This is a genomic window from Micromonospora sp. NPDC050495 (assembly GCF_040655175.1).
GTDB lineage: Bacteria > Actinomycetota > Actinomycetes > Mycobacteriales > Micromonosporaceae > Micromonospora.
Genome location: NZ_JBFAJK010000001.1, coordinates 256,621 through 365,789 on the forward strand (window position 1 = coordinate 256,621; position 109,169 = coordinate 365,789).

General features: G+C 73.8%; 118 protein-coding genes, 1 tRNA gene, 1 pseudogene and 1 riboswitch (2 of these 121 only partly in view). Of the genes and pseudogenes, 56 read left to right on the top strand and 64 right to left on the bottom strand.

Annotated elements, in window-relative coordinates:
* Positions 1–763, top strand: partial view of an FAD-dependent oxidoreductase gene (locus AB0I11_RS01205; RefSeq protein ID WP_357308702.1) — the 3' portion only. The gene continues 722 nt to the left of window position 1, outside the view; the window shows 763 of its 1,485 coding nt (coding positions 723–1,485); its start codon lies beyond the left edge, outside the window; its stop codon occupies positions 761–763.
* A 2-nt stretch (positions 764–765) separates the two neighbouring features.
* Here the strand turns inward: AB0I11_RS01205 and AB0I11_RS01210 are convergent, their stop codons facing one another.
* The 4 genes from AB0I11_RS01210 to AB0I11_RS01225 form a co-directional block, all read right to left on the bottom strand.
* Positions 766–1,530, bottom strand: a complete 765-nt coding sequence (locus tag AB0I11_RS01210) for a crotonase/enoyl-CoA hydratase family protein (protein WP_357308705.1) — start codon at positions 1,528–1,530, stop codon at positions 766–768.
* 64 nt (positions 1,531–1,594) lie between these two features.
* The gene (locus tag AB0I11_RS01215; protein ID WP_357308708.1) at positions 1,595–1,786 is read right to left on the bottom strand and encodes a DUF397 domain-containing protein; all 192 of its coding nucleotides are present in this window, start codon (positions 1,784–1,786) and stop codon (positions 1,595–1,597) included.
* A gap of 174 nt (positions 1,787–1,960) precedes the next feature.
* Positions 1,961–2,152: a DUF397 domain-containing protein gene (locus AB0I11_RS01220; RefSeq protein ID WP_357308711.1), complete on the bottom strand. Its 192-nt coding sequence runs from the start codon at positions 2,150–2,152 to the stop codon at positions 1,961–1,963.
* Complete coding sequence (locus AB0I11_RS01225) at positions 2,143–2,910, bottom strand: helix-turn-helix transcriptional regulator (protein ID WP_357308714.1); 768 nt, start codon at positions 2,908–2,910, stop codon at positions 2,143–2,145. The genes AB0I11_RS01220 and AB0I11_RS01225 overlap by 10 nt, the downstream gene beginning before the upstream one ends.
* A gap of 200 nt (positions 2,911–3,110) precedes the next feature.
* Between AB0I11_RS01225 and AB0I11_RS01230 the strand changes: the two genes are divergently transcribed.
* A complete protein-coding gene (locus AB0I11_RS01230; RefSeq protein ID WP_357308717.1) occupies positions 3,111–3,311 on the top strand; it encodes a hypothetical protein in 201 nt (66 codons plus the stop codon).
* Entirely contained in the window at positions 3,308–3,556 is a 249-nt protein-coding gene (locus AB0I11_RS01235; RefSeq protein ID WP_357308720.1) for a flavin reductase, read from the top strand. The genes AB0I11_RS01230 and AB0I11_RS01235 overlap by 4 nt, the downstream gene beginning before the upstream one ends.
* A gap of 40 nt (positions 3,557–3,596) precedes the next feature.
* On the opposite strand, the gene AB0I11_RS01240 is transcribed toward AB0I11_RS01235, so the two are convergent.
* On the bottom strand, positions 3,597–4,055 hold the full coding sequence (locus AB0I11_RS01240; RefSeq protein WP_357308723.1) for a nitroreductase family deazaflavin-dependent oxidoreductase: 459 nt from the start codon (positions 4,053–4,055) through the stop codon (positions 3,597–3,599).
* A 279-nt stretch (positions 4,056–4,334) separates the two neighbouring features.
* On the opposite strand from AB0I11_RS01240, the gene AB0I11_RS01245 reads away from it, so the two are divergent.
* Positions 4,335–5,186, top strand: a complete 852-nt coding sequence (locus tag AB0I11_RS01245; RefSeq protein WP_357308726.1) for a Rieske 2Fe-2S domain-containing protein — start codon at positions 4,335–4,337, stop codon at positions 5,184–5,186.
* Positions 5,187–5,374: 188 nt separating this feature from the next.
* On the opposite strand, the gene AB0I11_RS01250 is transcribed toward AB0I11_RS01245, so the two are convergent.
* The 12 genes from AB0I11_RS01250 to AB0I11_RS01305 form a co-directional block, all read right to left on the bottom strand.
* Positions 5,375–6,628 (bottom strand): LysM domain-containing protein, encoded by a 1,254-nt coding sequence (locus AB0I11_RS01250; protein ID WP_357308729.1) that lies wholly within the window; start codon positions 6,626–6,628, stop codon positions 5,375–5,377.
* A 16-nt stretch (positions 6,629–6,644) separates the two neighbouring features.
* The gene (locus tag AB0I11_RS01255; protein WP_357308732.1) at positions 6,645–7,076 is read right to left on the bottom strand and encodes a hypothetical protein; all 432 of its coding nucleotides are present in this window, start codon (positions 7,074–7,076) and stop codon (positions 6,645–6,647) included.
* The gene (locus tag AB0I11_RS01260; protein ID WP_357308735.1) at positions 7,073–7,540 is read right to left on the bottom strand and encodes a TadE/TadG family type IV pilus assembly protein; all 468 of its coding nucleotides are present in this window, start codon (positions 7,538–7,540) and stop codon (positions 7,073–7,075) included. The genes AB0I11_RS01255 and AB0I11_RS01260 overlap by 4 nt, the downstream gene beginning before the upstream one ends.
* Positions 7,541–7,545: 5 nt before the next feature.
* Complete coding sequence (locus tag AB0I11_RS01265) at positions 7,546–7,974, bottom strand: TadE/TadG family type IV pilus assembly protein (RefSeq protein WP_357310085.1); 429 nt, start codon at positions 7,972–7,974, stop codon at positions 7,546–7,548.
* A gap of 110 nt (positions 7,975–8,084) precedes the next feature.
* On the bottom strand, positions 8,085–8,300 hold the full coding sequence (locus AB0I11_RS01270) for a hypothetical protein (RefSeq protein ID WP_046571392.1): 216 nt from the start codon (positions 8,298–8,300) through the stop codon (positions 8,085–8,087).
* Positions 8,301–8,323: 23 nt separating this feature from the next.
* Positions 8,324–9,184 (bottom strand): type II secretion system F family protein, encoded by an 861-nt coding sequence (locus AB0I11_RS01275; RefSeq protein ID WP_357310092.1) that lies wholly within the window; start codon positions 9,182–9,184, stop codon positions 8,324–8,326.
* Entirely contained in the window at positions 9,184–10,122 is a 939-nt protein-coding gene (locus tag AB0I11_RS01280; RefSeq protein ID WP_357310111.1) for a type II secretion system F family protein, read from the bottom strand. The genes AB0I11_RS01275 and AB0I11_RS01280 overlap by 1 nt, the downstream gene beginning before the upstream one ends.
* The gene (locus AB0I11_RS01285) at positions 10,080–11,612 is read right to left on the bottom strand and encodes a CpaF/VirB11 family protein (RefSeq protein ID WP_357308738.1); all 1,533 of its coding nucleotides are present in this window, start codon (positions 11,610–11,612) and stop codon (positions 10,080–10,082) included. Before AB0I11_RS01285 ends, AB0I11_RS01280 begins: the two co-directional genes overlap by 43 nt.
* Positions 11,602–12,435, bottom strand: a complete 834-nt coding sequence (locus tag AB0I11_RS01290; protein WP_357308741.1) for a ParA family protein — start codon at positions 12,433–12,435, stop codon at positions 11,602–11,604. Before AB0I11_RS01290 ends, AB0I11_RS01285 begins: the two co-directional genes overlap by 11 nt.
* Complete coding sequence (locus tag AB0I11_RS01295; protein ID WP_357308744.1) at positions 12,435–13,091, bottom strand: SAF domain-containing protein; 657 nt, start codon at positions 13,089–13,091, stop codon at positions 12,435–12,437. Before AB0I11_RS01295 ends, AB0I11_RS01290 begins: the two co-directional genes overlap by 1 nt.
* Positions 13,088–14,032, bottom strand: coding sequence for a hypothetical protein (locus AB0I11_RS01300; protein ID WP_357308747.1), 945 nt, complete (start codon positions 14,030–14,032; stop codon positions 13,088–13,090). The genes AB0I11_RS01295 and AB0I11_RS01300 overlap by 4 nt, the downstream gene beginning before the upstream one ends.
* Entirely contained in the window at positions 14,026–14,592 is a 567-nt protein-coding gene (locus AB0I11_RS01305) for a hypothetical protein (protein ID WP_357308750.1), read from the bottom strand. The genes AB0I11_RS01300 and AB0I11_RS01305 overlap by 7 nt, the downstream gene beginning before the upstream one ends.
* Before the next feature lie 591 nt (positions 14,593–15,183).
* On the opposite strand from AB0I11_RS01305, the gene AB0I11_RS01310 reads away from it, so the two are divergent.
* Complete coding sequence (locus AB0I11_RS01310; RefSeq protein WP_357308753.1) at positions 15,184–15,960, top strand: A24 family peptidase; 777 nt, start codon at positions 15,184–15,186, stop codon at positions 15,958–15,960.
* 157 nt (positions 15,961–16,117) lie between these two features.
* On the opposite strand, the gene AB0I11_RS01315 is transcribed toward AB0I11_RS01310, so the two are convergent.
* Positions 16,118–16,744 carry a phosphatase PAP2 family protein gene (locus tag AB0I11_RS01315; RefSeq protein ID WP_357308756.1) on the bottom strand — a complete coding sequence of 209 codons (627 nt, stop codon included), beginning with the start codon at positions 16,742–16,744 and terminating at the stop codon, positions 16,118–16,120.
* 105 nt (positions 16,745–16,849) lie between these two features.
* Positions 16,850–17,350, bottom strand: a complete 501-nt coding sequence (locus AB0I11_RS01320; RefSeq protein ID WP_357308759.1) for a hypothetical protein — start codon at positions 17,348–17,350, stop codon at positions 16,850–16,852.
* Between the two features lie 228 nt (positions 17,351–17,578).
* On the opposite strand from AB0I11_RS01320, the gene AB0I11_RS01325 reads away from it, so the two are divergent.
* Positions 17,579–18,664, top strand: a complete 1,086-nt coding sequence (locus AB0I11_RS01325; protein WP_357308762.1) for a hypothetical protein — start codon at positions 17,579–17,581, stop codon at positions 18,662–18,664.
* Positions 18,665–18,745: 81 nt separating this feature from the next.
* On the opposite strand, the gene AB0I11_RS01330 is transcribed toward AB0I11_RS01325, so the two are convergent.
* The 4 genes from AB0I11_RS01330 to AB0I11_RS01345 all read right to left on the bottom strand — a co-directional run bounded on the left by AB0I11_RS01330 (position 18,746) and on the right by AB0I11_RS01345 (position 22,079).
* Positions 18,746–19,762 carry a mechanosensitive ion channel domain-containing protein gene (locus tag AB0I11_RS01330; RefSeq protein WP_357308765.1) on the bottom strand — a complete coding sequence of 339 codons (1,017 nt, stop codon included), beginning with the start codon at positions 19,760–19,762 and terminating at the stop codon, positions 18,746–18,748.
* Between the two features lie 369 nt (positions 19,763–20,131).
* Positions 20,132–20,521 (bottom strand): hypothetical protein, encoded by a 390-nt coding sequence (locus AB0I11_RS01335; RefSeq protein WP_357308768.1) that lies wholly within the window; start codon positions 20,519–20,521, stop codon positions 20,132–20,134.
* Positions 20,522–20,802: 281 nt separating this feature from the next.
* On the bottom strand, positions 20,803–21,387 hold the full coding sequence (locus AB0I11_RS01340; protein ID WP_357308771.1) for a hypothetical protein: 585 nt from the start codon (positions 21,385–21,387) through the stop codon (positions 20,803–20,805).
* A 107-nt stretch (positions 21,388–21,494) separates the two neighbouring features.
* Positions 21,495–22,079, bottom strand: coding sequence for a DinB family protein (locus AB0I11_RS01345; RefSeq protein WP_357308774.1), 585 nt, complete (start codon positions 22,077–22,079; stop codon positions 21,495–21,497).
* A 205-nt stretch (positions 22,080–22,284) separates the two neighbouring features.
* Between AB0I11_RS01345 and AB0I11_RS01350 the strand changes: the two genes are divergently transcribed.
* The 3 genes from AB0I11_RS01350 (at position 22,285) to AB0I11_RS01360 (ending at position 23,822) form a co-directional block, all read left to right on the top strand.
* Entirely contained in the window at positions 22,285–22,521 is a 237-nt protein-coding gene (locus tag AB0I11_RS01350; RefSeq protein ID WP_357308777.1) for a DUF2188 domain-containing protein, read from the top strand.
* A gap of 131 nt (positions 22,522–22,652) precedes the next feature.
* A complete protein-coding gene (locus AB0I11_RS01355; protein ID WP_357308780.1) occupies positions 22,653–23,480 on the top strand; it encodes a TrmH family RNA methyltransferase in 828 nt (275 codons plus the stop codon).
* Positions 23,481–23,567: 87 nt separating this feature from the next.
* Positions 23,568–23,822 carry a hypothetical protein gene (locus tag AB0I11_RS01360; RefSeq protein WP_357308783.1) on the top strand — a complete coding sequence of 85 codons (255 nt, stop codon included), beginning with the start codon at positions 23,568–23,570 and terminating at the stop codon, positions 23,820–23,822.
* On the opposite strand, the gene AB0I11_RS01365 is transcribed toward AB0I11_RS01360, so the two are convergent.
* The 5 genes from AB0I11_RS01365 to AB0I11_RS01385 all read right to left on the bottom strand — a co-directional run bounded on the left by AB0I11_RS01365 (position 23,787) and on the right by AB0I11_RS01385 (position 26,836).
* Positions 23,787–25,004, bottom strand: a complete 1,218-nt coding sequence (locus AB0I11_RS01365) for a hypothetical protein (RefSeq protein ID WP_357308786.1) — start codon at positions 25,002–25,004, stop codon at positions 23,787–23,789. The two genes, AB0I11_RS01360 and AB0I11_RS01365, sit on opposite strands and share 36 nt — an antisense overlap.
* Complete coding sequence (locus tag AB0I11_RS01370; RefSeq protein WP_357308789.1) at positions 25,001–25,825, bottom strand: class I SAM-dependent methyltransferase; 825 nt, start codon at positions 25,823–25,825, stop codon at positions 25,001–25,003. Before AB0I11_RS01370 ends, AB0I11_RS01365 begins: the two co-directional genes overlap by 4 nt.
* A 278-nt stretch (positions 25,826–26,103) precedes the next feature.
* Positions 26,104–26,361 (bottom strand): Txe/YoeB family addiction module toxin, encoded by a 258-nt coding sequence (locus AB0I11_RS01375; protein ID WP_357308792.1) that lies wholly within the window; start codon positions 26,359–26,361, stop codon positions 26,104–26,106.
* Positions 26,358–26,633: a type II toxin-antitoxin system prevent-host-death family antitoxin gene (locus AB0I11_RS01380; RefSeq protein ID WP_357308795.1), complete on the bottom strand. Its 276-nt coding sequence runs from the start codon at positions 26,631–26,633 to the stop codon at positions 26,358–26,360. Before AB0I11_RS01380 ends, AB0I11_RS01375 begins: the two co-directional genes overlap by 4 nt.
* A gap of 131 nt (positions 26,634–26,764) precedes the next feature.
* Positions 26,765–26,836, bottom strand: a tRNA-Lys gene (locus tag AB0I11_RS01385).
* 110 nt (positions 26,837–26,946) lie between these two features.
* On the opposite strand from AB0I11_RS01385, the gene AB0I11_RS01390 reads away from it, so the two are divergent.
* Together AB0I11_RS01390 and AB0I11_RS01395 are read left to right on the top strand one after the other, a co-directional pair.
* Positions 26,947–27,246: a hypothetical protein gene (locus AB0I11_RS01390; protein ID WP_046571378.1), complete on the top strand. Its 300-nt coding sequence runs from the start codon at positions 26,947–26,949 to the stop codon at positions 27,244–27,246.
* A 45-nt stretch (positions 27,247–27,291) separates the two neighbouring features.
* Positions 27,292–28,374, top strand: a complete 1,083-nt coding sequence (locus tag AB0I11_RS01395) for an NAD-dependent epimerase/dehydratase family protein (protein WP_357308798.1) — start codon at positions 27,292–27,294, stop codon at positions 28,372–28,374.
* An 88-nt stretch (positions 28,375–28,462) separates the two neighbouring features.
* Here AB0I11_RS01395 and AB0I11_RS01400 read toward each other — a convergent pair whose 3' ends face one another.
* The 8 genes from AB0I11_RS01400 to AB0I11_RS01435 form a co-directional block, all read right to left on the bottom strand.
* On the bottom strand, positions 28,463–29,644 hold the full coding sequence (locus tag AB0I11_RS01400) for a hypothetical protein (RefSeq protein WP_357308801.1): 1,182 nt from the start codon (positions 29,642–29,644) through the stop codon (positions 28,463–28,465).
* A 163-nt stretch (positions 29,645–29,807) separates the two neighbouring features.
* Positions 29,808–30,557, bottom strand: a complete 750-nt coding sequence (locus tag AB0I11_RS01405; RefSeq protein WP_357308804.1) for a ZIP family metal transporter — start codon at positions 30,555–30,557, stop codon at positions 29,808–29,810.
* A gap of 39 nt (positions 30,558–30,596) precedes the next feature.
* On the bottom strand, positions 30,597–31,796 hold the full coding sequence (locus AB0I11_RS01410; RefSeq protein WP_357308807.1) for a GNAT family N-acetyltransferase: 1,200 nt from the start codon (positions 31,794–31,796) through the stop codon (positions 30,597–30,599).
* A 47-nt stretch (positions 31,797–31,843) separates the two neighbouring features.
* Positions 31,844–32,536, bottom strand: a complete 693-nt coding sequence (locus AB0I11_RS01415; protein WP_357308810.1) for a hypothetical protein — start codon at positions 32,534–32,536, stop codon at positions 31,844–31,846.
* Complete coding sequence (locus tag AB0I11_RS01420) at positions 32,533–33,351, bottom strand: ATP-binding cassette domain-containing protein (RefSeq protein WP_357308813.1); 819 nt, start codon at positions 33,349–33,351, stop codon at positions 32,533–32,535. Before AB0I11_RS01420 ends, AB0I11_RS01415 begins: the two co-directional genes overlap by 4 nt.
* On the bottom strand, positions 33,348–33,683 hold the full coding sequence (locus AB0I11_RS01425) for a PadR family transcriptional regulator (protein WP_357310121.1): 336 nt from the start codon (positions 33,681–33,683) through the stop codon (positions 33,348–33,350). Before AB0I11_RS01425 ends, AB0I11_RS01420 begins: the two co-directional genes overlap by 4 nt.
* Before the next feature lie 87 nt (positions 33,684–33,770).
* Positions 33,771–34,490, bottom strand: coding sequence for a protein phosphatase 2C domain-containing protein (locus AB0I11_RS01430; protein WP_357308816.1), 720 nt, complete (start codon positions 34,488–34,490; stop codon positions 33,771–33,773).
* A 67-nt stretch (positions 34,491–34,557) separates the two neighbouring features.
* A complete protein-coding gene (locus tag AB0I11_RS01435; RefSeq protein ID WP_357308819.1) occupies positions 34,558–35,139 on the bottom strand; it encodes a helix-turn-helix domain-containing protein in 582 nt (193 codons plus the stop codon).
* Between the two features lie 59 nt (positions 35,140–35,198).
* Here AB0I11_RS01435 and AB0I11_RS01440 point away from each other — a divergent pair, with 59 nt between their 5' ends.
* Positions 35,199–36,431 (top strand): benzoate/H(+) symporter BenE family transporter, encoded by a 1,233-nt coding sequence (locus AB0I11_RS01440; RefSeq protein ID WP_357308822.1) that lies wholly within the window; start codon positions 35,199–35,201, stop codon positions 36,429–36,431.
* Here the strand turns inward: AB0I11_RS01440 and AB0I11_RS01445 are convergent, their stop codons facing one another.
* The 5 genes from AB0I11_RS01445 to AB0I11_RS01465 form a co-directional block, all read right to left on the bottom strand.
* A complete protein-coding gene (locus tag AB0I11_RS01445) occupies positions 36,432–36,707 on the bottom strand; it encodes a hypothetical protein (RefSeq protein WP_357308825.1) in 276 nt (91 codons plus the stop codon). It lies immediately after the preceding gene.
* A 22-nt stretch (positions 36,708–36,729) separates the two neighbouring features.
* The gene (locus tag AB0I11_RS01450; protein WP_357308828.1) at positions 36,730–37,095 is read right to left on the bottom strand and encodes a hypothetical protein; all 366 of its coding nucleotides are present in this window, start codon (positions 37,093–37,095) and stop codon (positions 36,730–36,732) included.
* A gap of 29 nt (positions 37,096–37,124) precedes the next feature.
* Positions 37,125–37,373 (bottom strand): hypothetical protein, encoded by a 249-nt coding sequence (locus tag AB0I11_RS01455; protein ID WP_357308831.1) that lies wholly within the window; start codon positions 37,371–37,373, stop codon positions 37,125–37,127.
* Positions 37,374–37,451: 78 nt separating this feature from the next.
* The gene (gene mscL / locus AB0I11_RS01460) at positions 37,452–37,910 is read right to left on the bottom strand and encodes a large conductance mechanosensitive channel protein MscL (protein WP_357308834.1); all 459 of its coding nucleotides are present in this window, start codon (positions 37,908–37,910) and stop codon (positions 37,452–37,454) included.
* Between the two features lie 39 nt (positions 37,911–37,949).
* Positions 37,950–38,633, bottom strand: coding sequence for an FCD domain-containing protein (locus AB0I11_RS01465; RefSeq protein WP_357308837.1), 684 nt, complete (start codon positions 38,631–38,633; stop codon positions 37,950–37,952).
* A 49-nt stretch (positions 38,634–38,682) separates the two neighbouring features.
* Between AB0I11_RS01465 and AB0I11_RS01470 the strand changes: the two genes are divergently transcribed.
* Positions 38,683–39,972, top strand: a complete 1,290-nt coding sequence (locus AB0I11_RS01470) for an MFS transporter (RefSeq protein ID WP_357308839.1) — start codon at positions 38,683–38,685, stop codon at positions 39,970–39,972.
* Between the two features lie 10 nt (positions 39,973–39,982).
* On the opposite strand, the gene AB0I11_RS01475 is transcribed toward AB0I11_RS01470, so the two are convergent.
* On the bottom strand, positions 39,983–40,339 hold the full coding sequence (locus AB0I11_RS01475; RefSeq protein ID WP_357308842.1) for an STAS domain-containing protein: 357 nt from the start codon (positions 40,337–40,339) through the stop codon (positions 39,983–39,985).
* Between the two features lie 161 nt (positions 40,340–40,500).
* Between AB0I11_RS01475 and AB0I11_RS01480 the strand changes: the two genes are divergently transcribed.
* The 6 genes from AB0I11_RS01480 to AB0I11_RS01505 are packed head-to-tail and all read left to right on the top strand — an operon-like array spanning position 40,501 to position 46,096.
* Positions 40,501–41,361, top strand: a complete 861-nt coding sequence (locus AB0I11_RS01480) for an STAS domain-containing protein (RefSeq protein WP_357308845.1) — start codon at positions 40,501–40,503, stop codon at positions 41,359–41,361.
* Entirely contained in the window at positions 41,361–41,771 is a 411-nt protein-coding gene (locus AB0I11_RS01485; protein WP_357308848.1) for an STAS domain-containing protein, read from the top strand. Before AB0I11_RS01480 ends, AB0I11_RS01485 begins: the two co-directional genes overlap by 1 nt.
* Positions 41,768–42,184, top strand: coding sequence for an ATP-binding protein (locus AB0I11_RS01490; protein WP_357308851.1), 417 nt, complete (start codon positions 41,768–41,770; stop codon positions 42,182–42,184). Before AB0I11_RS01485 ends, AB0I11_RS01490 begins: the two co-directional genes overlap by 4 nt.
* Complete coding sequence (locus tag AB0I11_RS01495) at positions 42,181–43,194, top strand: SpoIIE family protein phosphatase (protein WP_357310132.1); 1,014 nt, start codon at positions 42,181–42,183, stop codon at positions 43,192–43,194. Before AB0I11_RS01490 ends, AB0I11_RS01495 begins: the two co-directional genes overlap by 4 nt.
* Positions 43,195–43,226: 32 nt before the next feature.
* Complete coding sequence (locus tag AB0I11_RS01500; RefSeq protein ID WP_357310144.1) at positions 43,227–44,555, top strand: sensor histidine kinase; 1,329 nt, start codon at positions 43,227–43,229, stop codon at positions 44,553–44,555.
* 2 nt (positions 44,556–44,557) lie between these two features.
* Entirely contained in the window at positions 44,558–46,096 is a 1,539-nt protein-coding gene (locus AB0I11_RS01505) for a SpoIIE family protein phosphatase (protein WP_357308854.1), read from the top strand.
* Between the two features lie 58 nt (positions 46,097–46,154).
* Here the strand turns inward: AB0I11_RS01505 and AB0I11_RS01510 are convergent, their stop codons facing one another.
* Positions 46,155–46,973: an AraC family transcriptional regulator gene (locus AB0I11_RS01510; RefSeq protein WP_357308857.1), complete on the bottom strand. Its 819-nt coding sequence runs from the start codon at positions 46,971–46,973 to the stop codon at positions 46,155–46,157.
* Between the two features lie 31 nt (positions 46,974–47,004).
* Here AB0I11_RS01510 and AB0I11_RS01515 point away from each other — a divergent pair, with 31 nt between their 5' ends.
* The 3 genes from AB0I11_RS01515 (at position 47,005) to AB0I11_RS01525 (ending at position 50,276) form a co-directional block, all read left to right on the top strand.
* Positions 47,005–47,571 (top strand): TIGR03086 family metal-binding protein, encoded by a 567-nt coding sequence (locus AB0I11_RS01515; protein ID WP_357308860.1) that lies wholly within the window; start codon positions 47,005–47,007, stop codon positions 47,569–47,571.
* A 141-nt stretch (positions 47,572–47,712) separates the two neighbouring features.
* On the top strand, positions 47,713–48,123 hold the full coding sequence (locus tag AB0I11_RS01520; protein ID WP_357308863.1) for a hypothetical protein: 411 nt from the start codon (positions 47,713–47,715) through the stop codon (positions 48,121–48,123).
* Positions 48,124–48,125: 2 nt separating this feature from the next.
* Positions 48,126–50,276, top strand: coding sequence for a bifunctional polysaccharide deacetylase/glycosyltransferase family 2 protein (locus AB0I11_RS01525; RefSeq protein WP_357308866.1), 2,151 nt, complete (start codon positions 48,126–48,128; stop codon positions 50,274–50,276).
* A 15-nt stretch (positions 50,277–50,291) separates the two neighbouring features.
* Here the strand turns inward: AB0I11_RS01525 and AB0I11_RS01530 are convergent, their stop codons facing one another.
* Complete coding sequence (locus AB0I11_RS01530; protein WP_357308869.1) at positions 50,292–50,453, bottom strand: hypothetical protein; 162 nt, start codon at positions 50,451–50,453, stop codon at positions 50,292–50,294.
* A gap of 119 nt (positions 50,454–50,572) precedes the next feature.
* Here AB0I11_RS01530 and AB0I11_RS01535 point away from each other — a divergent pair, with 119 nt between their 5' ends.
* Positions 50,573–51,523, top strand: a complete 951-nt coding sequence (locus AB0I11_RS01535) for a threonine/serine dehydratase (protein ID WP_357308872.1) — start codon at positions 50,573–50,575, stop codon at positions 51,521–51,523.
* 31 nt (positions 51,524–51,554) lie between these two features.
* Here the strand turns inward: AB0I11_RS01535 and AB0I11_RS01540 are convergent, their stop codons facing one another.
* Complete coding sequence (locus AB0I11_RS01540) at positions 51,555–53,663, bottom strand: S9 family peptidase (protein ID WP_357308875.1); 2,109 nt, start codon at positions 53,661–53,663, stop codon at positions 51,555–51,557.
* A gap of 150 nt (positions 53,664–53,813) precedes the next feature.
* On the opposite strand from AB0I11_RS01540, the gene AB0I11_RS01545 reads away from it, so the two are divergent.
* Positions 53,814–55,361, top strand: coding sequence for an FAD-binding oxidoreductase (locus tag AB0I11_RS01545; RefSeq protein WP_357308878.1), 1,548 nt, complete (start codon positions 53,814–53,816; stop codon positions 55,359–55,361).
* A gap of 70 nt (positions 55,362–55,431) precedes the next feature.
* On the opposite strand, the gene AB0I11_RS01550 is transcribed toward AB0I11_RS01545, so the two are convergent.
* Positions 55,432–57,498: a SpoIIE family protein phosphatase gene (locus AB0I11_RS01550; protein WP_357308881.1), complete on the bottom strand. Its 2,067-nt coding sequence runs from the start codon at positions 57,496–57,498 to the stop codon at positions 55,432–55,434.
* A 186-nt stretch (positions 57,499–57,684) separates the two neighbouring features.
* On the opposite strand from AB0I11_RS01550, the gene AB0I11_RS01555 reads away from it, so the two are divergent.
* Positions 57,685–62,037: a HAMP domain-containing protein gene (locus AB0I11_RS01555; protein WP_357308884.1), complete on the top strand. Its 4,353-nt coding sequence runs from the start codon at positions 57,685–57,687 to the stop codon at positions 62,035–62,037.
* On the top strand, positions 62,034–62,591 hold the full coding sequence (locus AB0I11_RS01560; RefSeq protein ID WP_357308887.1) for a response regulator: 558 nt from the start codon (positions 62,034–62,036) through the stop codon (positions 62,589–62,591). The genes AB0I11_RS01555 and AB0I11_RS01560 overlap by 4 nt, the downstream gene beginning before the upstream one ends.
* A 4-nt stretch (positions 62,592–62,595) precedes the next feature.
* Here AB0I11_RS01560 and AB0I11_RS01565 read toward each other — a convergent pair whose 3' ends face one another.
* A complete protein-coding gene (locus AB0I11_RS01565; RefSeq protein ID WP_357308890.1) occupies positions 62,596–63,117 on the bottom strand; it encodes a MarR family transcriptional regulator in 522 nt (173 codons plus the stop codon).
* A 67-nt stretch (positions 63,118–63,184) separates the two neighbouring features.
* Between AB0I11_RS01565 and AB0I11_RS01570 the strand changes: the two genes are divergently transcribed.
* Together AB0I11_RS01570 and AB0I11_RS01575 are read left to right on the top strand one after the other, a co-directional pair.
* Positions 63,185–64,087: an ABC transporter ATP-binding protein gene (locus AB0I11_RS01570; protein WP_357308893.1), complete on the top strand. Its 903-nt coding sequence runs from the start codon at positions 63,185–63,187 to the stop codon at positions 64,085–64,087.
* A gap of 43 nt (positions 64,088–64,130) precedes the next feature.
* The gene (locus tag AB0I11_RS01575; RefSeq protein WP_357308896.1) at positions 64,131–65,720 is read left to right on the top strand and encodes an ABC transporter permease; all 1,590 of its coding nucleotides are present in this window, start codon (positions 64,131–64,133) and stop codon (positions 65,718–65,720) included.
* A gap of 83 nt (positions 65,721–65,803) precedes the next feature.
* On the opposite strand, the gene AB0I11_RS01580 is transcribed toward AB0I11_RS01575, so the two are convergent.
* Positions 65,804–66,136, bottom strand: a complete 333-nt coding sequence (locus AB0I11_RS01580; protein WP_046563819.1) for an STAS domain-containing protein — start codon at positions 66,134–66,136, stop codon at positions 65,804–65,806.
* A 223-nt stretch (positions 66,137–66,359) separates the two neighbouring features.
* On the opposite strand from AB0I11_RS01580, the gene hemL reads away from it, so the two are divergent.
* From hemL to ccsB, 6 genes are read left to right on the top strand one after another with little or no spacing between them, the layout of a single operon-like run.
* The gene (gene hemL, locus AB0I11_RS01585) at positions 66,360–67,697 is read left to right on the top strand and encodes a glutamate-1-semialdehyde 2,1-aminomutase (protein ID WP_357308900.1); all 1,338 of its coding nucleotides are present in this window, start codon (positions 66,360–66,362) and stop codon (positions 67,695–67,697) included.
* A gap of 49 nt (positions 67,698–67,746) precedes the next feature.
* Positions 67,747–68,394 carry a histidine phosphatase family protein gene (locus AB0I11_RS01590; RefSeq protein ID WP_357308903.1) on the top strand — a complete coding sequence of 216 codons (648 nt, stop codon included), beginning with the start codon at positions 67,747–67,749 and terminating at the stop codon, positions 68,392–68,394.
* Entirely contained in the window at positions 68,394–68,966 is a 573-nt protein-coding gene (locus AB0I11_RS01595; protein WP_357308906.1) for a TlpA disulfide reductase family protein, read from the top strand. The genes AB0I11_RS01590 and AB0I11_RS01595 overlap by 1 nt, the downstream gene beginning before the upstream one ends.
* Positions 68,966–69,826, top strand: a complete 861-nt coding sequence (locus AB0I11_RS01600) for a cytochrome c biogenesis protein CcdA (RefSeq protein ID WP_357308910.1) — start codon at positions 68,966–68,968, stop codon at positions 69,824–69,826. Before AB0I11_RS01595 ends, AB0I11_RS01600 begins: the two co-directional genes overlap by 1 nt.
* Positions 69,826–71,445, top strand: a complete 1,620-nt coding sequence (locus tag AB0I11_RS01605; protein ID WP_357308913.1) for a cytochrome c biogenesis protein ResB — start codon at positions 69,826–69,828, stop codon at positions 71,443–71,445. Before AB0I11_RS01600 ends, AB0I11_RS01605 begins: the two co-directional genes overlap by 1 nt.
* Positions 71,445–72,425 carry a c-type cytochrome biogenesis protein CcsB gene (gene ccsB, locus AB0I11_RS01610; protein ID WP_357308916.1) on the top strand — a complete coding sequence of 327 codons (981 nt, stop codon included), beginning with the start codon at positions 71,445–71,447 and terminating at the stop codon, positions 72,423–72,425. Before AB0I11_RS01605 ends, ccsB begins: the two co-directional genes overlap by 1 nt.
* Before the next feature lie 33 nt (positions 72,426–72,458).
* Here ccsB and AB0I11_RS01615 read toward each other — a convergent pair whose 3' ends face one another.
* Together AB0I11_RS01615 and AB0I11_RS01620 are read right to left on the bottom strand one after the other, a co-directional pair.
* Positions 72,459–72,659, bottom strand: a complete 201-nt coding sequence (locus tag AB0I11_RS01615) for a hypothetical protein (RefSeq protein ID WP_357308919.1) — start codon at positions 72,657–72,659, stop codon at positions 72,459–72,461.
* Between the two features lie 134 nt (positions 72,660–72,793).
* On the bottom strand, positions 72,794–73,264 hold the full coding sequence (locus AB0I11_RS01620; RefSeq protein WP_357308922.1) for a MarR family transcriptional regulator: 471 nt from the start codon (positions 73,262–73,264) through the stop codon (positions 72,794–72,796).
* A 64-nt stretch (positions 73,265–73,328) separates the two neighbouring features.
* On the opposite strand from AB0I11_RS01620, the gene AB0I11_RS01625 reads away from it, so the two are divergent.
* From AB0I11_RS01625 to mqnP, 3 genes are all read left to right on the top strand, one after another.
* Positions 73,329–73,889, top strand: coding sequence for a carboxymuconolactone decarboxylase family protein (locus AB0I11_RS01625; RefSeq protein ID WP_357308925.1), 561 nt, complete (start codon positions 73,329–73,331; stop codon positions 73,887–73,889).
* 98 nt (positions 73,890–73,987) lie between these two features.
* Complete coding sequence (locus AB0I11_RS01630; protein WP_357308928.1) at positions 73,988–75,448, top strand: menaquinone biosynthesis decarboxylase; 1,461 nt, start codon at positions 73,988–73,990, stop codon at positions 75,446–75,448.
* Entirely contained in the window at positions 75,448–76,359 is a 912-nt protein-coding gene (mqnP, locus tag AB0I11_RS01635) for a menaquinone biosynthesis prenyltransferase MqnP (protein WP_357308931.1), read from the top strand. Before AB0I11_RS01630 ends, mqnP begins: the two co-directional genes overlap by 1 nt.
* Positions 76,360–76,436: 77 nt before the next feature.
* Here the strand turns inward: mqnP and AB0I11_RS01640 are convergent, their stop codons facing one another.
* Positions 76,437–77,402 (bottom strand): terpene synthase, encoded by a 966-nt coding sequence (locus AB0I11_RS01640; protein ID WP_357308934.1) that lies wholly within the window; start codon positions 77,400–77,402, stop codon positions 76,437–76,439.
* A 164-nt stretch (positions 77,403–77,566) separates the two neighbouring features.
* Between AB0I11_RS01640 and AB0I11_RS01645 the strand changes: the two genes are divergently transcribed.
* The gene (locus AB0I11_RS01645) at positions 77,567–78,211 is read left to right on the top strand and encodes a UbiX family flavin prenyltransferase (RefSeq protein WP_357308937.1); all 645 of its coding nucleotides are present in this window, start codon (positions 77,567–77,569) and stop codon (positions 78,209–78,211) included.
* A 79-nt stretch (positions 78,212–78,290) separates the two neighbouring features.
* Here AB0I11_RS01645 and AB0I11_RS01650 read toward each other — a convergent pair whose 3' ends face one another.
* Positions 78,291–78,557, bottom strand: a complete 267-nt coding sequence (locus AB0I11_RS01650; protein ID WP_357308940.1) for a BldC family transcriptional regulator — start codon at positions 78,555–78,557, stop codon at positions 78,291–78,293.
* A gap of 268 nt (positions 78,558–78,825) precedes the next feature.
* On the opposite strand from AB0I11_RS01650, the gene AB0I11_RS01655 reads away from it, so the two are divergent.
* From AB0I11_RS01655 to AB0I11_RS01665, 3 genes are read left to right on the top strand one after another with little or no spacing between them, the layout of a single operon-like run.
* Complete coding sequence (locus AB0I11_RS01655) at positions 78,826–79,284, top strand: Lrp/AsnC family transcriptional regulator (RefSeq protein WP_357308943.1); 459 nt, start codon at positions 78,826–78,828, stop codon at positions 79,282–79,284.
* Positions 79,285–79,343: 59 nt separating this feature from the next.
* Positions 79,344–80,177: an SDR family oxidoreductase gene (locus AB0I11_RS01660; protein WP_357308946.1), complete on the top strand. Its 834-nt coding sequence runs from the start codon at positions 79,344–79,346 to the stop codon at positions 80,175–80,177.
* Positions 80,178–80,199: 22 nt separating this feature from the next.
* Positions 80,200–81,291: a PLP-dependent cysteine synthase family protein gene (locus AB0I11_RS01665; RefSeq protein WP_357308949.1), complete on the top strand. Its 1,092-nt coding sequence runs from the start codon at positions 80,200–80,202 to the stop codon at positions 81,289–81,291.
* 1 nt (position 81,292) lies between these two features.
* On the opposite strand, the gene AB0I11_RS01670 is transcribed toward AB0I11_RS01665, so the two are convergent.
* The 4 genes from AB0I11_RS01670 to AB0I11_RS01685 form a co-directional block, all read right to left on the bottom strand.
* Positions 81,293–81,913: a putative glycolipid-binding domain-containing protein gene (locus AB0I11_RS01670; protein WP_357310155.1), complete on the bottom strand. Its 621-nt coding sequence runs from the start codon at positions 81,911–81,913 to the stop codon at positions 81,293–81,295.
* 172 nt (positions 81,914–82,085) lie between these two features.
* Positions 82,086–84,191: a DEAD/DEAH box helicase gene (locus AB0I11_RS01675; RefSeq protein ID WP_357308952.1), complete on the bottom strand. Its 2,106-nt coding sequence runs from the start codon at positions 84,189–84,191 to the stop codon at positions 82,086–82,088.
* A gap of 193 nt (positions 84,192–84,384) precedes the next feature.
* Positions 84,385–86,346 (bottom strand): hypothetical protein, encoded by a 1,962-nt coding sequence (locus AB0I11_RS01680; RefSeq protein ID WP_357308955.1) that lies wholly within the window; start codon positions 86,344–86,346, stop codon positions 84,385–84,387.
* 111 nt (positions 86,347–86,457) lie between these two features.
* Positions 86,458–87,999: a C40 family peptidase gene (locus AB0I11_RS01685; RefSeq protein ID WP_357308959.1), complete on the bottom strand. Its 1,542-nt coding sequence runs from the start codon at positions 87,997–87,999 to the stop codon at positions 86,458–86,460.
* 243 nt (positions 88,000–88,242) lie between these two features.
* Between AB0I11_RS01685 and mqnE the strand changes: the two genes are divergently transcribed.
* From mqnE to AB0I11_RS01700, 3 genes are read left to right on the top strand one after another with little or no spacing between them, the layout of a single operon-like run.
* Positions 88,243–89,412, top strand: a complete 1,170-nt coding sequence (gene mqnE, locus AB0I11_RS01690) for an aminofutalosine synthase MqnE (protein WP_357308962.1) — start codon at positions 88,243–88,245, stop codon at positions 89,410–89,412.
* A gap of 10 nt (positions 89,413–89,422) precedes the next feature.
* A complete protein-coding gene (locus tag AB0I11_RS01695) occupies positions 89,423–89,851 on the top strand; it encodes a hypothetical protein (RefSeq protein WP_357308965.1) in 429 nt (142 codons plus the stop codon).
* A gap of 27 nt (positions 89,852–89,878) precedes the next feature.
* A complete protein-coding gene (locus AB0I11_RS01700) occupies positions 89,879–90,160 on the top strand; it encodes a DUF4229 domain-containing protein (RefSeq protein ID WP_357308968.1) in 282 nt (93 codons plus the stop codon).
* Positions 90,161–90,209: 49 nt separating this feature from the next.
* Here AB0I11_RS01700 and AB0I11_RS01705 read toward each other — a convergent pair whose 3' ends face one another.
* Together AB0I11_RS01705 and AB0I11_RS01710 are read right to left on the bottom strand one after the other, a co-directional pair.
* The gene (locus tag AB0I11_RS01705) at positions 90,210–91,550 is read right to left on the bottom strand and encodes a C39 family peptidase (RefSeq protein WP_357308971.1); all 1,341 of its coding nucleotides are present in this window, start codon (positions 91,548–91,550) and stop codon (positions 90,210–90,212) included.
* 29 nt (positions 91,551–91,579) lie between these two features.
* Positions 91,580–92,917 carry a C39 family peptidase gene (locus AB0I11_RS01710; RefSeq protein ID WP_357308974.1) on the bottom strand — a complete coding sequence of 446 codons (1,338 nt, stop codon included), beginning with the start codon at positions 92,915–92,917 and terminating at the stop codon, positions 91,580–91,582.
* Positions 92,918–92,931: 14 nt separating this feature from the next.
* Between AB0I11_RS01710 and AB0I11_RS01715 the strand changes: the two genes are divergently transcribed.
* The 5 genes and pseudogenes from AB0I11_RS01715 (at position 92,932) to AB0I11_RS01735 (ending at position 97,651) form a co-directional block, all read left to right on the top strand.
* A complete protein-coding gene (locus AB0I11_RS01715; protein ID WP_357308977.1) occupies positions 92,932–93,069 on the top strand; it encodes a hypothetical protein in 138 nt (45 codons plus the stop codon).
* A gap of 52 nt (positions 93,070–93,121) precedes the next feature.
* Positions 93,122–94,420, top strand: a pseudogene (locus AB0I11_RS01720) (M14 family metallopeptidase); the annotation flags it as partial.
* Between the two features lie 129 nt (positions 94,421–94,549).
* Positions 94,550–94,642: riboswitch (cobalamin riboswitch) on the top strand.
* Positions 94,643–94,752: 110 nt separating this feature from the next.
* The gene (locus tag AB0I11_RS01725; protein ID WP_357308980.1) at positions 94,753–95,688 is read left to right on the top strand and encodes an ABC transporter substrate-binding protein; all 936 of its coding nucleotides are present in this window, start codon (positions 94,753–94,755) and stop codon (positions 95,686–95,688) included.
* Positions 95,689–95,843: 155 nt separating this feature from the next.
* Complete coding sequence (locus AB0I11_RS01730; protein WP_357310173.1) at positions 95,844–96,875, top strand: iron ABC transporter permease; 1,032 nt, start codon at positions 95,844–95,846, stop codon at positions 96,873–96,875.
* Positions 96,872–97,651, top strand: a complete 780-nt coding sequence (locus AB0I11_RS01735) for an ABC transporter ATP-binding protein (protein ID WP_357308983.1) — start codon at positions 96,872–96,874, stop codon at positions 97,649–97,651. Before AB0I11_RS01730 ends, AB0I11_RS01735 begins: the two co-directional genes overlap by 4 nt.
* A 51-nt stretch (positions 97,652–97,702) precedes the next feature.
* Here AB0I11_RS01735 and AB0I11_RS01740 read toward each other — a convergent pair whose 3' ends face one another.
* The 3 genes from AB0I11_RS01740 to AB0I11_RS01750 all read right to left on the bottom strand — a co-directional run bounded on the left by AB0I11_RS01740 (position 97,703) and on the right by AB0I11_RS01750 (position 100,190).
* Positions 97,703–98,461: a VOC family protein gene (locus AB0I11_RS01740; RefSeq protein WP_357308986.1), complete on the bottom strand. Its 759-nt coding sequence runs from the start codon at positions 98,459–98,461 to the stop codon at positions 97,703–97,705.
* A gap of 94 nt (positions 98,462–98,555) precedes the next feature.
* Positions 98,556–99,293, bottom strand: coding sequence for an ABC transporter permease (locus tag AB0I11_RS01745; RefSeq protein WP_357308989.1), 738 nt, complete (start codon positions 99,291–99,293; stop codon positions 98,556–98,558).
* A 9-nt stretch (positions 99,294–99,302) separates the two neighbouring features.
* Positions 99,303–100,190: an ABC transporter ATP-binding protein gene (locus AB0I11_RS01750; RefSeq protein ID WP_357308992.1), complete on the bottom strand. Its 888-nt coding sequence runs from the start codon at positions 100,188–100,190 to the stop codon at positions 99,303–99,305.
* 171 nt (positions 100,191–100,361) lie between these two features.
* Here AB0I11_RS01750 and AB0I11_RS01755 point away from each other — a divergent pair, with 171 nt between their 5' ends.
* From AB0I11_RS01755 to AB0I11_RS01770, 4 genes are read left to right on the top strand one after another with little or no spacing between them, the layout of a single operon-like run.
* Positions 100,362–100,682, top strand: a complete 321-nt coding sequence (locus AB0I11_RS01755) for a hypothetical protein (RefSeq protein WP_046569164.1) — start codon at positions 100,362–100,364, stop codon at positions 100,680–100,682.
* Positions 100,683–100,691: 9 nt separating this feature from the next.
* Positions 100,692–101,618 (top strand): WXG100 family type VII secretion target, encoded by a 927-nt coding sequence (locus AB0I11_RS01760; RefSeq protein WP_357308996.1) that lies wholly within the window; start codon positions 100,692–100,694, stop codon positions 101,616–101,618.
* 9 nt (positions 101,619–101,627) lie between these two features.
* The gene (locus AB0I11_RS01765) at positions 101,628–101,981 is read left to right on the top strand and encodes a YbaB/EbfC family nucleoid-associated protein (protein WP_357308999.1); all 354 of its coding nucleotides are present in this window, start codon (positions 101,628–101,630) and stop codon (positions 101,979–101,981) included.
* A gap of 4 nt (positions 101,982–101,985) precedes the next feature.
* A complete protein-coding gene (locus tag AB0I11_RS01770; protein ID WP_357309002.1) occupies positions 101,986–102,585 on the top strand; it encodes a hypothetical protein in 600 nt (199 codons plus the stop codon).
* 23 nt (positions 102,586–102,608) lie between these two features.
* Here the strand turns inward: AB0I11_RS01770 and AB0I11_RS01775 are convergent, their stop codons facing one another.
* Positions 102,609–104,648: an AAA family ATPase gene (locus tag AB0I11_RS01775; RefSeq protein ID WP_357309005.1), complete on the bottom strand. Its 2,040-nt coding sequence runs from the start codon at positions 104,646–104,648 to the stop codon at positions 102,609–102,611.
* 210 nt (positions 104,649–104,858) lie between these two features.
* On the opposite strand from AB0I11_RS01775, the gene AB0I11_RS01780 reads away from it, so the two are divergent.
* From AB0I11_RS01780 to AB0I11_RS01790, 3 genes are read left to right on the top strand one after another with little or no spacing between them, the layout of a single operon-like run.
* Entirely contained in the window at positions 104,859–105,440 is a 582-nt protein-coding gene (locus AB0I11_RS01780; RefSeq protein ID WP_357309008.1) for a winged helix-turn-helix domain-containing protein, read from the top strand.
* A 43-nt stretch (positions 105,441–105,483) separates the two neighbouring features.
* Complete coding sequence (locus AB0I11_RS01785) at positions 105,484–106,887, top strand: MFS transporter (RefSeq protein WP_357309011.1); 1,404 nt, start codon at positions 105,484–105,486, stop codon at positions 106,885–106,887.
* Between the two features lie 33 nt (positions 106,888–106,920).
* Positions 106,921–107,772 carry a menaquinone biosynthesis protein gene (locus AB0I11_RS01790; RefSeq protein WP_357309014.1) on the top strand — a complete coding sequence of 284 codons (852 nt, stop codon included), beginning with the start codon at positions 106,921–106,923 and terminating at the stop codon, positions 107,770–107,772.
* 73 nt (positions 107,773–107,845) lie between these two features.
* On the opposite strand, the gene AB0I11_RS01795 is transcribed toward AB0I11_RS01790, so the two are convergent.
* Together AB0I11_RS01795 and AB0I11_RS01800 are read right to left on the bottom strand one after the other, a co-directional pair.
* Positions 107,846–108,784 carry a hypothetical protein gene (locus AB0I11_RS01795; RefSeq protein WP_357309017.1) on the bottom strand — a complete coding sequence of 313 codons (939 nt, stop codon included), beginning with the start codon at positions 108,782–108,784 and terminating at the stop codon, positions 107,846–107,848.
* Positions 108,784–109,169: the 3' portion of a hypothetical protein gene (locus AB0I11_RS01800; RefSeq protein ID WP_357309020.1), read on the bottom strand. The gene runs 580 nt beyond the window's last position; 386 of the gene's 966 nt are visible here — the last part of the coding sequence; the start codon falls outside the window, past its right edge; its stop codon occupies positions 108,784–108,786. Before AB0I11_RS01800 ends, AB0I11_RS01795 begins: the two co-directional genes overlap by 1 nt.

Here is a 109,169-nt window from a genome sequence, read left to right on the forward strand (position 1 = left end):
CGACGGCTCCGGCTTCGCCGTGCACGCGGGCGAGCGCCGGTTCACCGCCGACCGGCTGCTCGTGGTGACCGGGCGCAAGGCGCACCTGGACGAACTGGGCCTGGACACCGTCGGCGTCGACGCCGGCCAGCGCTACCTGCCGGTGGACCACCGGATGCACGTCACGGACGGGATCTGGGCCGTCGGCGACCTCACCGGCGAGGGCGCCTTCACGCACATCGCCATGTACCAGGCGGCCATCGTGGTGGCGGACGTCCTCGACCACATGCGACGGACCAGGGGCGGCCCGGACGCCAGCGGCACCGCGAGCGTGATGGGCGGCGCGGCCGGAGTGGTCAGCGCCGTCGGCGGGGCGATGAGCGCCGGCAGCTCGGGCGGGGCCCCGGGCAGCGTGCCGGTCGCCGACTACCGGGCACTGCCCCGGGTCACCTTCACCGACCCCGAGGTGGGGGCGGTCGGCCTCACCGAGCGGCAGGCCCGCGAGCGCGGCATCAACGTGCAGGTCGGCTACACGGATCTCACCGCGTCGACCCGGGGCTGGATCCACAAGGCCGGCAACGCCGGCTTCATCAAGCTGATCGCCGACGCCGACCAGGGCGTGCTGATCGGCGCCACCTCGGTCGGCCCGGCCGGGGGCGAGGTGCTCTCAGCGCTGGTGGTGGCGGTGCACGCGGCCGTGCCGGTCAGCCAGCTCCGGCACATGATCTACGCGTACCCGACCTTCCACCGGGCGATCGAGGAAGCGTTGCGGGCGCTGAAGTAGCGTCAGTCGGCGGCGGTGCCGTGCCGGCCCGCGCCCGCGGTGAACCGGGCCGCGCCCCTGACCGCGTCGGTGATCAGCGACTCCGTGCCGAAGGCGAGTTCGGTGGCCATCGCCTCCGGTTCGGGCAGGCCGGCGCCCGCGAGCAGCGCCGCCCGGTCGTTGCGCAGGCAGGTCTGCGGGAACCGGGCGATCTCGGCGGCCAGCCGCTCGGCCGCCGCCCGGCCCTCACCCGGCGCGACCAGCCGGTTCACCAGACCCATCGCGTACGCCTCGTCGGCCGGCACCGCCCGGCCGGTGAGGATCAGATCCATGGCCCGGCTCTCCCCGATCAGCCGGGGCAGCCGCACCGTCCCCCCGTCGATCAGCGGTACGCCCCACCGCCGGCAGAACACCCCGAGGGTGGCGTCGGACTCGGCGACCCGCAGGTCGCACCAGAGCGCCAGTTCGAGACCGCCGGCCACGGCGTACCCGGAGATCGCGGCGATGACCGGCTTGGACAGCCGCATCCGGGTGGGGCCCATCGGGCCGTCGCCCTCCGGCTCGACCCGGTTGCCGCGCGGCGTACCGATGGCCTTGAGGTCGGCGCCCGCGCAGAATGTGCCGCCGGCGCCCCAGAGCACGGCGACCGCCGCCTCGGGGTCGGCCTCGAAGGCGCGGAAGGCGTCCGCCAGGGCCCGGGCGGTCGGGCCGTCCACGGCGTTGCGGGCCTCCGGCCGGTCCAGGATCACCGTGGTCACCGGCCCGGCGTGCTCGACGCGTACCCCCATCGGATCAGCATGCCCTCGACGGCGCCCGGCGCGCCAGACGCCCGCCAGGTCGTACGTGGATCGCTCAGCCGCGGGTGGGTGGCTGGGTGAGGAAGGCGCGCCAGGCGGTGGGGGGGAAGGTGAGGGCCGGGCCGGTCGGGTCTTTGGAGTCGCGGACCGCGACCAGGCCGGGGAGGTTGTCGGCGACCTCGACACAGTTGCCGCCGTTGCCGCTGCTGCGGCTGCTCTTGCGCCACCGGGCGTCCGTCAGCTTCATGCGCTCGTGCCTCTCGTGCCTCTCGTGCCTCTCGTGCCGCGCTGGGTCGGCGGGGTTCGGCGGTTGGTCGTCGTCGGTGATCCGGCGGGGTTGAGCGGGTCAGTCGCCAGGTGTCCGGCGGGGGCGGGGCATGGGTCGGCGGCCACTACGGACCTGATGGCGTGGGTGGATCGCTCAGTCGCGGGTGGGCGGCTGGGTGAGGAAGACGCGCCAGGCGGTGGGGGTGAAGGTGAGGGCCGGGCCGGTCGGGTCTTTGGAGTCGCGGACCGCGACCAGGCCGGGGAGGTTGTCGGCGACCTCGACACAGTCCCCGCCGTTGCCGCTGCTGCGGCTGCTCTTGCGCCATTGCGCACCCGTCAGTTCCATGTCTCCGCCACTTCCCTGATCAGCTCGACCGACTGCCAGTGGGAGAGCGCCTCGCCGCGCACGTTCTCCCAAGCGGCCATTATCGCCGCGAGGTCATCGACATCGCTAACCACTTGTCCTTGGACCTGGTTGTCGAGGTAGCCGGCGAGCCGGTGATCGGGGCAGGTTGCGATCACGAAGGGACCGTTCAGCCCGGCGTAAGCACCCACCGATGACGGCACGACCTGGATCCGAATGTGCGGCTCGGCGCATGCCTCGACGAGAGCGAACAGTTGCTCCCGCATGGTTTTCGCCCCACCCACCGGTCGGCGGAGAACTCCCTCGTCGATCACCGACGTGAACTGGGGTGGGTCTTCTCGACGGAGGATGCCCTGTCTAGCGAGTCGAGCTGTGATGTGCCGATCGATGTCGGTCCGGGGAAGGGTGCCGGCTCCGGTGAGGACTGCTCGCGCGTATGCCTCGGTCTGGAGCAGACCGGGCAGCACAACGGATTGAAACGAACGCAGGGTGACCGCTTCTCGTTCGATCTCCTGCCAGGGGCGGAACCAGACTGGGTCGCGACGTCTCGATGTGTCCGGCCAGATGTCCGAGACGTCCCGACCGAGCACCTCAGCCGCCGACACCCGGTGTCGGGCATGCGGGATGCGGCCCTCACTCAGCCAGCGGCCCACTGTCTTCGGGTCCACTCCCACGCGCTCGGCGAGTGATTCGGTGGTGTGCCCGGTGTCGCTCAACGCCACCCGCAGCGCGTCGTTCACGGCCCCTCCATCGGACGTCTGAAATATCTGCCGACCATAGCGCTACGCGGTGTATCTGTCCGGCCACTGTAGGCAGCGTGTTGCGCAGGACGGCGCGACCGGTGGAGGTGCGAGAGCCCGGCGGTCAGCGTCCGCAGCGGGGCCGTCCCGCCAATGACGTCGGGACGGCCCTGCCCAGGCCACACGAGAAGGGGACAGGCATGCGTATCCGGTTCTGGCGGCACCGGGCCGAGGGGGCGCCGCGCGTACCCCGACCCAGGAGCCCACAGGACGACCGGCCGGCGTGGGCGAACCAGCCGACGACCGTCTTTCCCACCGACGGGCCCGGCCGGGCCGGCAACCTCACCCCGGCGCAGCGGTGGCGGGCCGGCGGGTGGCGGGGGAACGGCGGTCCGAGGTGAGCCGGCCCGCCCGGCCCCACCTGCCGATGCGTCCGCTGTGGCTCTGCCGGGCCTGTGCCGCGCCGTGGCCCTGTCAGCCGGCGCGGCTCGCGCTGCTGGTGGAGTACCGGGCGGACCGGACCGCCCTGCTGATCTATCTGAGCACCCTGATGGCCGAGGCCGGTGCGCAGTTGTCGCAGCTCAACGGGGTGGCGGTTGCCGAGGACCTGACCGAACGGTTCCTGGCCTGGGCGCGAGCCCGCTGACACCGGCCAGGTGACGAGGGCTCGTGGGTGGACCGTGCGCTCAGCCCTCGTCGAGGTCGAGGCGGACCAGCGGCAGCCGGGTGGCCACGTCGGCGGGCAGCGGCCCGGTGTCGCGCAGTTCCGGGATGTCGAGGGTACGGCCGAGGGCGGCCGCCGCCCGGCGGTGGCGTCGCCGGTAGATCTCCAGTCGCTGCCGGGTCTCCTCGCCGGTCAGCACGGCGGCTCGCGCCGGGACGCCCTGGTGGGGGCCGGTCCAGACCCGGACCCGGGGGTCGGCTCGCAGGTTACGGAACCACTGCGAGTCCTGGCCGTGCCCGGACGCGATGAAGAGGCAGCCCGGCTCCCGGTCGGCCACCTCCAGCACCACGTAACGGGGCAGACCGGTGCGGCGTCCCCGGTGCTCCAGCATCAGCAGCCGGCGGCCGAGCAGCCGGCCGAGGCCGTGGCGGTAGAGGGGAATGGGAGCGCGGGCGAGCCAGCGCGGGATGCGACGGGCCATGCACCCGACGCTACCGCCCCCCGCCGGACCGCCTTCGTCCCGCCCGCCGGCCCTGGCTTCGGCCCTGGCTCCGGCCCCGGCCCCGGCCCCGGCTCCGGCCCCGGCCCCGGCTCCGGCCCCGGCCCCGGCCCCGGCCCTGGCTTCGGCCCCGGCCCGGCTCGGCTCGGCTCGGCTCGGGGATGTTGCCGCGATCGGCGGCCGGCGGGGCGGAACCACCCGATGGCGTGAATCGTCGGTGCCGCCCGGTTTGGGAGTCCTCCTGCCGGGAAGTCGGACCAGGTGCGCGAACTACTGACGAAACTCGAACAGACCACGGCGCTGGACCGGGTTGGTGACCGGTTGCAGCGCGCCGTCCAGGGCACCCTGCGCTCCCAGCGGATCCGGGACCTGCTGCACGGGGTCTGGCTCGGTCACCCCCTGCACCCGGCGATGGTGCAGGTGCCGGTCGGCGCATGGATCTCGGCGGCGATCGTCGACCTGATGCCGGGACAGCGTCGGGCCGCCACCGCCCTGGTCGCGGTCGGTACGGTCAGCGCCGTGCCGGCGGCCGTGGCGGGCCTCAACGACTGGGCGTCGCTCGCTCGCGACCAGCGCCGGGTCGGCCTGGTGCACGCCGCCGCCAACACCATCGGCGTGACCCTCTACGCGAGCTCGCTGGCCGCCCGGCTCAACGGCCGGCACGGGATGGGCAAGGCGCTGGCGTATCTGGGGCTGTCGGCGGTGAGCGCCGGGGCGTACCTGGGTGGGCACCTCGCGTACAAGCAGGGCGCGCAGGTCAGCCAGAGCATCTCCGAGCTGCACCTGATCAGCGACGGCTGGCACCCGGTGGGCGACCTGAGCAGCCTGCCGCAACGCCAGTTGGTCACCCGGGAGATCGACGACGTGTCGGTGATCCTCTACCGGCACGGCGACGACGTCACCGTGATGCTGGAGCGCTGCCCGCACCAGAGCGGCCCGCTCGGTGAGGGCGAGGTGCAGGAGATCGACGGCCACGCCTGCGTGGTGTGCCCGTGGCACGGCAGCGCGTTCCGGCTCAACGGTGGTGAGGTGGTGCACGGGCCGTCCGGCAACGATCAGGTCGTCCTGCCCACCCGGGTGGTCAACGGCCGCCTCGAGGCCCGCCTTCCCTGACCCACCCCCCGCCGCCCGCTCCACCCTTCGCCCCCCACAGGTCTTCCCCACCGTTCGCTCCCCGCCGCGGGTCGCCGCTCGCGCAGATCTTGGAAGGAAACGGCCCCGCTGGGGGCCGAAATCTTCCAAGATCTGTAAGCGGCCGGCGGCGGTAAGCGGTCGGGCGGCGGGGTGGCGGGGCGTGGGGGTCAGTCTTTGCGGTGGCGGCCGGTGACCAGGTCGCGGGTCGAGGTGCGGGGCGCTGGGCGGCGGCGCAGTCCGAGCACCGCGCCGATCTGGGCGCCGACGATGCTCGCCACCGCCAGCACCGCCGAGATGGCCAGCGGTCGGTTCATGCCGTCGTCGACGGTGGCCCGGGACGCGCCCGCCGCCATCGCCGGCGGCGGACCGGCCGGTACCGCCACCGCTGATCCGGGCGTCGCGGTCGGGGCCGGAGTCGAACCGGCCGGGGCGGGCCGGGTCACCCCGGGACGGCTCGGCGCGGGCCTGGCGGCACTGGTGCCGGCCGGGTCCGGCGCGGTCGTCGTACCGGCGCCGCCGCCGACGGAGGTCGTCCCCGACTCGCCGCCGGCGGAGGTCGTCCCCGACTCGCCGCCGGCGGAGGTCCTCCCCGAGCCGCCGCCGGCAGAGGTCGTACCCGAGCCGCCGGGCGTGGCGCTTTCGTCCGGGCCGGGCGTCTCTGCCGGAGGCTGGGTCGGGGTGACCACCAGCCGACCGGTGGCGTGCCGGCGTACCCCGCCGTCGACCGCCCGCTCCGGCAGCTTCAGCAACTGTCCGGGGTGGATCCGGTCCGGGTCGGCGATCCGGTTGAGCCGGGCCACCTCGCGGTAGCGCTCGAAGTCGTCCAGGTAGCGATCGGCCACGCCGCCCAGGTAGTCGCCCTTGGCCACCCGGTACACCGCCGGCTCGGTGGTCACCGAGGCGGCCCGTACCGGCTCGGCGGCGGGACCGGCCAGCGGGGCGACCACCGCGGGCGCAGCGGTGACCGGCTGCGGGGCGACCACCGCGGGCGCGGCGGCGACCGGCTGCGGGGCGGCCAGGGTGGCGGCGCTCGCCGCGACCGGCGATGCCGCGAGGATCAGCGCCACCGAGCCGACCAGGGCGGCCGCCGCCCGCTGCTGCCGCCCCATCCCAGGCAGCCGGGGCGCCGGCCGGCGCAGTGCCGCCGCGAGCAGTTCCACCAGTACGGAGAAGGTGAACGTCGCCCAGCCGAACCAGCCGACCACCGCCAGTGTCCGCAGGAAGAGCCCGCCGTCGTCGCGGCTGGTCAATGCCGTACCCACCTCGGCCAGGGTGGGCAGGTGGTCGGGCAGCGGGTTGCCGGCGAAGGCGAGCAGTGCCACCGGCCCGCCGACCACCACCGCGCAGAGCACGACGAGGGCGCCGAGCCCGGTGAGGACCTGCCCGGCCCGCCGGGCGGCGGAGCGTTGCGGTGCGGACATGGCTGCCTTCCCTTCCTTACGGGGCGCCGGTGAGCGCCCGTGCGGTCGCCTCACCGGTGACGGTGGCGGTCTTCCTGATTCCGAAGAGCCCGAGCAGGTCGCGGCGGTAGGTGATGCTGACCCGTACCCGGATCCGTTTCTCGCCGTCGACCACCGGGAAGCTGACGTCGTGCCCACCGACCCCGCCGGCGGCGGCCAGGTAGTCCGTGACGGCGCTCCGGGCGGCCACCTCGTCGATCTCGGTCGGGCCGCCCTCGATCGCCCGTCTCCGGTCGATCATCTGCCCGCCGCTGCGGGCCGCCTCGGCGGCCAGGTTGTCCGCGCGTTGCAGGGTGCGCAGCTGACCGGCGCCGTCGTACGCCAGGCTGATGATGGCCAGCACGCCGGTCAGCGCCACGGCGAGGAAGAGGCTGACCCGGCCGCTCTCCCGCGCCGGCCGCCCGGTCACCGCCGGCTCCGGTAGGTGTCCAGCGGCGAGGTGAAGCTCGCCGAGACGGTCTTCGTGCCCGGCACGCCGGGCAGCCCCGGGGCCTGGAGGTCGCGGAAGGAGACCTGGCAGGTCACCGTGACCGTGACGGTCGCCGGCACCCCGGCCGGGCTGCCGTACGCGGCGGCGAAGCTGCTGGTCGAGCCGCCGACCGAGCCGCGGAAGCGCAGCGCGGGTGCCCTGGTGCAGCGCAGCCCGGCCCAGTCGAGCTGGTGGCGGGCCGCATCGGCGGCGGCGGCGCGGCCGGTACGGGCGTCCCGGGCGATCGAGGCGGCCCGGGCGGCGTCGTGCGCCGCGGACTCCACCGCCTGGTCGGCGACCGCGGTCCGCCCGGCCACTCCGGCCAGCACCATCAACCCGATGAAGGCGGGGGCGAGCACGGCCACCTCGATGGAGACGGAGCCCCGCTCCCGACGCGCTGCCATCGGCCTCACCCCGCCGTCCAGCGTTCGACCGGGCCGTGCGCGGACTGCCGGACCGGGAAGGAGACGCCCGGGATCACCGACAGGGAACGGCCGGTGACCGTGCAGGTGACCTCGGTGGCGGTGGAGGTGCAGGCCGGGCCGGGCGACTGCCAGCCGACCAGCCAGTCACCGGCGGCAGAGAGGAAACCCGCGGCCCGTTTCCGGCCGGCGTCCGGCGGTGCCTCGACCACCCGCTGCGCGTTGACCCCGGTCTGCGCCGCGTTCAACGCGGTGGACCGGGCGACGAACCAGACGGCGACCTGGATCGAGCCGAAGAGCAGCACCAGGATCAGCGGCATCACCACCGCCAGCTCGACCGGGTTGGCCCCCCGGTCCGCCCCGCCGCCGGTGAGCCGCCCACCCAGGACGGCGGCGACCCGCCCGGGCCCGCGCAGGCCGGTGAGCCGCCCACCCAGGACGGTGCCGACCCGCCCCGGTCCGCGCAGGCCGGTGGGCCGGTCGGCGGGCGCCGGCCGGTTCCGGTCCGTACGGGCGGGGCGGTCCGTCACTTGGTCGGTGCGTTCGGCGCCGTGTTGCCCGGGATGGCGTTCATCCAGTCGTTGGCCTTGGCCAGGGCGAGCCCGGTGACCGCCATGGCGACCGCGACCAGCCCGAAGATGATGACCGCGGTGGGCACGGGACTGTCGCCCCGTTCGGGATCCCGCCGCAGCTCGGCGAGGCGTGCGGCGACCGCCGCGTACAGGTAGGCGCAGAGGGGCATGGCCTTCTCCTTCTCGGGTGGGTTCACAGCCGGGCGATGAACGGATAGACGGCGAAGCCGAGCAGGACGAAGACCAGCAGCGAACCGGGGATGTCCAGCCGGCTGGTCACCCCCTCGGCCCGGGCCAGGTTGTCGGTGCGGATCTGGTCCCGCAGCGAGTCGGCGCGGCTGCGCAGCGTCTCGTGCACCTGGGCGCCCTCGCTGCCGGAGGAGCGCATGATCGCGCCCACGTCGCCGAGTTCCGGGATGCCGATCCGGTCGGCCAGCTCCTGCAACTCGTCCCAGGGCGAGTGCATCTGGAGCTGGGCGATCCGCAGCGCCTCCCGGATCCGGTCGAAGACCCAGCCGTCGCAGACCGCCGCCGCCCGCTCCAGCGACTGCACCGGCCCGTGCGCCGCGGAGAGCTGCAACGCCACCAGGTCCAGGTAGGTGCAGACCGCCTGGCGGAACTCGTCCCGCGCGGCGTCCGCCCGGGCCAGCACGGCGCGGTGCGCGAGCAGGCCGGCGACCAGGGCGAACCCCAGGCTGCCCAGCACCGGTACGGCCAGCGGCAGGGCCAGCCCGCCGAGAAAGAGCAGCGCCGAGGCGAGGGCCGGCGTGGCGAACCCGACCAGGGTGGAGAGCAGCACCGACAGGGCGTACTGCTCGGGGGTGCGGTCGAGCAGGGCGAGCTGCCGGTGCGGCGGGCGCAGCCAGCGGGAGAACCCGCCCAGCCAGTCCGGGCCGGCGCCGGCCGCGCCGGACCGCCCAGCCGGCTGGTGCAGCCGGCGCAGCGCCGGGCCGAGCGCCGGGGTGGCCGGCAGCGCCTCGCTGACGACGAGGAAGAGGCCGAGGCCGACGGCGGCGCCGCCCAGCACGGCGACGGCGAGCTGCCAGTTGACGATCACGCGATCGCCTCCTCCAGGTCGGGGGTGGGCAGGAACCGCGCCGGCCGGGGCGGCTGGCTCATCGACCGGACCCAGGCGAGCAGCCCGATGAAGGCCGCGCCGAGCACCGCCATCACCAGCTGGCCCACGACCGTCCCGTACGGCCGGATGTAGTCGCTGTTGACCAGGCCGTACGCCAGGGTGGCCAGGGTCATTCCGGTGAGGAAGCGGACCGCGAACCGGGGTTGGGTGCGCTTGGCCTCGACCTCCCGGCGGGTGGCCACCTCGGCGGACGCGGCGGCGGCGATCGAGCCGAGCACGTCGCCGAGTCGCTCACCGCGGTCGGTGAGGTGCAGGATCAGCGCGGCGACCACCTGGTCGCAGACCGGGTCGGCGATCTCGTCGGCGAAGGCGAGCAGGGCGGACTTCGCCAGCCAGCCGGCCTGGAGGCGGGCCGCCAGGGTGCGTACCTCCTCCTGGATCTCCTCCGGCGCGGTGGCGATGGTGCCGATGATGGCCTGCTGGAGGCCCTGCCCGGTGCCGGAGATGTCCTTCAGCCGGCGGGTCCATTCGCCGACCGCCTCGACCCGGGCGATGGTCCGCTGCTCGGCCCGGCCGACCGCGAAGAGCCACGGCACGCCGGGCACCGCCAGCGCCACCACCAGGCCCACCACCGGCAGCCCGGTCAGCAGGAAGGCCAGCGCGCCGGCCACCACCGCCGCGCCGAGCAGCAGTTGGTACCGGCGCCGCTCCCGGCGACCGGAGCCCGAACCGGTCCAGAGCCGGCGCAGCCCCGGCCCGGCGCCCGGTCGCGGCCCGGCCGGCCGGCGGGTGCCGACCAGGGCGACCACGACCAGCACCAGCCCGGCCATGCCCGCCGCACCGGAGAAGAGGGCGATCAGCTCGATCGTGGTCACCGCCGTCCTCCCAGCCGGGTGTGCCGGGGGCGGCGCCAGGCGCCGGTGCCGGCCTCGATGAAGCGGGTCAGCAGCCGGGCGTCGTAGCCGACCCGCAGGAGCTGGTCGCGGATCCGTTCGGGCAGGTGCCGGGGGACGGCCCGGCCGTCCGGCCCGGGGCCGAAGATCGTGGTGGTGGTCATCCGGTTGCCCTCGCCGACGCCGACGACCTCCTCGACGTGCGAGACGAAGCGTTCCTTGCGCCCGCCGATCGCGGTCTCGTCCTCGACGGTGACGTAGACGATGAGGTCCAGCGCGTTGCCCGCCATCCGGCGCGCCTGGTCGACGGTCATCTCCCGGCCGTGGGCGAGGGCCAGCTCGATGATCCGTTCGCTCACCCCGGCCGGGGTACGGGCGTGGATGGTGCACATCGACCCGCGGCTGGTGGTCATGGCCTGGAGCATCGGCACGATCTCCCGGGAGCGGACCTCGCCGACGATGATCCGCAGCACGCCCATCCGCAGCGAGACGGGGATCAGGTCGGCGATGCTGACCTCGCCGGCGGGCCGGCCGTCCAGCCCGCGCTCGCCGTGCCCCTCCCGGGACTCGAAGCTCATCACCGCCCGGTGCTTGTGCCCGCGCCGGGCCGGCAGCAGCTCGCGGCTCTCCTCCAGCAGCACGTACGGCTCGTCGACGGGGATCTCGTCCATCAGCGCCCGGATGATGGTGGTCTTTCCGGCGCCGGCCAGCCCGGCCACCATGATGTTGAGGCCGGTCCGCATGGCCGCGCGGAGGAAGTCGCGCAGCAGCGGGTCGATCATCTCGTCCAGGTCGGGCCGGCCACCGGCGATGTCCTCCAGGCTCACCGCGAGGGTGTTGTGCTTGCGGATCACGGCGTACGGGCGGTGGCTGACCAGGAACACCGCCGCGAGCCGGCTGCCGTCGGGCAGCTGCAGGTCGAGCGTGGGCTTGGAGGTGGAGAGGGAACGCTCGGTGGCGCCCGCCCGGCGGGCCGCCGCCTGGAGGATCTCCACCAGCTCGTCGTCGCTGTCGGCGATCGGTTCGGCCCAGTCGACGCCACCGCCGTGCCGGGTGATCCGCACCTGGTCGCAGCCGAGGATGTGCACCTCCTCGATGGTGTCGTCGACCAGCAGCGTCTGGAGCCGGCCCAGGCCGACCAGCTCGGCGGTCACCTGGTCGAGCAGCAGGCGCTCCTCGTCGGCGGCCATCGGCGTGCCGGACCGGCGCACCGAGTCCGCGTACGCGGAGACCACCGCGACCGCCAGCCGCGCCCGCTCGACCTCCTCGGCGTCGGCGTCGAACTCCCGGCCGCGCTGCCAGTGGGTGAGCCGCTCGCTGAGTTCCCGGCGCAGCTCGCGCACCACGGCGAAGTCGACCCGGGGGCGGGGCGGCGGGGCGACCGCCGGTGGCGGGAAGGGCACCGGGGACGGGCCGGGGTGCCGGCCGTTCGGCGGGGCCACCAGCGGTGGCACGGTGGACGTCAGGGCGGGCTGCTGCCGCGGGTCGTGGTTGACCGGCTCAAACCGCACCGGGCACCTCCGTCCCGCTCGCGGCGGTGACCGCCGGCGGCGGCGTCATGCGCGGCCAGGCCAGCCGGGCCCGCCGCCGGTCCAGCAGCGCCCGGATCGGCACCTCCAGCCCGCCGGCCGCGCGCATCAGCGGCCGTCCGGCGCGGACGGTGCCGCCGAGGCTGAGCACCTCGGCGGTACGCGGGTCGTGCGGCAGCCGGGCGATCACCGGTAGCCCCAGCGACTTGCTGATCTCGCTGGTGCCGTGCCCGTCGCCGACCACCAGCAGGCGCAGCGTGCCCGGGGGAACCCGGTGCTCGGTGAGGTCCCGCTCGATGGCCCGGACGGTGGCCCGGGTGGCCGAGAGGTCGGGCAGGTGCGCGCGGGTGACCAGGAGCACCACCGCGGCGGCGCGGAGCAGCGGCCACGGTGGACCGGGGACCAGCAACCGGCCGCAGTCGACCAGCACGTCGTACGGCGGGACACCGTTCTCCAGCCCGGTGAAGTAGTCGGCAAACCGCTGCCAGAGCGGGATCACGCTGCCGGCCTGGGCGGGATCGACCACGCCGGGCAGCAGCAGCCGTTCCCGCTTCGGCGCGTCCAGGTCGACCAGCTGCGACCAGAAGGCGGTGTCCAGGTTGCCGTCGCGCAACTCCCCGACGGCCAGCTCGCCGAGGCCCCGGGGGCCGTCCAGCGCCCCGCCCAGGTAGCCGGCGAGGATCGAGCTGCCGGCCGGGTCGCACTCGGCCAGCACCAGCCGCCGGTGCCAGCTCAGCGCGGCGGCCAGCGCGGCGGTGGTGACGCCGGGCGAGCCCTTCGCCGAGACCAGGGCGATGATCGCCATCAGGCCGCCTCGGTGAGCACGAGCGCCACCCGGCCGGCCGCGCCCAGCGCCACCACGGCCGGCACGTCCCGGACGGCCAGCGCCAGGTAGACCACCACGTCGCTGTTGTCCTGCTCGACGGCGTCGATCACGACGGCCGGGAACCGGGTGCCACCATTGCCGGCCGCGCCGCCGGCGCTGCGGTCCGGGGTGCTCACCAGCAGCAGCTTGTCGCCGGGGTGCAGCCGGCGGGCGGGCACCTGGCTGCGGTCCAGGCCCAACGCGATCTGCTGCTGGTCGGGGCCGAGCAGCGGGGTGTCGGTGAGCTGGTTGGGGGTGAGCAGGGTGCCGGGGGTGAGCCGGACCGCGGCCCGCAGGCCCAGCACCTCCTTGAGCCGGCTGGCCGGGACCGGACGCAGCTCCCGGCCGCCGGAGACCCGTACCGTGACCAGGTCGTCGGTGGTGAGCTGGTGGCCCACGTCGACCGGGCGGGCCACCGCCAGGTAGCTGCCGGTGGAGCGGACCGAGGTGACCGCGAAGGCCGAGCCGAGCCCGCCGAGCGCGATGAGCAGCACCGCCAGGCCGAGCAGCCCGGGGCGTACCCGCCGCTGCCGGACCACCCGGGGTGGCGCCACCGGCGCCTCCATCGGAGTCCCGTTCCGGGTCACCACACTCATCCGGTCACCACCTGAAGCTCGTTGATCTGCACCGGGACGGTTCCGCTGACCCGGCTCTGGGCGATGTCGCCGCTGTCGCCCCCGCCGGACCAGTGCACGGTCCAGTGCGTGGTGGCGCCGACCCGGTAGGTGCCGGCCCGGGTGTAGCCGTCGTCGTAGCCGCAGTCGGGGGAGGGCTGCCCGGCGTACGGGCCGCTCGCGGTGTAGGGGGTGCCGGGCCCGGTGCAGGTGACCTCGCTGCCGTCGCCCATCGACCAGACGATCTCGGTGACCCGGGCGGTGATCTCGACGGTCAGCCCGCGGTCCGAGGCGGACGCGGTGAGCGGCCCGAAGTATGCCGCCCCGGAACTGGCCCACATCCAGACCGGCAGCCCGACCAGGCCCGGTCCCTTGCTGCGCCGGGGCGCGACCGCGATCCGGGGCGGCAGCGGGCTGATCGAGGCGAGCGCCCGGCGGGCCAGCTCCTCCGGGTCGGGCGGGGTGCCGAACCCGGGCGGCGGGGTGTCCAGCAGCACGTTGACCTGGTCACCGAGGTCGCCGCCGTTGCAGGTCCGGACGTACCACTGGGTGCCCTCGGGCGCGGGTGGCTGCGGACTGGCGAGCTTGTAGTAGCAGCCGTCGCCGTTGTTGAACCACCCCAGGTACTCGTCGTAGCAGGGGACGACCCGGCCGTTCCACTGGCACTTCCCGACACCGCCACCGCCGGAGCCACCGCCACCGGGGTCACCGCCCCCGCCGGGCTTGCCCGGCACGCCCGGATCGTCGTCCCAGACGTTGCAGTCGTTCTGCCCGGGCGGGCACTCGCCGCCGGGGTCGGCGGCCCGGGCGGGGCCGCCGGTCAGGGTCAGCAGCAGCGCCAGGCCGCCGGCGAGCAGCAGCCTGCGGGGTGTCCCGGCCCGGGTCGGACGGGCCGGGACACCCCTTCCTCCCCAGGTCAGCACGGCTGGTCCTGATGTGCGGCGCCGGCGTTGATCAGCCACCGGCCGTCGGGGTACCGGGTCGCGGTGGCCGTCGCCAGGTAGCGCCCGCCGCGGGTACCGGGGACGACCCGGTGGTTCTTGGCGTAGACGAGGCGGTAGCCGGTGGCGTCCAGGCAGTCCTGGATCTGCACCGTGGGCGGGTCGGCGGTCAGGTCGACCGACACGACGGTGGGGTCGGAGAGCAGCGTCCCGGTCCGCATGGCACCGTGCTCCTTCGCCTCGCGAATTGTCACCTGAACCTTGGTCAGCAGCGGATCCGCCAGGAATCGGGCAAGTGCGGGATGGCCGGGATCACTGCGTGCGTTCGCCGCGCGGGACGCCTCGAGATAGCCGGAATAGGCGGCGAGCGCCGCTTTCCCGGCGGCCTCCTCGTCCGCCACGGAATGGGCGGCCGGAGCGTTGCCGGTGCCGGTCAACGGCCGGGTCGCCGCCTCCGGCTCGCTCCCGCAGCCGGCGCCCGCGCCCAGCACGGCCAGGCTGAGCAGGCAGCTTGCCCATCGGCGGGAATGCCATGTACGCAATGCCGCGCCCTCCTCGATGGCGACCCGGAGCGGCCGCGGGGGCGTGCTCCGGGCAGGCGGAACCGCGCCCGGATGTCTCCGTCCGGGCCTCTTCCGGCTACCGCTGCATTTACCTGTACGGATCTTCAGCTAATGGGGAAAGGTCGTCTCCACTCGGTCTCCGACGCGAATTGATCGGGGGGTTGCGTCGTACCCAAGGGGCGAGCATAAGCTCACGTCCGCCGATGCAACAGAGGCAATTCAAGCGAACACTCTCAGTGATGACAGGTGGTGGTGGGCCGTGCACCTCGGGACAGCGGGTCGGGTCGGCGGGCCGGCCGATGTGGCGGCAGGAGTGGCCGCACCCTGGGCGGGAATCCGCCGGACCAGACTCGGCCGGGCCGGCGGAGGTATGGGGGACAACGACGCCTCTGGTCCGATCTGTCCCGCCACCGCCGGGGCCGGCCCGGGCCGCCCGACCACCGAGGTCGATGTTCGTGTATGCGTCGGTCGGTGGACCGTTCCACGTCCCGGGCGTCACATCCGGACACGGATGAAATCACTCTCCGTGCTCCACGGTGGAACGGTGCGCGACCATCCGGGAGGGGCCGGGTGACGGCCGAACGGGTCGGCCAGCCACGCCGGGCGGCCAGCCCGGACCGTCCGGGGGTACGGCTGCTCGCCGCCCTCACGATCGTGCCGCTGCTCCGGCTGGCGGTCGCCCGGTACGCCGTACCCCCCGGGTCGCCGGACCGGGCGGGGTGCGATCGCTGCGCCGCGCCGATCGGTCTGGACCGGCCGCTGCCGGCGCTCGGGCCGGCCGCGCGCTGTCCGGCCTGCGGCGCCCGGGTGGGCGCCGGGCCCGGCCTGGTGGAGCTGGGCCTGGCCGGCGCGCTGGCGGTGCTCGCGCTGAGCGGCGGGTCGCTGCCGGTGCGGGCGGCGCTGGCCTGGTGGCTCGCCTGGGCGATCCCGCTGGCCCTGGTCGACGCCGCGGTGCACCGGCTCCCCGACCGCCTCACCTGGCCGGCGGCGGCCGGCGCCTGGGCGCTGCTCGGGCTGGCCGCGCTCGCCGGACCCGGACCGGCGCCGTGGCTGCGGGCCACCGCGGCCGGCCTCGTGCTCGGCGCGGGTTTCGCGGCGACCACCCTGCTGCTCGGCCGGCGCGGCTTCGGCCTGGGCGACGCCAAGCTGGCGCTCGGGGCCGGCGTGCTGCTCGGCTGGCACGGCTGGCCGGTGCTGCTCGCCGGGCTGGTCCTGGGCCTCGCCCTCTCCGCCCTGGCCGGGCTGGCGCTGCTGGCGGCCCGGCGGGTCCGCTGGTCCAGTCACCTGCCGTTCGGCCCGTTCCTCATCGCCGCCACCGCCGCCACGCTCGTGCTCACCACCACCTGACCCGCGGCCCCGCGCGGCCGGCGGTCATCGGGCCGGCCGGTGACCCGGGATGCGGCAGGTTGGGGCTTCCCCACGGCGGGAAGGCCCCGATCGCCGCATCTCGTCGCGTTGAGGGGGCGGAGGTCGGGCCGGCCAGCCTCGGGTTGGACCGAGCGGGTCAGCGGCGGGCCGGTGGGGCGAGGGTGGGCGCGGGGCGCGGGAAGAGGCGGCCGAGCACCTCGGCCAGCGGCCGGGCCGCCAGCGGGGTGAGCAGGGTGCCGATCAGGGCGCCGAGCAGCAGGCCGGCGGCCACGTCGTGCGGGTAGTGCACGCCGACGAAGACACGGGAGAGCGCGGCGAGCACGGCCAGCGGGACGGCCAGCAGGCCGAACCGGCGGTGCAGCAGCAGCGTGGTGGCGGCCAGCGCGCCCGCGATGGTGGCGTGGTTGCTGGGGAACGACCAGTCGCCGACGGCCGGGCAGTGGCCCGCGACGATCATCAGGCCGGCCGGGCTGCGACACGGCCGGTCCTCGGCGACCAGGCTCTTCAGCCCCTCGCTGGCGCCGTACGCCAGCACCACCGTCACCGGCGCGGCCAGGGCGAGCGCCCGGTCCCGGACGTCACCACCGACCAGCCGGGTCAGCGCCGCCAGCACCAGCAGCACACCGAGCAGCACGATCGCACCCTCGGTGAAGTGGATCGCGAACCAGTGGACCGGCTCTGGCGTGCCGTCGGCGAACTCGACGACGTCCCGGTACAAGTCGGTGCTGAGGTCCGGAACGCCGGTAGCCACGGTCTCGTTCATTTTCGCCCCACCTCCCGTTCATACTCCGTGCACCGGGAGGGTGGCAGGGGAATCAGCGTCCGGGCGTCGAGGTCTCAGCAACCTCACAGGCCCCCGGGCGCCGGATCACGGCGCGGCCGGCGGGTCCGACGGCAGGCGCGGGACGGGCTGGCCGGCCGGCCCGGACATCCGCTGCACGATCTCCTCCAGCGCCTCGAAGGCGTACGCCCAGTTGTGGCACTTGAAGCTGCGCAGGCCGGTGATCGGGGTACGGCAGTCGGCGCAGTGCACGCCGGGGATGGCGTCGGGCACCTCGGTGTTGACGTACTTGCGCTCACCGAGGATCACCCGCGCGATCATCGCCCGGTCGTGCACCCCGTGCAGCGCGGACGAGACGATGTCGTACCAGTTGACCCGGCGGCCGCACTTGGCGCAGTCCGGTTCGTCGCCGCTGACCCAGAGTGGCGCGCCGATGCTGCGTGCCGGCATGTTCAGCAGCTTCTCCAGCCGGCGTACGTCCGATTCGGGGGTCATCCAGCGGTGCCGGCCGGGCAGCGCGGCGGGCGAGTCGTAGACCGCACGGAACACCACCGGGTCGACCTCCACGGTCTCCCGCCTACCCGTCATCGCCCACCTCCGGGGTCGCGCCGGTTTCCCCTGGTCGTACCAGGGTGAACGGCACACCCGGCCGGATCAAGAACAGGACCGGTCAGCGGTGTGTCGCCGGCCGGTCACCGGACCCGCCGCCGGCCCCGGCGGCCCCGGCGGCGCCTCCGCCCGGTCGGTCCGGAGTGGAGGGACGCCGCCGCTCGACGGGGCTCCGGGCGGACGGTCAAGATTGTTACGCTCCCCGCCATGTTCTCCGGCGACGCCGATGCCGACCTGCGGCAGATGACTGACGATGCCCGCTTCCCACACCGCGACGCCGCCCGGCACGCCGCGCGTTTCCGGGCGTCCGGCGACGTGGCCGACCTGGTCGCCGTCCAGGACGATCCGCACCCGTGCGGGATGACGGACGTGGTTTTCGCCCTGGCCTCGGCGAAGCGGCCCTGGCTCAACTGGGTGCCGATGCCGATTGAGGCGATCATCAACGTCGCCAACGAGATCGGCGGTCGCCGGGCGCAGGGCGAGCAGCTCGAGATCAGCGGTTTCGGGGTGTCGGCGGCCGAGCCGGCCAGCGCCATGACCGCCTGCCGCCGGGTCATGGGGCCGGTCGAGATCGGCATCGCCGAGTTCCCGGCCCCGGACATCCGGACGCCGGTCCGGCGCGGCCGGTACGCGGCCTGGCGGTACGACGGCACGGAACCGGTGCCCGCCGTGCCGGCACCGTCGGCCGCCGCCGTCCGACTGCTGCACGAGGTCGCGGGGGAGCCGTGGCCGTCGCCGCTCTCCGGGTACGTGCAGGCCGCCCCGCTCGGTGAGCTGCCCCTGGCCGACCTGCTCGGACTCCTCGCCCACCTGCCCGGCCCGCCGGACACCCCGCGCTGGCAGCACCTGGCCACGTCGACGCCGACCTACTGGTACCGGCTCATGCAGCCATGGGTGTGCCTCGGCATCCTGCACCACGCCGCCGACGAGCCCTGGCCGGCCTCGACCCGGCGCGAGGTGCTGGTCGACCTGGCGTTCGGCGTCGAGGACTGGGTCGCCGACGCGGCACTGTTCGCGCTCGTCACCGCCGCGTACCGGGAGCCGGCCCTGCGGGCCGAGGTCCACCAGCTGGTCCGGGCCCGACTCGACGCGGCCGTGGCGGCCGAGCGGCTGGTCACCATCGAGGAGTCGCTGGCGCAGCTGATGCTGATCACGCCCGGTTGCCGGGCCGCCGACCGGGCGCTGGCGACCGCAGTGCTGGCCCGCGCCGCGCAGGACGACGAGGACGACGAGCCGGCTGCGGCTCCGGCCCCGGCGCCCGCCCCGAAGCGGCGCTGGTGGCAGCGCGGCTAGCTGCTCGGGCGCCGCACCGGGACCGCGTTCCCGGCGGCCGGCACCGTCACGGAGCCCGCCTCCGAGCGCCCGCGTCCATGGTCAAACCTCGTACTTGGGGCGGCGGGGCAGCCACTGCGGGTGCTCGGTCCGGAGGAACGCCACCATCCCCTCGCGCAGTTCGCACCGCAGGCTCCAGGCGCAGTGCCCGTCCCTGGCCGTGGCGGTGATACGCACGGTCGCGGTCTGCTCGCCCATGTCCGTCATCCGAACCTCCCAGTCCCCGCGGTCCCATGCCGGCGAGGCTTCCAGGAACCGCCGGGCCGCTTCCCGCACCTGGTTCAGATCGGCGCTGAAGTCCACGTGTATGTCCACCGAACCGGCGACCGTGCTACCGAAACGCGTCCAGTTCTCGTACTTCTCGTTGGTGAAGTAGGTGTTCGGCAGGACCAACCTGCGTTTGTCCCAGGTCCGGAGCACGACGTGGGTGAGGGCGATCTCCTCGACCTGCCCCCAGTCGCCGTCGACAACGAGAACGTCATCGAGGTGCACCGCGGCGCTGAAGGCGATCTGGAGGCCGGCGATCGCCATCCGGAGGGACTCCCGCGCAGTTATCCCGACCAGCAGGCCCAGCACACCGGCGGACGCGAGAATGCTGATTCCGACCGCCCGGACCGGGCGGAAGGTGAGCAGCATCAGGGCGACGGTGACCAGGAGCACGAGCGCCACCGCAGTCTGCCGGATCACCTTGACGTGGGTACGGGTCCGGCGGATCCGTTCGTCCTCGAAGATGCGGGGACGACGCCAGAAGATGATCTGTTCGCCGAGGTGCAGCAGCTTCGTGACGAACCAGCCGGCGGCACCGATCGCGACGAGCTGATCCCAGTGCCGGAGGTGGAAGAGCACCTCCGGCGACAGGCCCGTCGCCGGCAAGGCGTAATACCACGACCAAGCGACCGCCAGGATGCTGAACGCCGGCTGCGGGTGCACGCGGGCCATGCTCAGGAATCGCTCGACCCGGGCCTTGAGGAGCCGCCGCGCCAGCCGGCCGACCAGCCAAGTCACGAGCAGCGCGACGACAGTGGTGAGGATGAGGACAAAAACCGCTTGGGTGATCATTGACCCAGCCACCTCAGGACCGTTTCGACCGTGTACGCGGCATGCCGTATGCCCCTATTTCAGCGCGGGCGCGCTCTCTCGGTGCCCGCGCCGGGCGCTCGTGGGCCGTCGCCGCATTTCCTCGGTCGCAGGAGTTAAACCGCCCGATCGGCACGGGCTTGCCGAAGGGCACGGGCAGGGTCCGGGAGAGTGACGGTCCGGAGCGCCGCGGCCCCTTCGTGATAGCTTCGGCGCCGCCGTGCGCTGCTGAGAAACCGAGGAGGTGAGACCGATCAACGCGATGACAGGTCGGGGCTCCCTCCCTCGCATGGCCTAGGGAGTGCCCGCAGAAGGCAGTCCGAAAGGCCCTGAAACGCGGTGCGCTTCACATCAGAGACGTCGTCCGACGGCGTCCTTGAACAGCTCTTCACCCTCGGCGAGATTCCCGGCGTGCTGTGGACGCCGCATGATGCCGCCGGTACCCGTCCCCTCATCCTGATGGGCCACGGCGGTGGCCAGCACAAGAAGGCCCCCGGCATGGTCGCCCAGGCCCGCCGCTTCGTGATCGAATGTGGTTTCGCGGTCGCGGCCGTCGATGTGCCCGCCCATGGCGATCGGCCGAAGGACGAGGAGTACGACCGGATCGCTACCGAGAACCAGGCGCGCGTGGCTGCCGGGGCGGAACTCGCTCCGCTGATCGCCGGCTTCCAGGCGCTCGTGGCTCGCCGGACCGTTCCGGAATGGCGGGCCGTCCTGGACGCGGTCCAGGATCGCGAACACGTCGGCGCCGGTCCGGTGGGCAAACACGGGGACTTGCCGGCCTCCGGCGACAGTGGATCAACGGCCCTTCGCGTACAGACGGCCGGGCGCGACATGGCCGGCTACACCTACAAGTTCACCAGCGACTACCGGGTCGCCGCCGGGAACAGCGTCATCATCCACACCGGCCTCGGGTGGGCCGGCGCGGCCTCGAGTGGGCCGGCGCCGGCCGGCGTCACCCGACGTCCCGCGCGGGAGTGTGCGGTCCCGGGCCTGCCTGCGGGTCGCGTGGTCAGCGCCGGTCAGGAGTCTGCGGGCACACCGGCCTCCAGTTGGCCGATCAGCGGGGCGAGGAGGTCGTTGAGTTCCCGCGCCAGCACGGTGACGGCCCGGCGCGCCGCGGGCGCCACGGACGGGTCCGGACCGTCGGGAGCCGGCGGCAGGTCATCCATGGGAACCGGCGCCTCCACCTGCAACACTGCCCGCAGGTGAGGGCTGCGCGCGAGGTCCTGGTCGGACGGGGTCGGGTACTGGCCGAACAACTGCGGCCAGTCCCGCCAGCCACGGTCACGCTGCCACTGCTTGGTCCAGGTGAGTTCGGCCGGCCACCGCGAGACCACCGACACGGCGCACACCATGCTCCCGTCCCACCGGCTCGGCGTACAGGTCGCGGAGATGATCCGCCGGTGCCACCGAACGTAGCCGGGCGACAGCTCGACAGCCAGTCGCCAGGCGATGGCAGCGAAGGTGACCGGCGCGAAGTCGCCCCACGCGTCGGCGAACTCATCGGTACGCCTCAGCACCTCGGCCTCGTAGCGGCCACGCCCGTCCGTGCCGTGCTCACGGTCGAACTGCTCATCGAGCCAGAAGGCGCGCGGTTCCGGCATGCTCATCTCCGTCCGGGGCCGTGGTTCATGACGTCATCCTCACCATGGTGGTCTAGCACGAACCGGCTTGCCGCCCGGTTCCTGCGGTGCCGACGATCGGCAGGCGACTACGCCTTGCGGGCGGCCTCCCGCGCATTCCGCTCCACCATGTCCCGATGGGCGGCCCACGTCGCCGCGTCCGACGGCGGCATGTTGGTCGACGTGCTGAGCAGACCGACCGCGCCATCGATCAGCTCTCGGACGATGTCGGCATGACCGGCGTGCCGCTGCGTCTCAGCGGTCATGTGGACCAGGATCTGATGCAGCGTCACCTCACCGCCGTCGCCCCACCACGGCACCCGGCCGACCGCGTCCAGTGGCAGCGCGTCGATCGTCGCGTCCGCATGTGCCCACGCCCGGCGGTACAACCCGATGATGGACTCGCGCGACTCTGTCGGCAGGGCCCAGGCCTGCCAGGCCTGCTCGTCGTCCGGCCACCGCCCGACGGCGTCACCTGGCCGCCCGAAGGTCTCGCCGAAGTATCCGAACTCGCCCCGTGCCAGGTGCTTGACCAGCCCCAGCAGGTTGGTCCCGGTCGGTGTCAGCGGACGCCGGACGTCGTACTCGCTCAGACCCTCGAGCTTCCACACCATCGCACCGCGCGCCCCTTGCAGGTAGTCGAGCAGGTCCGCCTTGGGCCCGGAGATCGTCATGGCGACGATCGTGCCAGGGTCGAGGAAGGCTTGCCGCCCGTGAACGGCCCGACGCTCTCGCCTGCCCACTGTGTCACCGGTGACCGGCCCTCTGCTCCAGCAGCCGGCGCGGCCGCTTCCCGTACCGGGGTTTGCGGACGCCGGACGTTTGGCCTCCGAGGCGGTCGGGGCAAATATTCCTGACCAGCAGGCAACCTAGGAGGTCATGGGCGTGGCGAAGGGTGATGTCGAGACGTACTACGAGGACGGTCAGTGGAAGAACCGTCCGGAGGGCAATCAGCGCGCCAGCACGACGCACGACACCAAGGCTGAGGCGCAGACCGCAGGCCGGCAGGTGGCCGCCCAGCGAGATGTCGAGCACGTGATCAAGAAGAAGGACGGCACGATCGGCGAGAAGAACACGTACCCGCGTAGCCGTGACCCTCGTGAGACCAAGGGCTGAGCTTCGGGTGAGGCAGTAGGGGCGGGTGGCGTCCGGATGCCGGACGCCACCGCTACGCCGGGACCAACGCCGGCTGCTGCGGTACGTCGGCGTTGATCCCGTGGCCGGGCGGATGTTGTTGAATCATCTGCGTGGCGAAGACCATGAAGATCACCACCCGGAACGCGAGCTTCCAGCAGTGGCAGGCACTGCTGACCAACCGCAACAAGCGCCAGCGGTCGGGTGAGTTCCTGGTGCAGGGGGTACGACCGATCACCCTGGCCCTGGAACAGGGCTGGGAGATCCGTGCTCTCCTCTATCCGGACCGGCAGGTGCTGTCCCGATGGTGCCGGGACCTCCTCGACCGGGTCTCGGCTCCGCGCGTGGCTCTCGCACCGGAGCTGATGCGGGAACTTGGCGGCAAGGACGAGGAGTCGCCCGAGCTGCTGGCTGTGGTGGCGCAGCCCGAAGACAGCCTGGACCGTATCCCGGCCGGGCCGACGATGCTGGTCGTGGTCTTCGACCGCCCGAAGACCCCGGGCAACATCGGTACTCTGATCCGCTCCGCAGATGCCTTCGGGGCTTCGGGTGTCGTCATCACCGGTCACGCAGCTGACCCCTACGACCCGAAAGCCATTCGCGCCAGCACGGGATCGCTGTTCGCTGTCCCGGTCGTACGGGTCTCCAGCCATCGGGAGGTTCTCGACTGGCTGGCCGCGGCGCGTGCGCGTGGGCTTCCACAGGTTCAGGTCGTCGGTACGGATGAGCACGGCGATGTGGAGGTCGCCGACCATGATCTGACCGGCCCCACGCTACTTCTGGTGGGCAACGAGACCAACGGACTGAGCGCCGGCTGGCAGGAGGCCAGTGACCGGATGGTCCGCATCCCCATCGTCGGCGCCGCCAGCTCGTTGAACGCGGCAGCAGCCGGCACCGTGGTGCTGTACGAGGCCTCGCGGCAGAGAGCCAAGCGGCGGTAGCCGCTGTATGCCGCTGACCGCATCCGCGTACGGATGAAACGGATCAAATCAGTGCATGAAAGGCGTCCTTCCGGCGATCATGGTGCGATGGGGCGACCCTTGGACCCGGCACCGGGCGGGGGCATCCTGCGCGGCGAGGAGGACGCCCGACAGGTCAGCTACCTGGAGCTCTTCTTCGACCTGGTGTTGGTCTTCGCCCTGCTCGCGGTAGCGGAGGTACCACCAGGCGAACCACACCGCGCCCGTCGCCGATGCCCCTGCGTCCGGGTAGGTCACATGGATGAGCGGGGCGCCATGCTGCCCTGGCTATTCCAGCCGACCAGCCGGGTCGGAAGCCGCTGACGCGTCTACCGTCGCAGAGCCGGGTCCCCGCTCAGCGTTCCGTTCACCGGACCAGGAGATGGTCGCGCCCAGCAGACCGGCGGCGAGGAGAGCCACCCCGGAGACGACCGCCACCTTCATCTGCCCGCTCACGTTCGGCAACAGGAAGGCCGCGATGTCGAGCAGGAACGCCGCAGACGCGACCACGGTCAGCGCGGCGGCGACCCGGTTGAGCCGCTTGTCCAGCCGTTCGCTCCGCAGCGAAGCCTCGGCGAGCAGCGAGGCGTTCACATGGCTGAGCAGCTTCTCCGCGCGCTCATGGGTACCGTCGAGCCCGATCGTCTCGCGGGCCGCGAGGTACGTGGCCCGGTGGTCCTGGCCCGACTCCACCCGGTACGCGTCGAGATGGTGATAGTCGGCCCAGACGCCGTCGAGGAACCGACGGAACTCCGGACCCTCCAGCCGACCGGGAATCGCCCGGGCCAGTTCGCTCAGGATCCGGAGCCCGCCGACGCTCGCGCCGACCAGCACCGACTGCTGAGCGACGGCGATATCGGCCGGTTCCAGCATCGTCAGGATGTCATCGATGCCGTCCGGGGACGGATCACCGTCCCACGCATAGGTGTAGGGCAACAGGATCTGGCAGTGCGGGCCCAGCACCAGACCGGGCACCCGGCCATCCGGCTCCCAGGCGGGGTCGCGCGCGATGAAGTGGCAGTTGTACCGGACGGCACGGGGGTCGATTTCCGTCCAGTCGGCGGCCGCGGCACCGCCTGGCGGCACCATCACGTGCCGGAGGAGCCCGGCCCGCCGCGCGGCGGCCAGCACCTCCCCCAGCAAGGCCCGGTCGGCCTCCCGGAGCCTGCGGTTGATCGCCGCGTCCAGCGCGACCAGGGCGTGCACGTCGAGTTCGCGAAGATCCGTCGGGTGCAACAGGGCGTACGTCACGAGTACGGCACCGGCGGCGAGGATCCGGATCCGGCAATTGACGATCGTAACGTCGGGCAGGCTGACCGCGGCGCGAACGATGTCGGTGAAGTCGACGTCGAGCGTTTCCTCGGAGTTGTACGCCACCGAACCGAGCATGCCCGGGACGAGGTGGATCTCGCCCCGTCCCGGCACCACCACCGTTTCCACCGTGCGGTCGACCGATGCGTAGTGCAGGGGGTAGGCCCTGGTCTGGAGGTGCAGTACGTCGGTCATCTCCCGGCCACCGCCACGTGCTCCGGGATCAGCTCGGTCTCGGGTACGACGACCTCCCCGAGGTACCGGTGCTGAAGGTCCTCGGTGCTGTGGTTCTCCACCGGAGCGCCCAGGACCGCCGAGAGCTCACTGGTGGTCAGGTAGCTGGCGTCCTCGGGCAGCGATCGCTTCCGGAACCACCGGCGTTGCGCCGAAAGCACCGGATGATCCGCTGCGGCGAGCGGCCAGTAGCTGATCATCGTCAGCGTCTGCGGCCCTGCCGCGACTCCCAGCCCGACGACCGCCCGGGCGTCATCGGGGGGAAGATAGAAGACCAGCCCTTCGGCCACAAATGCGATGGGCCGCCCGGCGGCGAACCGGCGGATCCGGTCCAGGAGGCGGCGACGTGCCTCCCGGTCGTTCAGATCCGCCGCGATGTGCTCGACCTCTCGTTGATCGAGTACCCCGGCCGCCCGCAGCTCGGCGGCTCGTCGCCGCTTGGCCGCCACCATGTCGGGCAGGTCGACCTCCATCGCCGCAGCGAACGGCAGCAGCCACGGATACGACGAGAAGCCGGCGCCGCACACCACCAGCACCGTGTCGCTGCGCTTCTCCAAGGCCTGGGTCAGGGTTTCCAGGATGATGCGGCCACGCAAGGACACGACCAGGTCGTCGTGGGGGTACACCGATCCGGCAAACTCGTGCCACAGGTCCCGAACCGCGCCGCGGTCCTTTTCCGAGATCCACTCCCTCGCCAGCGGGTCGGCCGCGAGATCCTCCCGTCGCGCTCGTGATTCGTTCACCAGGTAGGCGGTGAGTCCGATGTCGTTCTGCACGTCCACATAGAACCATGATCCGGCAAACGTGACGTACCGTCACCCGACAGGCCCTCTCCCGCCAGGTCATGTCGCGACCGGCACCCGGCTGGGCGTACCTGACGCGGCCGTATCGGCCCGCTGCATCGTTGATCAGGGTGCGCTCGCCATCACCATGGAGATCTACACGGTGGTGTATTCGGCGGCCCCCGCGACGCCCTCAAGCGGTTCGGCAGCGCGCTGGACCGGTAAGACGGCACCGATCCAGTCGGTACGGCTGACGCTCCTGGTTTCAGTCCACTCCGCTATCGGTCGCCGTAGTGGTAACGGCAGGCGATGATCTCGACGTCGTCCTTGGTGATCCGATACACCAGCCGGTGTTCGCGATCGATCCGGCGGGACCAGAAGCCGGACAGCTCTCCCCGTAAGGGCTCCGGCTTGCCGATGCCCTCATATCCGTTGCGCATCACGTCCGCGATCAGATCGTTGATGCGCTTGACCAGCTTCCGGTCCGTGTGGTCGAGGTACTGATTCCAGGCCGTCGCAGTGAAGACCAGCCTCACGCGACGTCCCGCACGGTGGCCGGGTCGATCAGATCCCGCTCGGCCGCATCACCCTCCTCAAGCTCCGCCATCGACCGGCGCAGCGCGGCGGCGTTGCTCGGGTTGCGCAGGAGGTACTCGGTCTCCTTCATCGATTCGTACTCCGCAAGCGGCACGATCACCACGGGCTCGTGGCCGGATCGGGTCACCACGACTTCCTCAGCGTCGTTGATGACGCTGTCGAGTTCGGCGGCCAGGTTCTGCCGCAGTTGGGTGAAGTTCACGGTCCGCATGACCACCTCCGGGCTAAGTACAGAAAACTGTACCTCAGGCGGGAGCCGCGGCTGCTGCTGTACTTCGCTGCTGTACGAGCCGAGGGTAGGGCTCAACCGGCCACCCGAAGGGCCGTTGACCTGCGGAAGAGTGGGCCGCCAGGGACTCGAACCCTGAACCTATGGATTAAAAGTCCACAGCTCTGCCATTGAGCTAGCGGCCCGCCCGCCCAGGTTACCGGAACCCGCTCACACCGGCCTTCCGGCTTCCCCCGCAGTCGATCTTCCGACAGGCCCGCCGGTATGGGACGGCCGGGCCGGGGAATCGGGGGGCATGAGGTTGAGCAGTACTCCCGCGGTGGCCGCGTCGAGGGAGGTGCCGGGCGCCGACGGGGTGCGCCGGCCCGGTGGCGAGGTGCACGCGTGGCTGTCGGGGCAGAACCAGACGGTCTGCGGGCTGCCGTTGAGTCGTACCCGGCTGCGCCGGTTCCCGCACGTGCCGTTCGACTACTCGGCCACCGACGTGCTCACCGAGGCCGACCCGGAGGGCTGGGTCTGCCCGCGCTGCCTGGCCGCCGTGCAGGGCCGCCGCCAGGGGGAGCGGGGCTGGACCCGGACGAATCCGCGGCCCTGAGCGGTCCGGGGGTTGGTGCCCGCACCAGCGGGTACGGCAGCGGGCATGCGCGTCGTCATCGTGGGGGCCACCGGCAACGTGGGCACCGCCCTGCTGCGCCGGTTGCGGCAGGAGTCCGGGTCGGAACTCGTGGGCGTGGCCCGGCGGCTGCCCGGTCCGGGGGCCGGTGAGCCGTACGACGGGGTGCAGTGGCACGCCTGCGACGTGGGGGCGCCCGGGGCGGCCGACCGGCTGGCCACGATCGTCGCCGGTGCGCAGGCGGTGGTGCACCTGGCCTGGCAGATCCAGCCGAGCCACGACCGGCGGACGCTGTACCGGACCAACGTCGAGGGCAGCCGCGCGGTGATCGACGCGGTCGTCCGGGCCGGCGTGCCCGCCCTGGTGCACGCCTCGTCGGTGGGGGCGTACGCGCCCGGTCCGAAGGACCACCCGGTGAGCGAGAACTGGCCGGTCACCGGGGTGGCGGGGTCGTCGTACAGCCGGGACAAGGCGGAGGTGGAGCGGCTGCTGGACGCGGTCGAGCGGGAGCAGCCGGGGTTGCGGGTGGTCCGGCTGCGGCCGGGGCTGATCTTCCAGCGTGACGCCGGCACCGAGATCAGCCGCTACTTCATCGGCCCGTTGCTGCCGGTCCAGCTGCTCCGGTACGGCCGGATCCCGCTGGTGCCCGCCAATCGCCGGCTGCGGATGCAGGCGGTGCACGCCGACGACGTGGCCGACGCGTACGCCCGGGCGGTGTTGGGTGAGGCGCGCGGCGCCTTCAATGTCGCCGCGGACCCGGTGCTGACCCCGGAGCTGGTGGCCCGGCACTTCCACGGCTGGACGGTGCCGGTGGCGGCGCCCGTGCTCCGCGCGGCGGCGAGCCTGACCTGGTGGGCGCGCCTGCAACCGGTCGACGCGGGTTGGGTGGACCTGGCGTTGAACGTCCCGCTGCTGTCCAGCGAGCGCGCCGAGCGGGAGCTCGGCTGGACGCCCAGGGTGGACGCGGTGACCGCGCTCCGTGACCTCTTCGCCGGCATGGCGCACCGGGCCGGCACCGCCTCACCGCCGCTGTCGGCCGACCCGGGCCTGCCCGGCCGCCCCGCCGCCCTGCTCAAGGCCCGCCTCCCCGGCCACCCCAACCCCTACTGACCCCTGGTCCTGGCCCTCTTCCGCCGCGTTGATCAAGGAGTTTGCGTCGATACGGGCGCCCCCGCCTCGACAGGGCGAGGGGGCGGGGTCAGGGGAGGACGGTGGGTGGGCGGGCGCCCAGGAAGAAGATGCCGGGGTAGCCGCGCGTCTCGAAGCCGGCGCTGGGGTTGCGGCGCAGGGTCGAGTGCTCGATGCGCAGGGTGCCGGTGCGGTTGTTGCTGACGAAGAAGATCGCCCCGCCGCCCTCGGTGGCCCGGTTCCCCTCGATGATCGTGCCGGCGATCCGCACGGTGAACTCGTTGCCGTCGCAGTAGATCGCGCCGCCGCTGCCCCCGCCGGGGGTGCCGGACCGGGCCGGGTTGGCGCCGGTGCCGACCGCCCGGTTGTCCCGGAAGACGCTGTTCAGCACCGTCCAGGAGACGCCAATGCTGCTCAACGCCCCGCCGTTGGCGCAGTTGCCGCCGGTGAAGGTGCTGTTCACCACGTACACCGGCCGGTTCTCGTACTGGCTGAGCACGCGCAGCGCCGCGCCGCCCAGGTCCGGGCCGGTCCGGTCGCAGCGGTTGCCGACGAAGCGCGAGTTGACCACCTTGAACCGGCCGCCCCGGACGAAGATCGCGCCGCCCCCGCCGCCCTCGGTCCGGTCGCCGGTGGAGTCGCCGCCGGTGAAGGTCAGGTTCTGCACGGTGAGCTGCGGGTGATCCTGGTTCTGGCAGTGCGAGGTGGTCCACCCCTGGGCCTGGTCGCAGGTGTTCAGGTAGAGGATGCGCCGCTTCCCGCCGCCGCTCAGGGTGACCTTGCCGCCGCCGTCCAGCACGATCCGCGGCCCGTGCGAGTTGACCACCTTCGCGGTCGCCTTCATGGTGATCGTCACCGGGGCCGGGCCGCAGTTGAAGGTGATGATGCCGCCGGCCGCCACGGCCTTCACCACCGCCTCCGAGGTGCAACTCGCGGCGGTGCCGGTGCCGATCCGGCGGGTCGGGTGCGAGGTGTCCACCGCCCGCGCCTCGGCCGGCACGGCGGCGCGGCCGGCCGGGTTGCCGGCACGGAACGCGGCGGCCGACGGGGTGGCGCCCGGCGTCGCGACGCCCAGTCCGGCGCGGGCGCTCGGACCGGTCGTCGGGGTGGCCGCCGGAGCGGAGGCGGTGGTGGTGCCGGTCGCCGCGGCCGGGGCGGCGGGCGGACCGGCCGGGTCGCCGGCGGCGCAGGCGGGCAGCCCCGCGGTGCCGACGGCGAGGGCGAGCAGGAGGAGAGCGGACTTCACGCGCACCGCCCGATGCTAGGAGTGCGACCGGCCGGCGCACGACCCGACACCGGATCCTTAACCCGCCGCTAAGCCGCCCGCCGCCACCCGGCAAGGACCCACCCACGACGGTCAGGGCCGGCGGCGACGAGGCCGGGCCGGCAGCGACGGCACCGGGCCTGGGGGCGGGTCAGGCGTGCGAGAGGGCGAACGCGATCAGGAAGCCGAGCACGGTGATCAGGCCGACCAGCAGGTGCGCGTCCTCGAACGCCTCCGGCACCATGGTGTCGGTGATCATGGCGAGGATCGCGCCCGCCGCCAGCGCCGTGATGGTGGCCAGCACCTCGGGCGGGGCGCCGCCGAGCAGCGTGTACCCGGCCAGCGCGGCCGCGCCGCTGACCAGCGCGATCGCCGACCAGAGCAGGAGCACCCAGCGCCGGCTGCGGCCGGCCTGGCGCATGCCGGCGGCACTGGACAGGCCCTCCGGCACGTTGCTGAGGAAGACGGCCAGCACGGTGACCAGGCTGACCGGGCCGCCGGCCAGCAGGCTCGCGCCGATCACCACCGATTCCGGTACGCCGTCCAGCAGCGCGCCGACCGCGATGGCGTTACCCGAGCCGGGCTGTTCCTGTTCGGAGGGCTGCACGTCGCCGGAGCGCTTGCGGTGCCGGGCGCCGCGCCGGGCCAGCAGGATGTTCGCCCCGGTGTACGTGAGCGCCCCGATCGCCGCGCCCAACGCCACCGGCAGCAGTCCGCCCTGCGCGTGCGCCTCCGCGATCAGCTCGAACGACACGGCGGAGAGCAGCACGCCCGCGCCGAACGCCATCACGGACGCGATCACCCGGCGGGGCACCCGGGCGACGTAGCCCACCACCGCCCCGATCACCAGGGCGGAGCCGGCCAGCAACCCCCACAGTCCCGCTTCCAACCACTCCGGCACCCGCAGGACCCTACCCCGCGCCGGGAACGGGAAAACCGCTCAGAAATCGGCGAACAGGTACGGCAGCGCGCGCGGGAAGATCCGGCGCAGTTCCCCGGCCGCGTCCGGCGGCACCTCGCCGAGCCCCCGGATCGCCACCTCGACCGGGTCGAGCACCCCGTACGCCAGGGCGGAGAGCCCGGCGGCGGTCAACGTGGCGGTCGGCACGCTGCCCACCGCGGCGCTCTCCCCGGGCAGCAGTTCCAGCCGCCCGGTGGCGCCGTCGAGCAGGTGCGCCCCGGCCAGCCACCGGTCGCCGACCAGTTCGACGCGGACCCGGCCGGTGCCGGCCGGCAGGCCGGCGAGCGCGTCCAGGCTGAGCAGCCGGGCCATCGGCGCCGGCGATCCCGGCCGGGACACCCGCGCCTCGACGTGCACCGCCAGGTCGGTCAGCCACAGCTCGGGCAACTCGTCGGCGGGCAGCTCGACCCGGATCCGGTCCACCTGGTCGACGTGGTGGGCGAAGAACCGGAGCAGCGACGCCCGGGCGTACGGGTCGTCGGCGAGCAGGTCGTCGGCGATCAGCTCGCCGCCGTGGTCGTCGATCCGGTAGGTCACCGCGCCGACCGGCGCGCCGTCCCGGACCGCGGTGAGCAGCCACCGGTCGTCCCGGTCGCGCAGCGACACCGCCCGGAACTCCGGGAAGATCGCGAAGCCGTGCCGTTCCCGCAGCTGGCGCTCGGTGTAGCCGCGCCAGGTCGCCCAGCCCGCGCCGATCCGCTCCCAGCTCACGTCGTCGGGCAGTTCGGCGCGGAGCAGCGGGGCCAGGTCCGCCGGGGAGAACACCGCGGTACGCCGGCGCGGCAGCCCGACGTAACCGAAGCGCTCGTAGAACGAGGCCCGGAACGGGTAGAGCGCGCTCAACGCGTGCCCCTCCTCGCGCAGCTCGTCGAGGAGTCGCTCGAGCAGGGTCCGGACGTGACCGCGCCGCCGGGCCAGCGGATGGGTGGTCACCCCGGCCACGCCGGCCATCGGCAGCACCCGGCCGCGCAGGTTCTGCCGCATCGGGATGGCCGACACGGCGGCCGTGGTGAGCCCGTCATCCTCGACCACCAGCGTCCGGTTGCCCGCGTTGTACGGCAGGTACTCGCGGAACTCCTCGGTGCGGGAGACGGCCATCGGCGACGCCTCGAACGCGTACGCCTGGAGTGGAAAGCTGGTGGTCAGGCGTTCCTCGGCGACCAGGCGGCGAATACGCATCCGCTCATCCCAACCCGACCCGCCCGGGGCCGCAACCCGAATCCGCGTCAGGTCACCGGCAGGTGCCGGACGTGCCGGCGGCGGCGCAGCCGCGCGGAGACCGCGCCGGCGACCGCGACGACCAGCAGGGCGGTCACCGCCACGGCGTGCAGGACGCCGCGGGCCAGGTAACCGTCGTCGGTGTGGTCGACCGCCCAGGTGGCGATCTCCCGGCAGGACCAGAACGGGGTGAGCCGGGCGCCGCTGTCGGCCGGATCGAGCAGCATCTGCACCGTGACCACGGTGAGCAGCAGCAGCGTCCCTTCCAGCTCGCGCGGCAGCACCGCGCCGATCAGCATGCCGAAGGGGGCCGCCACCGCGACCGCGCAGAGCATCGCCCCGGCCACCCCGCCGTACCGCAGGCCGGAGCCGTCCACGGCGACGAGCCCGAAGAACGGTACGGCGATGGCGAGCCCGATCAGCCACAGCCCGAGCATCCGGCCGAGGTACAGGTGGTGCGGGCGGTAGCCGGCCAGCCGCAGCCGGGGCTCCAGGTCACGGGCCGCGCCGGTGGTGAACAGGGCGGCGGTGCTCACCGCCCAGGCGATGCCGAGCAGCAGCGCGCGTACCGACTGCCCGAGGTAGGCGTCGCGCCGGATCAGGTAGAAGGCCAGCGGCATGAGGAGCAGCAGGAGGAGCACGCCCCGGCGGCGGATCAGCTCCCGCAGGGTCATCTCGGCGACGGTGATCAGCCGGCTCACGGACGGCCTCCCGGTACGGCGGGGGTGAGATCGAGGACCAGGTCCACCCGGTCGAGCTGGTTGAGCAGGTGGGTGACCACGACGATCGCCCGGCCCTCGTCGCGCAGCCGCAGCAGCTGGTCCCAGAAGTTGACGTAGCTGCCCCGGTCGAAGCCCTGGTAGGGCTCGTCGAGCAGCAGCACGTCGGGCTCGTTCAGGGTGGACAGGGTGAGGTTGAGCTTCTGCCGGGTGCCGCCGGAGAGCCGCCGGGCGGGCACCGGGTCGGCGGCCTCCCAGCCGAGTCGCCGGGCGGTGGCCCGGCCGGCCCGGCGGGCCGTGCTCCGGTCCATGCCCCGGCCGGCCCCGACCAGCACGAAGTGCTCGTCGGGCAGGAGGAAGTCGGCGGTGCCGCCCTGCTGGGGGCAGTAGGCCAGCCGGCCGGCGAGGGTGACCTGTCCGCTGTCGGGGGACGTCAACCCGGCGCAGATCCGCAGGAAGGTGCTCTTGCCGCAGCCGTTGGCGCCGATCACGGCGGCGATCTGCCCGGCCCGGACGGTCAGGCCGGCGTCGCGCAGCACGGTACGCCGGCCGTAGCGCTTGCTGATCCCCTCGGCGTGCAGCAGGACCGGGCCGGGGCGGGGCGCCGGGCGGGTGCCGACGCTCTCGGCGATCACGGCGGCGTACCGGTCGGGCGGGCCGAAGACCGTCCACGGGTCGCCCCCGCCCTCGCGCAGGTGGGTGGCGGCCTCGGCGACCACGTGCCGGACGTCCTCCGGCGCCACCCGGTCGTGGTGCAGTTCGGCCGCGAAGGCGCGCAGCCACTGGTCGGCGTTCACCCGTCGACTCCTCCCGTCACGATGGCGGTCACCGACGTCGCGAACCCCTGCCAGTCGTGCCCGCCCCGGCTCAGCGCGGCCCGTCCGCTCTCGGTGATCCGGTAGTACTTGCGGGCCGGTCCGCCGGTTCCTTCGCGCCAGCGCGCGGTGATCAGCCCGCCGCGTTCCAGCCGGAGCAGCACCGGGTAGAGCGTGCCGCCCTGGATCGGGCCGATACCCGCCGCGTCGAGGGACTGGGCCAGCTGGTAGCCGTACGACTCGCGTTCGCGCAACAGGCCGAGGACGCAGAGGTCGAGCACCCCGCGCAACCACTGGCCCCGCCGCTCGATCATCACCCGCTGGAGAGTAGTGGCGTCATCTAGATGGCACAACTACCTACTACCGCGCGCGGGCCTCCCGGCCGTGCGGGGCGGTCCCGGTCAGGCCGCGGCGACGTCGGAGACCACGACGGTGACGTTGTCCGGGGCGCCGGCCTGGTGGGCGAGCTTCACCAACTGCTCACCGCACTGCTGCCGGTCCGGGTACGTGCTCAGCGCCGAGGCGATGGCTGGGTCCTCCACGTAGTCGGAGAGCCCGTCGCTGCACAGCAGCAGCCGGTCCCCGGCGAAGACGGTGAGCATCCCGATGGCCGGCGGCGCGTCCGAGCCCTGCACGGCCCGGGTGACCAGCGAGCGCTGCGGGTGGTGCCGGGCCTGGTCGGGGGAGAGCGCGCCCTGGTCGACCAGCGCCTGCACGAAGGTGTCGTCCCGGGTGAGCTGGGTCAGCTCGCCGTCGCGCAGCAGGTAGCCGCGGGAGTCGCCGACCTGGGCCAGGACCAGGGTGTCGCCGGCGAGCAGGCTGGCGGTGAGCGTCGTACCCATGCCGTCGCGGGCCGGGTCGACGCTGATCGCGGCCCGGATGCGCTGGTTGGCGGTGCTCACCACGGCGCGCAGCGCGTCGGCCGCCTCGTCCGGTCCGGTGGGCGGGGTCAGCTCGTCCAGGATCCGGATGACGATCTCGCTGGCCACCTCGCCGGCCGGGAGGCCGCCCATGCCGTCGGCCACCGCCACCAGGCGGTCACCGGCGAGGGCGGAGTCCTCGTTGTTGGTCCGGACGAGGCCGACGTCGTTGAGGATGGCCGAGCGGAGGATCAGCGTCATGGGGTCAAGCTTGCCAAGAAGACCCCATTCTCGTCTCTACACACCGGGTATGGCGGTCGGGAAAGATTCACTCCGGGCGGGCCGTCGACCGTCCATCCTGGTCGCCGGTGGGGTAGCGCAGCAGCAGGCTGGCCCGGACCGGCTCGTCGCCGACCGCCGCGTAACTGTGCGGCACGTCGGAGGCCCAGCGCAGGTAGTCGCCGGGGCCGGCGGTCCCCGGGTCGTCCACCGGCCCGGCGCGCAGCACGCCGGAGAAGACGATCACGTGTTCGGTGACGCCGGCCTGGTGGGCGGGGGAGAGCTGCGGCGGGCCGGGGCTCACCCGCATCCGGTACAGCTCGTAGGTGGCGTCGGCGTCGGTGAAGACCTCCAGCAGGGTGGCGCCCACCGCCGCGCCGCGCACGGTCGGCGTCTCGGCCGGCCCGGACAGGACGGCGGTCAGCGGCACGCCGAGCTGCGCGGTGACCGCGTAGAGCGTCTCCAGGGTCGGGTTGCGGGTGCCGTTCTCCAGCCCGGAGAGGGTGGCCTTGCCGACGCCGGCCAGCCGGGCCAGGGTGGAGAGGGAGAGGCCGCGTTCCTCGCGCAGGATGCGGATGCGCCGGCCGACCTCGTCCGCACCGTGGCCACCGGCTGGTGGAGCAGTTGCCATGCCGGCTATCGTCCTACACCGTGCCGTTCCGTAAACGGAACGATGGAGGGGGTCGGGACATGGCCGGTCGGCTGCAACCCGTACTGGCCGGTGTGGTCACCGCGCTGGTCGGCTTCGCCAGCTCGTTCACCGTCGTGCTGGCCGGGCTCCGGGCGGTCGGCGCCGACCAGGCGCAGGCGGCCTCCGGCCTGCTGGCGCTCTGCGTCGGCACCGGATGCTGCGCGGTCTGGCTCGGGCTGCGGCACCGGATGCCGCTCGCCATCGCCTGGTCCACCCCGGGTGCCGCGCTGCTCGTGGCCACCGGTCCGGTGCCCGGCGGGTGGCCGGCGGCGGTCGGCGCGTTCCTGCTCGCCGGGGCGCTGATCGTCGCGGCCGGGCTGGTACCGGCGCTCGGCCGGGCGGTCGCCGCGATCCCCGCCCCGGTCGCCAGCGCCATGCTCGCCGGGGTGCTGCTGCCGCTCTGCACCGCGCCGGTACGGGCACTGGTCGAGGTGCCCCGGCTGGCCGGGCCGGTGGTGCTGGCCTGGCTCCTGCTGCACCGGCTCGCCCGCCGGTGGGCCGTACCCGGCGCGCTGGCCGTGGCGGCGGCGGCGATCGCGCTGACCGCGCCCGGCCCGGTCCACGCCCACCTCGCGCCGGCCGTCGCGCTGACCGCGCCGGCCTGGACGCTGCCCGCGGTGGTCGGCCTGGCGCTGCCGCTCTTCCTGGTCACCATGGCCGCGCAGAACGTGCCCGGCACCGCGGTCCTCGCCGGCTACGGCTACCGTGCCCCGCTCGGCTCGGCGCTGCGGGTCACCGGGCTGGCCAGCATGCTCGGCGCGCCGGCCGGGGGGCACGCGCTGAACCTCGCCGCCATCACCGCCGCCCTGGCCGCCGGCCCGGACGCCCACCCCGACCCGGACCGGCGCTGGATCGCCTCGGTCACCGCCGGGATCGGCATGGCGCTGCTCGGCCTCGGCGCCGGCCTGGCGACCGCGCTGGTGCTGCTCTCCCCGCCGATCCTGGTCGAGGCGGTGGCCGGGCTCGCCCTGCTCGGCGCGCTGGCCGGGGCGGTCTCGGCGGCCGTCGCCGAGCCGGCGGGCCGCGAGGCGGCGGTGGTCACCTTCGTGGTCACCGCCTCCGGGGTGAGCCTGCTCGGCGTGGGCGGGGCGTTCTGGGGCCTCGTCGCCGGCTGGCTGATGCTGCTGCTCTTCCGCCGCCGCCCGACGGCCGGGCCGACCGGGGAGCCGGCCGCTACCGTCGCCGGGCCGGCCGGGCAGCCGGCTCCGGGTGCCGCGGCCCGGGTCGGCTGATCAGGCGCTGCCCTCGACCTCGGCGCCGATCTCCATGAGCCGCAGCCGCACGCCGGGGACGTTCTCCTCGACCGTCTGCCGCAACGCCCGGGCGTGCTCCAGCGTGTCGAGGACGACCAGCGCGTGGCTGCGGTCCGGCTCGTCGCCGTCGGCCCCCCACCAGCCCCGGACGAAGCCGGGGAACTGCCGGGTCACCTCGGCCATGTGCGCGAACTGGGCGGCCCGCGCCGCCGCCTCGGCCGGCGTGCCGCCCTGCTCCCCGATCACCATCCACATGTCGCCCACGGTACGGCCTGGGTCACTCCTCCTCGGGCAGGTCGGCGGCCGGGACGGTGAGGCGTACCCCGTCGTCGCCGACGGCGGCGATCCGGTCGGCGAGCACGTAGACCGCGCCGGTGCGGGCCAGCCCGGTGGAGACCTTCAGGTAGCCGCGGCGCAGCAGCCGGGCGGCCAGGTCGGCGGGGACGTCCGGCTCCTCGGCGGCGGCGGACTCGATCAGCTCGTCCAGGCTGCTCCCCGGGTCCACCGGTGCGGACGCCTGCACGGTGACCGCGCTCGGGTCGCCGCGCTGGACGAGATCCACGGTGCCCACCTCGACGCCGGTCGAGTCGACCACCCGCATGCCGGTGGTGACCTGGGCGACGGTGTCCTGCTGCTGGCTCATGGTGGCGCGGTTCCCGGGTCGCCCGGCCGCTAAACGGGTGGGGTCCAGCCGCTCGGCGGGCGGGGGGACAGCTCACGCCAGCTGTCCGGCCCCTCCAGCAGCGCCCGGACCGTCTCCTCCGCCTCGTCCACGCTGGCGTACTCGTAGAATTGGGAGACCCCCTCGGCGCCCCCGGCGCGCTGCTCGACGTGCCAGCGGTCGCCGTCGACCCGGAGGAAGACATCCCGCCGGGCCAGCCGCCCCCATTTCCCGTTCCACCAGTGTTTGCGCTGCTCCATGCCGTGGACTCTATCGAACATGTGTTCGACATACGTCGGCCCCCGCGGGATTCCCACAGGGGCCGATCGGCTATGGGGTCAGCGCGCGGCGGGCGGCTCCTGGCGCCGGCCCAGCACGTCGTCGAGCGCGCCGCGCTGGACCGGGGTGCCGTGGTTGCCGGCGAGCAGCGCGTCCCGGATCTCGGTGAGCAGCTTGATCTCCTCGCTCGGGGCGGCCGGCGGCGGCTCCTCGCCCCGCTTGCGCCGCTCGGCGAGCTTGTTCATCGGGTAGACGACCAGGAAGTAGAGCACCGCCGCGGTGAGCAAGAAGGTGATCGCGGCGTTGATGAAGCCGGCCCAGTCCATGTAGTTGCCGTTGCCGATCTTCCACCGACCGGCCGTCAGTGCGCTCCTGCCGCCGAAGAGCTTGATCAGCGGTTCCAGGAACGACTTGGTGAACTGCGAGACCAGGCCGGTGAAGGCCGCGCCGATGACGATGCCGACCGCCAGGTCGACGACGTTGCCGCGCATGATGAAGTCTTTGAAGCCCTTGAGCATCCGCACTCCCGTGCTGTCCGATTCTGCGTCGCGGACAACCTATGCCCCGGACGGCGGTTCGAGAAAAGCACCGGCCTCGATCGCCGCCCGTGCCGGATCGCCGGCCCGGATCGCCGCCACCAGGCGGCCGTGGTCGACGTACCGCTCGGGCTGGAGGGTCTCGCCCATCGCCTGGGCCACCGTGCTGCGCAGCGCCGCGCCGACCGAGGCGTACAGCTCGGCGAGCATGGCGTTGTGCGCCGCGGCCACCACCGCGCTGTGCAGCGCGGCGTCGGCCTCGACGAACTCGTCCACCCGGCCGGAGCGCCAGGCGGCCTCCCGGGCGGCGAGCGCGCCGTCGAGCGCGGCCAGGTCCCCGGGGGTACGCCGCAGCGCGGCGAGCCGGGCCGCCTCCACCTCGAAGGCGCGCCGGACCTCGATGACCTCGGTCATCCGGTCGTCGGTGAGTCGGCGGGCCACCACCGGGGCCAGCTCGTCGGTGGAGACCACGTACGTCCCGGAGCCCTGCCGGCACTCCAGCACCCCGGCGTGGACCAGCGCCCGGACCGCCTCGCGGACCGTGTTGCGCCCCACGCCGAGCGCCGCGACGAGCTGCGGCTCGGTCGGGATCCGCCCGCCCACCGGCCACTCGCCACCGAGGATGCGGGCCCGGAGCTGCTCGATCGTCTGCCGCACCCGGTGCCCACGCGGCGGCACGGCGACGGAATCGACGGCGGGTGTCACCGGTTACACCTCCTGCCGAAATTCATCCCATGATTGTAGGTTCGAGGTCATGACCCCGCCAACCGCGCGCACCGCGGCGCCCGCCGGCGCGCCGACCACCGACGTGACACCCGGCCCGGCCCCCGCCGCCGCCCCGGCGCCCCCGGCCACGCCGGCCCGCGGCGGCCTGCTGGTGCTGGTCGGGATGCTGCTCGTCGCGGTCAACCTGCGGACCGCCGTCACCAGCCTCGGCGCCCTGCTCGACGAGATCCGGGGCGGGCTGGGGCTCTCCGGCACCACCGCCGGCCTGGTCACCACGCTGCCCACCATCGCCTTCGCCGGGCTCGGCGCGCTCACCCCGTGGCTGGTCCGCCGCTGGCCGGCCGCCCGGGTGCTGGTGCTGGCGATGCTGGCCCTCACCACCGGCCAGGTGCTCCGGGTGGTCACCGACTCGACCGTGGTCTTCGTGCTCACCAGCGCGCTCGCCCTGTCCGGCATCGCGGTGGCGAACATCCTGCTGCCGATGCTGGTCAAGCAGCACTTCCCGCACCGCACCGGGCTGGTCACCGGGGCGTACACGATGGCGCTGACCGTCGGCACGACGGTGGCCGCCGCCTCGGCGGTGCCGGTGGCGCACGCGTTCGGCTCCTGGCGCGCCGGGCTCGGTGTCTGGGCCGGGCTGGCCGCCCTGGCCGTACTCCCGTGGGTGCCGCTGGCGCTGCGCGACCGCCGGGCCCGGCGGGCGGCGACCCCGGTGGCGGCCGTCGCCACCCCGGCCCGGATCCGGCCCGGGCGGACCCGGCTCGGCTGGGCCATGGCGATCTACTTCGGCGCGCAGTCGCTGAGCGGGTACGCGATCATGGGCTGGCTGGCCCAGCTCTTCCGGGACGCCGGCTACTCCGCGCAGACCGCCGGGCTGCTGCTGGCCGGGGTGACCGCGCTCGGCGTGCCGGTGGCGCTGGCCATGCCGACCGTCGCCGGCCGGCTGCGTACCCTGCGGCCGCTGGTGCTCGGGCTGACCGCCTTCTCCACGGCCGCCTACCTGGGCCTCGCCCTCGCCCCGCACGGCCCGGCACCGTTCTGGGTGCTGCTGCTCGCCCTCGGCCAGGGCGCGTTCCCGCTGATCCTGACCACCATCGGGCTGCGCGCCCGGACCGCCGAGGGCACCGTGGCGCTCTCCGCGTTCGCGCAGAGCACCGGCTACCTGATCGCGGCGCTCGGCCCGCTGCTGGTCGGCATCCTCTACGAGGCGACCGGCGGGTGGACCGCGCCGCTCGGCTTCCTGCTGGCGGCGCTCGCCGTGCAGACGACGGCGGGCCTGGCGATCGCCCGCCCCCGACACATCGAGGACGAGCGCTGAGCGGCGACGGTCAGGAGGAGGCGGGGGTCGGGTCGCCCGCGACCGCCTGCTCCACCGTCGGGTACGTGTGCAGCACCTCGACCAGCCCGCTGACCTCGAGGATGCGCAGCACCCCGCGCTGCGGGGCGGCCAGCCGGACCACGCCGCCGACCTCGTCGCAGCTGTTCTTGGCGCGGACGAAGACCGACAGCCCGGTGGAGTCGCAGAACGAGACATCCGCCAGGTCGAAGACGAGCCGGCTGCGGCCCTTGTCCAGCAGATCCGTGATCTGGTCCTGCAACTGCGGTGCCGTCGCCATGTCCAGCTCGCCCGCGACCGACACGACGACCACGTCGCCGCGCTGTTCCGTGTGCACCGTCAGGGACATTCGTCGACCTCCTGTGTTCGGTGGAACGGTATCCCACGAAGCCCGGGATACGCAGAACGGGAGCCGACCAGGTTGCGCCGATCATTTCTTTGCCGCGCGACAAGTAGTCCCGCAGGCCCCGGTGATAGAGTCCGCCCCGTTCAATGTTCAGGGAGGTCACCATGGCGATGAGCGCCGAACAGAGTGGTCGGCTCGCCCGCCTGCTGAGTGAGCACACCGACCGGCTGACCGAGCGCTGGACGGAGATCGTCGCCGCCTCGCTGCGCGGCCGACTCAGCCAGGCCGAGCTGGCCCGACAGGTGCGCGAACTGCACCGGAGCATGATCGACGCCGGCCGGAACGGCATCGCCGACCTCGCCGACGAGCACGGCGGCGAGCTGCGCGCCGTGCTGGCCGAGCTGTCCACCAACCGGGCCCGGCAGGGCTTCAGCGCCAGCGAGACCGCGATCAGCGTGTTCGCGGTCAAGGACGCCCTGCTGGAGCTGATGGAGGAGAACAAGGACGGCGACACCCTCCGGGACTTCGTGGCCTTCTCCGCCCTGATCGACCAGATGGGGCTCTTCACCTTCGAGAGCTTCGTCCGTACCCGTGAGGGCCTCATCGCCGACCAGGCGGAGCAGCTGCTGGAGCTCTCCACGCCGGTGGTGAAGCTGTGGGAGGGCGTGGTCGCGGTCCCGCTGGTCGGCACCCTCGACTCGGCCCGCGCCCAGGTGGTGATGGAGCGGCTGCTGCAGACCCTGGTCGACACCGGCTCGCCGTACGCGATCATCGACATCACCGGCGTGCCGGCGGTGGACACCCAGGTCGCCCAGCACATCCTCAAGACGGTGGTGGCCGCCCGGCTGATGGGCGCCGACTGCATCATCTCCGGCATCCGGCCGCAGATCGCGCAGACCATCGTCGCCCTCGGCATCGAGTTCGGGGACATCGCGACCAAGGCGAGCCTCGCCGACGCGCTGCGCCACGTGCTGCGGCTGACCGGGGTCGAGACCACCGCGCGCCGGCCGCGCCGGGAGCCCTGATGGAGCGGGTGCCGATCCTCAAGATCGGTGACATCCTGCTGGTCTCGATCCAGGTCGACATGTCCGACCAGACGGCGATCCAGCTCCAGGAGGACCTGGCCGAGCGGATCGTCGCCACCGGCTGCCACGGCGTCATCATCGACATCACGGCGCTGGACATCGTCGACTCGTTCGTCGGCCGGATGCTCTCCACCATCGCCTCCATCTCCAAGGTGCTGGACGCCGAGACGGTCGTGGTGGGGATGCGTCCCGCCGTGGCGATCACCCTGGTCGAGCTGGGGTTGTCGCTCAACGGCATCCGGACCGCGCTGAACGTCGAGCGGGGCATGGAACTGGTCGCGGCCAGCCGTGCCGACGAGTGGGACGTGCTCGACGGCGACGAGGACGCCGAGACGACGGCCACGCCATGACCGCTGTCGACCTGGGGGTGCCGGACGTCCAGGCGATCCGCAGTGACGAGGACGTGGTCCGGGTGCGGCAGCTGGTGCGTACCGCGGCGGTCGCCGCCAAGCTCTCCCTGGTCGACCAGACCAAGCTGGTCACGGCCGCGAGCGAGCTGGCCCGCAACACGCTGATCTACGGCGGTGGCGGCACCGCCGAGGTCACCTCGGTCGAGGACGGCCGCCGGCGCGGGGTGCGGATCGTCTTCGCCGACGACGGGCCGGGCATCGCCGACCTCGACCAGGCGTTCACCGACGGCTTCACCACCGGCGGCGGGCTGGGCCTCGGGCTCAGCGGGGCCCGCCGGCTGGTGGACGACTTCGACATCTGGACCACCGTCGGCGAGGGCACCCGGATCACCGTCACCAAGTGGTCCCGATGACCGGCGACGTGGTCGACGACCACGGACTCTGGTTCCGGGTGGAGAACGGCAGCACGGCCAGCGCGGCCCGGCGCGCCGCCGAACGCCTCGGCCGGCAGGTGGAGCTGCCCGAGCAGCGCGTCGCCGACCTGGCCATCATCACCGCCGAGCTGACCAGCAACCTGGTCAAGCACGCCCAGGAGGGCAACCTGCTGCTGCGGCCGGTGCGCCGGGCCGGCCGGGCCGGCGTCGAGCTGGTGGCGGTCGACACCGGGCCCGGCATGGCCGACCTCGCCCAGTCCGCCCGGGACGGGCACTCCACCACCGGCACGCTCGGCATCGGTCTGGGCGCCATCACCCGGCAGGCGAGCTGGTTCGACGGCTACTCGCTGCCCGGCCGGGGCACCGCGCTGGCCGTGCAGGTCTGGTCGGGACCGCCCCCCGCCACGGACTGGGCCGCCGCGCTGACCCGGCCGATCACCGGCGAGCAGCTCAGCGGCGACGGGTACGCGGTCCGGGTCGCCGACGGCCGCCGGCAGGTGCTGGTCTGCGACGGGCTGGGACACGGCCCGCTGGCCGCCGCCGCCAGCGGTGCCGCGGTCGCCGCCTTCCGGTCCGCGCCCGCCGGGCCGCCGGCCGCCGTGGTGCAGCAGCTGCACCGCTCCATGTCGCACACCCGGGGCGCGGCGCTCGCCGTCGCCGAACCGGATCCCGCGTCAGGCTTGCTCCGGTACGCCGGGCTCGGCAACATCGCAGCCATGATCCTGGTGGCGGGCGAGCGGCGGCGAGGTCTCGTCTCGTTGCCCGGCATCGCCGGGCACCAGCGCCCCCTGGTGCGCGAGTACGAGTACCCGTTCCCGCCGGGTGCGACCCTGGTGATGCAGAGCGACGGCGTGGTGGACCGCTGGGACCTGGCCGACTACCCCGGCCTGGCCGACCGCGCGCCGCTGCTGACCGCCGCCGTCCTGCTCCGCGACGCCGGCATCCGGCGGGACGACGCCTGCGTCCTGGTGGCCCGGGCGGAGCCGTGACCCGCCCGTCCGCCACCGACCCGCTGCTGCAGATGGCGCTGCGGGTGGAACACGACATCTTCCTGGTCCGCCAGCGGGGTCGGGAGGTGGCCGCCGCCGTCGGGCTGGAGCACCAGGACCAGGTACGCCTGGCCACCGCGCTGAGCGAGGTGGCCCGGGACCTGTTGCAGACCGTCGACGGCGCGGACGTCACCTTCGCGGTCGACCACGACGCCCGCACCGGCCGGCAGCTGCTCCGGGTCGACCTGGCCCCGACCCGCCCGCTGCCCGGCGGCCGGTACGAGCCACGGTCCGGCGCGGTGGCCCGGCTGGTGGACATGCTGGGCGTGACCGGTCACGGGGGCGATACGGTCGTGAGGATGTCCCGACGTCTCCCGGCCCACGCGCCGGCGCTGACACCGGAGCGCCTCGCCGAGCTCCGCGCCGAGCTGGCCAGCAACGCTCCGGGCACCGCCCTGGACGAGTTGGCGGCGCAGAACGCCCAGCTCATCAATGCCCTCGACGAGGTACGCAGCCAGCGCGACGAGCTGGCGGTGCTCAACGCCGAGCTGCAGGAGACCAACCACGGCGTGATGGCGCTCTACAACCAGCTCACCGAGGAGCTGGAGGAGACCAACCGCGGCGTCGTGGCGCTCTACGCCGAGCTGGACGAGAAGTCCGCGCAGCTCCGCGCGGCCAGCGAGTCGAAGAGCCGGTTCCTGGCCAACGTCAGCCACGAGCTGCGCGCCCCGGTCACCGCGATCATCGGGCTGGCCCGGCTGCTCGCCGACTCCGCGTCCGACCCGCTCACCGCCGAGCAGGCCCGGCAGGTGGGGCTGATCCGGTCCTCCGCGGCCGACCTGCTCTCCCTCGTCAACGAGCTGCTCGACCTGGCCAAGGCCGAGTCGGGCCGGCTCGAGCCGAACTGGACCGAGGTGGACCTGCACGGTGTCTTCGGCCAGCTCCGCGGCACGCTGCGGGCGCTGTCCAACCGGCCCGAGGTGGAGCTGGTGGTGGAGGAACCGCCCGCCCCGGCGACGGTCCGCTCGGACGAGGTGCTGCTCGCCCAGGTGCTGCGCAACCTGCTGCACAACGGCTTGAAGTTCACCGAGCGGGGCGAGGTGCGGCTGCGGGCCGAGCGGCAGGACGACCGCTGGTCGTTGTCGGTCAGCGACACCGGCGTGGGCATCCCCCCGGAGCTGCACGAACGGGTCTTCGAGGAGTTCTACCAGGTGCCGGGGACCACCCGGGTCGGCGGCACCGGGCTCGGCCTGCCGTACGCGCGACGGCTGGTCACGCTGCTCGGCGGGACGCTGGAACTGACCAGCGAACCCGGCCGGGGCAGCGTCTTCACGGTCGTCCTTCCCGCGGGCGGAGTGTGACGGTGGAGGGCGGGCCGGCGACCGTGCTGGTGGTCGACGACAGTCGGCCCAAGCGGTACCTGCTGGTGAGCTGGCTGACCCGGGCCGGCTTCGCGACCATCGAGGCGGAGAACGGCGCCGAGGCGCTGGACCGGGTGGAGAAGGACCGGGTCGACCTGGTGGTGCTCGACGTGCGGCTGCCCGACGTGAGCGGGTTCGAGGTCTGCGAGCAGATCAAGGTGGCCCATCCGGCGATCCCGGTCATCCACGTCTCGGCGCACGCGGTCGACGTGGTGGACCGGGCCCAGGGGCTGACCCGGGGGGCGGACGCCTACCTGGCCGAGCCGATCGAGCCGGAGGAGCTGGTCGCCACCGCGCACGCGGTGCTCCGCTACTACCAGGCCCGGCAGCGCGCCGAGCAGCTCGCCGAGCGGCTGGCCGCGCTGGCCGACGCCACCGTGGAGATGCACGCCGCGTCCAACTTCGTCCGGCTGCTGGAGGCCGCGTCGGCCGGCGCCGCGCGGATCTTCCGGAGCCCCGCGGCGGTGATCGCCGAGACCTTCGACGGGGACTGCCTGGCCGGGGTGGCCGCCGGACCGGACGCCCCGGCGGGCGTGGTGCCGTGGACGGTGGACGACGCCGGGGTGCCGATCGGGACCACGGTCCGGGTCGACGAGCCGGGCAACTGGGAACGGGTCGACTGGCCGGCCGGCGACACGGTCACCGTGGCCGCCGCCCGGTTGCGCGAGGACCGGGCCCCGCTCTACGTGGTGGTGCCGACCGCCACCCAGACCGTCCGTACCCCCGTGCTGGTGCAGCTCGCCCAGGCCATCGCCTCGGCGGTGGAGGCGCAGCGCTCCTTCGACGAGGAGCATCGGATCGCGGTGACCCTCCAGCGCAGCCTGCTGCCCCGCCGGCTGCCCGAGATCGCCGGCCTCGACCTGGCCGTCCGCTACGAGCCGGCGAGCGCCCGCACCGAGGTGGGCGGCGACTTCTACGAGCTGGTGATGCTGGACGGGCACCTGCTGATGGCGGTCGGCGACGTGGCGGGCCACTCCCTGCACGCCGCCACCGTGATGGCCGAGCTGCGGCACGCGGTGCGGGCGTACGCGGTGGAGGGGCACCAGCCCGGGGTGATCCTGGACCGGGTCAACGAGCTGATGCGTACCCTGCTCCCCAACGAGCAGGCCACCCTCTGCCTGCTGCTGCTGCACCCGGGCAGCGGGCTGGTCCGGCTGGCCAGCGCCGGACACCTGCCGGCCCTGATCAGCCGGGACGGGCGGGTGGAGTTCGTGCAGCACAGCGCGCCGCTGCTCGGGGTGCGCGCGCCCCGCCCGCCGGACCTGGAGTTCGTCCTGCCGGCCGGGTCCACGCTGGTGCTCTACACCGACGGCTTGATCGAGCGCCGGGACGCCACCATCGACGACGGGCTGGCCGCGCTGGCCGTGGTCGCCACCCGGGTCGACGACGACCTGGACCGGTTCTGCGAGCGGCTGCTGGTGGAGCTGGCCCCGACGGAGATCCACGACGACGTCGCGGTGGTCGCGGTCCGCCGGCGCTGACCGGCCGGTCACCGCGCGGCGCTGACCGTCGCTGCGGCGGCACGCGATGGCCGGCTGGTCACCCGCCGCGCGACGCGGCCAGCGAGCGGGCGTACGCGGCCGGGGAGACGCCGGCCACCGCGGTGAACTCGCGGACCAGGTGGGCCTGGTCGGCGTACCCGAGGTCGGCGGCGACCCGCGCCCAGTCCAGCGGACCGGCGGCGGCCTGCTCGATCGCCTCCTGGAGGCGGTACCGCCGGATCACCCACTTCGGACCGACCCCGACGTGGTCGAGGAAAATCCGCTGGAGCCGCCGGGTGGAGACGCCGTGCCGGCGGGCGAAGTCGGCCACCCGCAGGACGCTCCGGTCGCGGCGGATCTCCTCGACCAGTGCGGTGGCCTCGGCGGCGACCGGGTCCGGTGCCGGCCGTCCGGCGGTGAGCAGGTCGTCCAGCCGCCGGCAGCGCTGGTCGTCGGTGCCGGGACAGACCGGCGTGGTGGCGAACAGCTCGGGCGCCGGGCCGCCGGCCAGCGGGCGGCGCCGCCCGGTCAGCTCGGCCACCGACCGGCGCCAGAAGGGGCGGAAGCCGCCCGGGCGGAACTGCACCCCGGTGACCCGGCCGGTCCCGCGCAGGGTGATGGTGAACAGGCCGATGTCCACCCCGGCGATCTCACCGGTCTCGACGCCGTCGGCACCGGCCTGGAAGACCAGGTTGACCGCCGGGTGCGGCACCAGCCGCTGGTCGAACGGCGTGGTCAGTTCCCAGTCGATGAGCCAGTAGTGCTCGACGTACGGGCGCAGCGCCGGGTCCGGCAGCCGGCGGCGGAAGTGCACCCGTCGCCGCAGCCGGTCGGGGTCGAGGATGCCCCGGCTGTCCCGCCGCGGTTCGTGTCGCATTTCTTCAAGACCGCCTTCATATGCTGGTCCTATGACCACGAAGACTAGCGAGCTGCTGGCCGTCGCCGCGCCGCGGACGGTGGCGGTGGTCCGCGGCATCTCGGACGACCAGCTGGACCTGCCCACCCCGTGCCCGGACTATTCGGTCCGGGACCTGCTCGGCCACCTCTTCGACGTGCTGATCAACTTTCAGGTGCTGGCCCGGCACGGAGAGGCGGACTGGTCCGGCAAGACCGACCACCTGACCGACGGCTGGCGGGACCGTTTCGCCGCCGAGGCCGACCGTCTCGTCGAGGCGTGGTCGGATCCGGCCGCGGTGGAGGGCGTCTCCGCGGGGATGGGGCTGCCGCAGGAGACCGTCGGTGACATGGCGTTGATCGACCTCACCGTGCACGGCTGGGACCTGGCCCGGGCCACCGGGCAGCGGATCGCGGTCGACCCGGCCGTGCTGGCCGCGGGGCACGGCTTCATGGACGCGATGGGCGACACCGGCCAGCGGATGGGCGCGTTCGGCGAGCCGGTGCCGACCACGCCGGAGGCCACCGACCTGGACCGCCTGCTCGGCCGGACCGGCCGCGACCCCGCCTGGAACCGCTGACCCGCGCCGGCCCCGTCGGGGCGCCGGCACGGCCCGGCGTGACACGTTCCCCGTCCCGGGCGCTGTTGGGTCCGGGAGGCCACCACCTCCCGGACCGGCCGCCCCGGCCGGCGTGACGCGGATCAGCGGGAGAGCGGCACCATGCAGAATCAGCCCGGCAGCGCGCCGCCGGTGTTCGTCGACCGGACCGGACGCCGCCGCCGGCTCACCGTGATCGCCGGCACGGCGCTGGGCCTCGGCCTGCTCACCAGCCTCGGACTGATCCTGGCCGGGCTCTTCTTCGACTCCACGGTGCCGATCCCCGGCTGGTCGGAGACGAAGGTGCGACCGCCCGTCGAGGCCGGCGTCGACGCGCCCGACGACCCCGCCACGCGGCCCGGCCCGACCCCACGGCCGGCGACCCGCACCGCGTCCGCCGCACCGAGCCCGAGCCGGCCGGCCGCCACCCGGGCCACCGTCCCGACCGCACCGGGGCCGACGAGCAGCAACCCCGGCCGGGGCGACGAACGGCGCAACACCGCCAAGCCGAGCAGGACACCGGGCAAGCCCTGACGATGGCGAGACACGTCGCGCGGCGCGACCCGCGGGCCCACTGGATCCTCCTGCTGCTGGGCCTGATCGTCCTGCTCGCCGCCCTCAGCTTCAACGGCCTGGTCAGCCACGTCGGCGGCGGTTCCGGCCCGTCCACCGCGCCCGCCGCCCCGGCGCCCCGGCAGGCCACCACCGGCGGCCCGGTGCTCCGGCTGGACGGGCCGACACCGGCCGCCCGGCGGCTGCCCGCGCGGACCCTGGCGCTGACCTTCGACGACGGGCCGGATCCGCGGTGGACCCCGCAGATCCTCGACGTGCTGCGCCGGCACCACGCCCACGCGACGTTCTTCGTGGTCGGCGCCCGGGTCGACGAGCATCCCGAACTGGTCCGCCGGATCCTGGCCGAGGGGCACGAGCTCGGCTCGCACACCTTCACCCACGCGGACCTCGCCGGCTTGCCGGCCTGGCGGGCCCGGACCGAGCTGTCCTGGACCCGCAACGCGGTCGCCGCGGCGACCGGCCGCGAGGTGACCCTGCTCCGGCTGCCGTTCTCGTCGACCACGAACTCGCTCAGCCAGCCCCAGTACCAGGCGCTGCGGGACGCCGCCGGCACCGGCCACCTCGGGGTCCTCGCCGACCGGGACACCCGGGACTGGCAGCGGCCCGGCGCGCCGGCCATCGCCCAGGCCGCCACCCCGCCCGGCGGCGGCGGCGCCGTGGTGCTCATGCACGACGGCGGCGGGGACCGCAGCCAGACCGTGGCCGCCCTGGACCAGTTGCTGCCCCGGCTGTCCCGCTCCGGCTACCGGTTCACCACCGTGTCGGAGGGGATCGGCGCGCCCGGGTCGACGGTGCCGGCCGGCCTCGGGTCCCGGCTGAGCGGGACCGCGCTGCGCTGGGCGCAGGCCGGGGCCGGCGGGCTGGCCTCGACGATGAACCTGCTGCTCGGGGTGGCGCTCGTGCTCGGCGTGGCGCGGCTCGCCGTCCAGGTGGCCTGCGCCCGGCGGCACGTCCGGCGGGTCCGCCGGCCCCGCCGCGGGCCCGAGGTCACCGCGCCGGTCTCGGTGATCGTGCCCGCCTACAACGAGGCGGCGAACATCGCGGCCACCGTGCGGTCCCTGGTCGCCAGCGCCTACCCGGCGCTGGAGGTGGTCGTGGTCGACGACGGGTCCACCGACGGCACCGCCGACATCGTCGAGCGGCTGGGGCTGCGCGGGGTACGGGTCATCCGGCAGGCCAACGCGGGCAAGCCGGCCGCGCTGAACACCGGCATCCGGGCCGCCCGCGCCAACCTGCTGGTGCTCGTCGACGGGGACACCGTCTTCCAGCCGGACACCGTGTACCGGCTGGTCCAGGGCTTCGCCGACCCGACGGTGGGGGCGATCAGCGGCAACACCAAGGTGGCCAACCGGCGCCGGCTGCTCGGGCGCTGGCAGCACCTGGAGTACGTGATCGGCTTCAACCTCGACCGCCGGATGTACGACGTGCTGGAGTGCATGCCCACCATCCCCGGCGCGATCGGCGCGTTCCGCCGCGAGGTGCTGCTCGCGGTCGGGGGCGTACCGGCCGACACCCTGGCCGAGGACACCGACCTGACCATGAAGGTGCTCCGGGCCGGCTGGCGGGTGAGCTACGAGGAGCGCGCGATCGCCTGGACCGAGGTGCCGGCGTCGCTGCGTCAGCTCTGGCGGCAGCGCTACCGCTGGTGCTACGGCACGCTGCAGGCGATGTGGAAGCACCGGCACGCCCTGCGCGAGCCGGGCGCCGGCGGGAAGCTGGGCCGGCGCGGCCTGCCGTACCTGACCGTCTTCCAGATCGTGCTGCCGCTGACCGCACCGGCGGTGGACGTCTTCGCCCTCTACGGGCTGCTCTTCCTGCCCTGGTCCACGCTGGCGGTGGCCTGGCTGGGGCTGCTCCTGCTCCAGGCCGGCACCGCCGCGTACGCGCTGCGGCTGGACCGGGAGCGGTTCGGTCCGCTCTGGGCCCTGCCGTTGCAGCAGCTCGTCTACCGCCAGGTGATGTATCTGGTGGTGGTGCAGTCGGTGGTGACGGCGGTGATCGGCAACCGGCTGCGCTGGCAGCGGATGGTCCGCACCGGCGAGGCGGCCGCGCTCGCCGGGCTGCGCGGCGGCGCCCCGGTCAACACCGCTGGTCGAGGCGGACGCCCGTACTGACCGTCGAGGTCCGGGTCAGCGGGTGCCGAGGAGCCCGGCGGACCAGGAGACGACCAGGCCGATCACGGCCGAGCAGCAGCAGACCAGCAGGGCGGCCGCCACCACCGCGACGATCACCCAGGCCGGCCCGCGCCGGGCCGCGCCCGGCGGGCGTACGTCCTGCTGGTCCTCGGTCATCGGGGGCAGTCTAGGTGCCGGGTCGGCGCGGGCGTGCCGCCGGCGCGGACCGGCTCGGGGTTCCCGTCGGGGCCGGCGCGCGGGCGACGGCGGTCCGGGCGCCGAGGCAGGATGGGGCGATGGAGCTGGTCTCGATCGCCGACGTCCGGGCCGCCGCCGCCGACATCGCGGGCACGGCGGTGCGTACCCCGCTGTTGCCGGCGCTCTGGGACGACGGGCTGTGGCTCAAGCCGGAGAGCCTGCAACCGGTGGGGTCGTTCAAGCTGCGCGGGGCGGCGCACGCGGTGGCCCGGCTGGACCCGGCCGCCCGGGCCCGGGGCGTGGTGACGCACTCCTCCGGCAACCACGGCCAGGCGCTGGCGTACGCGGCCCGGCGGGCCGGCGTGCCGTGCACGGTGGTGGTGCCGGAGGGCGCGCCGCGCGTCAAGGTGGCGCGGATCCGGGCGCTCGGCGCGGACGTGCGGCTGGTCCCGCCGGCCCGCCGGGTCGACGAGGCGGAACGGATCGCCGCCGGCAGCGGTGCCGCGCTGGTGCCGCCATTCGACCATCCGTGGATCATCGCCGGGCAGGGCACCATCGGCCTGGAGATCGTCGCCGACCTGCCCGACGTGGCGGTGGTGCTGGTGCCGGTGGGCGGCGGCGGGCTCTCCTCGGGGGTGGCCACCGCGATCAAGGCGCTGCGGCCGGCCGCCGCGGTCGTCGGGGTGGAGCCGCTGCTCGCCGCCGACGCCCGGGACTCCCTGTCCGCCGGTGAGCTGGTGGTCTGGGAGGTCGAGCGGACCTACCGGACCTGCGCGGACGGGCTGCGCACCAACCTGTCCGAGCTGACCCTCGCCCACCTGCGGGAGCGGCTGGACGGCATCGTCACGGTGACCGAGGACGAGATCCGCGCCGCAACCGGCCGGCTGGTCCGGGACGCGCGGCTGGTGGCCGAGCCGAGCGGCGCCGTGGCGCTGGCGGCGCGGCTGTTCCACCGGGACGAGTTGCCGCCGGGACCGACCGTCGCGGTGGTCACCGGCGGCAACGTCGACCCGGCCGTGCTGGCCGCGGTGCTCGGCTCCGGCGGGTAGCCGCAGCTCCCGCTGTTCACCCGGCCTCGCGTCAGGCGCGGCCGAGCCGGTCGAGGATCCAGGCGTTGACGAACGCCTCCTCCCGCCAGGCGTCGTAGCGGCCGCTGGGACCGCCGTGCCCGGCGCCCATCTCGGTCTTCAGCAGGTAGTCGCCGTCCGGGGCGACGCTGCGCAGCCGGGCGATCCACTTGGCCGGCTCGTGGTAGAGCACCCGGGTGTCGTTCAGGCTGGTCACCGCGAGGATGGCCGGGTACCGGACCGCCGCCACGTTCTCGTACGGCGTGTACGACTTCATGTACGCGTACACCTCGGGGTCGTCGAGCGGGTTGCCCCACTCCTCCCACTCGGTGACGGTGAGCGGCAGCGACGGGTCGAGGATCGAGGTGAGCGCGTCCACGAACGGCACCTGCGCGACGATCCCGGTGAACGCGTCCGGCGCCAGGTTGGCGACCGCGCCCATCAGCAGGCCGCCGGCCGAGGCGCCCCGGGCGACCAGCCGGTCGGCGCCGGTCCAGCCGGCCTTGACCAGGTGCCGGGCGCAGGCCACGAAGTCGGTGAAGGTGTTCTTCTTGGCCAGCAGCTTGCCCTCGTCGTACCAGCGCCGGCCCAGCTCGCCGCCGCCGCGGATGTGCGCCACCGCGAAGACCACGCCCCGGTCCAGCAGGCTGAGCCGGGCGATGGAGAACCACGGATCCATGCTGGCCTCGTACGACCCGTAGCCGTAGATGACGGCGGGGGCGGAGCCGTCGCGCGGGGTGTCCTTGCGGCAGACCAGCGAGATGGGTACCCGGGTGCCGTCGTCGGCCACCGCCCAGTCCCGGTGCTGCTCGTAGTCGGCCGGGTCGTACGCCCGCCCGTCCGGCCCGGGCCGGACCGGCTTCTGCTTGCGCAGCACCATCTGCCGGGTCACCAGGTCGTAGTCGTAGACCGAGTCCGGGGTGACCAGGGAGGTGTAGCGCAGCCGCACCTCGCTGGTGCGGTACTCCGGGTTGGCGTCCAGCCCGACGCTGTAGAGCGGCTCGGGGAAGTCGATGTCGTACGGGTCGGCGCCGCCCACCGGCAGCACCCGCAGCCCGGTCAGCCCGTTGCTGCGCAGCGAGACGACCAGGTGGTTCTCGAACGCGTCGACGGACTCCAGCCGGGTGCCCGGGGTGTGCGGGATCAGCGGGGTCCAGTCGCCCGGCACGTCGGCCGAGGTGAACGCCAGCGCGAAGTCCTCGGCGCCGTCGTTGTGCAGGATCAGGAACCGGTGGCCGTGGTGCTCGACCGCGTACTCGACGCCCTGCCGGCGGGGGGCCACGACGGCCGGCTCGCCGGTGGGGTTGCCGGCCGGGATCACCCGTACCTCGCTGGTGATCTTGCTGTGGATGTCGATGACGACGAACCGTTCGGAGCGGGTCAGCTCGACGCCCACCCAGAACCGCTCGTCGTCCTCCTGGTGGACCACCACGTCCTCGCTCGACGGGGTGCCCACCGCGTGCCGCCAGACCCGGTTGGGCCGCCACGCGTCGTCCACGGTGACGTAGAACAGCGTGGAGGCGTCGGTGGACCAGGCGGTGCCGTAGAAGGTGTCCGGGATCTCGTCGGGCAGCACCTCGCCGGTGCTCAGGTCCTTGATCCGCAGGGTGAACCGCTCGTCGCCGGCGTGGTCGGTCGAGTACGCCAGCCACCGCCCGTCGGGGCTGACGTCGAAGGCGCCGAGGGCGAAGAAGTCGTGCCCCTCGGCGAGCTGGTTGCCGTCGAGCAGCACCTCCTCGCCGTCGAGGGGCGCGCCGTCGGCGCTGATCGGCGGGACCTGCTCGCCGTCCCGGACCGCGCGGCGGCAGTGCACGCCGTACTGCTGGCCCTCGACCGTGCGGGTGTAGTACCAGTACCCGTCCTTGCGGGTGGGCACGGAGAGGTCGGTCTCCTGGGTCCGCCGCCGGGTCTCCTCGAACAGCTGCCCGCGCAGCCCTTCGAGGTGCGCGGTGCGCGCCTCGGTGTACGCGTTCTCCGCGGTCAGGTAGGCGATCGTCGCCGGGTCGTCCTTGGCGGCCAGCCAGGCGTACTCGTCGACGACGGTGTCGCCGTGGTGGGTGCGCTCGCTGGGGACGCGCTTGGCGACGGGTGCGGGCGACGGCTCGGAGGTCTCGGTGGTCACGGCGTCACGTTACCGGCCGGCGGTGCCGGAACCGGGACGCCCGAACCGAAGTGCTTGCGCGACTGGTTCTGGACCACGTCACGCCGGGCCCTCGGGGGCCGCGTCGGCAATCCGCTACCGGCGCTTTCGAACATGTGTACGATAACCGCCATGGCGGCTGCAACGAGTTCGACCGATCGACCCGGAGCCCTCGAGATAACCCGACGACTGACGGAGATCTGTGGCCCGCCGTTCGCCCGCTTCGCCGGCGCGGCGGACGAGGTGGCCGGCCGGACGGCCCGCTGGGTGGCGGTGCCGGGTGGCCCGCACGCCGCCGCCGAGGTGCTGCGGCTGGCCGCGGCGCACGGCCTGACCGTGGTGCCCCGGGGTGCCGGCACCAAGATCGATTGGGGTGCCGCGCCCGAGCAGGTCGACATCATGCTCGACACCGGCCGGCTCGCCGGGGTCTGGCACCAGCCGCAGGGCTCGGCGCTGGCCGAGGTGGGTGCCGGGACCCCGCTGCGAGCGGTGCAGGCGGCCCTGGAGCGCACCGGCCGCCGGTTGCCCGTCGACGCGCCCTCGCCGGGGGCGACCCTGGGTGGGGTGCTCGCCGCCGACGAGGCGGGCCCGCTCCGGCACCGGCACGGGACCCCGTGCGCCCAGCTCGTCGGCGTGCGCTACCTGGACGCCGAGGGGGAGCTGGTCAGCCTGGGCGAGGCGGGCACCGAGCTGCTGGGCCGGGCGGCGCCGTCCGGCGGCGGCCCGACGCACCCCGGCCCGCGGCACCCGGGCACGACGCGTGCCGCGGGGACGCACGCTGGCGGGACGTGCCGCGGCGGCACGTGTCCCGGCGGGACGGATGCCGGCACGGCGCACCTCGGCGCGGCCGCTCTCTTCGGTGGCGGCGACCTGCCGGGGCTGGACGTGGCGCGGCTGCTCTGCGGGTCGCAGGGCGGCCTCGGCGTGCTGATCTCGGCGACCCTGCGGGTCCAGGCGGTGCCGGCCAGCCGGATCTGGGTGTCCCGCCCGGTCTGGACGCCGCTCGAGGTGCACGACCTGGTCCGTGCGGTGCTCGGCGCCGGGCTGGATCCGGCCGCCGTCGAGTTGGACCTGCCCGTACCGGTGCCGCTGCCGCGCCGCCGGGTCAGCCCGTTCCATCCTTCCGTGGTCGGGCGCCCCGACCACCCGGCGCTGACCGGGCGGTCGGGCCGGCCGGCCGCGGCGGGCAGCCTCGTGGTGCTCCTCGAGGGCGGTCCGGCGCACGTCGCGGAGCGCACCGACCGGCTGGTCGAGGTGCTCGGCGACGAGGCGGTGGCCAGTCACTCCGCGCCCGAGTGGTGGGGGCGGTACCCGTTCGCCCCCGGCGACACCGCCCTGCGCATCGAGGTGCCCATCAACGACCTGCACGCGGCCGTCTACGCGTTGCGGGACGCGGCCGGTGGGCCGGTGCCCGTCCGGGGTTCCGCCGGGGTCGGCACGGTGCACGCCGCGCTGCCCGGTTCGCTGCCGCCGGAGCGGGTGGCCTCGATCCTCGCCGCCGTCCGCGAGGTCCTGCTGGCCCGGCAGGGCCGGTGCGTGGTGGTCGCCGCGCCCGGGCCGGTGCGCCGCACGGTGGACCTGTGGGGCGAGGTGCCGGCCCTGTCCCGACTCCGCGCCGCCAAGGCCCACCTGGACCCCGGCCACCGCCTGGCCCCCGGCCGCCTCCCCGGCGGCCTCTGACCCCCCCCGGCCGTCCCCGGCGGCCTCTGACCTCCCGGCCGTCTCTCCCCGGCGGCCGCCTGAGGCGGGGTCAGAGGGCGTCGTTGCGGAGGGCGAGGATGGCGATGTCGTCGCGGGGTGGTTCGACCGAGAAGCCGATCGCGGTGGCGCGCAGCCGGGCGGCGATCACGTCGGCGGAGTAGCCGGCCAGCGGGGCGGCGGACTCGCGCAGCCGGTCGACGCCGAAGAGCTCCCGGCCGCGGCGGCGCTCGGTGACCCCGTCGGTGTAGAAGATCAGCGTGTCGCCCGGACCGAGGGGGATCTCGGCGGTCGGGGTGGCGATCGTGTCGAGCAGGCCGAGCGCGGTGCCGCCGGTGCCGACGAAGGCGGCCCCGCCCGCCGAGCGCAGCAGCACCGGCCGGTCGTGGCCGGCGAGGTGCAGCGACACGTCGAGCTGCCGACCCTCGCCGGGCCCGACCGCGGCCAGGGCGAGGGTGCAGTACCGGCCACCGCCCCGCTCGACCAACGTCTCGTTGAGCCGGCTCAGCACCTCCGGCAGCGGCTTGCCGTCCCCGACCAGCACCCGGATCACGTCCCGGACCAGGCCGGTCACCGCGGCCGCCTGCACGCCCTTGCCCGACACGTCGCCGATCACCACCAGCCAGCGGCCGTCGGGCAGCGGCACCACGTCGTAGAAGTCGCCGCCCACGTCGGCGTCGTCGCCGGTCGGCACGTACTCGGCGGCGAAGCCGATGCCCTCGACCACCGGCAGCACCGGGGGCAGCAGCGACTGCTGGAGGGTCTGCGCGACCCGGCGCCGTTCGGCGTGGATGCGGGCGTTCTCGATGGCGAGGGCGGCCCGCCGGGCCACGTCCTCCAGCACCGAGACCTCGTCCGCGTCGTGCCGGTGCCGCTGGTGCCGGCCGACGGCCAGGGTGCCGAGCCGCTGCCCACGGGCGATCAGCGGTACGGCGAACCCCTCCATCGGCCCGCTCAGCGGGGCCTGCGCCGCGCTGCGGGACGCCTCCCGCAGCCGGGCCTGGATCGAGTCCGGGCCGGTCTCCCGGAGCACCCGGTGCAGCTGCGGCAGCATCGTCTCGTCGGCGTGACTGGCGGCGGCGAGGCGCAGCCGGCCCCACTCGTCGGTGGTGTGCACGGCGCACCACTGGCCCAGCCGGGGCACCACGAGCTGCGGGATGAGCGCCATGGTCAGCTCGACGTCCAGGGACTGGGCGAGCAGTTCGCTCGCCTCGGCGAGGAAGGTCAGCCAGGCCGAGCGGCGGATGTCCGCCCGGCGCAGCCGGTCGTTCTCCAGGTGCAGCGAGAGCCGTTCGGCGGCCAGCACGGCCAGCGGCCGGGCGTACGCCGACGGCGCCGCGTCCAGCTCCAGCTCACCGGCGTACGGGCGGTGCACGGCGAGCGGCACCCGGAGCAGGTCGCTGTCCTCCCGGGGCGGCCGGCCGTACCGGGCGAGCACCTGGTCGCCCTGCCCCTCGCCCCGGTCCAGCCGGATCACGCCACCGGCCGCGCCGACCATCTCGGCCAGCCGGGCCAGCAGGTCGGCGGCGAACTCGGGCAGCGGGTCGTCCGCGTACGGATCGGGGTTGATCTCCATCAGCTCGCTCATCGCGGCGGCGCTCGGGACGCTCCCCCCGATGCCGTCGGCGGCGGTGACCGGTGTCCGGGTCTCGGCGGCGGCCGGCCGGGCGGACGCCGTGCCGGGCCGGTCGAGCCGGAACCAGACGCCCTTGCCGGTGGGCAGGTACGTGGTGCCCCACCGGCTGGCGAAGTGGTCGACCAGCAGCAGCCCGCGACCGCGCTCGGCCACCTCGTCGATCTCGGAGCTGTCGTTGCGGACGCCGACGATCAGTTCCTCCACCGGGCCGGAGGCGAAGTCGGTGACGGTCACGGTCAGTCCGGTCCGGTCCGCGGTGACCTCGATGTCCAGTTCGGTGCGGGCGTGCTCGACGGCGTTGGTGGTGAGTTCGGTGGTGAGCAGCAGCGCCTCGTTGAGCAGCTGGGCCAGGTCCACCTCGGCGAGCACCGACCGGACCAGTGCCCGGGCGGCGGCGGGCGTACGCCGGTCCGCGGGAAGCCGGACCCGCCGGACGTGCTCGTCCGAGCCGCCGTTGGTCGCCGGCCCCGTCTCCGCTGACACCTCCGTATCCTCCACCGCCCCCGCCCCGGGTGCCAAGAGCGGCCACCCCGATCGCCCGCCCGGGGCGGCTGGCGGCGCGCCTGCGCGGCCCGATTCGCGCTGGCCGTGACCTCGACGCCGACGCAGGCAGAATGGTGGGATGGCGTGTCGGCACGATCCGGTCGGCCCCGAGCTGAGCGAGGAATGATGACGACGGCGAAACAGGCGGTAGCCACCGACGACCACGAGGTGCTCCTGGGCGAGCTGGTGGAGGCGCTGCGACGGGTGCGTCGCGGCGACCTCCGGGTGCGCCTGCCCCGGCGGGCCGGCCTGGGTGGTGAGGTGGCCGACGCCTTCAACGAGGTGGTGTCGCTGCAGGAGCGGCAGCACCTGGACCTGCGCCGGATCTCGCGGATCGTCGGCCGGGACGGCCGGCTCACCGAACGCCTCGACGACGAGGGGCTGGACGGCTCCTGGGCGGAGGGCCAGCGGGCGGTCAACTCGCTGATCGACGACCTGGGCCGCCCCACCACCGAGATCGCCCGGGTCATCGTGGCGGTGGCCGACGGCGACCTCTCCCAGCACATGGCGCTGGAGATCGACGGCCGCCCGCTGCGCGGTGAGTACCTGCGCATCGGCCGCACGGTCAACACGATGGTGGGTCAGCTGTCGTCGTTCGCCGACGAGGTGACCCGGGTGGCCCGGGAGGTGGGCACCGAGGGCAAGCTCGGCGGCCAGGCGGACGTGCGCGGGGTCGCGGGCACCTGGAAGGACCTCACCGACTCGGTGAACACCATGGCCTCCAACCTGACCGGCCAGGTGCGGTCGATCTCACAGGTGGCGACGGCGGTGGCCAAGGGCGACCTGTCGCAGAAGATCACGGTGGGTGCGCGCGGCGAGGTGGCCGAGCTGGCCGACACGATGAACTACCTCACCGACACGCTGCGGCTCTTCGCCGAGCAGGTGACCCGGGTGGCCCGCGAGGTGGGCACCGAGGGCAAGCTGGGCGGCCAGGCGGACGTGCCGAACGTGGCCGGCACCTGGAAGGACCTGACCGACAGCGTCAACTCGATGGCGTCGAACCTGACCAGCCAGGTGCGCAACATCGCCCAGGTCTCCACGGCGGTGGCCCGGGGTGACCTCTCCCAGAAGATCACCGTGGCCGCCCAGGGCGAGATCCTGGAGCTGAAGGACACCGTGAACACGATGGTGGATCAGCTGTCGTCGTTCGCCGACGAGGTGACCCGGGTGGCCCGGGAGGTGGGCATCGAGGGCAAGCTCGGCGGCCAGGCCCAGGTGCGCGGCGTCTCCGGCACCTGGCGCGACCTCACCGAGAACGTGAACCAGCTCGCCGGCAACCTGACCAGCCAGGTGCGCAACATCTCGCAGGTCTCCACCGCGGTGGCCAAGGGTGACCTGTCGCAGAAGATCACGGTCGACGCGCAGGGCGAGATCCTGGAGCTGAAGAACACCGTGAACACCATGGTGGATCAGTTGTCGTCGTTCGCCGACGAGGTGACCCGGGTGGCCCGCGAGGTGGGCACGGAGGGCAAGCTCGGTGGTCAGGCGCAGGTGAAGGGGGTTTCCGGCACCTGGCGGGACCTGACCGACAACGTGAACTCGATGGCGTCGAACCTGACCAGCCAGGTGCGGAACATCGCCTCGGTCACCACGGCGGTGGCGAAGGGTGACCTGTCGCAGAAGATCACCGTGGACGCCCGGGGCGAGATCCTGGAGTTGAAGTCGACGGTCAACACGATGGTGGACCAGTTGTCGTCGTTCGCCGACGAGGTGACCCGGGTGGCCCGCGAGGTGGGTACCGAGGGCAAGCTCGGCGGCCAGGCCCAGGTGCGTGGCGTCGCCGGCACCTGGCGGGACCTGACGGACAACGTGAACTCGATGGCGTCGAACCTGACCGCGCAGGTGCGCAACATCGCCCAGGTGTCGACGGCGGTGGCCAAGGGTGACCTGTCGCAGAAGATCACCGTGGACGCGCAGGGCGAGATCCTGGAGTTGAAGTCGACGGTCAACACGATGGTGGATCAGTTGTCGTCGTTCGCCGACGAGGTGACCCGGGTGGCCCGCGAGGTGGGCACGGAGGGCAAGCTCGGTGGTCAGGCGCAGGTGAAGGGGGTTTCCGGCACCTGGCGGGACCTGACCGACAACGTGAACTCGATGGCGTCGAACCTGACCAGCCAGGTGCGGAACATCGCCTCGGTCACCACGGCGGTGGCCAAGGGTGACCTGTCGCAGAAGATCACGGTCGACGCGCAGGGCGAGATCCTGGAGTTGAAGTCGACGGTCAACACGATGGTGGATCAGTTGTCGTCGTTCGCCGACGAGGTGACCCGGGTGGCCCGCGAGGTGGGTACCGAGGGCAAGCTCGGCGGTCAGGCGCAGGTGAAGGGGGTTTCCGGCACCTGGCGGGACCTCACCGAGAACGTCAACCAGCTCGCCTCGACGCTGACCACCCAGCTGCGGGCCATCGCCCAGGTGTCGACCTCGGTGACCCGGGGTGACCTGACCCAGCGGATCGCGGTCAAGGCCCAGGGCGAGGTCGCCGAGCTGAAGGACAACATCAACCAGATGATCGTCACCCTCCGGGAGACGACCAAGAAGAACGCCGAGCAGGGCTGGCTGGACTCCAACCTGGCCCGCATCGGCGGCCTGCTCCAGGGCCAGCGGGACCTCGGCGAGGTCTGCCGGATGATCATGATGGAGGTCACCCCGCTGGTCGACGCGCAGCTCGGCGCGTTCTTCCTGGCCGACAGCTCCGACGGCAGCGTCCGGCTGCGGCTCACCGCCTCCTACGGGTACGTGGCCCGCGGGCACGACGTGACCTTCGGGCCGGGCGAGGGGCTGGTCGGGCAGGCCGCGCTGTCCCGCCGGACCATCCGGGTCAACTCCCAGCCCGACGGGCGGCTGGTGCTGCGCTCCGGGCTGGCCGAGACGCCTCCCGCCGACCTGGTGGTGCTGCCCGTGCTCTTCGAGGGCGAGCTGCTCGGGGTGATCGAGTTCGCCGGGGTGACCACCTTCTCCGAGCTGCACCTGGCGTTCCTGGAGCGGCTGGTGCTGACCATCGGGGTGGCGGTCAACACCATCCAAGCCAACCGGCGTACCGAGGAGCTGCTGGCCCAGTCCCAGCGGTTGGCCCACGAGTTGCAGGAGCAGTCGGCGGAACTCCAGCGCACCAACGCCGAGCTGGAGGACAAGGCCCGGCTGCTGTCGGAGCAGAAGACCAACATCGAGACGCAGAACCGGGAGATCGAGCTGGCCCGGCTCGGCCTGGAGGAGAAGGCGCAGCAGCTCACCCGGGCGTCGGCGTACAAGTCGGAGTTCCTGGCGAACATGAGCCACGAGCTGCGTACGCCGCTGAACTCGCTGCTCCTGCTGGCCCGGCTGCTGGCGGAGAACCCGGAGCAGAACCTCAGCCCGAAGCAGATCGAGTTCGCCCGCACGATCCACAGCGCCGGCTCCGACCTGCTCTCGCTGATCGACGACATCCTCGACCTGTCCAAGATCGAGGCGGGCCGGATGGACGTGGAGCCCACCGAGATCCGCTTCTCGGAGATCCGCGGTTACGTCGAGCAGGCGTTCGCCCCGCAGGCCGAGGAGAAGGGCCTCGACTTCCAGGTCCGGGTCAGCAAGGAGCTGCCGCCGGCGCTGGTCACCGACGCCCAGCGGTTGCAGCAGATCCTGCGCAACCTGCTCTCCAACGCGGTCAAGTTCACCGACGACGGCGCGGTGACGCTGCGGATCGCCCCGGCCGCCGAGAACGCGGTCTTCGACGTGCCGGCGCTGACCAACGCCCAGCGGGTCATCGCGTTCACCGTGATCGACACCGGGATCGGCGTCTCCGACGACAAGCTCTCGCTGATCTTCGAGGCGTTCCAGCAGGCCGACGGCACCACCAGCCGGCGGTACGGCGGCACCGGCCTCGGCCTGTCGATCAGCCGGGACCTGGCCCGGCTGCTCGGCGGCACGATCACCGTGTCGTCGGCACCCGGTCAGGGCTCGACGTTCACCCTCTTCGTACCGGATGTGCTGGCGCCGGACGCGGTGGTGGCGCCGGCGCCGCCGTCGCCGCAGCGGGCGGGCCTGCCGTCGTCGCTGCTGATGCCGATGGAACTGCCGCAGCCGGTGGAGACGCCGACGGCCCGCCGCCTGGACGGGGTGACCGTCCTGATCATCGACGATGACGTCCGGAACGTCTTCGCGCTCACCTCCGCGTTGGAACTTCACGGCATGACCGTGTTGTACTCGGACAACGGGGCGGACGGGGTCCGCCAACTGGCCGAGCATCCGGAGGTGGACATCGTGCTGATGGACGCGATGATGCCGGACCAGGACGGGTACGAGACGACCGGGCAGATCCGCCGGAATCACCGCTTCGCGGACCTGCCGATCGTCTTCCTGACCGCGAAGGCGATGCCGGGCGACCGGGAGTCCGCGATCGCGGCCGGGGGCAGCGACTACATCACCAAGCCGGTGGACCTGGACGAGCTGATCGAGCTGATGGCGTCCTGGATCAACCGGAGCCGAGGCGAGGAGACTTCGTGACCCAGTTGGCCAAGGCGCTGCTCGTGGACGACCGGCGGGAGAACCTGATGGCCCTGGAGGCGATCCTCCAGGGGCTTCCGGTGCAGTCGGTCGCCGTGGAGAGCGGCGAGGCGGCGTTGAAGCAGCTTCTCGTCGACGACTTCGCGGTGATCCTCCTCGACGCGCAGATGCCGGACATGGACGGCTTCGAGACGGCCACCCACATCAAGCGGCGCGAGCGCACCCGGCACGTACCGATCATCTTCCTCACCGCGGCGGACAAGGACGCCCAGCTCGCGCTGCGCGGTTACGCGGTGGGCGCGGTCGACTACCTGACCAAGCCGTTCGACCCGTGGGTGCTGCGGGCCAAGGTCTCGGTCTTCGTCGAGCTGTGGGTGAAGACCCGGCAGCTCGCCGCCCAGTCCGACCTGGTGCGGGAGCGGGACGCCCAGTGGCGGGTGCTCACCGACGCGGTGGACGAGGCGACGGCCCTGCTGCGCGCCGACGACGGCGCGGAGTCCCGGGACCGCGCCGTGGACCTGCTGGAGCAGGCCCGCTGGGGTAACACCGGCTGAGCGCTCAGGCGTCGGCCCGGCCGTCGTGTCCGGTCGCGGCGCGCCGGGCTCGCCAGCGTTCGCCGAGGGCGTCGATCTCCTCCTGGACGAAGAGGAAGAAGTCCCGCATCTCGGCTACCCGCTCGCCCGCCTGGCTGTCCCGCCCGCCCAGCGCGTCCACCCCGCCGTTGGCGATGTCGATGAAGTTCTTGTAGAGGCCGGTCTTGGTGATGGTGGCCTCGTACCAGGGGTTGGCCGGCATCCGGTAGCGGTCCCGTCGGGAGCCCTTGACCGGCTCGCGGACCAGCATGGCGAACTGGGTGAGGTAGCGCACCGCGCCGGACACGGCGGCCGCGCTGACCCCCAGTCGCTCGCCGATCTCGGCGGCGGTGAGCGGTTCGTCCGCGCTCATCACGGTGAAGAGCACCCGGCCGGCCATGCGGGGGAAGCCGACGTCCGCGAAGGCCATCGCCATCCGTTCGACGAAGAGGTGGACCTCTTCCTCGTGCGGGTGGTGCGGGTCGGTCATCGGCGTCGTCTCGCTCATCACACCTGATCGTCTCTCAGCTCTCACTGTCTTCACAAGTTTGTGAAACGAGCGTAGCTTCCGAAGTATGGAAACCCCAATCGAGGTGTCCGGCCTCGTGAAGACCTTCGGCCGGACCAGAGCGCTCGACGGACTCGACCTGACCGTCCGCACCGGAGAGGTGCACGGCTTCCTCGGCCCCAACGGCTCCGGCAAGTCGACCACCATCCGGGTGCTGCTCGGCCTGCTGCGGGCGGACGCGGGGGCCGTCCGGCTGCTCGGCGGTGATCCCTGGCGGGACGCCGTCGCCCTGCACCGCCGGCTCGCGTACGTGCCCGGCGACGTCACCCTCTGGCCCAGCCTCAGCGGTGGCGAGGTGATCGACCTGCTCGGCCGGATGCGCGGCGGGCTCGACCCGAAGCGCCGGGCCGAGCTGCTGGAGTCCTTCGAACTGGACCCGCGCAAGAAGGGCCGGGCCTACTCCAAGGGCAACCGGCAGAAGGTCGGGCTGGTCGCCGCGCTCGCCTCCGACGTCGAACTGCTCATCCTCGACGAGCCGACCTCCGGCCTCGACCCGCTCATGGAGGAGGTCTTCCAGCACTGGGTCCACCGGGCCAAGCAGGACGGCCGCACGGTGCTGCTCTCCAGCCACATCCTGGCCGAGGTCGAGGCGCTCTGCGACCGGGTGACGATCATCCGGAACGGCCGCGCCGTCGAGTCCGGCACCCTGGGCGAGCTGCGGCACCTGCACCGCACCTCGATCGACGCCGAACTGGCCGGCCCGCTCGACGGCCTGGCCGAGCTGCCCGGCGTGCACGACCTGCGGACCGACGGCAACCGGGTGCGCTTCGACGTGGACACCCCGGCCTTGGACGCCGCCCTGCGCCGCCTCACCGAGCTGGGCGTACGCAGCCTGGTCAGCAAGCCGCCGACGCTGGAGGAGCTGTTCCTGCGGCACTACGAGGCGGTCCCCGAGGAGCTGGCCCGATGAGCGAGCGTCAGCGAGCTAACCAGCAGCACAGCGAGGTGGTCGCATGAGCACCCTCACCGGCACCCGGCATCTGGTCCGGCTGATCCTGCGCCGGGACCGCGTCCTGCTCCCGCTCTGGGTGCTGATCCTCGCGGTCCTGCCGATGTCGTACGCGGCCAGCTTCTTCGAGCTCTTCCCCACCGCCGCCGAGCGGGCCGCGTACACCGCCGGCACCGCCCGCAACCCGTCGATCATCGCGCTGCTCGGCCCGGTGTACGGCGACAGCGTCGGCGCGCTGACCGCCCAGCGGAGTGGCTTCCTGCTCGTCATCGTCGGGCTGGCCAGCCTGCTCACCGTCATCCGGCACACCCGTACCGAGGAGGAGGCCGGCCGGCGCGAGCTGCTCGGCGCCACCGTGCTCGGCCGGTACGCCGGGCTCACCGCCGCGCTGCTCGTCACGTACGCGGCCGACCTGCTGCTCGGCCTGCTCACCGCCGCCGGGCTCGCCGCCACCGGCCTGCCGGCAGCCGGCTCGTACGGATACGGCCTGGCCGCCGCGCTGACCGGCGCCGTCTTCGCCACCGTCGGCGGGCTGGCCGCCCAGCTCACCGAGACGGCGGGCGGCGCGCGGGGCATCGGCATCGCGGTGCTCGGTGCCGCCTTCGCGCTCCGGCTGGTCGGCGACACCGCCGGCAACGACTGGCCGAGCTGGCTCTCCCCGCTCGGCTGGGCCGCCCGGGTGCGCCCGTTCGAGGGGGAACGCTGGTGGGTGCTGGCTCTGCCGCTGGTGGCGTCGGCGCTGGTCGCCGCGGTCGCGTACCCCCTGTCGGTGCGCCGCGACGTGGGCGCCGGGATGCTGCCGCCCCGGCTCGGCCCGGCCACCGCCGGTCCGGCCCTGGCCGGGCCGTTCGGGTTGGCCTGGCGGCTGCACCGGGGCCAGCTCCTCTGGTGGTCGGTGGGCTTCGGTCTGCTCGGGTTGATCCTGGGCGGCGCGGCCGAGGCGGCCGGACGCTCGGTGGCGGGCAACCAGCAGCTCGAAGAGATCATGTCCCGGCTCGGCGGCGCCTCCGGGCTGGCCGACGCCTACCTCGGCGCCACGCTCAGCATCGCCGGGCTGGCCGCGGCCGGGTACGGGGTGCAGGCGGCGCTGCGGATGCGGACCGAGGAGACCGCCGGCCGGGCGGAGCCGCTGCTGGCCACCGGCACGCACCGCTCGACCTGGCTGCTCTCCCATGTGGTCTTCGCGCTGCTCGGCCCGGTGGTGGTGCTGGCCGTGACCGGGCTGGCGATCGGCCTCACCTACAGCATCAGCGTGCACGACGCGGGGCAGGTGGGCCGGATGACCGCGGCCGGCCTGGCCCAGGCGCCGGCGGCCTGGGTGCTGGCCGGGATGGCGGTGCTGCTCTTCGGCCTGGCGCCGCGGCTGGCACCGGCGGCCTGGGCGCTGCTGGCGGTCTGCGTGCTGCTCGGCCAGCTCGGCGCGGTGCTCCAGCTGGACCAGTGGTTGCTGGACCTGTCCCCGTTCACGCACACGCCGCAGGTCCTCCGGACCTCCTGGAGCGGCACCCCGCTGTGGCTGCTGACCGCGCTGGCCCTGGCTCTGGCCCTGGCGGGCCTGACCACCCTCCACCGTCGCGACGTCCCCACCACCTGACCCCACCCGCGTTGATCAAGGAGTTTGCGTCCGCGGCGGGCGCGCTGGCGACGCAAACTCCTTGGTCAAAGGGCTGGGGTGGGTCAGGGGGCGGTCTCGTTGCGGATCATGAGGGCGCTGCGGAGGCCGGTGATGTCGAGCACGCGGAGCAGGAAGTCACCGACGTTGCTCAGCACCAGCAGGCTCTGGGCGTGACTGGCCTTGCGGCTGAGCACCACCAGGGTGCCCAGGCCCTGCGAGTCGCAGAAGGTCACCCCGCCCAGGTCGAGCACGATGCGGGGCGGCGGGTCGGCCAGCACCTCATTGACCACCGTCGACAGCTGGGCGGCCGTGAGCATGTCGATCTCACCGGCCAGGCGAAGCACGGCTTCGTCCCCGGTCCGGTGTACGGCGATGGACAGTTCGGCACGATCCACCCGGTCAGCCTATCGCGATCTCGACCACCGGGCCTGTCGAGCGGGGCGCGGTCCGGCCACCGGCGCGTCCCGCTCGCGAGGGCGACGGCCACCACCACGGCCATCGGGCGCCGGCTCGTCCCGCCGGCCGTGCCGACCCGGGCCCGCCGGGGCGTGAGCCGGGTAACCCCCGGAGCGGGGTGCCTGCTGATTCACCGTCCGGCGCTGACACAATGGCGGCATCGTGACCGATACCTTTTCCGCCGGATCCGGCCGCTACCCGGCCGACGCGCCGGCCTCCGAGGCCCTGTTCGACCGCGCCAAGGCACTCGTGCCCGGCGGGGTGAACTCACCCGTGCGCGCGTTCCGTGCCGTCGGCGGCACCCCGCGCTTCATGGTCCGGGGGGAGGGTCCCTGGCTCTTCGACGCCGACGGTCGGCGGTACGTCGACCTGGTCTGTTCGTGGGGCCCGCTGATCCTCGGGCACGCCCACCCCGAGGTGGTCGAGGCGCTGCGCGCCGCCGCGGCGCTCGGCACCAGCTTCGGCACGCCCACCCCGGGCGAGGTCGACCTGGCCGAGGAGATCATCGCGCGGACCCCGGTCGAGCAGGTCCGCCTGGTCAACTCCGGCACCGAGGCGACCATGTCGGCGATCCGGCTGGCCCGCGGCTTCACCGGCCGCGCCAAGATCATCAAGTTCTCCGGCTGCTACCACGGCCACTCCGACGCGCTGCTCGCCGCCGCCGGCTCCGGCGTGGCGACCTTCGGCCTGCCGGACTCGCCCGGCGTCACCGGCGCCGCCGCCGGCGACACCATCGTGCTGCCGTACAACGACCTGCGCGCGGTCGAGGAGGTCTTCGCCGCCGAGGGCCGGCACATCGCCGCGATCATCACCGAGGCGGCCGCCGGCAACATGGGCGTGATCGCCCCCCGGGACGGCTTCAACGCCGCGCTGGCCCGGATCGCCCACGCGCACGGCGCGCTGCTCATCGTCGACGAGGTGATGACCGGCTTCCGGGTCTCCCGCGCCGGCTGGCACGGCCTCGACCCGTCCGACGCCGACCTGTGGACGTACGGGAAGGTCATGGGTGGAGGGCTGCCCGCGGCGGCGTTCGGCGGGCGCGCCGAGATCATGGCGCGACTCGCCCCGGCCGGCCCGGTCTACCAGGCCGGCACGCTCTCCGGTAACCCGCTGGCCTGCGCCGCCGGCCTGGCCACCCTGCGGCTGGCCGACGACGCGCTCTACCGCAGGCTGGACGAGACCGCCGCCACGGTGGGCAAGCTGGCCGCCGACGCGCTGGCCGCCGCGGGCGTGCCGCACCGCCTGTCGACCGCCGGCAACATGTTCGCCATCTTCTTCACCGACGCCGAGGTGGTCGACTACGACAGCGCCCGCACCCAGCAGGTGCCGGCGTTCAAGGCGTTCTTCCACGCGATGCTCGCCGCCGGCGTCTACCTGCCGCCGAGCGCGTTCGAGTCGTGGTTCGTGTCGGCGGCGATCGACGACGCCGCCCTGGACCAGATCGCCGCCGCCCTGCCCGGCGCGGCGACCGCTGCGGCGGTGGCGGGACACGGGGGTTGACGGTGCGCGCGACGAGTGGGGCCGGGTCGCGGACGAGAGGGGCTCAGGCGTGAGTGAGACGGTGGTCCACGTGCTGCGGCACGGCGAGGTGTACAACCCGGACGGCATCCTCTACGGCCGGCTGCCCGGCTTCCGCCTCTCTGAGCTGGGCGTCCAGATGGCGAAGGCCGCCGCCCAGGCGCTCGCCGAGCGGACCGTGGTGCACGTGGTGGCCAGCCCGCTGGAACGCGCCCAGCAGACCGCCGAGCCGATCGCCGCCCAGTTCGGGCTCCCGGTCGGGGTGGACGAGCGGCTGATCGAGAGCGCCAACTGGTTCGAGGGCAAGAAGGTCTCCCCGGGCGACGGCTCGTTCCGCGACCCGCGCAACTGGTGGGTGCTCCGCGACCCGCTCACCCCGTCCTGGGGTGAGGCGTACCAGGCCATCGCGGAGCGGATGTTCGCGGCACTGCACGCCGCCCGGATCGCCGCCGAGGGGCGGGAGGCGGTGCTGGTCTCGCACCAGCTGCCCATCTGGACCCTGCGCCGCTACGTCGAACGCAAGCGGCTCTGGCACGACCCGCGCCGGCGGCAGTGCGGGCTGGCCAGCCTCACCACCTTCCACTTCGACGGCGCCAAGATCGTCGGCATCGGCTACTCCGAGCCGGCCGCCCACCTGATCGCCATCTCGCCCGGCGCCCGGACGGCCAAGGGCGCCTGATGCGTACCCGGAGGCTCGTCGCCGCCCTGCTGGTCGCCGTCACCACCGGTACGGCGCTGGTCGGCTGCTCCTCCGGCAACCAGGAGAGCCGCTGCGCGGACCGGAGCGGCATCATCGAGTGCGCCCCGGACCAGCGGTCGGCGCCCCCCGCGCTCGCTGGTGAGCTGCTCACCGGCGGCCGGTACGACGTCTCGCAGGACCGGGGCAAGGTCGTGGTGGTCAACTTCTGGGGCTCCTGGTGCGCGCCCTGCCGGGCCGAGGCCGACGACCTGGAAGCGACCTACCAGGCCACCAAGGCGTCCGGGGTGACCTTCCTCGGCATCAACGTGCAGGACAGCAAGGACAAGGCGACCGCCTTCGAGGAGGGCCGGATCAGCTATCCGAGCCTCTTCGACCCGGCGAGCCGGCTGGCGCTGGCCCTGGACATCCCGCCGAACACCATCCCGGCCACCGTGGTGCTGGACCGGGAGGGCCGGATCGCCACCGTGGTCCGGGCCGCGGTCACCCAGGAAGGGCTGCGGCCCATCGTCGAGCGGATCGCGGCCGAGCAGCCCGTGTCCGGGTCCCGCTGATGGGCGAGACGTTCCGCCAGCTCGCCGAGTCCGGCCCGCTGCTGCTGGCCGTCGGCGCGGCGGCGCTCGCCGGGCTGGTCAGCTTCCTCTCCCCGTGCGTGCTGCCGCTGATGCCCGGCTACCTGTCGTACGTCACCGGCCTGGCCGGCGCCGACCTGGAGGGCCGGGAGCGGAACCGGCCCGGCTCGACGGACCCGGTGGCGGCGGGTTCCCCGCCCAACCCGGGCGGCGGCGTGGACGTGGCGGAACGGACGGCGGCGCCGGCCCGGACGACGGCCGCGGTGAAGGGGCGGGTGCTCGCCGGCACGCTGCTCTTCATCGGCGGCTTCACCATCGTGTTCGTCGCCACGGCGATCCTCTTCTCCGGCGTGGGCCGGCTCTTCTTCGAGTACGAGCGCACGCTGGAGATCGTCATCGGCGTGCTGGTGGTGCTGCTCGGCCTCGGCTACCTCGGGGTGATCCCCGGGCTGCAACGCGAGTTCCGGATCCGGCGGCTGCCCGCCGCCGGGCTGCTCGGCGCCCCGGTGCTCGGCGCGGTCTTCGCGCTGAGCTGGCTGCCCTGCACCGGCCCGACGCTCGGCGCGGTGCTCGGCATGGCGGCCGTGGAGGGCAAGTCGGACCGGGCCGTGCTGCTGGCCGTGGCGTACTGCCTCGGGCTGGGGATACCGTTCGTCGTCTTCGGGCTGGGCTTCCACCGCCTGCTCGGGGTGTTCCGCGCCGTCCGGCGCAACAGCCGCTGGGTCACCCGGATCGGCGGCGCGCTGCTGATCCTGATCGGCCTGGCGCTGGTCAGCGGCGGGTGGCAGGACTTTGTGATCTGGCTGCAGACGCACGTCGGCACGGGCGAGGTGAGCATCTGATGACGACCGTGGACGACCGGCCGGCGGCGCCACCGGCCGGCGCGCCCCGGCGGCGGGTCAACCCGGTGCTGGCCCTGCTGCGCAACTCGTGGCGGCAGCTCACCAGCATGCGTACCGCGCTGATCCTGCTCTTCCTGCTCGCGGTCGCCGCCATTCCCGGCTCGGTGCTGCCGCAGCGCGGGGTCAACCCGGAGAAGGTCAACCAGTACTTCGTCGACCACCCCGACCTGGCCCCCCGGCTGGACCAGCTCGGCTTCTTCGAGGTCTTCGGCTCGGTCTGGTTCTCCGCGATCTACCTGCTGCTCTTCACCTCGCTGGTCGGCTGCGTCCTGCCCCGGGCCCGCGACCACGCCCGCGCGCTGCGGATGCGGCCGCCGGCCGCGCCGAAGCGGCTGGACCGGCTGCCCCAGCACGCGGTGCTCGAGGCGCCGGCCGCCGCCGACCCCGAGGCGATCGCGGCGGTGCTGCGCCGCCGCCGCTGGCGGGTCACCGTGCGCGGCGCCGAGGTCTCCGCCGAGAAGGGCTACCTCAAGGAGACCGGCAACCTGCTCTTCCACGTCTCGCTGGTCGCCGTCCTGCTCGGGGTCGCGCTCGGCTCCTGGTACGGCTGGCACGGCAACCGGATCCTGGTGGCCGGCGCGGACAACGCCTTCTGCAACACCCGCCAGCAGTACGCGGAGGCCTCGCTCGGCCCGCGCGTGGACAGCGCCGACCTCCCGCCGTTCTGCCTCACCCTGGACACGTTCGAGGCCGACTACCTCGCCTCCGGGCAGGCGTCCCGCTACTGGGCCACGGTGACCGTGGACGGAACCGACGGGGCGACGCGGACCGCCGGCTTCTCGGTCAACTCGCCGCTGCGGCTCGGCCCGGCCAACGTCTACCTGCTCGGCAACGGCTACGCGCCGATCCTCAAGTACACCGACCGGTACGGCCGCAGCCAGACCAGCGCGGCGCCGTTCCTGCGCACCGGCGACCAGAACGCGACGGAGGAGGGGGTGGCCGCCTTCCCGGACGCGAACGTCGACCCGAAGACCGGTGCCCGCGCCCCGGACCAGCAGGTCGCCTTCGACGGGCTCTACCTGCCGACCGCGCCGGAGACCGCGCCGTTCGTCGCGTCGCAGTTCCCGGCGGAGCGGAACCCGGCGGTGGTGCTGGTCGCGTACCGGGGCAACCTCGGGCTGGACGCCGGCATCCCCGGCTCGGTCTACAAGCTCGACCAGCGGCAGATCGACAGCGGCAAGCTCACCCAGATCGGCGACAAGAAGCTCGGTCTCGGCGAGACGTGGACCCTGGACGACGGCAGCACGCTGGAGTTCGTCGGCACCAAGCCGTACATCACCATCTCGGTGCGGCACGCTCCCGGGCAGGCGCTGATGCTGGTCGCCTGCGGGACGCTGCTGCTCGGCCTGATGGGTTCGCTCTTCGCTCGGCGCCGGCGGGTCTGGTTCCGGGTTTCGCCCCCCGAGGGCGGATCTCCGACGAGCGGTAGTAGTTTGGTGGAGGCCGGTGGGCTGCCGCGCACCGACCATCCGGGGTTCGCCGACGAGTTCGCGCAGCTCGTCGCCGCGATCAGCGACGACGGGCGGGCCGACCGCCCGGCCCGAGAAGGAGCCGAGTGATGTCCGCACTCTCCGACCAGCTGGTCACGTTCGCGATCCTGGCGTACCTGGTCGCGATGATCAGCCACGCCGTCGAGTACGCGCTCGGCAACGTCCGCGCCGTTTCGGCCCGGCCCGCCCCGGCCCGGGAGCTGGTCGGCGCGGGCGTCGGCGGCTCCGGCGGGATCGTCGAGGCGCCGCCCGCCGTTCCGGCCGAGACCCGGCCCAGCCGTTCGGCGGCCCGGGCCCGGATCGCCGGCCGGATCGCCGCCTGGGTCACCGTGCTCGCCGCCGCCCTGCACCTGGGCGCGGTGGTCACCCGGGGCATCGCCGCGGAGCGGATGCCCTGGGGCAACATGTACGAGTTCGTGCTGACGGTCACCCTCATCGGGGCCACCGCCTGGCTCGTGGTGCTCTGGAAGCAGCCGGCGCTGCGCCGGCTGGGGCTCTTCCTGACCCTGGTCATGGTGCTGCTGCTGGCGTTCGCGGAGCTGAAGCTGTACGTGCAGGTGGTGCCGCTGATGCCGGCGCTGCGCTCCTACTGGTTCATCATCCACGTGTCGACGATCATCTTCGCCTCCGGCATCTTCCTGCTGGGCGTGGTGCCGGCTGCGGCGTACCTGATGCGGGCCGGCTGGGAGCAGGGGCGGCGCAGCTTCCCGTACACCCTGGCCCGCCGGCTGCCGGCGGCGGCCGGCCTGGAGCGGTTGACCTTCGCGCTGCACGCCTTCGCCTTCCCGATCTTCACCTTCGCGGTGATCGCCGGGGCGATCTGGGCCGAGGCGGCCTGGGGTCGCGCCTGGGGCTGGGACCCGAAGGAGACCTGGGCGTTCATCTCCTGGGTGGTGTACGCCGGCTACCTGCACGCCCGGGCCACCCCGAGCATCAAGCGGAACGTGGCCACCTGGATCGCCGTGGTGGGCTTCCTGACCATGCTGATGAACCTGTTCGGGGTCAACTTCTTCTTCACCGGCCTGCACTCGTACGCCGGCGTCAACTGACCCGTCCGGGCGGCTCCCGGCGATCGTGGCGGCTCAGCGGGCCGGTCGCCGGCCGCTGAGCACGCCGTCGACCCGCAGGGTGATCTGGTACGCCACCTCGGGCAGGTCGGCCAGGTCGAGCCGGTCGGCCCGCAGGGCGAACTGGGCGTGCAACTCGCGGGCCACCGCGTCCCGGATCTCCGCCTGGAGTGGCGTCAGCCCGTCCGGATCCCCGACCACGTACGCGTCGTCCATCCGCCCATCGTGGCGGGTTCGAGGCGTGGCTGTCAGTGACGCAAATCGTAGAACCAGGCCGCTGAGAACTGTGGGTCTACGCACTGCGGTCGAACCGCTCGGACGGTGGCCGAACCGCCGCGGAACATGAGTGGTCAGGCGCCGAACCAGCCGGGGACGTCGAGGCGGAAGACGTCGGCGGGGACCATCCGGCGCAGGTCGTCCTCGATGGCGGCGACCCGCTCGGCGCCCAGGGTGGCTGCCCAGCGGTCGCGCAGCTCGTCGAAGACGACCGCGGAGCGGCGCAGCCCGTCGTACCCCTTCGCGGTCATCCGGACCAGCTTGCGGCGGGCGTCGGCGGGGTCGTCGGCGCGTTCCAGGTAGCCGAGCGCGACCAGGCGGTCCACGGTCTTGCCGGCCGCCTGCTTGGAGACGCCGAGGCGCTGGCCGAGGTCGGAGGCGGTGGTGCCGCCCGCGCCGACGGCCTGGAGCACGAAGCCGTGGGCCGGGCGCAGCTCGGGGTGCCCCTGCCGGGCCAGGTCGGCGTGCAGGTCGTCGATGAGCGTCCGGAAGCCGGCGAGCAGCAGCAGGGGCAGCACGAAGCCGGGGCGGTCAGGCGTTGCCATGTTCGACAACCTCGTTTACTATCTGGTCAACCACGTTGTCCATCTTATCTGAGGGGTACCCGTCATGTCCCGACCTGTCTTCACCGCGCACACCACCGGCAGCGCCCCCGCCGCCGCCCGGCCGGTCATGACCGCCGTCGAGCGCAAGCAGGGGCACCTGCCCACCGCCGTCGGCCTGATGGCCGAGTCGCCCGAGCTGCTCAAGGGGTTCCTCGGCGCGGTCGCCGTCTTCGACGCCACCGACCTCGACCCGACCGCCCGCGAGGTGGTCGTGCTGACCGTCGCCACCCGCCACGAGTGCCACCTCTGCGTGGCCCTGCACAGCGCGGCGCTCACCCGGGACGGCGCGGCACCCGAGCTGATCGCGGCGCTGCGCGCCGGCACGGTGCTGCCCGACCCCCGCCTGGAGGCGCTGCGCAGGTTCACCGTCGCCGTGCTCGACCACCGGGGCGCCGTCCCCGACGACCAGCTCGACGCCTTCCTCGTCGCCGGCTGGCAGCCCCGGCACGCCCTGGACGTGGTGCTCGGCGTCGGCGCGTACACCATCTCCACCTTCGCCAACCGGCTCACCGGCGCCCCGGTCGACCCGCCGCTGGCCGCATACGCCTGGGCGCCCGGCCGCTGACCGGGCGCGCGCCCGGCCCGGACGGGGCCAGGTATGACGGCGTGAGGCTGGTGACCCGGCTGGGGTGGGGCCCGGGGCGGTGCGGGAGACTGGTGGGTATGGCGGCTCGTGGCTTCCCGTACCCCGATCTCAAGGACTTCCTCGCGGCCCTGGAACGCGCGGGCGAACTGCGGCGGGTGAGCGTCCCGGTGGACCCGACGCTGGAGATCAGCGAGGTGGTCACCCGGACCGTCCGCGCCGGCGGCCCGGCGCTGCTCTTCGAGCGGCCCACCCGGGGCGAGATGCCGGTGGCGATCAACCTGTTCGGCACCGAGAAGCGGATGGCCATGGCGCTCGGCGTCGAGACGCTCGACGAGATCGGCGAGCGGATCGGCGGGATGATCAAGCCGGAGCTGCCGGTCGGCTGGTCCGGCATCCGCGAGGGCCTCGGCAAGGTCATGCAGCTCACCTCGCTGCCGCCGCGCAAGGTGAAGACCGCGCCCTGCCAGCAGGTGGTCTACTCCGGCGACGACGTCGACCTGAACCGGCTGCCCGGCCTCCAGGTCTGGCCCGGCGACGGCGGGATCTTCCACAACTTCGGGCTGACCCACACCAAGCACCCGGAGACCGGCAAGCGCAACCTCGGCCTCTACCGGCTCCAGCAGCACAGCCGCAACACGCTCGGCATGCACTGGCAGATCCACAAGGACTCCACCGCCCACCACGCGGTCGCCGAGCGGCTCGGCCAGCGGCTGCCGGTCGCCATCGCCATCGGCTGCGACCCGGTCGTCTCGTACGCGGCCACCGCGCCGCTCCCCGGCGACATCGACGAGTACCTGTTCGCCGGCTTCCTCCGTGGCGAGCGGGTGGAGATGGTCGACTGCCTGACCGTGCCGTTGCAGGTCCCCGCGCACGCCCAGATCGTGCTGGAGGGCTACCTGGAGCCCGGCGAGCGGCTGCCCGAGGGGCCGTTCGGCGACCACACCGGCTTCTACACCCCGGTCGAGCCGTTCCCGGTGCTGCACGTCGAGACGATGACCATGCAGCGCGACCCGGTCTACCACTCGATCATCACGTCGAAGCCGCCGCAGGAGGACCACGGCCTCGGCAAGGCCACCGAGCGGATCTTCCTGCCGCTGCTGAAGATGATGATCCCGGACATCGTCGACTACGACCTGCCGGCCGCCGGCGTCTTCCACAACTGCGCCATCGTCTCCATCCGCAAGCGCTACCCGAAGCACGCCCAGAAGGTGATGAACGCGATCTGGGGCGCGCACCTGATGTCGCTGACCAAGCTGATCGTGATCGTCGACGAGGACTGCGACGTGCACGACTACAACGAGGTCGCCTTCCGCGCCTTCGGCAACGTCGACTACGCCCGCGATCTGCTGATCACCGAAGGCCCGGTCGACCATCTGGACCACTCGTCGTACCAGCAGTTCTGGGGCGGCAAGGCGGGCATCGACGCGACCCGCAAGCTGCCGACCGAGGGCTACACCCGGGGCTGGCCGGAAGAGATGACCATGGCGCCCGAGGTGGCGTCCCTGGTCGACAAGCGCTGGAAGGAGTACGGGATCTGATGACCACCGTGCTGGAGCCCGTCGAACGCCCGAACCGGGTCAGGTCCTTCCTCAAGCTGGTCACGATCGAGCACTCGGTCTTCGCGCTGCCGTTCGCGTACCTGTCGGCGCTGACCGCCATGCAGGTCAACGGCGGGCGGGTCCGCTGGCTCGACCTGCTGCTGATCACCGTGGCGATGGTCGGGGCGCGGACGTTCGCGATGGCCGCCAACCGGATCCTCGACCGGCGGATCGACGCGCGGAACCCGCGTACCGCCAACCGGGAACTGGTCACCGGGGCGGTGAGCGTGCGGACGGCGTGGACCGGCGCGGTGCTGGCGCTGGTGGTGTTCCTCGTCACCGCCGCCCTGCTCAACCCGCTCTGCCTGGCGCTCGCCCCGCTCGCCGTGGTGCCGCTGGTCGTCTACCCGTACGGCAAGCGGTTCACCAACTGGCCGCACGCCATCCTGGCGATCGCCCAGGCGGTCGGCCCGGTCGGCGCCTGGCTGGCGGTGACCGGCACGCTCGCCGGCTCCGGGCCGGCCTGGCTGCTCGGCGCGGCCGTGGGCCTGTGGATCGGCGGCTTCGACCTGATCTACGCCTGCCAGGACTCCGAGATCGACCAGGAGATCGGGGTGCACAGCGTCCCGGCCCGCTACGGCCGCCGGTTCGCGCTGCACGCCTCGACCGTCGCGCACGTGGTGACGTTCGCGCTGTTCATCTGGTTCGGCGCGCTGGTCGGCTTCGGCTGGCTCTGGTGGATCGGACTGGCGCTCACCGCCGTCGCCTTCGGCTACCAGCACCTGGTGGTCAGCCCCACCGACCTCAGCAAGGTCAACCGGGCGTTCTTCACCGCCAACGGCTTCGTCGGCATCGCGCTCTTCGTCTTCGCCCTGCTCGACCTGGTGATCCGCCTCGGCCTGCGCGGCTGAGCCGGAAATCAGCCGGCCGGCGCCCCTGAGCCGGGAATCGGCCGGCCGGCGGGCGCCACGGCCGCGGCCGGGCCGGGTCAGGGCGTGGCGGTGGCCGGGTAGCGGGCGCTCTCCAGGGTCCAGTCGACGGTGCCGCGCACCGCGTTGGCCAGCCCGTCGAGGTGGGCGGTGACCGACTCGTCCAGCGCCGGCCCGAACGACGGCACGGCCGCGCGCAGCGCGGCGAACCGGGCCATCTCCGCCCGCCACCGCGCCGCGACCAGCTCCACCGCGGTGTCCACCGGCACACCCCGCTCGGCGGCCACCGCCAGCACCAGGTTGTGGCCCCCGGCCGTGGCCCGGTCATGGTCCAGCGAGGCGATGTCGTTGAACCAGGAGAGCAGGTCGTTGGCGAGGCCGGCGAGCCGGCGCAGCGCCGGATGGAAGTAGACCGGGTCGGGCAGCGGACGCCGAGTGGCGAACTCGATCAGCGGGAACGAGACGTACGCCGCCGAGGTGGTCCGGCGCAGCTCCACGTACTCGGCCACCCCCGGTGGGCGGCCAGCGGCGCGGGCGACCGCCTCCCGCCACACGCCGTCCAGGTGGTCGGCGACCGCGTCGGCGAAGCGCAGCCGCCAGCGGGCCGGCATCCGCTGCCGGGGCTCCCGCCAGGCCTGCACCAGCAACCGGCGCAGCGGGCCGGAGAAACCGGGATGGCGGGTCCGCGGCCCCTCCCGGAGCAGGGCCAGCGTGCCGTCCCGCAACGCCCGGATGCCCGCCGGATCCGGCCGGCCCGGCCCGTCGAAGGCGTCGTCGACCAGGAAGAACCAGGTGAACAGGGCGGTCAGCACCCGCAGGTCGGGCTCGTCGGCGTCCGGGTAGAGCCGGCCGGCGTACCGGGCGAAGCCGGCCCGGGACAGCCGCCGCCGGGCCGCCGCGTCCAGCGGCAGCCCGAGCCGGTCGAGCTGATCGAGCAGCCAGTCCTGCACCGGGTCGGCGTACGGGGAGAGCCGGGGCGCGATCGGGCAGTCCGCCCGCAGCGACCGGAGCACCGCCTCCGCCATCACCGATCCCTTCCGTACGCAGTAAGTCGACGGAAGCATGGCAGGTCGCCGGGCCGGCCGCCGCCCCGCCGGACAATCGACACGTGTCGCACGGCGCGCCGGACGATCCGGCCGTTCCGGGGGTGGCCACCCGGCCCGCAGCCGGACCAGGCAGGCTGGACGGCATGCGCGAACCATGGGTGGTGGGCGTCTCCGGGGCCTCCGGCACGCCGTACGCGGCCGCCGTCATCCGGGGCCTGCTCGACGCCGGCGCGGCGGTGGATCTCGTCGTCTCCCGGGCGGCCCGGCTGACCATCCTCGACGAGACCGGCCGCCCGTTCCGGGACGGGCGCTGGATCGAGGACCTGGCAGCCTGGCTGGACCGCGACCTCACCGACGCCGACCTGCGGCACTGGCCGGCCGGCGACCTGGCCGCCGGCCCCAGCAGCGGCTCCTACCGGGTACGCGGAATGGCCGTCGTCCCGGCCAGCACGGCCGCCTGCGCCGGCATCGCGATCGGGCTCTCCAAGGACCTGTTGCAGCGCGCCGCCGAGGTGAACCTCAAGGAGCGGCGGCCGGTGGTGATCGTGCCCCGGGAGACCCCGGTCACCCGCAGTCACCTGGAGCACCTCATCGCCCTGCACGACGCCGGCGCCGTCGTGCTGCCGGCCAGCCCGGGCTTCTACGGCGCCGGGGCGGCGGCCTCCGCCCAGCAGTTGGTCGACTTCGTGGCCGGCAAGGTGCTCGATGCGCTCGGCGTACCGCACACCCTGTTCCGGCGCTGGTCGGGTGAGCTGGCGGCGGGCCGGCGGGATGCCGAGCAGAGCTGACGGCCGGGCCGTCCCGATGGTGGCCGACCGGGGCGCGGGGCCGCCCTCCGGTCGGCCCCGCGCCCCGGTCGGCGTCGCGTCAGTACATGCCGGCGTTCGCCGGACCGGACCCGGTCGAAGCGGTCGGGCCCATGTTGCGCGACTTGCCCATGTCCTCCGCCTCGTCCAGCATGCCCTCCCCCTCAAGCAGGGCTCGCACCTCGGATTCCCGAAACCGGCGATGCCCGCCTGGAGTCCGGATGCTGCCTATCCGGCCGGCCGCTGCCCATCTGGTCACGGTCTTCGGGTCAACCCGAAACAGCGCGGCGACCTCACCCGGTGTCAGCAGGCGATCTCCAGTGTCCACAGCCCCCTCCTCGCGTCGACGAAGCCCCCGGCTGAACACACTGCCCCCGGCCGGTGCGAGCCCAGAGCCGTCATGAGGGACGTATGGCAATTACAGCACCAGCGACCTGGCGTGTCCGCCAAACGCGAAAAACGCACGGACTGAGAAGTTAGTAAATGGTACCGGCGTAGAACCCCCATGACGGACCGTTTGTGAATGGCAACGTGACGTCATGTTCAACCGGTACCGACCGTCTCACGTTACGGCCGAACGGATAAGGTCACTCTCCGTGGATGCGATCGACCTGAGTCTCGTGGAGCTGCTGCGCGGCAACGCCCGCCTGTCGTACGCCGAGCTGGCCCGCCAGGTGGGGCTCTCCGCCCCGGCCGTGCACGAGCGGGTCGGCAAGCTGGAGTCCAGCGGCGTGATCCGGGCCTACCGGGCCGAGGTCGAGCCGGAGGCGATCGGGCTGGCGGTGACCGCGCTGATCGGCATCGTGGAGGACTCGACCGCCGACACCGACGACGTGCTGGAGGCGTTCCGGCAGATGCCGGAGATCGAGTCCTGTTACTTCATGGCCGGGGTGGAGTCCTTCCTGCTGAAGGCCCGGGTGGGCACCATCGCCGAGCTGGAGCAGCTGATCGTCCGGCTGAACCGGACCGCCGGGGTCGCCTCGACCCGCACCGGCATCGCGCTGTCGACGAAGTGGGAGAACCGCCCCCAGCCGCTCGAACCGGCCACCTCCTGACCGCGCCCGCCCGGCGGCGGCTCTGGTCCCGGCCGGTCCGGGGGCGTTACCGTGCGCCGATGACGACGCGAGGGCGGGGCGCGGCCGTGGTGACCGGGGCGGCCGGCGGCCTGGGCCGGGCGATCGCCGCCGCCCTGCACGCCGACGGCTGGCCGGTGCTGCTGACCGACGTGGACGCCGCCGGGGTCGAAGCCGCCGCCGCGCCGCTCGGCGGCTGGTCCCGCGCTCTCGACGTACGCGACGAGGCGGCCTGCGCCGACGTGGCGGCCGAGGCGGCCGGCCGGACGCCCGGCGGACTCGGGCTCTGGGTGAACAACGCCGGCATCCTGGCCACCGGCCCGTCCTGGACGCACGACGCGGCGACCCGGCGCCGGCTGGTCGAGGTGAACGCGCTCGGCGCGATGACCGGCACCCTCGCGGCGCTCGCCGTGCTGCGCGAGCAGCGCCACGGGCACGTGCTCAACGTCGTGTCGCTGGCCGGGCTGATCGCCGCCCCCGGCGAGACCGTCTACGCGGCCAGCAAGCACGCCCTGCTCGCGTTCAGCCTCGGCACCCTCAACGACCTGCGGATGGCCGGCCTCCGGGACGTACACGTGTCGTGCCTGTGCCCGGACGGGATCTGGACGCCGATGCTGCACGACAAGCTCGACGACCCGGGGGCGCTGGCCTCCTTCACCGGGACGCTGCTCACGCCCGAGCGGGTCGCCGCGCGGGCCGTGCGGCTGGCCCGCCGGCCGCGCCCGGTGGTGAGCCTGCCGCGCTGGCGCGGCGCCCAGGTCCGCCTCCTCGACACGTTCCCCCGGCTCGCCCTGGCGCTGACCCCGGTGGTCCGGGCGGCCGGCCGGGCGGGCCAGCGCAGGCAGGCCCGCCGGGTCCGCCCGGAGGCGAGCTGACCTCGCTTGTTAGGTTGCCGACGTGACTCATCTCGACCGGTGCGACGAGGCCAGCCGGACCTGGGTGACCGAGGCGATCGCGGCCGTGGAGGCCGACGCGAACCGCTCGGCCGACACCCACCTGCTGCCCTTCCCGCTGCCCCGGGAGTGGGGTATCGACCTCTATCTCAAGGACGAGTCGGTGCACCCGACCGGCTCCCTCAAGCACCGGCTGGCCCGCTCGCTCTTCCTCTACGGGCTCTGCAACGGCTGGATCGGCCCGGAGACCACCGTCGTCGAGGCCTCCTCGGGCTCCACCGCGGTCTCCGAGGCGTACTTCGCCCGGATGCTCGGGCTGCCGTTCATCGCGGTGATGCCGGCCTCCACCTCGCCGGAGAAGATCGCCCAGATCGAGTTCCAGGGCGGACGCTGCCACCTCGTCGAGGACCCGGCCAAGGTGGTGATCGAGGCGCGCTGGCTCGCCGAGGACACCGGCGGGCACTACATGGACCAGTTCACCTACGCCGAACGGGCCACCGACTGGCGGGGAAACAACAACATCGCCGAGTCGATCTACGCGCAGCTCGCGCTGGAACGGCACCCCGTGCCGGCGTGGATCGTGGTGGGCGCCGGCACCGGCGGCACCAGCGCCACCATCGGCCGCTACACCCGCTACCGCCGGCTGCCCACCAAGCTCTGCGTGGTCGACCCGGAGAACTCCGCCTTCTACCCGGCCTGGCAGGCCGCCGACTGGTCGGTACGCACCGAGCGGGGCTCCCGGATCGAGGGCATCGGTCGGCCCTGCGTCGAAGCGTCCTTCCTGCCCTCCGTGGTCGACCGGATGGTCCAGGTCCCGGACGCCGCGTCGCTGGCCGCCATGCGCGCCGGTTCCGCCGTGCTGGGCCGCCGGGTCGGCGGCTCCACCGGCACCAACCTGTGGGGGGCGTTCGGGCTGATCGCCGGGATGCTCGCCGCCGGCCGGGCCGGCTCGGTGGTCACCCTGATCTGCGACCCCGGGGACCGCTACGCACACACCTACTACGACGACGAGTGGGTCTCCCGGCAGGGCCTCGACCTCGCCCCGCACCTCGCCACCATCGACCGGTTCCTGACCACCGGCGCCTGGCCGGCCTGAGTCAGCGCGGGTCGATCCGCTCGGCCAGCCCCGGATAACGCACCACGAAGCCGGCCGGGTCCAGGTCCAGGTCGGCGGTGAAGCCGTCACCGGCGTACCGGACCCGGGCGGGCCCGAGCGACGTGTAGACCTGCTCGGCGGGGACCACCAGCAGGCTCGGCACCAGCACCCACGCCACGGTCACCGACCGGGCCAGGTCCGCCGGGGCCCGGCCCAGCCCGAGCCGCCGGACCGGGAGCGTGTTCGTCAGCGGTGAGCCGCCGAGGTCGACGTCGAGCGCCACGGCCAGCCGGTCCGGGTCGTCCGTGCCGGGCAGGCCGGCCGCCGGGTGCCCGGCGGCGCCGAGGGCGGCGTCCAGGTCGCCCTCCTCAGCGGTCCGCACCCGCCAACCGTCCGCGCCACGCTCCAGGCGTACGCTCCGCGACCAGCCGGCCCCCTCGGTCTCCACCTCGAGCCGGTTGGTCGACCAGTCCGCGCCCACGGTCAGCCGGTAGCGGCAGGTGTAGGGGATCGGGTCGACGGCCACCTGCACGCCCTGCGCGCTGAGCCCCTGACGATCGTCGAGGACGACGTGTTCCGCACCGGCGGTGTCGGTCCGGGCCCAGAAGAGCGACTTCGGCATGGTCGGCATGATTCGGACGTTACGCCAACCAGCGGGCACCGGCACGGGATGCGCGAACGCCGCCGTCGGGCCGGGGCCGGACGTTACGCCGACCGGCGGGCACCGGCACGGGATGCGCGAACGCCGCCGCCGGGCCGGGGCCCGACGGCGGCGTCCGTCCGTTGGTCAGTGCTCAGTGGGTGCGGGCCGGGGATCGCCCGCCGAAGCCGCGCCGGTCGTCCCGGCCGGAACCCTCCGCCCGGAAGCCGTCCCGCCGGTCCGCCGATCGGACGTCCCCGCCCCGGTCACCGAAGCGCCGGTCACCCCGGGCGTCCCGGTCGCCGTAGCGCCGCTCGCCCGGTCCCCGGTCGTCGTGGCGCCGCTCGCCCGGCGCGCGGTCCTCGTGGCGCCGCTCGCCCGGCGCGCGGTCCTCGTGGCGCCGCTCGCCCGGCGCGCGGTCGTCGTGCCGCCGCTCGGCGAAGCCGCGCCCGCCGGCCGGCCGGTCACCGAAGCGGCGGTCGCCGGTGGGGCGGTCACCGAAGCGGCGCTCGCCGGTCGGCCGGTCACCGAAGCGGCGGTCGCCGGTCGGCCGGTCACCGAAGCGGCGCTCGTCGCGGTCCCGGTCGAACGTGCCCCGGTCGGGGTAGCGGCGCTCGCCCCGGTCGCGGTCGAAGGAACTGCGGTCCCGGCCGACGGCGCTGCGGTCCCGGTCGACGGGGCCCCGGCCGCGGTCGAAGGAACTGCGGTCGCGGTCGAAGGAGGTGCGGTCGCCGGGACGCCGGTCGCGGTCGACGGGGCCCCGGTCGGCGTAGCGGCGCTCGCCCCGGTCCCGGTCGAACTTGCCCCGCTCCCGGTCGCCCGAGGCGCGGTCGGCGTAGCGGCGCTCGCCCGGGCCGTCGGCGCGCTCGCGGCGCGCCCCGTCCCGGTCGCCGTAGCGCCGGTCCCGGTCGGCCGGACCCCGCCCCTCGAAGCGCCGCTCGCCGCGCCCGTCCCGGTCGCCGAAGCGGCGGGCACCGGACGGGCGGTCGCGGCGCGGCTCCGGCTCGTTGCGGACCGGGACGCCGCTGGGCTCCCGGGCACCGGTCAGCTCGGTCAGCGCCGGGTCACCGGCGCGGACCCGGGTCTCGGCCGGCGCGACGCCCGCCTTCTCCAGCATCGACAGGGTGGTCCGGCGCTGCTTCGGCAGCACCAGGGTGGCCACCGCGCCGGACTCGCCGGCCCGGGCGGTCCGGCCCGCCCGGTGCAGGTAGTCCTTCGGGTCCTTCGGCGGGTCGATGTGCAGCACCAGCGTCACCCCGTCGACGTGGATGCCCCGGGCCGCCACGTCGGTGGCGACCAGCACGTTCGTCCGGCCCTCGCGGAACTCGGCCAGGGTCCGGGTCCGCATCCGCTGGGTCTTCCCGCCGTGCAGGCCGCCGGCGCGTACGCCCACCGCGGCGAGCTGCTCGACCAGCCGGTCGACGCCGAGCTGCGTACGGGCGAAGAGCATGGTGCGGCCGTCCCGGGCCGCGATGGACGCGGCCACCGCGAACTTGTCGTGCGGCGGGATCAGCAGCAGGTGGTGGTCCATGGTGGACACGGCGGCGGTCGCCGGCGCGGTGGAGTGCGTGACCGGGTCGGTCATGAACCGCTTGACCAGCGAGTCGACGTCGTTGTCCAGGGTGGCCGAGAAGAGCAGCCGCTGGGCGTCCGCGGGCGTCTTCGCCAGCAGCTCGGTGACCTCCGGCAGGAAGCCCATGTCGGCCATCTGGTCGGCCTCGTCCAGCACGGTGACCTCGACGTCGTCGAGGCGGCAGACGCCGCGCTCGATCAGGTCGCCGAGCCGCCCCGGGGTGGCCACCACGATCTCCACACCCCGCCGGAGCGCGTCGATCTGCCGGTCGTACGGGACGCCGCCGACGGCGGTCTTGAGGAAGATGCCGACGGCCTTGCCGAGCGGCACCAGCGCGTCGTTGACCTGCATGGCCAGCTCGCGGGTGGGGACCAGGACGAGCGCCCGGGGGTGCAGCGGCCGGGCCCGGTTGCGCTCGGCGAGCCGGGCGATCACCGGCAGGCCGAAGGCCAGCGTCTTGCCCGAGCCGGTCTGACCCCGGCCGAGCACGTCGCGGCCGGCGAGGGCGTCCGGCAGGGTGGCCTGCTGGATCTCGAACGGGGTGGTGATGCCCTGCCGGGCCAGCGCGTCGACGAGCTGCCGGGGCAGGCCCAGCGCGGCGAAGTCGACCGGGTCGGTGGCCGGGAGCGCCGGCGTGGGGGTCTGGTCGGTGGACGGGGACGTGCCAGGGGCAGCGTAGGTGGTCAAGAAATGCCTTTCGAGCGGGGCGCATCTTCGCGATGGCCCGCCGCGGCTCCGTACGCCGCCGATTCGCCCGCAAGATCGCCCATGGGCGCGCGAACGACGCGCCGGGTCAGTGATCCCGACAAGTGTACGGCGGCTCGGCAAGCGCGGCAGCGCGCCGCGAACCCGTAGTGGGCGGGCTCACCCCGGTTGTCGCCTACCCGCCGGTCAACCCGCGCAGCGCGTCGTTCGCCAGGAAGACCACCAGCAGGCTGATCGCGATCAGCAGGCACAGGGCCACGGCCAGCACGATCACCACCCGGGTGTTGCTGGACCGGGTCGCCGGGCCGTCCTCGGCCCAGCCCTGGGCCAGGATGTGGCCGGTCAGCGAGCCGGAATTCTCCACCGGGTTGCCCTGCGGGAAGGAGACCGTGGTGAAGCCGGGCCCCTCCGTCCCGCCGTACCGGGTGCCGGCCAGGTCCGGCGCGGCCCGCTGCGCCGTTCGGTCCGCGGGTCGGCCGGCCGAATAGGCCCGGCCAGCCGCGGCGCCGGGCGCGCTGGGGTTGGTCGCCGGCGGCCAGGTCGGCAGCGCGGGGGCCGGCACGACGGGCAGCGCGGGGGCCGGCGCGACGGGCGGCGCGGGGGCCGGCGCGACGGGCGGCGCGGAAACCGGCCCGCCCGCCGGACTGGCCATGGCGGGCGGAGGGGGGAACGGCGGGGCCGGCATCGGGCCGGGCGGTGCCGGGGGCGGGGGCATCGGCGGGGCCGGTGGTGGCACCGGCGGCCCGGGGATCGGCGGCACCGGTCCCGGCGGGGTCGGTGCGGGCGGCGGCGCGGGGGTGGGCGGGACCGGCGCGGGCGCGGGCGGCGGCGCCGGGCGCAGCGGTGGCTCCGGCTCGGTGGGCGACGGCGGGGTCGGACCCGGCGCGGGAGCCGGACCGGGCACCGGGGTGGGCACCGGCTCGGGCTCCGGGCCCGGCGGCTCGGGCGGCTGGACCGGCTCCGGTGGCTGGGCCGGCTCGGGCGGTTCCGGGTTCACCGGGCCGGCGCGGTAGACGGTGGCGGCGGACGGGGCCACCCCGGCGGCGGCGATCTCGTCCGGGGAGACCCGGTTCAGGCCGGGCACGGCGGCGCTGGCCCGCGCCTGCCCCGCCTCGGGGCGCGGGTGGGGCAGCGCGGGCGACGGCATCCGGGCGGATCCGGTGACCCGCGAGGCGCGGGATTTGCCGGCCGGGTCGGCCGCCGACGGGGTGGCGGCGTCCGCCGCCGCGGCCGGTGGCGGGGTGCCGGTGCCGGTCGAGCCGCCCTGTGCGGGCGACCGCTCGGCGGCGGCGAAGGCGGACCAGGTCGAGGGTGGCACGGTGGCGCCGGGCCGGCGCCGGTCCAGCGGGGCGGGCGGTTCCGCCGGGGCCGCCGACCGCTCCCTGACCTCGCCGGCCTCGGCCGGGGCGTCCGCCGGCTGCGCCGGCGGGTCGGGCGTCCCGGCGGCCTCGGCCGGAGCCGTCCTCGGCGTGGCGCGACCCTGGGCGCGGCCCGCGGTCTCGCGCGCCGCGCCGGACGTGGCGGCGACCTCCGCCGGGTCGCTGCTCGACGTGGCCCGATCCCGGGCGGGATCCGCCGGGTCACTCGGCTCGTCGGGCTTGGCGGCGGTGTCCGCCGGGTCGCTCGGCTCGTCGGGCTTGGCGGCGGTGTTTGCCGGGTCGCTGCTCGGCGTCCCGTGATCCTGGGCGCGGTCCGCCGCCGCGCTCGCCGTGCCGGTCTCGGCGACGGCTTCGGCCGGCTCGCTGCTCGGTGTGGCCCGATCCTGGGCGGGGTTCGCCGCCGCGCTCGGTGTGCCGGTCTCGGCGGCGGGGTCGGCAGGAGTGCTGGCGTCGGGCGGGGCGTCCGGCCCGGCCGGGGTCGTCGCCTGGGCGTCCGGCGCGGCAGGTTGCGCGTCGGGCTGGCTGCCGGACGGCCCGACGGTGCCCGCCCGGTACGTGCCGGCGCTGGCCTGTCTCGGCACCGGCCGCTCCTCGTCGGGCGGGGCCAGGACGGCACCGGCGACGCTCACCCGGGCCCGGGCCACCACGGGCCTGGCCTGCGTGGCGCGGCCGTCACCGCCGGATGCCGCCGGCCGGTCGGCGGGGGCAGGCTCGGATCCGGGGTGGACCGTCTCCGCCGGAACCTCGCGCTCGCCCATGCTCGCCCCTTCACGCCCGCCCTCGCCCCGGACCGTGGCGCCGGCCGGGAGTGCCTGGAACTCACCGTGCCACATTCCGGCCCGGCAGCACAGTCGGAGTGGACGGTTGGGTCAGCTCGCGCTGGCCGAGCTGCTCTCCGCCGCGCTGGTCGACGGGGCGGCGGTGCTCGCCGACCCGGTCGGCTCGGTGCTCGTCTCGTCGGTCGGCGTCTCGGACGGCTCCGGCGTCGGCGAGGAGGTGGTCGGGTCCGGACGCGGGACCGGCGGCCTGGTCGTCGGCCGGGTGGGCGGCGTCGGCGTCGTGGAGGGCGTCCCGGTGGGCTTCGGCGTGCCGGTGGGCTTCGGCGTGCTGGTCGGGGTCGGCTTGGGCGTGGTGGTCTGGGTCGGCTTCGGCGTGGTCGGCGCCGGCGGGCGGGTGGCCGGGGCGGGCACCGCGCCGATCACCCGGGTGGCCGCGTAGAGGCTGCTCCAGCGGACCACGGAGATCTTGACGACGTCCCCGGTGCGCGGCGCCTCGACCATCTTGCCGTTGCCGATGTACATGGCGACGTGGTGGATGCTCGTCCAGCTGCTGCCCGAGGCGAAGAAGAGCAGGTCACCGGGGAGGAGCGCGTTCGGGCTCACGGTCCGGGACCGGGTGGCGTAGTACTGGTCGCGGGAGACCCGGGGCAGGCCCCGGTAGCCGGCCGCCTGGTAGGAGGCGAGCACCAGGCCGGAGCAGTCGAACCGGTCCGGCCCCTCGGCCGCCCAGAGGTAGGGGTCGCCGAGTTGGGCGAGGGCGTAGCGGACCGCGGCCAGCGCCTTCGGGTCGGCGGCCAGCCCGCTGATGCTCTGGTTGGCGACGTACGAGCCGCCGATCTGCTGCTCGGCGGCGTCCCGGCGGCGCTCGAGGTCGAGCAGCAGCGCCGCGTTGTCGGTGCGCAGCTTGACCAGCGCGGCTTCCTGCCGGTGCAGGTCCGCCTCGACCCGGACGTACTCGGCGGCCTTGTCGGTGGCGCGCTGCTGGGCCGCGTCGTACGCCTGCTGGGCGATGTTCGCGGTGGCGGTGGCCCGGGCCACCTCGCCGGCGACCGCAGTGGTCGCCCCGTCCGCCTTGTCGCCCCGGCTGATCTGCTGGAGGACGGTGAGGTCGCGCAGGTCCGCGGCGAATTCGCCGGGCGGGACCGCGGCGGCGGCCTTGACCGCGTCGGCCGCGGCGTTCTTCGCCTTCTCCTGCGCCTGGGCGAGGGCGTCCTGGGCCTGCCGCAGGCTGGTGGTGGCGGTGGCGACCTGGGCCTGCGCCTCGTCGCGCTCGGCCTTGAGTCTGAGCAGGGTGTCGCCGAGTTGGGCGACCAGCGCGTCGGCCTGGTTGATCTGGGCGATCAGCGGGCCGTCACCCGGGTTGGCGCCCACCGGTGTGGTGCCGGGCGCGCCGGGCAGGCCGGGCGGGACGCCGGGGAGCGCGGGGACCGAACCGGGGAGCCGCAGGCCGGCGACCGGTGGCCGGGCGCCGGTGGAGGGGATCTTGTCCGGCGTGGGGTCGGCCCAGGCCGGCGTGGCCATGGCGGCGGCCGCCACCATGCCGAGCAGGGCGGCCCAGAGCTTCGGCCGGAGCACCGGCGAGATCACCGGGCCCCCGCGTCGCTGTCGTCGGACCCGCTTGCTGTCGCCCATTCCGCTCCCCGTCCGGTCTGGTGCCTCCCGCGCTCTGGTGTGCGCGAGTGGACCGGGACGTTCTCGGTGTGTGTTCCGCCCCACCCTGTCTTACCTCACGGGGCGAGGGTTGTCGATGCGCGGAGGGTAACGAGCGGCTGAGAGTCCGGTGAAGTAGGTCGTCGGGGTCGACCGGGCCGCCGGTTCGTCGGAGCGCCGACGTAGGCTCGACCGGGACCGCAGGTGGAAGGGACGTGGCTTTCGATGGACGCCGGACTCAAGCGCGAGCTTGAAGCGAAGGTCTACGCCGGGGAGCGGCTGACCCGCGAGGACGGGGTCGCCCTCTACGAGAGCGACGACCTGGCCTGGCTCGGGCGGCTGGCCCATCACAAGCGCACCGAGCTGAACGGTGAGCGGGTGATGTTCAACGTCAACCGGCACCTCAACCTGACGAACGTCTGCTCCGCCTCGTGCGCGTACTGCTCGTTCCAGCGCAAGCCGGGCGAGAAGGACGCCTACACGATGCGTATCGACGAGGCGGTCCGCAAGGCCAAGGAGATGGAGGACGAGCAGCTCACCGAGCTGCACATCGTCAACGGCCTGCACCCGACGCTGCCCTGGCGCTACTACCCGAAGGTGCTGCGCGAGCTGAAGGCGGCGCTGCCGAAGGTCAACCTGAAGGCGTTCACCGCCACCGAGGTGCAGTGGTTCGAGAAGATCAGCGGCCTCGGCGCGGACGAGATCCTCGACGAGCTGATGGACGCCGGTCTGGAGTCGCTCACCGGCGGCGGCGCGGAGATCTTCGACTGGGAGATCCGGCAGCACATCGTCGACCACGCCTGCCACTGGGAGGACTGGTCGCGGATCCACCGGCTGGCCCACGCCAAGGGCATGAAGACGCCGTCGACCATGCTCTACGGCCACATCGAGGAGCCCCGGCACCGGGTCGACCACGTGCTGCGGCTGCGCGAGCTGCAGGACGAGACGGGCGGGTTCCAGGTCTTCATCCCGCTGCGCTACCAGCACGACTTCGTCGACTCCGCGGACGGCAAGATCCGTAACCGGATCCAGGCCCAGACCACGATGGCCTCGCCGGCCGAGTCGCTGAAGACCTTCGCGGTCTCCCGGCTGCTCTTCGACAACGTCCCGCACGTGAAGTGCTTCTGGGTGATGCACGGCCTCTCGGTGGCTCAGCTCTCGCTGAACTTCGGCGTGGACGACCTGGACGGTTCGGTCGTGGAATACAAGATCACGCACGATGCCGACTCGTACGGCACGCCGAACACCATGCACCGGGACGACCTGCTGCACCTGATCTGGGACGCCGGCTTCCGCCCCGTCGAGCGGAACACCCGCTACGAGATCGTCCGCGAGTACGACGCGGCCCCGTCGCTGGCCGAGCGCCGCGCCGAGCCGCAGCAGGTCTGGGCCTGACCGGGTTCCGATGAGCACCGACGAGCAGCCGCGCGGCTTTCCCCGGCGGGACGCCGAGGGGCGCATCGCCACCCTCGGTGACCTGCTCGGGGTGAGCCTCGCCGGTCTGGTGATCGGGGTGCTGGCGCTGGTGCTCTTCGAGTGGGCGTTCGCCACCATGGGGGCCGGCGGGTTCGGGCGGACCAACGGCTGGCTGGCGGTGATCCTGCCGGTCTGGCTCTTCTGGGACGACTTCCGGGCCTGGGATTTCGGCGCCGCCCGGGTGCTCGCCGCGCTGGCCGGTGTCGTGCTGGGCGTCCTCGCGGGGCTGCTCGCGGCCGGGCTGGCCGCCGACCTGCCCCCGCTGCTGTCCGGCGCGCTCGCCGCGGCGGCGTTCACCGTGGTCTACGCGGTGGTCTGGTTTCCTGGGGTCCACTGGCTGGCTCGGCGTACGGGCTGAGCCGGCAACGGAGAACGGAGTACGCACGTGAGCGCGGCGGTCAAGTACACGCTGGGCCGGATCGGGCTGTTCGTCGGCGTGCTGGCGGCCCTGTGGCTCGTCGAGATGAACATGTTTCTGCGGCTGATGCTGGCGCTGGTCTTCTCGGCCGCGCTCTCGTTCTTCCTGCTGCGCGGCTGGCGGGACGAGATGGCCGGGGAGATGGCGGAGGCGTCGGAGCGGCGGCGGGCCGAGAAGGATCGGCTGCGTTCGGCGCTGGCCGGCGACGACCGGCCGGCCGACGACGGGCCGGAGGACCGCCGGGGCTGACCCGGCGGGCCCGGCGCCACCCCCTCGGGGCGGCGCCGGGCCCGTGCGGTCACCAGTTGGTGGAGCCGGGTACGACCGGCCAGGGCTTGTTCGTGGGCTTGATCAGGTACGCGATGCCGCCCGAGCCGCCGGCCACCGTGCCGTTGGCCCGGTAGCGCTTGGTCCGCAGCCAGATCTGCTCGAACTGGGACCGCTTGTAGACGTTGCGCACCACCTCGTCGGAGGAGGAGGCGGGGTCGTTGACGATCACGTCGCCCTCGGCGGTGAAGCCGACGATCACGAACAGGTGCCCGGAGGTGCCGTAGTTCGCCCCGTCCAGCTCGCTGGCGAGGAAGGACTGCGAGGTCACCACCGGGATGCCGGCCTTGATGAAGCGTTCCACCTCGTCCAGCGAGTGCATCCGGGTGACCCGCGCGTCGAGGCCCGGGAAGCTGGCCGCGTACGCGGTGTTGAACGGCCAGTTGCCGGCGCCCTCGTACTCGTAGTCGTAGGTCATCCGGGCGGCGTGGTCGACGGTCGGGTCGGCGTAGCCGGGGTCGACCCAGGCGATGTCTTCGGCGGAGGGCTTCCGGCCCCAGTACTCGACCACCATCTCCGTCGAGGTGGGCGAGCACCAGGCCTCGCCGCCGTTGTCGAACTCGGGGTACTCCCCGATGTGGATGTTCTGCGAGTAGCGCGGCACCGGCAGCTCGGTGCCCCAGGCGATGCCGCCCTTGCTCGGGGTGACGGTGAACCGGTCCGGCACGTTCGAGCTCATCGCGCCGAGCATCCAGACCCGCGGCGAGGCGGTCTGCCCGGGCGCCCGGTAGAGGGTGAGCCGCAGCTGGTAGGACCGGAGCAGCACCCCGGCGTCGGCGTCGTCGATGGAGAACGTGTCGGTCCAGATGGTCGACCAGGGGTCACCCTGGCCGTCCAGGGTGGCCCGCTTGATGTCCTGGTCGCCGGAGGCCCAGCGGCCCATCACGTACCAGGGAGTCTGGGTGCCGCTGTTGTAGGTGCCGTGCAGTTCGACCTGGATCCAGGTGCCGGCCGGGGTGGCGGCGTTCCACGAGGCCACCAGCTCGGTGGCGTCGAAGCCGATCTGCCGCTCGGGCGAGGTCCAGGTGGCGTACTCCCAGGTGCGGGTGGCGCCGGTGTGCTCGTCGGTGAACTCGGTGGTGCCGGTCGGCTCGCCGATGGTGATGCCGGTGCGGTGCCCCGGGATGGCGTACGTGCCCTGGTGGGTGCCGTCGCGCCAGTCCGGGTACTTCGACCAGTCCTGGAAGGTGATCTGCTCGTCGTGCGCGGCGACGGGCAGGTTGTTGTCGGCGTGGGCGGGGACCGCCACGCCGAGCAGGGTGAGCGCGGCGGCCCCGGCGAGGGCGACCGCCCGCAGCGCTGGTCTGACCATGTGAACTCCGCAGGGTGTGAAGGGATGGGTCACCAGTTGGTGGACCCGGCCACGGCGGGCCAGGCCACGGTCGTCGGCTTGATCAGGTAGACGACGCCGCCGGAGCCGCTGCCGGTGCCGCCGTTGGCGGTGGTGCGCTTCGTGCGCAGCCAGATCTGCTCGAACTGGTCGCGGTGGTAGACGTGCCGGACGGCGGTGTCGCTGGGCGAGGCGGGGTCGTTGGCGATCACGTCGCCGGTGGCGGTGAAGCCGATCACCACCATGAGGTGCCCGGCGGTGCCGTAGCCGGCCCCGTCCAGCTCGCTGGCGAGGAAGGACACGCTGGTGACCACGGGGATGCCGGCGGCGATGAAGTGCTCCACCTCGTCCAGCGAGTGCAGCCGGGTCACCTTCGCCTCCAGCCCGGGGAAGGTGGCCGCGTACGCGGTGTTGAACGGCCAGTTGCCGGTGCCGTCGTACTGCCAGTCGTAGGCCATCCGGGCGGCGTGGTCGACGGTCGGGTCGGCGTAGCTCGGGTCGACCCAGGACGTGTCGGCCGCCGACGGCTTGCGCCCCCAGTACTCGACGACCATCTCCGTCGAGGTGGGGGAGCACCAGGCCTCGCCGCCGCCGCCGTACTCGGGGTACTGGCCGGCGTGGATGTTCTGGGAGTAGCGCGGTACGGCCAGCTCGGTGCCCCAGGCGATGTGCCCGGCGCTGGGTGCGACGGTGTACCGGTCCGGCACGGTGGAGCTCATCGCGCCGAGGGAGCGCAGCACGGGCGTGCCGGTGGATGCCGGGTCCCGGTAGAGGGTGGCCCGGAGCTGGTACGCCCGCAGCAGCACCCCGGCGGCCGGGTTGTTGATCGCGAGGGTGTCGGTCCACACGCTGGAGGTCTTGTCGCCCTGCTTGTCGACGCTGGTCCGCTTGATGTCGCCGTCGCCGGCGGCCCAGCGGCCCAGGACGTACCAGGGGGTCCGGGCGCCGGTGGTGTAGCTGCCCTGGACCTCGATCTGGAGCCAGGTGCCGGCGGGGGTGTCGGCGTTCCACGAGGCGACCAGCTCGGTGGCGCCGAAGCCGACCTGGGTGAGCGGCGAGGTCCAGGTCCCGTACGCCCAGTTGCGCCGGACGCCGGTGTGCGGGTCCCGGTACTGGACGGTGCCGACCGGGGTGGTCAGGGTGAGGCCGGTGCTGGTGCCGGTGGTGCCGGCGGCGGTCCCGGCCGACCAGCCCGTGCCGGACCAGCCCTGCCAGGTGATCTGTTCGTCGTGGGTGACGGTGGTGACCCCGCCGGCCGGCCTGCCGGCGGCGGCCGGTGCGGTGGTGCCGAGGAGGGCGAGCGCGGTGACGCCGGCGACGGCGACCGCGCGCAGGGATGTCCGGGCCATGGCGGCTCCCACAGGTGAGCGGCATCGTTGCCGTTCACTGTCGCTCCTGGAAGGAACTTTCGCCAGAGGTCAACGCATGGAAAATCTTTGCCGGCGTGACGATCCGGTCGGGATGGACCAACGCAGTGATGAATATTGATATGACCATGTGACTCCTGGTGAGGTGGGCGAAACGGGATCTCCCGTACCCCGAGGAGGTTGTCCATGGCCCTCCGCACGTCCCCGCTCCGCCGCCGGCTGGCCCTCGCCGCCGCCGTCGGCCTCACCCTCGTCACCGCCCTCGGCACGCCGGCCGCCGCCCGGCCCGCCCCGGACCCGTCCGCCGCACCGGCCGCCGCCAGCTACCGGGTGCTCGGGCCACGGACGGTCACCGACCGGAGCGCCGTCGCCCGCACCGGCGCGGCGATCGACTACTCCGAACACGGCGTGCTGCACGTCACGGCGACCAGCGCCGAGGCCGCCGCGATCACCCGGCTCGGCTTCCGGCTGGAGCGGGAGGCCGCCCCGGCCGCGGCGGCCGGTGCCGTCGCCTACGCCTTCCCGTCCGCCGACTCGAACTACCACGACTACGCCGAGCTGACCGCGGTGGTGAACAAGGTGGTCGCCGACCACCCCGCCATCGCCCGCAAGCTCAGCATCGGCACGTCCTACCAGGGCCGGGACCTGATGGCCGTGAAGATCTCCGACAACGTCGGCACCGACGAGAACGAGCCGGAGATCCTCTTCAACGCCCAGCAGCACGCCCGCGAGCACCTGACCGTCGAGATGGCCATCTACCTGCTCAACCTCTTCACCGACAGCTACGGCACCGAGTCCCGGATCACCAACATCGTCAACTCCCGGGAGATCTGGATCGTGCCGACGGTCAACCCCGACGGCAGCGAGTACGACATCGCCACCGGCTCCTACCGGTCCTGGCGCAAGAACCGGCAGCCCAACAGCGGCTCCACCGCCGTCGGCACCGACCTGAACCGCAACTGGGGCTACCAGTGGGGCTGCTGCGGCGGCTCGTCCAGCTCGAAGTCGTCGGAGACCTACCGCGGCCCGTCCGCCTTCTCCGCCCCCGAGACGGCGGCGCTGCGCAACTTCGTCAACAGCCGGGTGGTCGGCGGGGTGCAGCAGCTCAAAGCCAACATCGACTTCCACACCTACTCGCAGTTGGTGCTCTGGCCGTACGGCTACACGTACAGCAACACCGCCACCGGGATGACCACCGACCAGTACAACACCTTCGCCACCATCGGCCGGCAGTTGGCGTCCAGCAACGGCTACACGCCGGAGCAGTCCAGCGACCTCTACATCGCCGACGGCACCAGCATCGACTGGATGTGGGGGACCCACAAGATCTGGGCCTACACCTTCGAGATGTACCCCGGGTCGTCCTCCGGCGGCGGCTTCTACCCGCCCGACGAGGTGATCCCCGCGCAGACCTCCCGCAACAAGGAGGCCGTCCTGCTGCTGTCCGAGTACGCCGACTGCCCGTACCGGGCGATCGGCAAGCAGAGCACGTACTGCTGACCCGCCGCACCGGGGGCCCCGGTCCCACCCCCTGCCGGGGCCCCCACCACCCCGCCCGTCCGGGCGATCTCCGCTGGACGTGCGCTACGGTGGCACCGACCAGTCCGCAGCGAAGCCGGTGTGAAACCGGCGCTGTCCCGCAACTGTGATGCCCCGCACGCGGCGTCGGCCTCCGGCCGGCGCCGAACCGCGTGGGGATGAGCCAGGTCGCCTGCGGCAGGTCGCGATACGCGCTCTCGAGGAAGGGCGCCTCGCGGACGGGCGCCCCGGCGTTCCTGTCGGCGAAGCACCACGCTCCTCGACCGACAGGAGGACCGATGTCCAGACGTACCCCCCGGCTCTTCGCCGCCGCGCTCGCGGTCGGCGCGCTGCTCCTCGGCGGCTGCGCCGAGCAGACCTCGACCGACACCCCCGCCGTCGGTGGCTCGACGGCCGCCGCCTTCCCGGTCACCGTCGGCAAGGTGACCCTGGAGAAGCGCCCCGAGAAGATCGTCTCGCTCTCGCCCACCGCGACCGAGATGCTCTTCGCGATCGGCGCCGGCAAGCAGGTCACCGCCGTGGACGACCAGTCGAACTACCCGCCCGAAGCGCCCAAGACCGACCTCTCCGGCTACCAGCCGAACGCGGAGGCGATCGCCGGCCGCAACCCCGACCTGGTGGTGCTCGCCAACGACACCAACAAGATCGTCGACCAGCTCACCACGCTGAAGATCCCGGTGCTGCTCAGCCCGGCCGCGACCACCCTGGACGACACGTACCAGGAACTCGTCGACCTGGGGAAGCTCACCGGCCACCAGGCCGAGGCGGACGCCCTCACCACCAAGATGAAGGACGACATCGCGTCCCTCACCAAGGACCTGCCGAAGCGGACCACGAAGCTCACCTACTACCACGAGCTGGGCCCGGAGCTGTACAGCGTCACCAGCAAGACCTTCCTCGGCTCGATCTACGCCCTCGCCGGGCTGGAGAACATCGCCGACCCGGCGGACGCCGACGGCAAGAAGGGCGGCTACCCGCAGCTCTCCCAGGAGGTCATCGTCAAGGCGAACCCCGACTTCGTCTTCCTGGCCGACACCAGGTGCTGCCAGCAGAACCCGGACACCGTCAAGGCCCGCAGCGGCTGGGCCGGCATCACGGCGGTCAAGAACAACCAGGTCGTCGCCCTCGACGACGACATCGCCTCGCGCTGGGGTCCGCGCGTGGTCGACCTGGTCCGGGCGATCGTGGCCGCCACCGCCAAGGTCCCGGCCTGACGGTGACCGTGCGACCAGCGGAACCCGCCGACCGGCCGGCCGGGGCGCCCGACGCGTCCCGGCCGCCCGGCCCGCGTCCGGGCCGGGCCGCTCCCGATCCCGGCCGCGGCACCCGGCCCACGGCCGGCACCGGTACGCCGGCCCGGCCGGCCCGGCTGCGCAAGCGCTGGCTGGCCGCCGCGCTCGCCGCCGTGCTGGTCGCCCTGGTCGCCGGGGTGTCCCTCGGCCCGGTCAGCCTGCCGCCCGGCAGCGTCGCGGCCGAACTGCTCAACCTGCTGCCCGGGGTGCACCTGGAGAGCGGGCTCACCGAGCGGGAGGTCGCCATCGTCACCGAGCTGCGCCTGCCCCGGGTCGTGCTCGGCCTGCTCGTCGGCGGGCTCCTCGCCCTGGCCGGCGGCTGCTACCAGGGCGTCTTCCGTAACCCGCTGGCCGACCCGTACCTGCTCGGGGTGGCGGCCGGCGCCGGGCTCGCGGTGACCGCGGTCATCGCGCTGGGCGCCGGTGCCGGCGGGGCGATCACCGGGCTGCCGGTCACCATCCCGCTGGCCGCGTTCGTCGGCTCGCTCGCCGCGGTCGCCATGACCTACGGGCTCGGCGCGGCGGGCGCCCGGAGCCGGTCACCGGCCACGCTGATCCTGGCCGGGGTGGCGGTCTCCGCGTTCCTCTCCGCCGGGCAGACGTACCTGCTGCAACGGCACTCCGACAGCATCCAGCAGGTCTACTCCTGGCTGCTCGGCCGGCTGGCCACCGCCGGCTGGCACGACGTCCTGCTGGTCCTGCCCTACTTCGTGCTCACCGCCGTGGTGGTGCTGCTGCACCGCCGCGAGCTGGACGTGCTCTCGGTCGGCGACGACGAGGCGGCCAGCCTCGGGCTGCACCCGCAGCGCTCCCGCTACCTGCTGATCGCCGCCGCCTCGCTCGGCACCGCCGCCGCGGTCTCCGCCTCCGGCCTGATCGGCTTCGTCGGCATCATCGTGCCGCACACCGTCCGGCTGCTCGCCGGGGCCAGCTACCGGGTGATCCTGCCGCTGTCGATGCTCTTCGGCGGCGCGTTCCTGGCGCTGACCGATGTGGTCGCCCGGACCGTGGCGGCGCCGGCGGAGATCCCGATCGGCGTGGTCACCGCGCTGCTCGGCGGACCGTTCTTCGTCCTGGTCCTGCGCACCTCCCGGCGGGTGTTCACGTGAGCCCGCCCGCCGTCGAGATCCGGGACCTGCGGGTCGAGCTGGGCGGGGCGCCGATCCTGGCCGGGGTGGACCTGACCGTCGCGGTGGGCGAGTGGGTCACCGTGATCGGCCCGAACGGCGCCGGCAAGTCGACGCTGCTGCGCGCCGTCGGCGGCCTGCTGCCCGCGCCGGGCGCGGTCTCCCTCTTCGGTACGCCGATCAACTCCCTCCGCCGCCGGGACCGGGCCCGGGTGGTGGCCACCGTGGCGCAGTCCCCGGTGGTGCCGGCCGGCATGTCGGTCTTCGACTACGTGCTGCTGGGGCGGACCCCGTACATCCCGGCGCTGGGCCGGGAGTCCGCCGCCGACCTGGCCGCCGTGCGCGAGGTCGTGGACCGGCTCGACCTCGGCGCGTTCGCCCACCGTGAGCTGGCCACCCTCTCCGGTGGCGAGCGGCAGCGGGTCTTCCTGGCCCGGGCGCTGGCCCAGGGGGCCACCCTGCTGCTGCTCGACGAGCCGACCAGCGCGCTGGACATCGGGCACCAGCAGGACGTGCTCGAACTGGTCGACCAGCTCCGCCGCGCGCACCGGCTGACCGTGCTGGCCACCATGCACGACCTCTCCGTCGCCGGCGAGTACGCCGACCGGATGGTGCTGCTCGCCGACGGGCGGGTGGTCGCCTCCGGGCCGCCGCAGGAGGTGCTCACCGAGGAGCTGCTCGGCGCCCACTACCGCGCCCACGTCCGGGTCATCCCGGGCGACCACGGCCCGTTGGTGGTCCCGGTCCGTCCCCGCTGAACGGACCGGCCCGGGGGACGGTCCCGCTGGTGGACGGGCCGCTGGACGACCTCAGCGCAGCGCGGCGACCGAGAAGAGCGCGCCCTGCGGGTCGCGGAGCGCCGCGCTGCGCCCGGCCGGGTTGTCCCGGGGCGGGACCAGGATCGTGCCGCCCAGCTCGGCGGCGCGCGCCGCGGTGGCGTCCACGTCCGCGACCGCGAAATAGACCGACCAGTACGCGGGCAGATCCTCCGGCAGCTTCTCCAGCTGCGGCATCATCCCGGCCACGATCCGGGCGCCGCAGCGCCAACCGGTGTACGGCATCGGGCCGGGTGCCCGCTCCTCCGGGTGCCAGCCGAACACCAGGCCGTAGAAGTCCTTGGCCCGCTCCGGGTCCGGGGTGACCAGCTCGTTCCAGCACATCGACCCGGGCTCGTTGAACAGCTCCGCGCCGCGCATCGCCATCGGCTGCCAGACGCTGAACACCGCGCCGGCCGGGTCGGCGAGGACCGCCATCCGGCCCTGGTCGAAGACGTCGAACGGGGCGACCACCACCTGACCGCCGGCCGCCTCCACCCGGGTCGCCACCAGGTCCGCGTCGTCGGTCGCCACGTACGTCGACCAGATCGGCACCTGGCCCGGCGTGGCCGGCGGGCCGGCTCCGGCGACCGCCCGCCCGTCCTTGCGGAAGACGGTGTAGCCGCCGGCCGCGGGCTCCGGGGAGACCTGCCCGGTCCAGCCGAAGAGCTGCGGGTAGAACTCCTTCGCCGCGGCCAGCCCGGGGGTGGCCAGGTCGACCCAGCAGGGCGTGCCGGGCTCGACGCCGTTCACGCGGTCCCCTCTCGCCGGGGGCGGCCCCGACGGCACGCCCTGCCGGCATCGTGGCACCGTCCCCCGGCCCACCGGGGCGGAATCGGACAGATCGTCAGCTGAAGCGGCGCCCCTCGTCCCGCCGGTACGCCCAGGCGGCGACGGCGGCGAGCAGCACGATCCAGACGCCGAGCATGACCATGGAGAGGGTGCTCGGCCGCCAGTCGGTGACCGCCGCCCACATCAGCTCGACCGCTCCCCGGGTGGGGAGGTAGGGGGCGATCGCCTGGACGAAGCCGGGGGCGTCGCTCGGGCCGGAGAGCAGCCCGCCACCGAAGGCGAGCGGGAAGAAGATCAGCTGGGCGACCACGATCGCCGCCCGGCTGGGCAGCGAGTAGCCGATGGCCAGGCCGAGCAGGGTGAACGGCACCGAGATCACGCCGACCCCGACGGCGCCGAGCAGGAACTGCACGGGCGTGACCCGGGCGGCCGTGGCCACCGCCGCGATCACCACCACCGGAAGCATGGAGAGGTAGGTGATGGCCAGCCCGGCCAGGATGCGGCCGGCGAAGCGCGGCCCGGGCCCGGCCGGCAGGGTCCGGGTGTACGGGTTCCACGGCTGGTCGCGGTCCTCGGCGACGCCGATCCCGTACTGGAAGATGTTGGCGCTCATCACCGCGAAGGTCACCATGGCGGCGGTGGCGTAGGTGGCGCCCTCGGCGTCGTCCCCGGCGAACGGCACCACGAAGAAGAGCATCGCGGCGGCCGGGAAGAAGGCGCTGCCGAAGATCGCGACCGGAATCCGGATGATCTCCAGCAGTTGGTAGCGGGCGTGGATCAGGGCGAGCGGCATGGCGGGCTCCTAGACGGTCGGGACGGCGGGCCGGTCGCCGGTGGTGATGGCCAGGAACGCCTCCTCCAGCGAGGTGGGCCGGACCTCCAGGTCCCGGAACGCCGCCCCGGCGGTGACCAGGTCCCGGACGAGCTGGTCGGCGTCGGTGGTGAGCAGGTGGGTACGCCCGTCGGCCTGCTCGGTGGCCACCACGCCGGGCAGCGCCGGCAGGTCGTCGGCGACCAGGCTGACCCGGCGTACGCCGACGATGCCGCGGATCGCCGGCACGGTGTCGTCGGCCAGCACCCGACCCTGGCCGATCACCACGACCCGCTGGGCGAGCGCCTCCACCTCCTCCAGGTAGTGGCTGCTCAGCAGCACGGTGCCGCCGTCGGAGTGGAAGGAGCGGATGGCCTCCCAGAGGGTGTGCCGGGCCGTCACGTCCAGCCCGGTGGTGGGCTCGTCGAGGACGACCAGCCGGGGACGGCCGAGGAAGGCGAGGGCCACCGCGAGCCGGCGGCGCTGCCCACCGGAGAGGCCGCCGGTCTGCCGGCGGACCTGGTCGGCGAGGCCGAACCGGTCGAGCAGCTCGTCCCGGGGGACCGGGTCGGGGAAGTGGGCCGCGACGAAGTCGACCACCTCGCCGACCCGCAGCGTGCCGGGGAGCCCGGTCTCCTGCGGGGTCACCCCGAGCTGCCGCCGGCTGGCCGCGGCGCGCGGGTCGCCGCCGAAGAGCTCGACCCGGCCGCCGGTGGGCCGGCGCAGCCCGACCAGCAGGTTGATCAGGGTGCTCTTGCCGGCGCCGTTCGGGCCGAGCAGCCCGACCAGCTCGCCGGTGTGGACGGTCAGGTCGACCCGGTCCAGTGCCAGCACGTCGCCGTAGCGGCGGCTGACCTGGTCGGCGCGGGCCAGGATCATGGTCAGACTCCTCGGGGTTGCGGTCCCGGTCGGTGATGCGTCCCTGTGTACCGTGTCCGGTCCACGCCCGCTGCCCCGCGCGGCCGCGCGACGTGATCCCCTACTGTGATAGTCCGCGCCCCGCGGTGACGCCGCGGCAGGCGGCTGCCGACAGGACACTGGGGAGGGTCCGTGACGAGTCCGAACAAGAACCTGGACGTACAACCGGAGGCGCTGGTCGCCTTCGCCGCCACCTCCAGGGGACGGGCGACCCAGTTCAGCGAGCTGCGCCAGCGGTTCCACGACGGGCACGTGCCCCGGCACGCCTTCGGCATCATGCCGGCGTCGTTCAGCCTCGCCGCCGCGTACGCCGAGCAGTTCGAGGCGTGCCTGACCGGGCTCGCCGAGGGCGCCGAGGTGATGGCGGACATCGCCGAGGGGATCAGCGACACGGCCGACGCGTACACCGGCACCGACCTGGCCACCAACGACATGTTCGCGCCGGGCGCCTGAGGGGGACGCATGAGCACCGAGGCGTTGCAGCGCAACAAGACCTACTTCGAGCAGATCGTGTTGGGCACCCCCGACCCGTTCAAGCCGCTTTCCGAGGCTGTGCTCTGGCCGTTCAACGAGTTGCTGGAGCTGGTCGCCGGGGAGCCGGACGACCTGATGCGCGCGGCCCAGCTCGCCCTGACCACCGGCGAGGCGGTACGCCAGATCGCCGGTGAGCAGACCGCCGACCGGGCCCGGCTGCGCAGCGCCTGGGAGGGCGACGCGGCGGACAAGTTCCACGCCTCGATGGAGGCCGTGGAGGAGGCGATCGAGGAGCTGGCCAAGGGGCTGGACGGCACCAAGGAGGTGCTGGTCGACGCCGCGAACGCGGCCGTCGAGGCGTTCAACCTGCTGGTCGAGCTGATCCTGGAGTTCCTGCTCTGGTTCCTGACCGAGGTGATCATCGCGGCGGTGGCCGCCGTGCTCAGCGCCGGCGTGACCCTGGCCGCCACGGTGGTCCGGGTGCTGGCCCGGCTGGCCACCACGGTCGGCCGGATGGTCAAGATCGTGGCCCGGTTCGCGGAGATCCTCACCAAGCTGGTCACCAAGCTGGAGAAGGTCGCGGAGCTGCTGACCAAGTACCGCAAGCTGGTGATGGAGCTGCGCAAGGCCAAGAAGGCGTACCGGGCGTGGAACAAGTCCGGCTACACCCGGGAGGCGTTGGAGTTCAAGCTGAAGCGGGCCGCGATCCTCTTCCCCGGCAAGTTCGCCATCAACCACACCTCGCCGGTGAACATCCCCGGCATCGGCGGCGCCCTGCTCGACACCGGGGTCGGCATGTACGACGTCGCCGACGGGCACAAGGACCGCAACTATCTGGTGGACGGCACCTACTCCGAAGACCTGGGCCCGTACACCCGGGGCGTGCAGAACGTCTTCGACTCGATCGTGAACTGAGAGGCAGTGATGACCTTCCCCGCCCTGGACCGGCTCGAGGCGCTGGCCCGCAACCTGGACGGCTGGCAGCGCGAGCTCGGCGCGCGGATGGCCGAGCTGGAGCAGAGCAGCGCCGAGGGGGTGAGCGACTCCGGCCTGGTCACGGTGACCGCGGCGGCCGACGGCAAGATCCTCTCCACCGAGCTGAACGCGCGGGCCATGCGGCTCGACTCGTACACCCTGGCCGAGGAGTTCACCGCCGCCGCGAACCGCGCCCAGGAGGCCGCCGCCGCCCGGGTCCGGGAGATCGTCGGCGAGGTGATGGGCAACGCCCCGGCCGCGGAGCGCCGCACCGACGACGACTACGGCTACGACCGATACTGAGCCGATGGACCAGAGCGGATACCTCGACCTGCTCGCCCGGCTCGCCGAGCCGGGCGAGCGGGTGCTCGCCCACGCCCAGGCGGAGGTCGGCGGCGGCCTGACGCCCGCACCTCCGCCCGACGAGACGGTCGCGCCCACGCCGAGCCGGGTCACCGTCTCCTCGGTGCTGCTCAACGTGCTCGCGCCGCTGGCCACCTGGGACCGGGGCGACCGGCTGGTGGACCTGATCGGCTGGGGGATCGCCGGCCGGGGCGCGCCCGGCTCGGCCGCGTCCCGGCTGCACCGGGCCGTCAACCCGGCCCGGCCGGACGGGAAGGTGCGGCACACCCTGCTCGCCGTCACCGACCGGCGGCTGCTGGTCTGCGTCACCGGCCCGGTGAAGCTGCTGTCCAGCCGAGAGGACGACGAGCGGGCGCTGGCCGAGACCCGGGTGGTCTGGGCCGCCCCGCGCGCCGAGGTGGCCTCGGCCCGGGTGGGCTGGCACCGGCTCAACCCGAAGCGGTTGAAGGTCACCTTCACCGACGGGTCCTGGCTGGCCTTCACCGTGCCGATCGCCGAGTCGGGCCGGCCGCTGCGCGCGATCGCCGCCGCGCTCACCGGCTGAACCCGCCCCTCGCGGGACCGGGGTCAGCTGGTCAGCGGGGTGGGGAGCGGGTCGTGGTGCAGCACGGCGAGCCGGGACACGGCCCGGGTCAGCACCACGTACAGCCGGTGCAGGCCGCGCGGCTCGGCCGCCACGATCGCGGCCGGCTCGACGACCACCACGTGGTCGTACTCCAAGCCCTTGACCAGGGTGGCCGGGACCAGGGTGACCCGGGTGGCGGCCTCGACGTCGTCGGCGCTCCCGGTCGGCACGCCCGCGTCGGCGAGGGCCGCGCGGAGCCGCTCCACCGTGTCGTCGGCGGCGATCACGCCGACCGAGCCGTCGTGCGCCAGCGCCGCGCGCACCTCGGCCACCGTGGCCGCGGTCAGGTCGTCGACGGTACGCACGGCCAGCGTCCCGTCGCGGCGCAGCGACTCTGCCGGGGGCACGTCGACGGCGAGCGCCGGCAGCAGCCGGTTGGCGAAGGCGACCACCACCGCCGGCACCCGGAAGCCGATGCTGAGCGGCACCACGGCGGCGTCGGGCTTGCCCAGGTGGGTCAGGGACTCTCGCCAGTCGGTGGCCGCCCACGGCGCGGTGCCCTGGGCCAGGTCCCCGAGCAGGGTGATCGAGCCGTGCTCGCTGCGCCGGGCGATGGCCCGGCACTGCATCGGGGAGAGATCCTGCGCCTCGTCGACCACCACGTGCCCGAAGCCCGGCAGCCGTTCCAGCAGCCCGGTGACCTCGTCGAGGAGCACCGCGTCGGCGGCCGTCCAGCGGGTCGCCTTCGGGGTACGCCCGAGCCGGCCCGACCGGAGCAGTTCCTGCTCCCCGGCGGTGAGCAGCCCGTCGGCGGCCGCGGCGAGCGCCTCGGCGTCGGTGAGCAGCCGGTGCAGCAGCCCTTCCGGGGTGAGCGCGGGCCAGACCGCGTCGAGGTACTCGGTGACCGGTTTCGCCTTCGCCATCCGGCGGAGCCAGGCGTCGCTGGGTGATTCCGCCCGGCGCGCCTCGGCCTGGCGTTGCAGCAGTCCCACCACCCGGGCCCGGACCCGGTCCCGGCCGATCGCGTAGGGCAGTCCCTCGCGGCGGGTCTCCTCGACGACGCGGTGCAGCGGGTCGAGCCCGATCCGCCAGCGGAACGAGCCGTCCGACACCATGATCGGCTCGGTCGGCGTACCGATGTGCGCCTCGACGGCCCGGCGCAGCACCTCGGCCATCCGCACGTCGTGCTTGACCACGGCGACGGCCGGGTCGTCGACCGCGCGGACCGGCACCCGGGCGGCCAGGTCCTCCACGGTGGCCTGCTCGACCTCGACCTCGCCGAGCGCGGGCAGCACCGCCGCGATGTACGACAGGAACGCCCGGTTCGGCCCGACGATCAGGACACCGGACCGGCGCAGCCGCTCCCGGTACAGGTAGAGCAGGTACGCGGCGCGGTGCAGGCCGACCGCCGTCTTGCCGGTGCCCGGCGCGCCCTGTACGCAGATCGAGGCGGCCAGGTCGGCCCGGACCAGCTCGTCCTGCTCGGGCTGGATGGTGGCGACGATGTCCCGCATCGGGCCGACGCGGGGGCGTTCGATCTCGGCGGTGAGGATCCGGCTGGCCGTGCCCAGTTCCTCGCCGCGGTCCAGGTGCTCGTCCTCGAAGCTGGTGAGCACACCGGAGCTGAACCCGAACCGGCGCCGGACGGCGACGCCCTGCGGGTCGCGGGCGCTGGCCCGGTAGAACGACCGGGAGACGGGGGCCCGCCAGTCCAGCACCAGCGGCTCGCCGAGGTCGTCGGTGACGTGCCGGCGTCCCACGTGGTAGTCGCGCCCGGCGTGGTCCGGGTCCAGGTCGCCGAAGTCGAGGCGGCCGAAGAAGAGGGGGGTGCTCGGGTCGTCGGCCAGCTCCTTGACCCGCCGGGCCATGTGCCGGCCGAGCTGTTCGGCGGTGTACGCGTCGCCGGCGACCTTGTCGCCGGTGGCGAAGAGGGATTCGGCGCGCTCGCGCATCCGGCGCAAGGCCGCGCGGGACGCCTCCAGGTGGGCGCGTTCGGCGTCGAGTTCGTCGTCGAGGGTCTGTTCTCGGGCGTGCAGGGTCATCCACGTACTCCTCGTCACGGGAAAAACGCTGCCGCTCGCGTTTCCGACCTGGGGCCGGCGCGGGGACGTCCTGTGCGGTGCTACTCACCACGGCCGTCGGGCGGGACAGAGCAGCTTACTCCGGCCGGGTCGGCGGGCAACCGAATTTCGCCCGGCCGCCTGTGCGGGCGGAATTTCGCCCGGCCGCCCGCGGGGCGGAATCATGGGGGCATGACCGAGGAGCACCCCGAGCAGCGCCGGGTGACGATCAGCGATCCGCAGGTGATGCGGGCGCTCGCGCATCCGGCCCGCATGGCGATCATGGAACATCTCGGCTCGCTGGAGGGCGGCGCGACCGCGACCGAGTGCGCCGAGATCGCCGGCCTGTCGCCGAGCGCCACCAGCTACCACCTGCGGGAGTTGGCGAAATTCGGGCTGATCCAGGAGGCCCCGAGCCGGGGCGACGCCCGGGAGCGGGTCTGGCAGGCGTTCAGCCCGTCGTACTACGTGGAGACGGGTCAGGACGCCGATTCCGAGGCCCGGGCCGCCGAGCTGAACCTGGTCGACGTCCACCTCGCGCGGGACAGCCAGCGCGTCCGGGAGTGGATCCGCCGGGCGCCGGACGAGCCGCGCGAGTGGTACCAGGCGGCCTGGTTCAGCGACACCCTGCTGTTGCTCACGGCCGAGGAGTTGGCCGCGCTGAACGTGGCGGTGCACGGGCTGCTGGACCCGTACCGGCGGCGGCTGCGGACCGACCCGCCGGAGGGGGCGCGGACGGTCGCGGTGCAGTACCGGGCGCTGCCCCTGGACTGAGCGCGGGGATTGACAAACAGGTGTGAAGGATTATCTTCGAAGTATGTCCTTCACATCTGGTCGGTCGCGCTGGTCCGACATCTGGCTCGTCACCGCCGCCCGGGGCATCTCCACCTGCGGGGACTTCCTGGCCGCCAGTGCCCTGGCGCTGGCCCTCCAGTCCGCCGGCGCGAGCGGGCTCGCCGTCTCCGGGCTGATGCTCGCCGCCACCGTGCCGCTCGCGGTGCTCGCCCCGCTGACCGGCCGGCTCGCCGACCGGGTGGACAGCCGCCTGCTGCTGGTGCTCACCGGGCTCGGGCAGGCCGCGATCTGCCTGGCGCTCGCGTACGCCGGCCAGCCGGCCCTGATCATCGCGCTGGTGGCGGCCCTCGCCGCCGGCCTCGCGATCACCCAGCCGGTGCTCTCCGCGCTGGTGCCGACCATGGTCCGCGCCGACGACCTGCCCCGGGCCAGCGCGCTCAACCAGACCGCCGGCACCCTCGGCGCGCTGGCCGGGCCGGCGCTCGCCGGGTTGCTGGTCGGCGGCTTCGGCGCCCGGCTGCCCCTGCTGCTCGACGCCGGCAGCTACCTCGCGTTGGTCGCGGCCGGACTGCTCATCCGGACCCGGCGGGGTGGCCGGCGACCGGCCCCGGCGACGGTTCCCGGGCCGGCCCGCGACCTCCCGGCCCGCGACCTGCCGGCCCGCGACCTCCCGGCCCCCGCCTGGCGGCTGCGCCGGGACCCGCTGCTGGTCGCGATGATCACGACCCTCGCCGGGGTGATCGGCGCGGTCGGCGCGATCAACGTGGTCGAGGTCTTCTTCATCCGCGAGACCCTGGGCAGCTCCACCACGATGTACGGCCTGGTCACCGGCTCCTGGACGCTCGGCATCCTGATCGGGTCCTGGGTGTTCGCCCGGCTGGCCCGGCGGCTGGTCGACGACGGTCGGATGCTGGTCGGCTACCTCGCCCTGCTCGGCGGGTGCTGCCTGATGATCCTGCTCTCCGCCGCGGTACCCGCCGCCCTCCTGCTGGTGCCCGTCTGGCTGCTCGGCGGGGTGGGCAACGGCGGGGCCAACGTCTTCGACAACGTGTTGCTGGCCCGGCGGGTGCCCGAGGCCGCCCGGGGCCGCGCGTACGCCGCACTGGGCGCCTCCGTCCAGGGCGCCGCCATGGTCGGCTACCTGCTCGGTGGCCTGCTGCTCGCGGTGGCCGCCCCCCGGGTCCTGGTCGCCGCCTGCGGGGTGGCCGGGCTGCTGGTGATCATGCTGGTCGCGCTCCCGGTCACCCGGGCCGTCCGGGCCGAGCGCGCGGCCGCCGCCACCCGTCCCACCCCGGCCGCCGACCCGGCGGCGTCCGTGCCGGCCGCAGACCCTGCGGCGTCCGCCCCGGGTGCCGGCCCGGCGGTGACCGGCGCGGAGGCGGCCCGGCCCGGTGCGGAGTTGGCCACTCCGACCCCCTCCCACTGAGCCGGCCGCGGCGGGCGGGGATACGGTCGGGGCATGGCCGACCGCATCGCCCGCCCCCGTGTGGGGCACATCCAGTTCCTGAACTGCCTGCCGATCTACTGGGGGCTGATGCGGTCCGGCGCGCTGATCGACGTCGACCTGCACAAGGACTCGCCGGACCGGTTGAACGCCGCGCTGGTCGCCGGTGACCTGGACATCGGCCCGATCTCGCTGGTGGAGTACCTGCGGCACGCCGACGAGCTGCTGCTCCTGCCGGACCTCGCGGTCGGCAGCGACGGCCCGGTGCTCTCGGTCAACGTGGTCTCCACCCGGCCGCTGACGGAGCTGGACGGCGCCCGGGTGGCGCTCGGCTCCACCTCGCGTACCGGGGTGCTGCTCGCCCAGCTCCTGCTGGCCGAGCGGTACGGGGTCCGCCCGGAGTACTTCCGCTGCCCGCCGGACCTGACCCAGATGCTGCTGGAGGCCGACGCCGGCGTGGTGATCGGCGACGTGGCGCTGCGGGCCCTCTACGAGGCGCCGCGCAAGGGCCTGGCGGTGACCGACCTCGGGCAGGCCTGGCGGGAATGGACCGGGTTGCCGATGGTCTTCGCCGTCTGGGCGGTCCGCCGCGACTTCGCCGCCGCGCACCCGGGCCTGGTCAAGGAGGTGCACGAGGCGTTCCTGCGCTCGCGTGACCTCTGCCTGGCCGAGCTGGACCAGGTGGCCGAGGCGGGGGCCCGCTGGGAGCCGTTCGACGCGGCGACCCTGGCCACCTACTTCCGTACCCTCGACTTCTCGCTGGGCGACCGGCAGGTGGCCGGCCTGCGCGAGTTCGCCCGCCGCGCGGCCGCGACCGGTGAGGCGCCCGCCCTGCCCGAGGGCGGACCGCACTTCTTCCAGGGCTGAGCCCCGACCCCGCGACGACGAAGCGGCGGTGCCCCGGCGGACCGGGGCACCGCCGCTTCGCGCAGCGGAGGGATCAGTTGGCGTCGCGGAGCAGCGCCTCGGTGATGCGTTCGCAGGCCTTCATGCCGTACTCCCAGCCGCCCGTGGTGCCGAACGGGGTGCGGACCATCACGCCCATCGTCCAGGTGTCGCCGATGGCCAGGCAGTTGACGTGGTACTCCCGCTCCTTCTGCCGGTCGATCCAGCCGTTCTTGATCGCGATCTGCTTCTGCTCGGCGGCCGGGAACGCCTTGCGGATGCCGAAGTCGCCGACGCCACGGACCAGCCGCATCTCGTTGATCAGCCACTTGGTCCACTTCGACCCGGCCGCCCGGCCGTCGTCGATGCAGAGGCCGAGCCGCGCGGTGTCCCGGGGCGACAGCAGCGTCCGGCTCCAGCCGCCGTCGCTGGCGACCTTGCTGTCGGTCAGCTTGCAGATCGAGATCAGCCGCTTGATCGAGGCCGAGCCGCCCACACTCTCGTAGAACTGCTGGGCCCGGGTGTTGTCGCTGTCCCGGATGATCTGCGTGGCGTCGGCCAGCTTGGCGTCGCTCGGGGTCCGACCCGCCTCGGCGCTGCGGCGCAGGTAGTCGGCGACCACCCAGGATTTGATCAGCGAGGCGGTGGTGCTGGTCTCGGCCATGTTCTCCGAACCGATGATCTTTCCGGTCCGCTTGTCCAGCACGGCCCAGGAGTACCAACCCTTGATCCCGAGGCCGTCGAGATCCTGGGCCTGGAACGGCAACGGCTCCAGCGACGGCGAGGGCGACGGCTGGGCCCGGGTGCTCCGGTTCACCGGCGCGCCGGTGGAGCGGCCGTCCGCCGTGCCGGTGTGCGAGGTGGGGGTCGGGCGGAACGGCGAGCCGGGCACGAACCGCAGCGAGACCAGGACCAGCCCGACCAGGATGACGGCGACGGCGCTGTACGCCAGCGGACGGCGGTCGCTGCCCGGCCGGCGGCGGGTGCCCGCCATCAGAGCTTCCCGACCGGCTGCTGCGGCACCTTGAGGGCGGCGCCCGGCTGCGGGGTCACCAGCTGGGTGGCCACGCTGGCGCAGACCTTCGCGCCGTACGAGGGGGTCCTCGGGTCACCGGCGGGGGGATAGCGCATCATCACCGCCAGGGTCCAGTCGGGGGTGACCGCGAGGCAGTTGACGTGCCACTGGCCGTCGTCCCAGAGCATGGTGAAGCCGTTCTTGATGCTCACCGGGCCCTGCGTCGTGATCGAGTCGGGCAGGCCGTCGATGATGCCCCAGTGCCCGCCCTGCACGGTCACGGACTTCTGGTCCTTGACGCCGCCCCGCACGTGGGCCATCTCGTTCAACACCCACTTCGTCCACTTCGGCCCGGCGGCGGTGC

Coding starts and splice junctions, on each gene's coding strand:
- AB0I11_RS01210 (WP_357308705.1), bottom strand. CDS start 1,530: ATGGGGGTACGCGTCGAGCACGCCGGGCCGGTGACCACGGTGATCCTG.
- AB0I11_RS01215 (WP_357308708.1), bottom strand. CDS start 1,786: ATGAAGCTGACGGACGCCCGGTGGCGCAAGAGCAGCCGCAGCAGCGGC.
- AB0I11_RS01220 (WP_357308711.1), bottom strand. CDS start 2,152: ATGGAACTGACGGGTGCGCAATGGCGCAAGAGCAGCCGCAGCAGCGGC.
- AB0I11_RS01230 (WP_357308717.1), top strand. CDS start 3,111: ATGCGTATCCGGTTCTGGCGGCACCGGGCCGAGGGGGCGCCGCGCGTA.
- AB0I11_RS01240 (WP_357308723.1), bottom strand. CDS start 4,055: ATGGCCCGTCGCATCCCGCGCTGGCTCGCCCGCGCTCCCATTCCCCTC.
- AB0I11_RS01250 (WP_357308729.1), bottom strand. CDS start 6,628: ATGTCCGCACCGCAACGCTCCGCCGCCCGGCGGGCCGGGCAGGTCCTC.
- AB0I11_RS01260 (WP_357308735.1), bottom strand. CDS start 7,540: ATGGCAGCGCGTCGGGAGCGGGGCTCCGTCTCCATCGAGGTGGCCGTG.
- AB0I11_RS01270 (WP_046571392.1), bottom strand. CDS start 8,300: ATGCCCCTCTGCGCCTACCTGTACGCGGCGGTCGCCGCACGCCTCGCC.
- AB0I11_RS01290 (WP_357308741.1), bottom strand. CDS start 12,435: ATGGCGATCATCGCCCTGGTCTCGGCGAAGGGCTCGCCCGGCGTCACC.
- AB0I11_RS01295 (WP_357308744.1), bottom strand. CDS start 13,091: ATGAGTGTGGTGACCCGGAACGGGACTCCGATGGAGGCGCCGGTGGCG.
- AB0I11_RS01315 (WP_357308756.1), bottom strand. CDS start 16,744: ATGAACGAGACCGTGGCTACCGGCGTTCCGGACCTCAGCACCGACTTG.
- AB0I11_RS01320 (WP_357308759.1), bottom strand. CDS start 17,350: ATGACGGGTAGGCGGGAGACCGTGGAGGTCGACCCGGTGGTGTTCCGT.
- AB0I11_RS01325 (WP_357308762.1), top strand. CDS start 17,579: ATGTTCTCCGGCGACGCCGATGCCGACCTGCGGCAGATGACTGACGAT.
- AB0I11_RS01330 (WP_357308765.1), bottom strand. CDS start 19,762: ATGATCACCCAAGCGGTTTTTGTCCTCATCCTCACCACTGTCGTCGCG.
- AB0I11_RS01340 (WP_357308771.1), bottom strand. CDS start 21,387: ATGCCGGAACCGCGCGCCTTCTGGCTCGATGAGCAGTTCGACCGTGAG.
- AB0I11_RS01345 (WP_357308774.1), bottom strand. CDS start 22,079: ATGACGATCTCCGGGCCCAAGGCGGACCTGCTCGACTACCTGCAAGGG.
- AB0I11_RS01350 (WP_357308777.1), top strand. CDS start 22,285: ATGGGCGTGGCGAAGGGTGATGTCGAGACGTACTACGAGGACGGTCAG.
- AB0I11_RS01360 (WP_357308783.1), top strand. CDS start 23,568: ATGGGGCGACCCTTGGACCCGGCACCGGGCGGGGGCATCCTGCGCGGC.
- AB0I11_RS01365 (WP_357308786.1), bottom strand. CDS start 25,004: ATGACCGACGTACTGCACCTCCAGACCAGGGCCTACCCCCTGCACTAC.
- AB0I11_RS01380 (WP_357308795.1), bottom strand. CDS start 26,633: ATGCGGACCGTGAACTTCACCCAACTGCGGCAGAACCTGGCCGCCGAA.
- AB0I11_RS01390 (WP_046571378.1), top strand. CDS start 26,947: ATGAGGTTGAGCAGTACTCCCGCGGTGGCCGCGTCGAGGGAGGTGCCG.
- AB0I11_RS01395 (WP_357308798.1), top strand. CDS start 27,292: ATGCGCGTCGTCATCGTGGGGGCCACCGGCAACGTGGGCACCGCCCTG.
- AB0I11_RS01410 (WP_357308807.1), bottom strand. CDS start 31,796: ATGCGTATTCGCCGCCTGGTCGCCGAGGAACGCCTGACCACCAGCTTT.
- AB0I11_RS01425 (WP_357310121.1), bottom strand. CDS start 33,683: ATGATCGAGCGGCGGGGCCAGTGGTTGCGCGGGGTGCTCGACCTCTGC.
- AB0I11_RS01430 (WP_357308816.1), bottom strand. CDS start 34,490: ATGACGCTGATCCTCCGCTCGGCCATCCTCAACGACGTCGGCCTCGTC.
- AB0I11_RS01435 (WP_357308819.1), bottom strand. CDS start 35,139: ATGGCAACTGCTCCACCAGCCGGTGGCCACGGTGCGGACGAGGTCGGC.
- AB0I11_RS01440 (WP_357308822.1), top strand. CDS start 35,199: ATGGCCGGTCGGCTGCAACCCGTACTGGCCGGTGTGGTCACCGCGCTG.
- AB0I11_RS01445 (WP_357308825.1), bottom strand. CDS start 36,707: ATGTGGATGGTGATCGGGGAGCAGGGCGGCACGCCGGCCGAGGCGGCG.
- AB0I11_RS01450 (WP_357308828.1), bottom strand. CDS start 37,095: ATGAGCCAGCAGCAGGACACCGTCGCCCAGGTCACCACCGGCATGCGG.
- AB0I11_RS01455 (WP_357308831.1), bottom strand. CDS start 37,373: ATGGAGCAGCGCAAACACTGGTGGAACGGGAAATGGGGGCGGCTGGCC.
- mscL (WP_357308834.1), bottom strand. CDS start 37,910: ATGCTCAAGGGCTTCAAAGACTTCATCATGCGCGGCAACGTCGTCGAC.
- AB0I11_RS01470 (WP_357308839.1), top strand. CDS start 38,683: ATGACCCCGCCAACCGCGCGCACCGCGGCGCCCGCCGGCGCGCCGACC.
- AB0I11_RS01475 (WP_357308842.1), bottom strand. CDS start 40,339: ATGTCCCTGACGGTGCACACGGAACAGCGCGGCGACGTGGTCGTCGTG.
- AB0I11_RS01480 (WP_357308845.1), top strand. CDS start 40,501: ATGGCGATGAGCGCCGAACAGAGTGGTCGGCTCGCCCGCCTGCTGAGT.
- AB0I11_RS01485 (WP_357308848.1), top strand. CDS start 41,361: ATGGAGCGGGTGCCGATCCTCAAGATCGGTGACATCCTGCTGGTCTCG.
- AB0I11_RS01490 (WP_357308851.1), top strand. CDS start 41,768: ATGACCGCTGTCGACCTGGGGGTGCCGGACGTCCAGGCGATCCGCAGT.
- AB0I11_RS01495 (WP_357310132.1), top strand. CDS start 42,181: ATGACCGGCGACGTGGTCGACGACCACGGACTCTGGTTCCGGGTGGAG.
- AB0I11_RS01500 (WP_357310144.1), top strand. CDS start 43,227: ATGGCGCTGCGGGTGGAACACGACATCTTCCTGGTCCGCCAGCGGGGT.
- AB0I11_RS01510 (WP_357308857.1), bottom strand. CDS start 46,973: ATGCGACACGAACCGCGGCGGGACAGCCGGGGCATCCTCGACCCCGAC.
- AB0I11_RS01515 (WP_357308860.1), top strand. CDS start 47,005: ATGACCACGAAGACTAGCGAGCTGCTGGCCGTCGCCGCGCCGCGGACG.
- AB0I11_RS01520 (WP_357308863.1), top strand. CDS start 47,713: ATGCAGAATCAGCCCGGCAGCGCGCCGCCGGTGTTCGTCGACCGGACC.
- AB0I11_RS01525 (WP_357308866.1), top strand. CDS start 48,126: ATGGCGAGACACGTCGCGCGGCGCGACCCGCGGGCCCACTGGATCCTC.
- AB0I11_RS01530 (WP_357308869.1), bottom strand. CDS start 50,453: ATGACCGAGGACCAGCAGGACGTACGCCCGCCGGGCGCGGCCCGGCGC.
- AB0I11_RS01535 (WP_357308872.1), top strand. CDS start 50,573: ATGGAGCTGGTCTCGATCGCCGACGTCCGGGCCGCCGCCGCCGACATC.
- AB0I11_RS01545 (WP_357308878.1), top strand. CDS start 53,814: ATGGCGGCTGCAACGAGTTCGACCGATCGACCCGGAGCCCTCGAGATA.
- AB0I11_RS01555 (WP_357308884.1), top strand. CDS start 57,685: ATGACGACGGCGAAACAGGCGGTAGCCACCGACGACCACGAGGTGCTC.
- AB0I11_RS01565 (WP_357308890.1), bottom strand. CDS start 63,117: ATGAGCGAGACGACGCCGATGACCGACCCGCACCACCCGCACGAGGAA.
- AB0I11_RS01570 (WP_357308893.1), top strand. CDS start 63,185: ATGGAAACCCCAATCGAGGTGTCCGGCCTCGTGAAGACCTTCGGCCGG.
- AB0I11_RS01575 (WP_357308896.1), top strand. CDS start 64,131: ATGAGCACCCTCACCGGCACCCGGCATCTGGTCCGGCTGATCCTGCGC.
- AB0I11_RS01595 (WP_357308906.1), top strand. CDS start 68,394: ATGCGTACCCGGAGGCTCGTCGCCGCCCTGCTGGTCGCCGTCACCACC.
- AB0I11_RS01600 (WP_357308910.1), top strand. CDS start 68,966: ATGGGCGAGACGTTCCGCCAGCTCGCCGAGTCCGGCCCGCTGCTGCTG.
- AB0I11_RS01605 (WP_357308913.1), top strand. CDS start 69,826: ATGACGACCGTGGACGACCGGCCGGCGGCGCCACCGGCCGGCGCGCCC.
- ccsB (WP_357308916.1), top strand. CDS start 71,445: ATGTCCGCACTCTCCGACCAGCTGGTCACGTTCGCGATCCTGGCGTAC.
- AB0I11_RS01615 (WP_357308919.1), bottom strand. CDS start 72,659: ATGGACGACGCGTACGTGGTCGGGGATCCGGACGGGCTGACGCCACTC.
- AB0I11_RS01620 (WP_357308922.1), bottom strand. CDS start 73,264: ATGGCAACGCCTGACCGCCCCGGCTTCGTGCTGCCCCTGCTGCTGCTC.
- AB0I11_RS01625 (WP_357308925.1), top strand. CDS start 73,329: ATGTCCCGACCTGTCTTCACCGCGCACACCACCGGCAGCGCCCCCGCC.
- AB0I11_RS01630 (WP_357308928.1), top strand. CDS start 73,988: ATGGCGGCTCGTGGCTTCCCGTACCCCGATCTCAAGGACTTCCTCGCG.
- mqnP (WP_357308931.1), top strand. CDS start 75,448: ATGACCACCGTGCTGGAGCCCGTCGAACGCCCGAACCGGGTCAGGTCC.
- AB0I11_RS01640 (WP_357308934.1), bottom strand. CDS start 77,402: ATGGCGGAGGCGGTGCTCCGGTCGCTGCGGGCGGACTGCCCGATCGCG.
- AB0I11_RS01645 (WP_357308937.1), top strand. CDS start 77,567: ATGCGCGAACCATGGGTGGTGGGCGTCTCCGGGGCCTCCGGCACGCCG.
- AB0I11_RS01660 (WP_357308946.1), top strand. CDS start 79,344: ATGACGACGCGAGGGCGGGGCGCGGCCGTGGTGACCGGGGCGGCCGGC.
- AB0I11_RS01670 (WP_357310155.1), bottom strand. CDS start 81,913: ATGCCGAAGTCGCTCTTCTGGGCCCGGACCGACACCGCCGGTGCGGAA.
- AB0I11_RS01680 (WP_357308955.1), bottom strand. CDS start 86,346: ATGGGCGAGCGCGAGGTTCCGGCGGAGACGGTCCACCCCGGATCCGAG.
- AB0I11_RS01685 (WP_357308959.1), bottom strand. CDS start 87,999: ATGGGCGACAGCAAGCGGGTCCGACGACAGCGACGCGGGGGCCCGGTG.
- mqnE (WP_357308962.1), top strand. CDS start 88,243: ATGGACGCCGGACTCAAGCGCGAGCTTGAAGCGAAGGTCTACGCCGGG.
- AB0I11_RS01695 (WP_357308965.1), top strand. CDS start 89,423: ATGAGCACCGACGAGCAGCCGCGCGGCTTTCCCCGGCGGGACGCCGAG.
- AB0I11_RS01705 (WP_357308971.1), bottom strand. CDS start 91,550: ATGGTCAGACCAGCGCTGCGGGCGGTCGCCCTCGCCGGGGCCGCCGCG.
- AB0I11_RS01710 (WP_357308974.1), bottom strand. CDS start 92,917: ATGGCCCGGACATCCCTGCGCGCGGTCGCCGTCGCCGGCGTCACCGCG.
- AB0I11_RS01725 (WP_357308980.1), top strand. CDS start 94,753: ATGTCCAGACGTACCCCCCGGCTCTTCGCCGCCGCGCTCGCGGTCGGC.
- AB0I11_RS01745 (WP_357308989.1), bottom strand. CDS start 99,293: ATGCCGCTCGCCCTGATCCACGCCCGCTACCAACTGCTGGAGATCATC.
- AB0I11_RS01750 (WP_357308992.1), bottom strand. CDS start 100,190: ATGATCCTGGCCCGCGCCGACCAGGTCAGCCGCCGCTACGGCGACGTG.
- AB0I11_RS01760 (WP_357308996.1), top strand. CDS start 100,692: ATGAGCACCGAGGCGTTGCAGCGCAACAAGACCTACTTCGAGCAGATC.
- AB0I11_RS01765 (WP_357308999.1), top strand. CDS start 101,628: ATGACCTTCCCCGCCCTGGACCGGCTCGAGGCGCTGGCCCGCAACCTG.
- AB0I11_RS01770 (WP_357309002.1), top strand. CDS start 101,986: ATGGACCAGAGCGGATACCTCGACCTGCTCGCCCGGCTCGCCGAGCCG.
- AB0I11_RS01775 (WP_357309005.1), bottom strand. CDS start 104,648: ATGACCCTGCACGCCCGAGAACAGACCCTCGACGACGAACTCGACGCC.
- AB0I11_RS01780 (WP_357309008.1), top strand. CDS start 104,859: ATGACCGAGGAGCACCCCGAGCAGCGCCGGGTGACGATCAGCGATCCG.
- AB0I11_RS01785 (WP_357309011.1), top strand. CDS start 105,484: ATGTCCTTCACATCTGGTCGGTCGCGCTGGTCCGACATCTGGCTCGTC.
- AB0I11_RS01790 (WP_357309014.1), top strand. CDS start 106,921: ATGGCCGACCGCATCGCCCGCCCCCGTGTGGGGCACATCCAGTTCCTG.
- AB0I11_RS01795 (WP_357309017.1), bottom strand. CDS start 108,784: ATGGCGGGCACCCGCCGCCGGCCGGGCAGCGACCGCCGTCCGCTGGCG.